The 108,335-nt window shown below is 71.6% G+C and carries 103 protein-coding genes and 2 pseudogenes (1 of these 105 running past the window's edge); 54 read left to right on the top strand and 51 right to left on the bottom strand.

Annotation, left to right across the window (positions count from 1 at the left end):
- Positions 1-226: pseudogene (locus tag MKL01_RS27605) on the bottom strand (ATP-binding cassette domain-containing protein); the annotation flags it as partial.
- Positions 227-478: 252 nt separating this feature from the next.
- Here MKL01_RS27605 and MKL01_RS27600 point away from each other — a divergent pair.
- Positions 479-1,726, top strand: coding sequence for a capsule biosynthesis protein (locus MKL01_RS27600; protein ID WP_243908366.1), 1,248 nt, complete (start codon positions 479-481; stop codon positions 1,724-1,726).
- A 70-nt stretch (positions 1,727-1,796) separates the two neighbouring features.
- On the opposite strand, the gene MKL01_RS27595 is transcribed toward MKL01_RS27600, so the two are convergent.
- The 4 genes from MKL01_RS27595 to MKL01_RS27580 all read right to left on the bottom strand — a co-directional run bounded on the left by MKL01_RS27595 (position 1,797) and on the right by MKL01_RS27580 (position 7,563).
- Positions 1,797-2,939, bottom strand: coding sequence for a class I SAM-dependent methyltransferase (locus MKL01_RS27595; protein WP_409566361.1), 1,143 nt, complete (start codon positions 2,937-2,939; stop codon positions 1,797-1,799).
- Between the two features lie 166 nt (positions 2,940-3,105).
- Positions 3,106-4,041, bottom strand: coding sequence for an NAD-dependent epimerase/dehydratase family protein (locus MKL01_RS27590; RefSeq protein WP_243908364.1), 936 nt, complete (start codon positions 4,039-4,041; stop codon positions 3,106-3,108).
- Positions 4,038-5,063, bottom strand: a complete 1,026-nt coding sequence (locus tag MKL01_RS27585) for an MraY family glycosyltransferase (protein WP_409566358.1) — start codon at positions 5,061-5,063, stop codon at positions 4,038-4,040. The genes MKL01_RS27590 and MKL01_RS27585 overlap by 4 nt, the downstream gene beginning before the upstream one ends.
- Before the next feature lie 457 nt (positions 5,064-5,520).
- Positions 5,521-7,563, bottom strand: coding sequence for a protein meaA (locus MKL01_RS27580; protein WP_243908363.1), 2,043 nt, complete (start codon positions 7,561-7,563; stop codon positions 5,521-5,523).
- Between the two features lie 468 nt (positions 7,564-8,031).
- On the opposite strand from MKL01_RS27580, the gene ccrA reads away from it, so the two are divergent.
- Positions 8,032-9,318 carry a crotonyl-CoA carboxylase/reductase gene (gene ccrA, locus MKL01_RS27575; RefSeq protein WP_243908362.1) on the top strand — a complete coding sequence of 429 codons (1,287 nt, stop codon included), beginning with the start codon at positions 8,032-8,034 and terminating at the stop codon, positions 9,316-9,318.
- Positions 9,319-9,542: 224 nt separating this feature from the next.
- Entirely contained in the window at positions 9,543-9,842 is a 300-nt protein-coding gene (locus MKL01_RS27570; RefSeq protein ID WP_243908361.1) for an alkylphosphonate utilization protein, read from the top strand.
- Positions 9,843-9,876: 34 nt separating this feature from the next.
- Here MKL01_RS27570 and MKL01_RS27565 read toward each other — a convergent pair whose 3' ends face one another.
- Positions 9,877-10,053, bottom strand: a complete 177-nt coding sequence (locus MKL01_RS27565) for a hypothetical protein (protein WP_243908360.1) — start codon at positions 10,051-10,053, stop codon at positions 9,877-9,879.
- A gap of 201 nt (positions 10,054-10,254) precedes the next feature.
- Between MKL01_RS27565 and MKL01_RS27560 the strand changes: the two genes are divergently transcribed.
- Positions 10,255-11,757, top strand: coding sequence for a serine protease (locus MKL01_RS27560; protein ID WP_243908359.1), 1,503 nt, complete (start codon positions 10,255-10,257; stop codon positions 11,755-11,757).
- Positions 11,758-11,774: 17 nt separating this feature from the next.
- On the opposite strand, the gene MKL01_RS27555 is transcribed toward MKL01_RS27560, so the two are convergent.
- The 8 genes from MKL01_RS27555 to MKL01_RS27520 form a co-directional block, all read right to left on the bottom strand.
- The gene (locus MKL01_RS27555; protein ID WP_007563230.1) at positions 11,775-11,930 is read right to left on the bottom strand and encodes a hypothetical protein; all 156 of its coding nucleotides are present in this window, start codon (positions 11,928-11,930) and stop codon (positions 11,775-11,777) included.
- Positions 11,931-12,051: 121 nt separating this feature from the next.
- A complete protein-coding gene (locus MKL01_RS27550; protein ID WP_243908358.1) occupies positions 12,052-13,101 on the bottom strand; it encodes a cysteine synthase A in 1,050 nt (349 codons plus the stop codon).
- A gap of 29 nt (positions 13,102-13,130) precedes the next feature.
- The gene (locus MKL01_RS27545) at positions 13,131-13,397 is read right to left on the bottom strand and encodes a hypothetical protein (RefSeq protein ID WP_243908357.1); all 267 of its coding nucleotides are present in this window, start codon (positions 13,395-13,397) and stop codon (positions 13,131-13,133) included.
- 131 nt (positions 13,398-13,528) lie between these two features.
- Positions 13,529-14,512, bottom strand: a complete 984-nt coding sequence (locus MKL01_RS27540) for an ATP-binding cassette domain-containing protein (protein ID WP_243908378.1) — start codon at positions 14,510-14,512, stop codon at positions 13,529-13,531.
- Between the two features lie 58 nt (positions 14,513-14,570).
- The gene (gene cysW, locus MKL01_RS27535; RefSeq protein WP_243908356.1) at positions 14,571-15,452 is read right to left on the bottom strand and encodes a sulfate ABC transporter permease subunit CysW; all 882 of its coding nucleotides are present in this window, start codon (positions 15,450-15,452) and stop codon (positions 14,571-14,573) included.
- Positions 15,445-16,311, bottom strand: coding sequence for a sulfate ABC transporter permease subunit CysT (gene cysT, locus MKL01_RS27530; protein ID WP_243908355.1), 867 nt, complete (start codon positions 16,309-16,311; stop codon positions 15,445-15,447). Before cysT ends, cysW begins: the two co-directional genes overlap by 8 nt.
- A gap of 11 nt (positions 16,312-16,322) precedes the next feature.
- Complete coding sequence (locus tag MKL01_RS27525) at positions 16,323-17,360, bottom strand: sulfate ABC transporter substrate-binding protein (RefSeq protein WP_409566354.1); 1,038 nt, start codon at positions 17,358-17,360, stop codon at positions 16,323-16,325.
- 429 nt (positions 17,361-17,789) lie between these two features.
- Positions 17,790-17,975 (bottom strand): hypothetical protein, encoded by a 186-nt coding sequence (locus MKL01_RS27520; protein ID WP_243908354.1) that lies wholly within the window; start codon positions 17,973-17,975, stop codon positions 17,790-17,792.
- 298 nt (positions 17,976-18,273) lie between these two features.
- On the opposite strand from MKL01_RS27520, the gene MKL01_RS27515 reads away from it, so the two are divergent.
- From MKL01_RS27515 to fdhE, 5 genes are all read left to right on the top strand, one after another.
- Positions 18,274-18,591: a hypothetical protein gene (locus MKL01_RS27515; protein ID WP_243908353.1), complete on the top strand. Its 318-nt coding sequence runs from the start codon at positions 18,274-18,276 to the stop codon at positions 18,589-18,591.
- Between the two features lie 155 nt (positions 18,592-18,746).
- Positions 18,747-21,827 carry a formate dehydrogenase-N subunit alpha gene (gene fdnG / locus MKL01_RS27510; RefSeq protein ID WP_243908352.1) on the top strand — a complete coding sequence of 1,027 codons (3,081 nt, stop codon included), beginning with the start codon at positions 18,747-18,749 and terminating at the stop codon, positions 21,825-21,827.
- A 14-nt stretch (positions 21,828-21,841) separates the two neighbouring features.
- Positions 21,842-22,777 (top strand): formate dehydrogenase subunit beta, encoded by a 936-nt coding sequence (fdxH, locus tag MKL01_RS27505; RefSeq protein ID WP_243908351.1) that lies wholly within the window; start codon positions 21,842-21,844, stop codon positions 22,775-22,777.
- A 180-nt stretch (positions 22,778-22,957) separates the two neighbouring features.
- The gene (locus MKL01_RS27500; RefSeq protein ID WP_243908350.1) at positions 22,958-23,680 is read left to right on the top strand and encodes a formate dehydrogenase subunit gamma; all 723 of its coding nucleotides are present in this window, start codon (positions 22,958-22,960) and stop codon (positions 23,678-23,680) included.
- Between the two features lie 4 nt (positions 23,681-23,684).
- Positions 23,685-24,677, top strand: a complete 993-nt coding sequence (gene fdhE, locus MKL01_RS27495) for a formate dehydrogenase accessory protein FdhE (RefSeq protein ID WP_243908349.1) — start codon at positions 23,685-23,687, stop codon at positions 24,675-24,677.
- A gap of 156 nt (positions 24,678-24,833) precedes the next feature.
- Here fdhE and MKL01_RS27490 read toward each other — a convergent pair whose 3' ends face one another.
- The 4 genes from MKL01_RS27490 to MKL01_RS27475 all read right to left on the bottom strand — a co-directional run bounded on the left by MKL01_RS27490 (position 24,834) and on the right by MKL01_RS27475 (position 27,729).
- Positions 24,834-25,178, bottom strand: a complete 345-nt coding sequence (locus tag MKL01_RS27490; protein WP_243908348.1) for a hypothetical protein — start codon at positions 25,176-25,178, stop codon at positions 24,834-24,836.
- Between the two features lie 199 nt (positions 25,179-25,377).
- The gene (locus MKL01_RS27485; protein ID WP_243908347.1) at positions 25,378-25,863 is read right to left on the bottom strand and encodes an SRPBCC family protein; all 486 of its coding nucleotides are present in this window, start codon (positions 25,861-25,863) and stop codon (positions 25,378-25,380) included.
- A gap of 132 nt (positions 25,864-25,995) precedes the next feature.
- On the bottom strand, positions 25,996-26,631 hold the full coding sequence (locus MKL01_RS27480; protein WP_243908346.1) for a L,D-transpeptidase: 636 nt from the start codon (positions 26,629-26,631) through the stop codon (positions 25,996-25,998).
- A 111-nt stretch (positions 26,632-26,742) separates the two neighbouring features.
- The gene (locus MKL01_RS27475; RefSeq protein ID WP_243908345.1) at positions 26,743-27,729 is read right to left on the bottom strand and encodes an NAD(P)H-dependent flavin oxidoreductase; all 987 of its coding nucleotides are present in this window, start codon (positions 27,727-27,729) and stop codon (positions 26,743-26,745) included.
- A gap of 121 nt (positions 27,730-27,850) precedes the next feature.
- Between MKL01_RS27475 and MKL01_RS27470 the strand changes: the two genes are divergently transcribed.
- A complete protein-coding gene (locus MKL01_RS27470; RefSeq protein WP_243908344.1) occupies positions 27,851-28,735 on the top strand; it encodes a LysR family transcriptional regulator in 885 nt (294 codons plus the stop codon).
- A gap of 100 nt (positions 28,736-28,835) precedes the next feature.
- A complete protein-coding gene (locus tag MKL01_RS27465; RefSeq protein WP_243908343.1) occupies positions 28,836-30,128 on the top strand; it encodes an ArgE/DapE family deacylase in 1,293 nt (430 codons plus the stop codon).
- A gap of 111 nt (positions 30,129-30,239) precedes the next feature.
- Here the strand turns inward: MKL01_RS27465 and MKL01_RS27460 are convergent, their stop codons facing one another.
- Both MKL01_RS27460 and MKL01_RS27455 read right to left on the bottom strand, forming a co-directional pair.
- Positions 30,240-31,301, bottom strand: coding sequence for an SDR family oxidoreductase (locus MKL01_RS27460; RefSeq protein WP_243908342.1), 1,062 nt, complete (start codon positions 31,299-31,301; stop codon positions 30,240-30,242).
- A gap of 179 nt (positions 31,302-31,480) precedes the next feature.
- A complete protein-coding gene (locus MKL01_RS27455; protein ID WP_243908341.1) occupies positions 31,481-32,815 on the bottom strand; it encodes an aspartate aminotransferase family protein in 1,335 nt (444 codons plus the stop codon).
- A gap of 167 nt (positions 32,816-32,982) precedes the next feature.
- On the opposite strand from MKL01_RS27455, the gene MKL01_RS27450 reads away from it, so the two are divergent.
- From MKL01_RS27450 to MKL01_RS27440, 3 genes are all read left to right on the top strand, one after another.
- Positions 32,983-33,543 carry a cupin domain-containing protein gene (locus MKL01_RS27450; RefSeq protein WP_243908340.1) on the top strand — a complete coding sequence of 187 codons (561 nt, stop codon included), beginning with the start codon at positions 32,983-32,985 and terminating at the stop codon, positions 33,541-33,543.
- 251 nt (positions 33,544-33,794) lie between these two features.
- Complete coding sequence (locus MKL01_RS27445) at positions 33,795-35,114, top strand: MFS transporter (protein ID WP_243908339.1); 1,320 nt, start codon at positions 33,795-33,797, stop codon at positions 35,112-35,114.
- A gap of 69 nt (positions 35,115-35,183) precedes the next feature.
- Complete coding sequence (locus tag MKL01_RS27440) at positions 35,184-35,384, top strand: hypothetical protein (protein WP_243908338.1); 201 nt, start codon at positions 35,184-35,186, stop codon at positions 35,382-35,384.
- A gap of 24 nt (positions 35,385-35,408) precedes the next feature.
- On the opposite strand, the gene MKL01_RS27435 is transcribed toward MKL01_RS27440, so the two are convergent.
- From MKL01_RS27435 to MKL01_RS27425, 3 genes are all read right to left on the bottom strand, one after another.
- Complete coding sequence (locus tag MKL01_RS27435) at positions 35,409-36,278, bottom strand: amidohydrolase family protein (protein ID WP_243908337.1); 870 nt, start codon at positions 36,276-36,278, stop codon at positions 35,409-35,411.
- A 2-nt stretch (positions 36,279-36,280) separates the two neighbouring features.
- On the bottom strand, positions 36,281-37,585 hold the full coding sequence (locus MKL01_RS27430) for an MFS transporter (RefSeq protein WP_409566353.1): 1,305 nt from the start codon (positions 37,583-37,585) through the stop codon (positions 36,281-36,283).
- Between the two features lie 133 nt (positions 37,586-37,718).
- The gene (locus MKL01_RS27425; protein WP_243908336.1) at positions 37,719-38,198 is read right to left on the bottom strand and encodes a hypothetical protein; all 480 of its coding nucleotides are present in this window, start codon (positions 38,196-38,198) and stop codon (positions 37,719-37,721) included.
- A gap of 220 nt (positions 38,199-38,418) precedes the next feature.
- Here MKL01_RS27425 and MKL01_RS27420 point away from each other — a divergent pair, with 220 nt between their 5' ends.
- Positions 38,419-39,165 carry a phosphodiester glycosidase family protein gene (locus MKL01_RS27420; RefSeq protein ID WP_243908335.1) on the top strand — a complete coding sequence of 249 codons (747 nt, stop codon included), beginning with the start codon at positions 38,419-38,421 and terminating at the stop codon, positions 39,163-39,165.
- A 240-nt stretch (positions 39,166-39,405) separates the two neighbouring features.
- Here the strand turns inward: MKL01_RS27420 and MKL01_RS27415 are convergent, their stop codons facing one another.
- Positions 39,406-40,524 carry an NADH:flavin oxidoreductase/NADH oxidase gene (locus tag MKL01_RS27415; protein WP_243908334.1) on the bottom strand — a complete coding sequence of 373 codons (1,119 nt, stop codon included), beginning with the start codon at positions 40,522-40,524 and terminating at the stop codon, positions 39,406-39,408.
- Positions 40,525-40,701: 177 nt separating this feature from the next.
- Between MKL01_RS27415 and MKL01_RS27410 the strand changes: the two genes are divergently transcribed.
- Positions 40,702-41,169, top strand: coding sequence for a hypothetical protein (locus MKL01_RS27410; protein ID WP_243908333.1), 468 nt, complete (start codon positions 40,702-40,704; stop codon positions 41,167-41,169).
- A 51-nt stretch (positions 41,170-41,220) separates the two neighbouring features.
- Here MKL01_RS27410 and MKL01_RS27405 read toward each other — a convergent pair whose 3' ends face one another.
- The 4 genes from MKL01_RS27405 to MKL01_RS27390 form a co-directional block, all read right to left on the bottom strand.
- A complete protein-coding gene (locus MKL01_RS27405) occupies positions 41,221-42,366 on the bottom strand; it encodes an alpha/beta hydrolase family esterase (RefSeq protein WP_409566360.1) in 1,146 nt (381 codons plus the stop codon).
- A 215-nt stretch (positions 42,367-42,581) separates the two neighbouring features.
- Complete coding sequence (locus MKL01_RS27400; RefSeq protein ID WP_243908331.1) at positions 42,582-43,001, bottom strand: CopG family transcriptional regulator; 420 nt, start codon at positions 42,999-43,001, stop codon at positions 42,582-42,584.
- 327 nt (positions 43,002-43,328) lie between these two features.
- Complete coding sequence (locus MKL01_RS27395) at positions 43,329-45,254, bottom strand: propionyl-CoA synthetase (RefSeq protein ID WP_243908330.1); 1,926 nt, start codon at positions 45,252-45,254, stop codon at positions 43,329-43,331.
- 308 nt (positions 45,255-45,562) lie between these two features.
- Positions 45,563-45,745 carry a YdcH family protein gene (locus MKL01_RS27390; RefSeq protein ID WP_243908329.1) on the bottom strand — a complete coding sequence of 61 codons (183 nt, stop codon included), beginning with the start codon at positions 45,743-45,745 and terminating at the stop codon, positions 45,563-45,565.
- Between the two features lie 131 nt (positions 45,746-45,876).
- On the opposite strand from MKL01_RS27390, the gene MKL01_RS27385 reads away from it, so the two are divergent.
- From MKL01_RS27385 to MKL01_RS27370, 4 genes are all read left to right on the top strand, one after another.
- A complete protein-coding gene (locus tag MKL01_RS27385; protein ID WP_243908328.1) occupies positions 45,877-46,137 on the top strand; it encodes a YdcH family protein in 261 nt (86 codons plus the stop codon).
- Positions 46,138-46,215: 78 nt separating this feature from the next.
- The gene (gene purE / locus MKL01_RS27380) at positions 46,216-46,713 is read left to right on the top strand and encodes a 5-(carboxyamino)imidazole ribonucleotide mutase (protein ID WP_243908327.1); all 498 of its coding nucleotides are present in this window, start codon (positions 46,216-46,218) and stop codon (positions 46,711-46,713) included.
- Positions 46,710-47,807 carry a 5-(carboxyamino)imidazole ribonucleotide synthase gene (locus MKL01_RS27375; RefSeq protein WP_243908326.1) on the top strand — a complete coding sequence of 366 codons (1,098 nt, stop codon included), beginning with the start codon at positions 46,710-46,712 and terminating at the stop codon, positions 47,805-47,807. The genes purE and MKL01_RS27375 overlap by 4 nt, the downstream gene beginning before the upstream one ends.
- A 330-nt stretch (positions 47,808-48,137) precedes the next feature.
- A complete protein-coding gene (locus MKL01_RS27370) occupies positions 48,138-49,010 on the top strand; it encodes a tetratricopeptide repeat protein (RefSeq protein WP_243908325.1) in 873 nt (290 codons plus the stop codon).
- A 179-nt stretch (positions 49,011-49,189) separates the two neighbouring features.
- Here the strand turns inward: MKL01_RS27370 and MKL01_RS27365 are convergent, their stop codons facing one another.
- The 4 genes from MKL01_RS27365 to MKL01_RS27350 form a co-directional block, all read right to left on the bottom strand.
- Positions 49,190-50,344: an acyl-CoA dehydrogenase family protein gene (locus MKL01_RS27365; RefSeq protein WP_243908324.1), complete on the bottom strand. Its 1,155-nt coding sequence runs from the start codon at positions 50,342-50,344 to the stop codon at positions 49,190-49,192.
- Positions 50,345-50,591: 247 nt separating this feature from the next.
- Positions 50,592-51,788 (bottom strand): acyl-CoA dehydrogenase family protein, encoded by a 1,197-nt coding sequence (locus tag MKL01_RS27360; RefSeq protein WP_243908323.1) that lies wholly within the window; start codon positions 51,786-51,788, stop codon positions 50,592-50,594.
- A 2-nt stretch (positions 51,789-51,790) separates the two neighbouring features.
- Positions 51,791-52,975 (bottom strand): acetyl-CoA C-acyltransferase, encoded by a 1,185-nt coding sequence (locus MKL01_RS27355; RefSeq protein WP_243908322.1) that lies wholly within the window; start codon positions 52,973-52,975, stop codon positions 51,791-51,793.
- Between the two features lie 157 nt (positions 52,976-53,132).
- Positions 53,133-55,205, bottom strand: coding sequence for a 3-hydroxyacyl-CoA dehydrogenase NAD-binding domain-containing protein (locus MKL01_RS27350; RefSeq protein ID WP_243908321.1), 2,073 nt, complete (start codon positions 55,203-55,205; stop codon positions 53,133-53,135).
- A gap of 320 nt (positions 55,206-55,525) precedes the next feature.
- Here MKL01_RS27350 and MKL01_RS27345 point away from each other — a divergent pair, with 320 nt between their 5' ends.
- The 4 genes from MKL01_RS27345 to MKL01_RS27330 all read left to right on the top strand — a co-directional run bounded on the left by MKL01_RS27345 (position 55,526) and on the right by MKL01_RS27330 (position 59,419).
- Entirely contained in the window at positions 55,526-56,539 is a 1,014-nt protein-coding gene (locus MKL01_RS27345) for an NAD(P)H-dependent flavin oxidoreductase (RefSeq protein ID WP_243908320.1), read from the top strand.
- Complete coding sequence (locus tag MKL01_RS27340) at positions 56,536-57,273, top strand: enoyl-CoA hydratase-related protein (protein WP_243908319.1); 738 nt, start codon at positions 56,536-56,538, stop codon at positions 57,271-57,273. The genes MKL01_RS27345 and MKL01_RS27340 overlap by 4 nt, the downstream gene beginning before the upstream one ends.
- On the top strand, positions 57,270-58,097 hold the full coding sequence (locus tag MKL01_RS27335; protein ID WP_243908318.1) for an IclR family transcriptional regulator: 828 nt from the start codon (positions 57,270-57,272) through the stop codon (positions 58,095-58,097). Before MKL01_RS27340 ends, MKL01_RS27335 begins: the two co-directional genes overlap by 4 nt.
- 122 nt (positions 58,098-58,219) lie before the next feature.
- Positions 58,220-59,419, top strand: a complete 1,200-nt coding sequence (locus MKL01_RS27330) for a CaiB/BaiF CoA transferase family protein (protein WP_243908317.1) — start codon at positions 58,220-58,222, stop codon at positions 59,417-59,419.
- A gap of 151 nt (positions 59,420-59,570) precedes the next feature.
- Here the strand turns inward: MKL01_RS27330 and MKL01_RS27325 are convergent, their stop codons facing one another.
- Both MKL01_RS27325 and MKL01_RS27320 read right to left on the bottom strand, forming a co-directional pair.
- The gene (locus MKL01_RS27325; RefSeq protein ID WP_243908316.1) at positions 59,571-60,557 is read right to left on the bottom strand and encodes an NAD-dependent epimerase/dehydratase family protein; all 987 of its coding nucleotides are present in this window, start codon (positions 60,555-60,557) and stop codon (positions 59,571-59,573) included.
- 59 nt (positions 60,558-60,616) lie between these two features.
- The gene (locus MKL01_RS27320; RefSeq protein WP_243908375.1) at positions 60,617-61,807 is read right to left on the bottom strand and encodes a complex I NDUFA9 subunit family protein; all 1,191 of its coding nucleotides are present in this window, start codon (positions 61,805-61,807) and stop codon (positions 60,617-60,619) included.
- 239 nt (positions 61,808-62,046) lie between these two features.
- Between MKL01_RS27320 and MKL01_RS27315 the strand changes: the two genes are divergently transcribed.
- A complete protein-coding gene (locus MKL01_RS27315) occupies positions 62,047-62,253 on the top strand; it encodes a hypothetical protein (protein WP_243908315.1) in 207 nt (68 codons plus the stop codon).
- A gap of 9 nt (positions 62,254-62,262) precedes the next feature.
- On the opposite strand, the gene MKL01_RS27310 is transcribed toward MKL01_RS27315, so the two are convergent.
- The 3 genes from MKL01_RS27310 to MKL01_RS27300 form a co-directional block, all read right to left on the bottom strand.
- Positions 62,263-63,204, bottom strand: a complete 942-nt coding sequence (locus MKL01_RS27310; protein ID WP_243908314.1) for an MBL fold metallo-hydrolase — start codon at positions 63,202-63,204, stop codon at positions 62,263-62,265.
- A 205-nt stretch (positions 63,205-63,409) separates the two neighbouring features.
- The gene (locus MKL01_RS27305) at positions 63,410-64,603 is read right to left on the bottom strand and encodes a murein L,D-transpeptidase family protein (protein ID WP_243908313.1); all 1,194 of its coding nucleotides are present in this window, start codon (positions 64,601-64,603) and stop codon (positions 63,410-63,412) included.
- Positions 64,604-64,853: 250 nt separating this feature from the next.
- Complete coding sequence (locus MKL01_RS27300) at positions 64,854-65,051, bottom strand: DUF1289 domain-containing protein (protein WP_243908312.1); 198 nt, start codon at positions 65,049-65,051, stop codon at positions 64,854-64,856.
- 89 nt (positions 65,052-65,140) lie between these two features.
- Between MKL01_RS27300 and MKL01_RS27295 the strand changes: the two genes are divergently transcribed.
- Together MKL01_RS27295 and MKL01_RS27290 are read left to right on the top strand one after the other, a co-directional pair.
- A complete protein-coding gene (locus MKL01_RS27295) occupies positions 65,141-65,419 on the top strand; it encodes a metal/formaldehyde-sensitive transcriptional repressor (RefSeq protein ID WP_243908311.1) in 279 nt (92 codons plus the stop codon).
- A 13-nt stretch (positions 65,420-65,432) separates the two neighbouring features.
- Entirely contained in the window at positions 65,433-66,560 is a 1,128-nt protein-coding gene (locus MKL01_RS27290; protein WP_243908310.1) for a nickel/cobalt efflux transporter, read from the top strand.
- A 104-nt stretch (positions 66,561-66,664) separates the two neighbouring features.
- Here MKL01_RS27290 and MKL01_RS27285 read toward each other — a convergent pair whose 3' ends face one another.
- Positions 66,665-69,250 (bottom strand): ABC transporter ATP-binding protein, encoded by a 2,586-nt coding sequence (locus tag MKL01_RS27285; protein ID WP_243908309.1) that lies wholly within the window; start codon positions 69,248-69,250, stop codon positions 66,665-66,667.
- A 540-nt stretch (positions 69,251-69,790) separates the two neighbouring features.
- Here MKL01_RS27285 and MKL01_RS27280 point away from each other — a divergent pair.
- The 14 genes from MKL01_RS27280 to MKL01_RS27215 all read left to right on the top strand — a co-directional run bounded on the left by MKL01_RS27280 (position 69,791) and on the right by MKL01_RS27215 (position 84,101).
- The gene (locus MKL01_RS27280) at positions 69,791-70,450 is read left to right on the top strand and encodes a cytochrome c3 family protein (RefSeq protein WP_243908308.1); all 660 of its coding nucleotides are present in this window, start codon (positions 69,791-69,793) and stop codon (positions 70,448-70,450) included.
- Positions 70,447-73,404 carry a TAT-variant-translocated molybdopterin oxidoreductase gene (locus MKL01_RS27275; RefSeq protein WP_243908307.1) on the top strand — a complete coding sequence of 986 codons (2,958 nt, stop codon included), beginning with the start codon at positions 70,447-70,449 and terminating at the stop codon, positions 73,402-73,404. Before MKL01_RS27280 ends, MKL01_RS27275 begins: the two co-directional genes overlap by 4 nt.
- A 2-nt stretch (positions 73,405-73,406) precedes the next feature.
- Positions 73,407-75,416 (top strand): quinol:electron acceptor oxidoreductase subunit ActD, encoded by a 2,010-nt coding sequence (locus MKL01_RS27270; RefSeq protein WP_243908306.1) that lies wholly within the window; start codon positions 73,407-73,409, stop codon positions 75,414-75,416.
- On the top strand, positions 75,413-75,946 hold the full coding sequence (locus MKL01_RS27265) for a c-type cytochrome (protein WP_243908305.1): 534 nt from the start codon (positions 75,413-75,415) through the stop codon (positions 75,944-75,946). Before MKL01_RS27270 ends, MKL01_RS27265 begins: the two co-directional genes overlap by 4 nt.
- Positions 75,943-77,004 carry a hypothetical protein gene (locus MKL01_RS27260; protein WP_243908304.1) on the top strand — a complete coding sequence of 354 codons (1,062 nt, stop codon included), beginning with the start codon at positions 75,943-75,945 and terminating at the stop codon, positions 77,002-77,004. The genes MKL01_RS27265 and MKL01_RS27260 overlap by 4 nt, the downstream gene beginning before the upstream one ends.
- Positions 77,001-77,492 carry a hypothetical protein gene (locus MKL01_RS27255; RefSeq protein ID WP_243908303.1) on the top strand — a complete coding sequence of 164 codons (492 nt, stop codon included), beginning with the start codon at positions 77,001-77,003 and terminating at the stop codon, positions 77,490-77,492. The genes MKL01_RS27260 and MKL01_RS27255 overlap by 4 nt, the downstream gene beginning before the upstream one ends.
- Positions 77,489-78,454, top strand: coding sequence for a cytochrome c oxidase subunit II (coxB, locus tag MKL01_RS27250; RefSeq protein WP_243908302.1), 966 nt, complete (start codon positions 77,489-77,491; stop codon positions 78,452-78,454). Before MKL01_RS27255 ends, coxB begins: the two co-directional genes overlap by 4 nt.
- A 283-nt stretch (positions 78,455-78,737) precedes the next feature.
- Positions 78,738-80,414: a cbb3-type cytochrome c oxidase subunit I gene (locus MKL01_RS27245; protein ID WP_243908301.1), complete on the top strand. Its 1,677-nt coding sequence runs from the start codon at positions 78,738-78,740 to the stop codon at positions 80,412-80,414.
- Positions 80,411-81,070, top strand: a complete 660-nt coding sequence (locus MKL01_RS27240; protein WP_243908300.1) for a cytochrome c oxidase subunit 3 — start codon at positions 80,411-80,413, stop codon at positions 81,068-81,070. Before MKL01_RS27245 ends, MKL01_RS27240 begins: the two co-directional genes overlap by 4 nt.
- Position 81,071: 1 nt before the next feature.
- Positions 81,072-81,383 carry an oxidase gene (locus MKL01_RS27235; protein WP_243908299.1) on the top strand — a complete coding sequence of 104 codons (312 nt, stop codon included), beginning with the start codon at positions 81,072-81,074 and terminating at the stop codon, positions 81,381-81,383.
- Positions 81,384-81,462: 79 nt separating this feature from the next.
- On the top strand, positions 81,463-82,248 hold the full coding sequence (locus tag MKL01_RS27230) for a class II glutamine amidotransferase (RefSeq protein ID WP_243908298.1): 786 nt from the start codon (positions 81,463-81,465) through the stop codon (positions 82,246-82,248).
- Between the two features lie 163 nt (positions 82,249-82,411).
- Positions 82,412-83,152 carry a NepR family anti-sigma factor gene (locus tag MKL01_RS27225; RefSeq protein WP_243908297.1) on the top strand — a complete coding sequence of 247 codons (741 nt, stop codon included), beginning with the start codon at positions 82,412-82,414 and terminating at the stop codon, positions 83,150-83,152.
- A gap of 124 nt (positions 83,153-83,276) precedes the next feature.
- Entirely contained in the window at positions 83,277-83,690 is a 414-nt protein-coding gene (locus MKL01_RS27220) for a DUF1236 domain-containing protein (RefSeq protein WP_243908296.1), read from the top strand.
- 135 nt (positions 83,691-83,825) lie between these two features.
- The gene (locus tag MKL01_RS27215) at positions 83,826-84,101 is read left to right on the top strand and encodes a hypothetical protein (RefSeq protein ID WP_243908295.1); all 276 of its coding nucleotides are present in this window, start codon (positions 83,826-83,828) and stop codon (positions 84,099-84,101) included.
- Positions 84,102-84,105: 4 nt separating this feature from the next.
- Here MKL01_RS27215 and mscL read toward each other — a convergent pair whose 3' ends face one another.
- The 4 genes from mscL to MKL01_RS27195 all read right to left on the bottom strand — a co-directional run bounded on the left by mscL (position 84,106) and on the right by MKL01_RS27195 (position 86,671).
- Positions 84,106-84,534, bottom strand: coding sequence for a large conductance mechanosensitive channel protein MscL (mscL, locus tag MKL01_RS27210; protein ID WP_243908294.1), 429 nt, complete (start codon positions 84,532-84,534; stop codon positions 84,106-84,108).
- Between the two features lie 57 nt (positions 84,535-84,591).
- On the bottom strand, positions 84,592-85,446 hold the full coding sequence (locus MKL01_RS27205) for a CDP-alcohol phosphatidyltransferase family protein (protein ID WP_243908293.1): 855 nt from the start codon (positions 85,444-85,446) through the stop codon (positions 84,592-84,594).
- Between the two features lie 4 nt (positions 85,447-85,450).
- Positions 85,451-86,161, bottom strand: coding sequence for a phosphatidylserine decarboxylase (locus tag MKL01_RS27200; RefSeq protein ID WP_243908292.1), 711 nt, complete (start codon positions 86,159-86,161; stop codon positions 85,451-85,453).
- Between the two features lie 120 nt (positions 86,162-86,281).
- Complete coding sequence (locus tag MKL01_RS27195; RefSeq protein WP_243908291.1) at positions 86,282-86,671, bottom strand: hypothetical protein; 390 nt, start codon at positions 86,669-86,671, stop codon at positions 86,282-86,284.
- A gap of 57 nt (positions 86,672-86,728) precedes the next feature.
- Here MKL01_RS27195 and MKL01_RS27190 point away from each other — a divergent pair, with 57 nt between their 5' ends.
- The 4 genes and pseudogenes from MKL01_RS27190 (at position 86,729) to MKL01_RS27175 (ending at position 88,579) form a co-directional block, all read left to right on the top strand.
- Positions 86,729-86,974, top strand: a complete 246-nt coding sequence (locus MKL01_RS27190; protein ID WP_243908290.1) for a hypothetical protein — start codon at positions 86,729-86,731, stop codon at positions 86,972-86,974.
- Between the two features lie 51 nt (positions 86,975-87,025).
- A complete protein-coding gene (locus MKL01_RS27185) occupies positions 87,026-87,931 on the top strand; it encodes an NAD(P)-dependent oxidoreductase (RefSeq protein WP_243908289.1) in 906 nt (301 codons plus the stop codon).
- 183 nt (positions 87,932-88,114) lie between these two features.
- A pseudogene (locus MKL01_RS36030) lies at positions 88,115-88,177 on the top strand (type II toxin-antitoxin system RelE/ParE family toxin); the annotation flags it as partial.
- A gap of 105 nt (positions 88,178-88,282) precedes the next feature.
- Entirely contained in the window at positions 88,283-88,579 is a 297-nt protein-coding gene (locus MKL01_RS27175; RefSeq protein WP_243908374.1) for an addiction module antidote protein, read from the top strand.
- A gap of 19 nt (positions 88,580-88,598) precedes the next feature.
- Here the strand turns inward: MKL01_RS27175 and MKL01_RS27170 are convergent, their stop codons facing one another.
- Together MKL01_RS27170 and MKL01_RS27165 are read right to left on the bottom strand one after the other, a co-directional pair.
- Positions 88,599-90,521 carry an ABCB family ABC transporter ATP-binding protein/permease gene (locus MKL01_RS27170; RefSeq protein ID WP_243908288.1) on the bottom strand — a complete coding sequence of 641 codons (1,923 nt, stop codon included), beginning with the start codon at positions 90,519-90,521 and terminating at the stop codon, positions 88,599-88,601.
- 88 nt (positions 90,522-90,609) lie between these two features.
- Positions 90,610-90,804, bottom strand: a complete 195-nt coding sequence (locus tag MKL01_RS27165) for a DUF1127 domain-containing protein (protein WP_243908287.1) — start codon at positions 90,802-90,804, stop codon at positions 90,610-90,612.
- Between the two features lie 103 nt (positions 90,805-90,907).
- Here MKL01_RS27165 and MKL01_RS27160 point away from each other — a divergent pair, with 103 nt between their 5' ends.
- Positions 90,908-92,242 carry a PLP-dependent aminotransferase family protein gene (locus tag MKL01_RS27160; protein WP_243908373.1) on the top strand — a complete coding sequence of 445 codons (1,335 nt, stop codon included), beginning with the start codon at positions 90,908-90,910 and terminating at the stop codon, positions 92,240-92,242.
- Positions 92,243-92,249: 7 nt separating this feature from the next.
- On the opposite strand, the gene MKL01_RS27155 is transcribed toward MKL01_RS27160, so the two are convergent.
- Complete coding sequence (locus MKL01_RS27155) at positions 92,250-93,713, bottom strand: LysM peptidoglycan-binding domain-containing protein (protein WP_243908286.1); 1,464 nt, start codon at positions 93,711-93,713, stop codon at positions 92,250-92,252.
- Between the two features lie 221 nt (positions 93,714-93,934).
- Between MKL01_RS27155 and MKL01_RS27150 the strand changes: the two genes are divergently transcribed.
- Both MKL01_RS27150 and MKL01_RS27145 read left to right on the top strand, forming a co-directional pair.
- On the top strand, positions 93,935-94,531 hold the full coding sequence (locus MKL01_RS27150) for a TIGR00730 family Rossman fold protein (RefSeq protein ID WP_243908285.1): 597 nt from the start codon (positions 93,935-93,937) through the stop codon (positions 94,529-94,531).
- A gap of 55 nt (positions 94,532-94,586) precedes the next feature.
- Entirely contained in the window at positions 94,587-96,374 is a 1,788-nt protein-coding gene (locus tag MKL01_RS27145) for a methanol/ethanol family PQQ-dependent dehydrogenase (protein ID WP_243908284.1), read from the top strand.
- On the opposite strand, the gene MKL01_RS27140 is transcribed toward MKL01_RS27145, so the two are convergent.
- Positions 96,349-97,278 (bottom strand): LysR family transcriptional regulator, encoded by a 930-nt coding sequence (locus MKL01_RS27140; protein ID WP_243908283.1) that lies wholly within the window; start codon positions 97,276-97,278, stop codon positions 96,349-96,351. The genes MKL01_RS27145 and MKL01_RS27140 overlap by 26 nt on opposite strands.
- Positions 97,279-97,369: 91 nt before the next feature.
- Between MKL01_RS27140 and MKL01_RS27135 the strand changes: the two genes are divergently transcribed.
- Positions 97,370-98,239 (top strand): aldo/keto reductase family oxidoreductase, encoded by an 870-nt coding sequence (locus MKL01_RS27135; RefSeq protein ID WP_243908282.1) that lies wholly within the window; start codon positions 97,370-97,372, stop codon positions 98,237-98,239.
- Positions 98,240-98,737: 498 nt separating this feature from the next.
- Positions 98,738-99,220 carry a hypothetical protein gene (locus MKL01_RS27130; protein WP_243908281.1) on the top strand — a complete coding sequence of 161 codons (483 nt, stop codon included), beginning with the start codon at positions 98,738-98,740 and terminating at the stop codon, positions 99,218-99,220.
- Positions 99,221-99,457: 237 nt separating this feature from the next.
- On the opposite strand, the gene MKL01_RS27125 is transcribed toward MKL01_RS27130, so the two are convergent.
- The 5 genes from MKL01_RS27125 to MKL01_RS27105 all read right to left on the bottom strand — a co-directional run bounded on the left by MKL01_RS27125 (position 99,458) and on the right by MKL01_RS27105 (position 104,650).
- Positions 99,458-100,687, bottom strand: coding sequence for an ABC transporter substrate-binding protein (locus MKL01_RS27125; RefSeq protein WP_243908280.1), 1,230 nt, complete (start codon positions 100,685-100,687; stop codon positions 99,458-99,460).
- A 316-nt stretch (positions 100,688-101,003) separates the two neighbouring features.
- Complete coding sequence (locus MKL01_RS27120; RefSeq protein ID WP_243908279.1) at positions 101,004-101,888, bottom strand: 3-keto-5-aminohexanoate cleavage protein; 885 nt, start codon at positions 101,886-101,888, stop codon at positions 101,004-101,006.
- A 17-nt stretch (positions 101,889-101,905) separates the two neighbouring features.
- Complete coding sequence (locus MKL01_RS27115; RefSeq protein ID WP_243908278.1) at positions 101,906-102,664, bottom strand: SDR family NAD(P)-dependent oxidoreductase; 759 nt, start codon at positions 102,662-102,664, stop codon at positions 101,906-101,908.
- A complete protein-coding gene (locus MKL01_RS27110; RefSeq protein ID WP_243908277.1) occupies positions 102,661-103,611 on the bottom strand; it encodes a 3-hydroxyacyl-CoA dehydrogenase family protein in 951 nt (316 codons plus the stop codon). The genes MKL01_RS27115 and MKL01_RS27110 overlap by 4 nt, the downstream gene beginning before the upstream one ends.
- A 13-nt stretch (positions 103,612-103,624) precedes the next feature.
- Positions 103,625-104,650 carry a cyclase family protein gene (locus tag MKL01_RS27105; RefSeq protein ID WP_243908276.1) on the bottom strand — a complete coding sequence of 342 codons (1,026 nt, stop codon included), beginning with the start codon at positions 104,648-104,650 and terminating at the stop codon, positions 103,625-103,627.
- Between the two features lie 344 nt (positions 104,651-104,994).
- On the opposite strand from MKL01_RS27105, the gene MKL01_RS27100 reads away from it, so the two are divergent.
- From MKL01_RS27100 to MKL01_RS27085, 4 genes are all read left to right on the top strand, one after another.
- Complete coding sequence (locus MKL01_RS27100; protein ID WP_409566350.1) at positions 104,995-106,254, top strand: ABC transporter substrate-binding protein; 1,260 nt, start codon at positions 104,995-104,997, stop codon at positions 106,252-106,254.
- Between the two features lie 19 nt (positions 106,255-106,273).
- Entirely contained in the window at positions 106,274-107,149 is an 876-nt protein-coding gene (locus tag MKL01_RS27095) for a branched-chain amino acid ABC transporter permease (RefSeq protein WP_243908275.1), read from the top strand.
- A 208-nt stretch (positions 107,150-107,357) separates the two neighbouring features.
- Positions 107,358-108,278, top strand: a complete 921-nt coding sequence (locus MKL01_RS27090; RefSeq protein ID WP_243908274.1) for a branched-chain amino acid ABC transporter permease — start codon at positions 107,358-107,360, stop codon at positions 108,276-108,278.
- Positions 108,275-108,335: the 5' end (the start) of an ATP-binding cassette domain-containing protein gene (locus tag MKL01_RS27085; protein ID WP_243908273.1), read on the top strand. It continues 1,457 nt past the right edge of the window; only the first 61 of its 1,518 coding nucleotides appear in the window; its start codon is at positions 108,275-108,277; the stop codon falls past the right edge of the window. The genes MKL01_RS27090 and MKL01_RS27085 overlap by 4 nt, the downstream gene beginning before the upstream one ends.

The following is a 108,335-nucleotide window of genomic DNA, read 5'->3' as shown; positions in this document are numbered from 1 at the left end:
CGCCCGCGAAGCCCAGCGGCCATGACACGCGCCGGTCGCGCCGGATCTTCCCCTTCGAGGCGTCCTCGGTCCCGGCGATGAGGCGCATCGTCGTCGACGTTCCGGGGCCGTTGATGCCGAGGATGCCGGAGATGCGCGGCTTCAGGGTGAACGAGGCTTGGTCCAGGATGATGCGAGGATGCCCGTTGGTCCGGTAGATGTTGGTGACTTTCTCGAAACGGATCACGGGGACCGCTCTCCCGACAGACGGTAAGCCATCATCAGCCATCAATGGCCGTTCCGGAGGCGCTAGCGCGCGAAGGTGGCCAAACTTGGAGGGGCGTCGCTCCCGATCCGGCGCCGGCACCGCCGGAATCCCGCCGGACATGCTTTTGCCGTCTGTCGGTGTGAAGGGCTTGGTCAGGCGCCGGCCCCGCCGCGTCCGCGGGCCATCCGGGCTCGAGACACGTCCGACGCCGCTGAAGCCGGGAATCTGACGATGAACATGGAGATCCGGCCCGCCCGGGGTAAGCCGCTCAGGGCCACCGATCGGCAGAAGGCGATCGTCGAGGCCCTGCAGCAGTTCACGCGCCTGTCGAGCGTCATCGACCGCAAGAAGGGCGTCCGGTCCTACGAGAGCCACGTCAAGGACGATCCCTGGATCCCGATCCTGTTCGCCATCTGCTTCGTCCTGCCGGTCGCGATCGGCGGGGTGTACTACGGGTTGATCGCCTCGGACCGATACGTGACGGAGACGCAGTTCGCGATCCGGCCGGCGGTCGGCTCGGCCGAGAAGGCTGCACCGGACGAGGTGGGGACCAATGCCGGGGTCGTGAATTCGACCATCGCGCAGGACAGCATGATCACGCAGGAGTACATCTACAGCCGGACGCTGCTCGAGACGATCGAGGCGCAACTGCCCGTCCGCGAATGGTTCAGCCGCGACAGCATCGACCACTTCTCCCGCCTCAGTCCCGACAAGCCCATCGAGAAGCGCCTGCGCTACTGGAAGCGCCGGGTGGCGGTCGACATCGATTCCGTTTCCGGAATCATGTCGCTGTCGGTCGAAGCCTTCGACCCGGGCGAGTCGCTGGCCATCACGCAGGCCATCCTGAAGGCGGCGGACGAGATGGTGAACGGGCTGAGCGCCCGCGCGCGGGCGGACGCCGTGACCGAGAGCGCCCGCGAGCTGGCGCGCGCCGAGGAGCGGGTTCGCAACATCAACACGGCCTTGACCGATCTGCGCAACCGGGCGGGCGTGCTCGACGCGGTGAAATCGAACGAGGCCAACCTGAAGACCGTTTCGGAGCTGCGCACCACGCGGGTGAACCTCGCGATCCAGCTGGCGATCGGGCAGCGCGACCTGGGCCCGGCCTCCCGCCACATCATCGACATCAAGCAGCAGATCGCCGATCTGGATGCCAACATCGCGCGCATCCAGCGGGAAAGCGCCGGCGGTGAGGCGCCTGAGCAGAAGCGCCAGCTCTCCAGCGCGCTCACGCAGTTCGAGGCCCTCGAGACCGAGCGGAAGAGCGCGGAGAAATATTACGAGCTGGTGCGCAAGGCCAACGAGCACGCGCGCATCATCGCGGCGCGTCAGGTCGAATTCCTCAGCCCGATCGTCGTGCCGGTGAAGGCGGAATCGTCTACCGAGCCGCGGCGGACCCTGATGATCAGCCTGATCACCGCGGGCGCCGCCGTGCTGTTCGCCGCGGCGCTGTTCGCGCGCAAGCTCATGACCCGTTGAGGCGCGCGCCGCCCCGGTCATGCGTCGCGGGCGATCGGCCGCAGGACCCCACGGTCCGGCGGCTCCGGGCCTAATCCGCGGTCGATCCCAGGACCTTGCGGGCTCCATCCAGGAGGACGAGGTGCTGCACCGCGGCGGGCCCGCTCACCGGGACCGACCGGCTCGCCTCGGCGATCAGCCTCCGGAACTTGCGACGATCCAGCCCGCGCCAGCCGGTGCTGGCCAAGACGGCGGCCAGGACGACCTGCGTCGCCTCGGCGCGGAAGTCGGCCTCTCTGATCCGATCCAGAAATTTGGCCTCGGGACTGTCCTCCCCCAGAAGCCCTCCGGGCAATTGCCGTAACTGCTGCGACAGCTCCACGATCGTCAGATCCATGAGATGCTTTCGGGCGCCCTGAAGCGCGGCCGCGTCGATCGGTGCCAGGCCCTTGCGCAGCCACGCGTAGAACTCGGTCGCTTCCGCCTCGGCGATCTCCTCGACGCGCAGATCGAGGTAGCCCATCGTCCCGAGCTCCAGGAGCATCAGGCGGAAGCTCGACGGCACGAAGATCCAGTTGTGGGCGTCGACGTATTCCGGACGGGCGGCGAGGGCGAGTTGCTCGTGCGCCTTGTCGAACGGGATGGCGATGACGCCCTCCCGCGTGTCGTCGGCGTGCCAGCCGGGCGCGCCGCCCTTGTGGACCGTCCGCATGACGGACTCGAAATGCGTGCGCGTGTCGTGGCGGGCGCGCTTTTCCAGGAAGGCCGCCAGCGCGTCCCCGGTGGTGGAGGGATGGCGGTAGAAGTCGAAGCATTTCCGCTTGTCGGGCACCGCCAGGATGATGACCCCGTCCGGGCGGATCAGGGTCTCGGCGGCTTTGAGGAACGTAACCACGTCGGTGGTGTGCTCGATCACGTGACTGGCGATGAAGGCGTCGAACGTGCCGTGCTGCGCGGCCGGCACCGCATCCGCCAGGGAGCCGCCCTGCCAGATGAAATCCACCTCCTCGATCCGGCTCGTGTCGACCCCGTGATGGGCGCTGTACTTCGCTACGAGGTCTTCGCGGGACGCGTGATCGATGACGAACGTGTTCCAGCCGTCCCGCTTTGGTGCGAGCGGATTGAAGCTCGGTCCGACCTCCACGAGGCGGGCGTCTTTCGTCAGCGATCGCAGAAGGCGTTGTGCTCGGTCCATACGCACCCAATCCTGTTCCCGGTGTCGGCGGACGGACAGACCCCGCCCAGGTCGCGGGCCTGCGGGGTCTGTCCGTCCGCGCGATGGCGCCGTCCCACCGCGAACGACCTGATAATCCTCATCGCGGCCCAGGTGAACCGTGGCGCCCCAGGGCCGGCGCGGCGGGGAGCGCCGTTTGGACCCCGGGCCCCGGGCGTGCCTCAGGTCATCCGTCCTCGCGCGCCAGCCGCGCCAGCCCGTCCCGGGTCGGGCCGGCCGGGCGCCACCCGAGTGCCGCGAGTCCGTCGGCGCGGGCGACCAGCCCTTCGGCGACGCGGGCGAATAGGGCCTCCCGTCCGGTCATCCGGCAGGCCAGCTTGAGCAGCCCGACCGGCACCGGCACCAGACCCGGGCCCCGGCCCAGGCCCTGACGCAGGGCCGCGATCATCTCGGGGAGGCTCAGCGGATCCGGATCGGCCGCCACGAGGGCCCGGTTCAGGGGCTGCGGCGCCCGCAGCACCGCGTCCACGGCACCCGACAGGCTCTCCAACGCGATTAGCGAGCGCCGGGCCGCGAGGCCGCCCAGCGGCAGCGGGTAGGGCGAGCGGGCGAGCCGCAGCAGCGCCGCCATGTTGCCCTTCACCCCCGCCCCGTAGACGAGGACCGGGCGGAGCGCGACCCAGTCCAGCCCGGTCTCGGCGAGCGCCCGCTCGGCCTCCAGCTTGGAGCGGCCGTACGCGTCGGTGGGCGCCGCGGGATCGCCCTCCCCGACCACGCCAGGGGCGCTCGCGCCGACCTGGGCGCGGATCGAGGACAGGAACACGAAGCGGCGCACCTTCGCCCGGGCCGCGGCGTCCGCGAGCCGGCGCGTCGCCTCGGTGTTGAGCGTACGGTAGTCGTCCTCGGGCGCGCCGGAAGGGGCATGGCTCGGACCGGCGTGGGCGAGGCCGGCCGAATGGACCACCGCGTCGACGCCGCTGAGCGCCGCCGCCATGTTGATCGGCCGCGTCAGGTCCCCGACCACCGCGCTCGCCGCCCCCTCGGGCAGGGCCGTCGGCCGGCGCAGGAGCACCCGCACCCGGTAGCCGCGCGCGGTGAGGTCGGCCAGCAGATGGCGGCCGATGAAGCCGGTCGCCCCGGTGAGCGCGATCAGTCCGGTCACGGGCGAGCGTCACCTTCGGCTGGGGCCGGCGCCGGGGCGCGGGCGAAGCGGCGGAGCAGGGTGGCCACCAGGGCGAGCCCGGCGGCCAGGGCCGCGAGGGTGACCGGCCAGGACGGCCAAAGCAAGGTCGCGGCGGCAAGCGCGGCGAGCGCGAGGTTCACCCCGAACACCCGCGCCACGACGCCGGGAACCGAGAGGCCGTTGACGGTGGCGCGCTGGTAGTAGTGCCCCCGATGGGCCTCCCAGACCCGCTCCCCCCTGGCGGCCCGGGCGATCAGCGTCAGGCTGGCATCCGCCAGATAGGTGAGCGGCAGCAGCAGCGCCGCCGCGAGGCTGCCCGCCAGCGCCAGCTGCCAGAGCAGCCATGCGGTGACGAGGCCGATCGGCAGCGAGCCGACATCCCCGAGGAAGAGGCTCGCGACCGGTCGGTTGAACGGCGCGAAGCCGAGAACGGCCCCCAGGAGGCTGGCCGCCACCAGCGCCGGCAGCGGCGGCAGGTAGCCGGAGAGGCCGAGCAGCAGGAGCGCGCCGGAGACGGGGACCATCTCGGCGACGGTCATCCAGTCGAGGCCGTCCATGAAGTTCGTCAGGTTCACCAGCCACACGCCCGCCACGAGGGTGAGGCCGCGCTCGAGCCAGAGGGGTGCCCCGGGCAGCAGCCGCCCGTCCAGGTGCCAGACCAGCAGGCCGACCGTTCCCGCCTGCACGGCGAGCCGGAAGGCGGCCGGCAACGGCCGGACGTCATCCACCGCGCCGAGGAGCGCGAGCGCCAATGTGCAGCCGGAAAGCCAGATCCAGTCCGGCCGTCCGCCGATCTCTGGCGCCGCGATCAGCAGGCCGGAGATCGTGACCAGCGCGGTCACCACGGCGATGCCGCCCCCCTGCGGGGTCGGCACGGCATGGCTGGAGCGGGCGTTCGGCCGCGCCAGGGCATAGCGCTGCAGGAGCGGCCGCAGGCGCAGGATCAGCCCGGCCGACAGGGCGGCGGCGAGCGGGACGGCGAGGAGGAGGATCGTGATCACGGTGACCTGAAGCGGGTGGCATCTCGACCGCGCCGGCTCACCGTCCGGCGGACGCGCCGCGGTCGGTTTCCGTCGCGAGCGTTTCTCGTCCCGACCCCGTCCGCCCGACGCGGCGCGGCCGGGAAACCCGGTTCGCGATGCGGTCTCGGGACACAGCGGACCGTGCTGGATACCCTCTGGAGCAGCCGCGCGCCTCCCTGAGGCGGTCGATCGTGTCGGCCAGGGTCACGCGACGCGTCTCCGATCCGCCCGTCCCGCGGGGGAAACCGGACGGGCGAGACCGATCCTACAGAAGCGGTGTGCCCCCGGCGAGGCGTGCGCCGGCTCTCACGCCGCCCGCACCGTGGCGAGGAAGCGGCCGACCTCGACGCTCAGGTGTTCGGACTGGCGCGACATGCCGGGGGCGGCGCGGCTCCTGCGGCTCCGCGCCGTCCTCGGGACGGAATACGGCCTTCGATCAGTAGACCTGCGTCCCCTCGCGCGGCCGGTCCGGTGCGGCACCGCTGCGCTCCAGGGTCTTCTCCACCACCTTGGCCAGCCCGACCATGATCTGGTCGATGGCGTAGTCCTTGGGCGTGTAGACGGCGCGCACGCCCATGTTCTTCAGGACCAGCTCGTCCTCGGGCGAGATGATGCCGCCGACCACCACCGGAATGTGATCCAGGCCCGCCTCCCGCATCTGGGCCCGGACCTCGCGCACCAGCGGCACGTGGGAGCCGGACAGGATCGACAGGCCGACCACGTGGGCCCCGGTCTCCTTCGCCTTGGCGACGATCTCGGCGGGCGTCTGGCGGATGCCGTCGTAGGTGACGTCGAAGCCCACGTCCCGGGCGCGGAGCGCGATCTGCTCGGCGCCGTTCGAGTGGCCGTCGAGGCCCGGCTTGCCGACCACGAGCTTCGGCGTCTCGCCGAGCCGCTCACCGAGATCGGCGATCAGGAGCTTCGCCTCCTCGGCCGCCCCGGAGGAGACCGTCTCCGGGGTCACCCCGGTGGGGGCCCGGTACTCGCCGAAGACCGCGCGCAGGCGCTCTCCCCACTCGCCCGTGGTGACGCCGGCCTTCGCGGCCGCGATCGAGGGCGGCATGATGTTGGCGCCCGAGCGCGCCGCCTGCTCCAGGGCGTCGAGGGCTTGACCCACGGCGCGCTCGTCGCGCCGGCCGCGCCACGCACGGATCCGGCCCTGCGCCTCCATCTCCACCGTCTCGGAGACGGAGAAGATCGCCCCCTCCCCGGCGGTGAGCGGCGAGGGCTCGCCCTGCTGCCACTTGTTGACGCCGACCACGATCTGCTCGCCCGCCTCGATCGCCGAGATCCGCCGGGCGTTCGACTCCACCAGCGCGCGCTTGAGGGCGCCGGTCTCCACCGCGGCGACCGCGCCGCCGATCCCGCCGATCCGCTCCAGCTCGGCCCGGGTCTCGGCCTTCAGCGCCTCGACCTTGGCGTCGATCACGTGGCTGCCGTCGAAGATGTCGTCGTATTCGAGCAGGTCGGTCTCGAAGGCGAGGATCTGCTGCATCCGCATGGACCATTGCTGGTCCCAGGGCCGCGGCAGGCCGAGCGCCTCGTTCCAGGCCGGCAGCTGCACCGCCCGGGCGCGGGCGCGCTTGGACAGCGTCACCGCCAGCATCTCGATCAGGATGCGGTGGACGTTGTTCTCGGGCTGCTGCTCGGTCAGGCCGAGACTGTTCACCTGGACGCCGTAGCGGAAGATCCGCTTCTTCGGGTCGTCGATGCCGTAGCGCTCCCGGGCGATCTCGTCCCAGAGCTCAGAGAACGCCCGCATCTTGCAGATCTCGGTGACGAACCGGAGCCCCGCGTTCACGAAGAACGAGATCCGGCCGAACACGTCGGAGAAGCTTTTCTCGTCGAATTCGGGGTCGTCCCGCACCGTGTCGAGCACCGCGATGGCGATGGCGAGCGCGTAGGACAATTCCTGGACCGGCGTCGCCCCCGCCTCCTGCAGGTGGTAGGAGCAGACGTTCATCGGGTTCCACTTCGGCACGTTCTTCGTGGTGAAGAGGATGACGTCCTTGGTGAGCCGGAGCGAGGGTGCGGGCGGGAACACGTAGGTCCCGCGCGACAGGTATTCCTTGATGATGTCGTTCTGGGTGGTGCCCTGGAGGGCGTCGAGCGGCGCGCCCTGCTCCTCGGCCACCGCCAGGTAGAGCGCCAGCAGCCACGGGGCCGTGGCGTTGATGGTCATCGAGGTGTTCATCTGGGCGAGCGGGATGTCCTGGAACAGGGTCCGCATGTCGCCGAGATGCGCGATCGAGACGCCGACCTTGCCGACCTCGCCGCGCGCCAGTTCGTGGTCGGGGTCGTAGCCCGTCTGGGTCGGCAGGTCGAAGGCCACCGACAGGCCGGTCTGGCCCTTGGCGAGGTTGCCGCGATAGAGCGCGTTCGACTCCGCCGCAGTGGAATGCCCCGCATAGGTGCGGATGATCCAGGGCTTGTCGCGGCTCGACTTGTCGCTCTTGGTCTCCGCGACGCTCGCGCCCATCCCGGCCTCCATGTCATCTTTGTATCCGCGCTGAGCGCGGCCTTGCGGCCACCGTAGCGAAGGCTCGGGCACGCGTCATCCGCGACGGAAGTCCAAGGCGCGCCTGCGCGCACCCGAAGGCCTTTAAAAAACTTGCCGCCTCCGACAGCGGGATTTGACGATGCCGCGCATGCCCCCGCACCGGTCACGAACCGGGTTCCCTCACTGGTATAAAGTCTACCGAAACCCGGGTCGCGGCCTCGCGGAAGGTCTAGCCACCTGTGCCCGCGAGGCGGCCGCCGAATAATACTTTGTCTCCCCGAAAACGGATTTTGAATACGTGGGTGTCGGCCCTGCGCCGCCGCCTTTTTCCGGTCGGAAACCATCGGGTTTCGACTTTCGACCCACTTGGACGCCTCCGGCATCGCCGCTATAGCGCGAGGGAGAACCGCGGCCTTCGAGAACCACGCGGGACGAGAGGAGAACGAGATGGCTGCGAGCGTTGCGGTCGGTCCGGCGGATGGTGAGGTCAAGGACCTCTACGAGATGGGCGAGATCCCGCCGCTGGGTCACGTGCCGGCCAAGATGTATGCCTGGGCGATCCGGCGCGAGCGGCACGGGCCCCCGGAGCAGTCCCACCAGCTCGAAGTGCTGCCGGTCTGGGAGATCGGCGACGACGAGGTGCTGGTCTACGTCATGGCGGCGGGCGTGAACTACAACGGCGTCTGGGCCGGCCTCGGCGAGCCGATCTCGCCCTTCGACGTGCACAAGGGCGAGTACCACATCGCCGGCTCCGACGCGTCCGGCATCGTCTGGAAGGTCGGCGCCAAGGTGAAGCGCTGGAAGGTCGGCGACGAGGTCATCGTCCACTGCAACCAGGACGACGGCGACGACGAGGAGTGCAACGGCGGCGACCCGATGTTCTCGCCGACCCAGCGGATCTGGGGCTACGAGACCGGCGACGGCTCCTTCGCGCAGTTCTGCCGGGTGCAGTCGCGCCAGCTCATGCGCCGGCCCAAACACCTCACCTGGGAGGAGGCGGCCTGCTATACGCTGACGCTGGCCACCGCCTACCGGATGCTGTTCGGCCACGCGCCCCACACGGTCCGTCCCGGGCAGAACGTGCTGATCTGGGGGGCGTCGGGGGGGCTGGGCGTGTTCGGCGTGCAGCTCTGCGCGGCGTCCGGTGCCAACGCCATCGCGGTGATCTCGGACGAGTCGAAGCGCGACTACGTGATGAGCCTCGGCGCCAAGGGCGTGATCAACCGCAAGGACTTCGACTGCTGGGGGCAGCTCCCGAAGGTGAACTCGCCTGAGTTCCACGCCTGGACCAAGGAGGCGCGCAAGTTCGGCAAGGCGATCTGGGACATCACCGGGAAGCAGGATGTCGACATCGTCTTCGAGCATCCGGGCGAGGCGACCTTCCCGGTCTCGGCGCTGGTGGTGAAGCGCGGCGGCATGGTGGTGTTCTGCGCCGGCACGACCGGGTTCAACATCACCTTCGACGCCCGCTACGTCTGGATGCGGCAGAAGCGCATCCAGGGCTCGCACTTCGCCCACCTCAAGCAGGCCTCAGCGGCCAACCAGTTCGTGCTCGACCAGCGGATCGATCCGTGCATGAGCGAGGTCTTTCCCTGGGACAAGATTCCCCAGGCCCACACCAAGATGTGGAAGAACCAGCACCCGCCGGGCAACATGGCCTGCCTGGTCAATTCCCCCCGTGCCGGCCTGCGCACCGTCGAGGACGTGATCGAGGCCGGGCCGCTGAAGCGGTAAGCCCCCGGACCGGGGCGGAGGCGCCATTCCAGCGCCGCCGCCCCGGTCCGCTGCGCCGCCGGCCGTCCCGACCGGCAGTCTCGCGCGGGACCGATCCGATCGGCTAAGCTCGGATCCGTCCCGCGCCGACTCGGCGACCGGTTCGGCGGGCCGGGACGCGCGGATGACGGGCTGGAGGCGATCCTGAACGGTCCCTGCCCCGATCCGAACCGGGGGCCACCGATTTGACCGGCGACGACGAGGCTTACGTGTATGACGAGGCGATCGGGGAATGGATCGCGCCCGGCGCCGCGGGCGCGCGCCCCGAGGCGGTGGCGGTCCGCGACGCGTCCGGCAACGTCCTCGCCGACGGCGATTCGGTCACGCTGATCAAGGACCTGAAGGTCAAGGGCGCGAACCAGACCCTGAAGCAGGGCACGGTCATCCGCTCGATCCGGCTCACGGACGATCCGGAGGAGATCGACTGCCGCCACGACACCATCAAGGGCTTGGTTCTGCGCACCGAGTTCGTGCGCAAGCGCTGATCCGCCGCCGACCCGGCCCGGCCGGGGCGACCGCCTACCGGCGCCGCGGCTCGTCCTGCGGCAGGTGGCGGCCGTAGACCTCCTGCTTCTCGGCGCGCTCTCGGATCAGATCGGCATAGGCCTGACGCATCTCGGGGGAGACGCTGACGCTCTTGCCCTTCGCGGGCTTGCGCTTCGGCGCCTTCTTGAAGGTGTTGGTCGTGTCGCTCATGCCGGGCTCCGTGTCGAACCGTGGCGGCATCGCGGGCCGGAGGGCCGATCCGGAACTCCGGCGCCCCCGCCCAGGGCCGGACATTCGCCCTGTAGCGCATCGCCGCCGCGGACGCACGGCGGCATTCCGGCCTAGGGCGGTTTGATCTGGCCTGACGCGACGGCCTCTGCCAGGATCGGGCGCCGGGGTCGGGGGGCTGAGATGGATTCGGGTGCGTCGTCGCGAGGCCGGCTCCCGGGCGCGTCCCGCGCCCGGCGCGCGGCGGTCCTGGGGATCCCGCTCGCCGCCGCTGCCGTCCTGGTCCAAGTCGCCGTTCTGGAACCCCACGCCCAGGAATTCCGCGCCCAGGAATTCCGCGCCCAGGATCGGCCGGTTCCCCCCAGGGCGGCACCGGCGCCGGTCGATCCCGCCGTCGAGGCCGCGAGAGCGGCCTTCGAGGCTCTGCCCGAGGCCGAGCGCAAGGCGATCCAGGATGCCCTGGTCTGGACCGGCGACTTCAACGCCGTGGTGTCGGGCGCCTTCGGGCGCCGGACCTTCGAGGCGCTCAACGCCTATCGGGCCCGGTCGGGCGACGCCGATCCCCTCGATCCCCGCGGCCGGGCGGCGCTGCTGGCTGCCGGCGCCGGCGCCCGGGCGGCGGCACGCTTCCGTGTCGCGGCCGATCCCGGCACCGGCGCCGTGATGGGGATACCGGAGCGATGGCTGCCGAAGCGCACCGCCCTCCCCGCCGGCAGCCGCTGGCAGAGCCAGGACGGGCGCGTGACCCTGGAATCCCGCGCCTATCCGCCGGGGACCGAGACCCTGGACACGCTGTTCGAGAAGGCCACCGCGCCGATTCCCGGCCGCAAGGTCACCTACAAGCTGCGGCGGCCGGACACCGTGGTGGTCACCGCCGAGACCGGGCCGGGACTGTCCTACATCCGCTACGCGGCCGGACCGCAGGGTGTGCGCGGCTTCCTGTTCGGATACGACCGCACGCTGGCGCCGGAGGTCGACCGGCTCGTCATCGCGGTGGCGAACGCCTTCGCGCCGTTTCCGGACCCGTCCGCCGGGTCGTCGACGGCGCAGGGTCCGGCAGGATCCGGCGCCGCGTCGGCGGCCGGAGGCGCGAACTCGGGTGGTCCGCAAGCGCCCGTGCCGCCCAAGGTCGTGCCTCCGGCCGCCCCGGGCCTCGCCCCTGCGGGCGCCGGGCTCGCGGTGGCGCCCGGCCGTGTCCTGACCGCCGCCGTGCTGGAGGGCTGCGCCCAGCCCCGCGTCGGCACGGCGCCGGCACGGGTGCTCGCCACCGATCCCGCCGGGCTCGCGCTTCTGGACGCCCCCGGAGCCCCCGCCCCGCTCCGGCCCGCGGCACGGGCGGAGCCGGTCGGCGCCGACGAGGGTCTGATCGCCCTCGCCCCAGGCCCGGAGGGCATTCAGGCCGCCCCGGGCGAGGCGCGCGGCAGCGACGTGATCGCGGCGCTCCAGCCGGGCTCCGCCGGCGCGCCGGTGCTCGACCGGTCGGGCGCCCTCGCGGGGCTCGTCGCCCGCTATCCCGCGGCCCCGCGGCGGGTCGCCGGGGTGGTGCCGCCCGCGCGTCTGCCGCTGGTGCCCGCGCGGGCGGTGACCGCGTTCCTCTCAGCCCAGGGCTTGCCCGAGCCGGCGCCGCGCCGGGTCGCAGGACCCGGCACGGTCGCGCCCGCGGTGGTGGGGATCACCTGCCGCTAGCGCGTGCCCGCTCGGCCTCAGAGCCGGCCGGTGACCAGCAGCACGATCAGCACGATCAGGAGGATGCCGCCCAGGCCGAAGCCGGGGCCGCGATATGCGCCGCCGCCGAGGAAGCCGCCGCCGCCGAAGGCCAGGATGATCAGGATGATGAGAAGAATGGTGACGAGGGACATGGTCGAGCTCTCCGGACGGTCGCGCTGGTGCGAGCGTGACCGTTCAAACGCTGCGACAATCCGTTCCGTTCAACGTCAAGCTACGCTTTTGTGAGGAAAGTTCCGGATGAGGCCCCGGGCCTCAGGCGTGCCAGTCCGGCAACGGGTCCTGCCGGGCGTCGAGCCAGCCCGGAACCGGTAAGCCGCGCTCCGTGAGGAAGGCCGGGTTGAACAGCTTCGAGGCGTAGCGCGCCGCCCCGTCGCACAGGATCGTCACCACGGTATGGCCGGGCCCGAGATCCCGGGCCAGCCGGATCGCCCCGGCGACGTTGATCCCCGACGAGCCCCCGAGCGACAGCCCCTCCTCCCGCATCAGCCCGAAGACGATGTCCAGGGCCTCGCGATCGGGAATTCGGTACGCGTGATCGGGGGTGAAGCCGTCGAGGTTCCGGGTGATCCGGCCCTGACCGATCCCCTCGGTGATGGAGGAGCCCTCGGCCTTCAGGGTGCCGGTCGTGTAGTGCGCGTAGAGGGCCGAGCCCTCCGGATCCGAGAGCGCGATCCGCACCTGCGGGTTGCGGGCGCGCAGGGCCTCGGCGGTGCCGGCGAGCGTCCCGCCGGTCCCGGCCGCGCAGACGAAGCCGTCGACCCGGCCGCCGGTCTGGTCCCAGATCTCGGGCCCGGTGCCGTCCGCATGCGCCTGCCGGTTGGCGACGTTGTCGAACTGGTCGGCGAAGAACGCGCCGTTCGCCTCCGTGGCGGCGAGCTTTTCGGCCAGTCGCCGGGCGACGTGGACGTAGTTGTTCGGGTTGGCGAAGGGCACGGCCGGCACCTCGACCAGCCGGGCGCCCGCGAGCCGCAGGGTCTGCTTCTTCTCCTCGGACTGGGTGACCGGGATGACGATCAGCGTCCGGTAGCCCCGCACGGAGGCGACCAGGGCGAGGCCGATGCCGGTATTGCCGGCGGTGCCCTCCACGATGGTCCCGCCGGGCCGGATCAGGCCCCGGGCCTCCGCGTCCCGCACGATCGACAGCGCCGCGCGGTCCTTCACCGACAGGCCGGGATTGAGGAACTCGGCCTTGCCGTAGATGGCGCAGCCGGTCTCCTCGGAGGCCCGGCGCAGGTGGATCAGCGGCGTGTTGCCGATGGCGGCGAGGACATCCGGACGGGCGGCACGATTCGGTTCGGTCATGGGCTCGAGCCTAGGAGAAGCCGCCGGTTTCAGGAAGACGGTGCCGTGGCGGCGGCGGCGTCTCTCCAGTCTCCAAGATCGGAACACAGCCGCTCCGCCAGCCGGTCGACGGCCGCCTCCGCCCGCGCGAGGGACGCGCCCAACCGCGCATCGGCGAACTCGACCGCAACGGTGTCGCTGTCGGCAAGTCCGATTGAGGCGAGCGGCACCTTCAGGCCGGCCTCCACGCGGTTCATGGCGGCGAGGCGGCCGCCGGGATCGGTGCCGAAGTCGCCCCGCGCCGGGAGGATGACCATCCGACCCTGTGGCCGCCACGCCGACGAACACAGCCTGCGCCGACATACGCGCCGGGCGCGCCTGGCTCAGGGACAGCGTGCGGTGATGCGGGCCGATGCGGCGGCGTTCATCCTGGTCGTTACACGACGCCTCAGCCGAACACGTGCCCCCCCTGGATGCGCAGCCCCACCGGGTGCCCGGCGGCGTAGCGCTCGCCGTCGAAATCCTCCACGGCGAGCACCCGCCCCTCGGCGTCGGCCACCTCGATCCGCTGGCGGCCCTGGCTCCGGTAGGAGCTGCGCACGGTGCCGGACAGGTGCGCGGCCTCGGGCTCGGCGAGCTGCAACTGCCAGGGTCGCACGTAGAGCTTGACCGGGCCGATCACCCCGGCGGGGGCGACGACCGGCGTCTCCCGGCCCCGGACCAGGACCCGGCCGCCCTCGGCGATCGCCTCGACCTCGACGGAATCGCCCAGGAACTTCATCACCGTGGCCGAGGCCGGGTTCTCCTGCACCTCGTCGGGGGTGCCGACCTGCTCCAGGCGGCCGCGGTCGAGCACCGCCACCCGGTCGGACAGCTCCAGGGCCTCGTCCTGGTCGTGGGTCACGAAGATCGTGGTCTGGCCGGTGCGGTCGTGGATCTCGCGCAGCCAGCGGCGCAGGTCCTTGCGCACCTGGGCGTCCAGCGCGCCGAAGGGCTCGTCCAGCAGCAGGACCCGCGGCTCGACGGCGAGCGCCCGGGCCAGCGCCACCCGCTGACGCTGGCCGCCCGAGAGCTGCGACGGGTAGCGGTCGCCGAAGCCCGTGAGCCGGATCAGGTCGAGCAGGTCGCCGACCCGGCGCCGGATCTCCGCCTTCGCCGGCCGGTCGGCGCGGCGGCGCGCGTTCAGCCCGTAGGCGATGTTGTCGGCGACGCTCATGTGCTTGAACAGGGCGTAGTGCTGGAACACGAAGCCCACCGCCCGCTCCTGCACGGGCAGGCCCGTGGCGTCGTCGGCGCCGAACAGGATCCGGCCCCGGTCCGGCGCGTCGAGCCCGGCGATGATCCGGAGCAGCGTCGTCTTGCCCGAGCCCGAGGGGCCCAGCAGCCCGATCAGCTCGCCGGCGCGCACGTCGAGGGAGAAGTCGTGCAGCACCGCCGCCGTGTCGAAGGTCTTGGAGACGTCCTCGACCCGGATCGCCGTGGAGGGCCGGTCAGTGTGCCCGGCCGCCCGCGAGGTCGCCCGCGAAGCGCCATTCGAGGACGGATTTGAGGACGAGGGTGATGAGGGCAAGGGCGGCGAGGAGCGAAGCGACCGCGAATGCGGCGACGAAGTTGTACTCATTGTAGAGGATCTCCACGTGGAGTGGGATTGTGTTGGTCAGGCCGCGGATGTGGCCCGACACCACCGACACCGCCCCGAATTCGCCCATCGCCCGGGCATTGCAGAGCAGCACGCTGTAGAGCAGGCCCCAGCGGATGTTGGGCAGCGTCACCGTGCGGAACGCGTGCAGGCCCGAGGCGCCCAGCGTCAGCGCCGCCTCCTCCTCGGCCGAGCCCTGCTCCTGCATCAGCGGGATCAGCTCGCGGGCGACGAACGGGAAGGTCACGAACACCGTGGCCAGCACGATCCCCGGCAGCGCGAACAGCACCTGGATGCCGTGGTCGACGAGCCAGGTGCCGAACAGGCCCTGCGAGCCGAACAGCAGCACGTAGATCAGCCCCGAGACCACCGGGGAGACCGAGAACGGCAGGTCGATCAGGGTGATCAGCAGGGCCTTGCCGGGGAACTCGAACTTGGCGATCGCCCAGGAGGCGGCGAGCCCGAACACCACGTTGAACGGCACGGCGATCGCCGCCACCGTCAAGGTCAGGCGGATCGCGCTCCAGGCGTCGGGCTCCCGGAACGCCGCCAGGAAGGCATCGAGCCCGTGCGAGAAGGCCTGGGTGAACACCGCGATCAGCGGCAGCACCAGGAACAGCGCCAGGAACAGGATCGCGATCCCGATCAGGACCCCGCGGGTGGCGCCGCCCTCGGAGGCGGCCGGTGCCGGCTTGGCGGCCGGCACGAAGATGGGGGAGAAGATCTCAGACATAGCCGAACCGCCGCCGTGACCAGGCCTGGATGAGGTTGATGGCGAGCAGGGTCAGGAACGAGATGCCCAGCATGATCGTGGCGATCGCGGCGGCGCCGCCGTAGTCGAATTCGGCGAGCTTGATCACGATCAGCAGCGGCGCGATCTCCGACACGTAGGGCAGGTTGCCGGCGATGAAGATGATCGAGCCGTACTCGCCGACCCCCCGGGCGAAGGCCAGGGCGAAGCCGGTCAGCACCGCCGGGATCAGCGGCGGCAGAACCACCCGGGTCAGGGTCGCGAGGCGGGAGGCCCCGAGGGTCGCGGAGGCCTCCTCGATCTCCCTGTCGATCTCGGCGATCAGCGGCTGCACGGTGCGCACCGCGAAGGGCAGGCCGATGAACACCATGGCGATGAAGATGCCGACCGGCGTGTAGGCCGCCTGGATGCCGAGCCGGGCGAGGGGCGCGCCGATGAGACCGTCCGGCGCGTAGAGCGAGGCCAGCGCGATCCCCGCCACCGCGGTGGGCAGGGCGAAGGGCAGGTCGACCGCCGCGTCGACGATCTTGCGGCCCGGGAAGCGGTAGCGGGTCAGCACCCAGGCCACCAGGAAGCCGAACGTGGAGGCCACGAGCGCCGCCAGCGCCGAGACGCCGAAGCTGAGCCGGAGCGCGCTCGCCACCCGCGGATCGGTGGCGACCTGCCAGATCCCGGAGAGTCCGAGACCGGAGGCCTTGACCACCAATCCGGCGAGCGGGAGCAGGACGACCAGCCCCAGGCAGGCCAGCGTGTAGCCGAAGCTGATCCCGAAGCCCGGGATCACGCTCGGGCGTCGGAAGGTCCGCGGCGGGAACGCCTTGCGGCGCGGTGTCTCGACCATGGTCCTACGCCTCAGCGACCGGCGCGGCTCAACCGGTCGAACAGGCCGCCGGCGTCGAAGTTCCGCTTCTGGATCTCGTCCCAGGAGCCCTGCAGGTCCTCGATCTTGAACAGCGTGATCTCGGGGAGCTGGGCGAGGTCGGCCGGCGCGGCGGCCTCACGCTTGATCGGCCGGTAGTGGTGCTTGGCGAAGATCGCCTGGGCGCGGTCCGTGTAGAGGAAGTCGAGATAGGCCTGGGCGGCCTTCGTCGTCCCCTTGCGCTCGGCATTGACCGCCACGAGGGCGACCGGCGGCTCGGCGTAGATCGAGCTCGGCGGGGAGACGATGTCGAACCTGTCGGCGCCGAATTCCTGGAGCACCAGATAGGCTTCGTTCTCCCAGGTCGGCAGCACGTCGCCGAGGCCGCGCTGCGCGAAGGTCACCGTCGAGCCGCGCGCGCCCGTGTCGAGCACCGGCACGTTCTTGTAGACCTGACCGACAAAGGCGTCGGCCTTGTCGGCATTCTTGTCCTGGTTGTAGGCGTAGCCCCAGGCGGCGAGGAAGTTCCAGCGCCCACCCGCCGAGGTCTTGGGGTTCGGGGTGATCACCTTCACGTCGGGCTTCACGAGGTCGGCCCAGTCCTTCACGCCCTTCGGGTTGCCCTTGCGGACCAGGAACACCACCGTCGAGGTGTAGGGTGTGGCGGTGTTCGGCAGCTTGGTGCGCCAATCCTCCGGGAGCTTGTGGGTCAGCCTGGCGATGGCGTCGATGTCCGACGGGATGCCGAGGGTGACCACGTCGGCGTCGACGCCGTCGATCACCGTCCGGGCCTGGGCGCCCGAGCCGCCATGGGAGGCGCGCACCGTGATCGCCTCGCCGGTCCTGGCCTTCCAATCCTCCGCGAAGGCGGCGTTGATCTCGCGGTACAGCTCGCGGGTCGGATCGTACGAGACGTTGAGGAGCGCGGTCTCGGCCGCGGCCGGCAGCGCGCAGGTCCACAGGCCGGCTCCGGCCAGCAGGGACAGCCCGATCGCCCGGGCCATCCGGCCCCGACCCGCAGCGTTGTTCATCCGTCCGATCCCCGGCGATACGCGAGTGCGCGGCCTTGGCCGCAGCTCCGAAACACCGGAGATCGTTCTTTTTATCGAACGAAGTCAAGCGCGGAGCGGCGTGCCGCCAGCCGCGACGACCGCGGCAGGATCGGCAGGATCGACCGGAAAGCAAGCGTATTCAGGGAGGTAGCCCGCGAGAAGGCATGGATCTTCTCCCGAGCCGGATTGGCGGGGAAGAAATCTAGCGCCGCAACGGGTTTCGCAGAAAGAACGATCTGATGTGCGTCGACGCACGCCGCATCACCGGCGACCGACCGTCATGCGGCGGCCGCGCCCCCGTTTCGCCCTTGGTCGTCGGGACAGGCCGAACCGTTCACCGGGCGCTCGATGCGGTCGCGCCGGGGATCCAGCCGGGCTTCGCAGGGGCAGGCCGGTACGCCGCCGCGATCAGCGGTTCTGCTTGATGAGCTGGGCGATCAGGACTTCGAGACGCTGGCTCGGAGGCGCCGCGAGCGTGTCCGCGTAGAGGGTGCGCAGGTTCTGGCCGAGGTGGCGGCGAACCCCGGCTGCGAGGGGCGCGGGGCCCGCGGCCGGACCCGTCTTGGCAGGGGGCTCCGGATTCGGCTTGGACATGATCCGGAATCTCCGCGTCTGCTGCCCATGACGATGGACGGACTTGGTTAAGGACGCGTCACTGGGCCCGGCGCCGTATCGGAGCCCCTCGGGTCGCCGTGTCGAGCCGCGCTCGGTGCCCGATCCGACGCGCCTCACCCGCCGAACCGGTCGCCCCCCCCCCGCCGACCGGGCTCGCCACGCCGGGGGGCGGCGTCGCAGCGCGGAACTGGCCGCTCGAAGGGCACGTTGCCTCAGGATCCACCGTGCTGCCCGGAGTTGCGCCTTGTCCCGCTCGTCTTCCGCGATGTCCCTGTCGGTGCTGGTGCTGCTCGCAGCGACGGCGGTCGGATCGCCCGCCCGCGCTCAGACCAAACCCGGCGAGATCAAGGGCATCGACGCGATGGGCGACAAGTCGCGCAGCGCTCAGGATGGCTGGAGCCAGGCGCCGGTTCCCCGGGAGCAATCGGCCGCCAAGGACGCACCGGACCCGGGCGGTCATTCGATCCAGGAGAACGCCGACCGTCCGGTTCCCTCGGCCAATTCCGGAGGCTCCTCCGCGACGGAGCCGCAGGCGCCTCTGGAGCATCGCACGCCAGGTCCTTCGGGCGCGAATCCTGCCGCTCCCAGCAAGTAAGAAAATTTAGTTTCGCCTAGAATGATATCGGTGCGGTAAACGTGCTGTACCCATGCTTCAGCAACACGTGCTGTGTCACGCCACCGCACTTGCCTGAGGCACGCTTTTTTGGGACACCCTGGAATTATACCAGATCGCTTTTTTGTGAGGCGGAGATGACGGTCCAGGTCTCAAGGCGCGGCCTGCTCAGGGGGGCCGGCGCCGGCCTCGCGGGCGGGACGCTCGGCGCGCTCGGTTTCGGCGGCCTCGAGCCCGCCATGGCCGCCGCGGTGCGGCCGTTCAAGCTCGCGCAGATGCGCGAGACCCGCAACACGTGCCCGTACTGCTCGGTCGCCTGCGGCGTCATCCTGTACAGCCTGGGCGACCGGTCGAAGAACGCGCGCTCCTCGGTGATGCACATCGAGGGCGATCCCGATCACCCGGTCAACCGCGGCACGCTCTGCCCGAAGGGCTCGGCGCTCCTCGATTTCGTGCACTCCGAGACCCGCACCAAGTACCCGCTCCATCGCGCCCCGGGCTCCTCGGAGTTCAAGCGCGTCTCCTGGGACTTCGCCCTCGACCGGATCGCCGCCCTCCTCAAGGAGGATCGGGACAAGAACTTCGTGGCCAAGAACGGCGACCTCACGGTCAACCGCTGGATCACGACGGGCTTCCTCGGGGCCTCGGCCACCACCAACGAGACGGCCTGGCTGACCTACAAGACAGTCCGAAGCATGGGGGCCCTGGTCTTCGATAATCAGGCCAGGGTTTGACACGGTCCGTCGGTCGCCAGTTTGGCGCCCTCCTTCGGACGCGGTGCGATGACCAACCTCTGGATGGACATCAAGCACGCGGACGTGATCACCGTGATGGGCGGCAATGCCGCCGAAGCGCACCCGTGCGGATTCAAGTGGGTCGTCGAGGCGAAGGCCCATAACAACGCCAAGCTGATCGTCGTCGACCCGCGCTTCACCCGCACGGCGTCGGTGGCCGACCTGTACTGCCCGATCCGGCAGGGGACCGACATCGCGTTCCTGTCAGGGGTGGCCAAGTACCTGCTCGACAACGACAAGCTGCAGCACCGCTACGTCTCCGCCTACACCAACGCCGGGTACGTGGTCCGCGAGGGCTACGACTTCAGCGAAGGGCTGTTCACGGGCTACGACGCGGACAAGCGCGACTACGACAAGTCGACCTGGGACTACGAGATCGGCCCCGACGGCTATGCCGTGGTCGACGAGACGATGCAGCACCCGCGCTGCGTCATGCAGCTCCTGAAGAAGCACGTCGCGATCTACACGCCCGAGATGGTGGAGAAGATCTGCGGCTCGCCCAAGGAGACCTTCCTGAAGGTCTGCGAGCTGATGGCGACGACCGCGGCCCCCGAGCGGACCATGGCCTCGCTCTACGCGCTGGGCTGGACGCACCACTCCAAGGGCTCGCAGAACATCCGCTCGATGTGCATCGTGCAGACCCTGCTCGGGAACATCGGGATGCTCGGCGGCGGCATGCAGGCGCTGCGCGGCCACTCCAACATCCAGGGGCTCACCGACATCGGGCTGATGTCGAACCTCATCCCCGGCTATCTCAACATCCCGGTGGAGAAGGAGCCCGACTACGCGAGCTACGCCGCCAAGCGGCAGTTCAAGCCGCTGCGCCCGGGACAGACGAGCTACTGGCAGAACTACAACAAGTTCTTCGTCTCGTTCCAGAAGGCGATGTGGGGCGATCACGCCACCAAGGAGACCGACTGGGCCTACGACTACCTGCCCAAGCTCGACGTGCCGACCTACGACGTGCTGCGCGGGTTCGAGCTCGCCAAGCAGGGCAAGATGACCGGCTACGTCATCCAGGGCTTCAACCCCCTGTTGACGTTCCCGAACCGCGCCAAGATGACGGACGCCTTCTCCAAGATGAAGTTCATCGTGGTGATGGATCCGCTCAAGACCGAGACCGCCCGGTTCTGGGAGAACCACGGCGAGTACAACGACGTCGATCCCACCAAGATCCAGACCGAGGTGTTCGAGCTGCCGACCACCCTGTTCGTGGAGGAGGAAGGCTCGCTGTCGAACTCCAGCCGCTGGCTGCAGTGGCACTGGCAGGCGCAGGACGCGCCGGGTGAGTGCCGCTCGGACATCGAGATCATGGCGGAGATCTTCCTCCGCGTGAAGGCGGCCTACAAGAAGGACGGCGGGGCCTTCCCGGACCCGATCGTCAACCTGAAGTGGGACTACGCGATGGCGGAGTCGCCGACGCCGACGGAGCTCGCCCGCGAGCTCAACGGCTACACGGTGGCGCCGACGCCGGACCTCAACGGCACCATCATCCCGGCGGGCAAGCAGGTCGACGGCTTCGCCCAGCTCAAGGACGACGGGACCACGGCCTGCGGCTGCTGGATCTACTCGGGCTGCTACACCGAGAAGGGCAACACCATGGCCCGCCGGGACAACACCGATCCCGGCGACCGCGGCATCGCCCCGAACTGGGCCTTCGCGTGGCCGGCCAACCGGCGCGTGCTCTACAACCGCGCCTCGTGCGACCCCGAGGGCCGTCCGTGGTCGGAGAAGAAGAAGCTCATCGAGTGGAACGGCAAGCAGTGGATCGGCTTCGACGTCCCGGATTACGGCGTCACCGTCGCCCCCGATAAGGGCGTCGGGCCGTTCATCCTGAACCAGGAGGGCGTCGCCCGCCTGTGGACCCGGGGCCTCATGCGCGACGGGCCGTTCCCGACGCACTACGAGCCGTTCGAGTCCCCGGTGGCCAACCTCGCCTTCCCGAAGATCAAGGGCGCGCCCGCGTCCCGGATCTTCAAGGACGACCTGGCCGATCTGGGCGACGTGAAGGACTTCCCCTACGCGGCGACGAGCTACCGCCTGACCGAGCACTTCCACGGCTGGACCAAGCACGCCCGGATCAACGCGATCCTCCAGCCTGAGGCCTTCGTGGAGATCTCGGAGGAGCTCGCCAAGGAGAAGGGCATCACCAAGGGCGGCTGGGTCCGCGTCTGGTCGAAGCGCGGCTCCCTGAAGGCCAAGGCGGTGGTCACCAAGCGCATCAAGCCGCTGATCTGCGACGGCAAGCCCGTCCACGTCGTCGGGATCCCGCAGCACTGGGGCTTCATGGGCCTGACCAAGAAAGGATGGCACCCGAACTCGCTCACGCCGGTCGTGGGCGATGCCAACACCGAGACGCCGGAGTTCAAGGCCTGGCTCGTGAATATCGAGCCGACCACGCCTCCGTCGGACGCGGTCGCGTAGGGGGGAGCTGAATCATGGCCGACTACAGCTCCCTCGACATCCGCCAGCGCTCCGCCTCCACGGAGACGCCGCCGGAGATCCGCCGCCAGGTGGAGGTCGCCAAGCTCATCGACGTGTCGAAGTGCATCGGCTGCAAGGCCTGCCAATCGGCCTGCGAGGAGTGGAACGACCTGCGCGACGACATCGGCATCAATCGCGGTGTCTACGACAACCCCCACGACCTCACGCCGAAGTCGTGGACCCTGATGCGGTTCACCGAGTACGAGAACCCGGAGACCAACAACCTCGAATGGCTGATCCGCAAGGACGGCTGCATGCACTGCACCGAGCCGGGCTGCCTCAAGGCCTGCCCGTCCCCCGGCGCGATCGTGCAGTACTCCAACGGCATCGTCGACTTCATCGAGGAGAACTGCATCGGCTGCGGCTACTGCGTGAAGGGCTGCCCGTTCAACATCCCGCGCATCAGCCAGACCGACCACAAGGCGTACAAGTGCACCCTGTGCTCGGACCGGGTGGCGGTGGGACAGGCGCCTGCCTGCGCCAAGGCGTGCCCGACCGGCTCGATCATGTTCGGCACCAAGCAGGCCATGGTCGATCAGGCCCACGACCGGGTCGCGGAGCTGAAGACCCGCGGCTTCGACAAGGCCGGCCTCTACGATCCGGCCGGCGTCGGCGGCACGCACGTGATGTACGTGCTGCACCACGCCGACCAGCCGAGCCTCTACGCCGGCCTGCCGAACGACCCGAAGATCTCGCCGCTCGTCGCCTTCTGGAAGGGCGGCGCCAAGGTGTTCGGCCTGGCCGCGATGGGCTTCGCCGCGGTGGCAGGCTTCTTCCACTACGTCACGGCCGGCCCGAACGAGGTCGTGCCCGAGGAGGAGGAAGAGGCGGTCGAGTACGACGAGGCCAAGCGCCGCGAGAATCGCGGCGGCGAGGCGCGGCCGCACTGAGTCGGATTCCGGACTGGCATGCCGGCCTGGGCGATGCGACGCTTTCCCTCCCCCCTCTGCGGGGGAGGGAGAGAAGCGGATACCCAGACGACCGGATGGAGACGGCGCAGCCTCCTCCTATCTTGAGTTTCAGAGCCGCCGCCGCGTCGCGGAGCCGGCCCGTCAGGCGAGTAAAGGCCGATGACGATCCAGAGCGATATCCGGGACGGCGAGTCCCGCCCTCTCCACCACGCCAAGTCCGAGGCGCCGGAGGTGATGTACGTCCCGCGCTACACGGGCGTGCAGCGCGTGAACCACTGGATCACCGCGATCCTGTTCACCCTCCTGACCCTCTCGGGTCTGGCGATGTTCACCCCCTACCTGTTCTCGTTGACCGGCCTGTTCGGGGGCGGTCAGGCGACCCGGGCGGTCCATCCCTGGTTCGGCGTGGCGCTGGCCGTCAGCTTCTTCTTCCTGTTCGTCCGGTTCTGGAGGCTCAACATCCCCAACAAGGACGATGTCGCGTGGTCGATGAAGATCGGCGACGTGGTCACCAACCGCGAGGACCGGTTGCCGGAACTCGGCAAGTACAATGCCGGCCAGAAGGGCGTGTTCTGGGGCCAGACCGCGCTGATCGGCGTGATGTTCGTCACCGGCCTCGTGATCTGGAACACCTATTTCGGTGGCCTCACCTCGATCGAGACCCAGCGCTGGGCCCTGCTCGCCCACTCGCTCGCCGCCGTGATCGCCATCGCGATCATCGTGGTCCACATCTACGCGGGGATCTGGGTGCGCGGCACCGGCCGGGCGATGGTCCGCGGCACCGTCACGGGGGGCTGGGCCTACCGGCACCACCGCAAGTGGTTCCGCCAGATCGCCGGCGGCAAGGCGCGCCGCGGCTCGGTCGACAAGCGCGGGTCCTGACCGCGTGGCCCGTTTCTTCAAGCGTACCCCTGCGCCTCCGGCCGCCGAGACGGCACCGGCGGCAGACCCGATCAAGCCCCGCCGCCGCGATTTCAGCCAGCTGAAGCCCGATCCCGACAAGATCGGGATCTCGGGCTCGGTGCCGTTCGTGCGCCTGCCCGATCCGGCGACGCTGTTCGCCGATCGGTCCGAGCGCCTGTCTGATGCCGCGCCCGGGCATCCGCTGGAGGCCTATCTGCGCTTCGTGGCCGAGGTCGCCCGGGCCCAGGCCGCGATCCAGGCCAAGGGGCCGCCGGTGGCTCTGCCGGATGCGGCCGATCTGGTCCTGCGCGGCGAGCACGGCATGCCGCCCCTGTCGCGGCACAGTCTGGAGGCGGATCCGGGCTTCGACGAGAGCCTCCTGGCGCTGCTTGCCGAACTCGATCTCACGACGGCCCCCGAGGCCTCGGGGGCGGCGCGCGAGGCCCTCCGCGCGGGATCCCGGGAGGATCGCCTCGACCTCGCCCTGCAGATCTTCGAGGGTGCCCTGCCGGTCGACCGGATCGCCGAATGCGTGTTCGTCGCCGCGGCCCTGCAGGTCCGCCTCGCCGAGCAGGCCGCGCGCCTCGACACGAAGGCGCTGAAGCCCGTGGCCGACGGCGTCTGCCCGTGCTGCGGGGGTGCACCGGTGGCGAGCGTCGTCGTCTCCTGGACCCCGGCCGATAAGGCCCGCTATCTCAGCTGCTCGCTCTGCGGCACCTACTGGAACCACGTGCGGATCCGCTGCACCGCCTGCGGCTCGGGCGAGGGCATCAGCTATTACGGCCTCGACGAGATCTCGAAGGACGTCCAGGTCGAGACCTGCACGACCTGCCACAGCTACATCAAGCACCTGCACCAGTATCAGGCGCCGATGCTCGACCCGGTGGCGGACGACATCGCGTCCTACGGACTCGACCTGAAGATCGCCGAGGAAGGCTTCCGGCGGGCCGGGCTGAACCTGCTGTTCGTGATCTAGACGTTTCGCGTCCGAGGCCGCGCGTCAGCCCGGCGCGCCGACCCCCGTCCGACACGCTGCGGGGGTGGTCGGAAGGGTCCCGGATCCCGGCCCGTCGGGGATATGGACCCGATCCCGAGCCGCGCGGGATCGGGATCGGCCGCCAGCGGCTTCCGCTCAGCGATACCCGTACCGGCTCTTGGCGGCCGCCAGGAGGTGCAGGGCTGCTCCGGATTTGCCGGCGGCGCATTCGCCGGCGGCCTGCGCAAGATCTGCGTCGAAGCGCGCGCCCACCGGCGTGTTGAGGTTTCCGGTGGCCACGTCGCTGGCGACGATCGCCCGGGTGCGGGCGATCTCCGGACCGCAACCGCTGCCGGTGGGCAGGACCAGGGGGGCCGGGACGACGGGCGAGGGCTCCGAGACCGCGGGCGCGGCGCGCTGCTGGCAGGCGCCCAGCGCCGCGACGGCGAGGACGGCGAAGCTGAGGCGCATCGAGAGACGGGACGCGGGCACGGCGATCATCCTGTTGCGGCGCGAGGGGCTGCGCCGCCAGGGTTCTGGGCCGAGCTTGGCAATGGGTCAATCGCCCCGGCGACACGGCGCGCGCGTGCCCGACCGGGGCGGCGCATGCCGATCCCGCGAATCCTGATGTCGGCAGAAGGCGTTGGGCGCGCGCCGCCGCGGCCTGGTTCCGCCGGCGCGCGCCAAATCGTGACGGGGCCTACTTCGCCTTGTCGGAGAGCGCCTTCAGGCCGGAATCGTAGATGCCCTGGATGGCGTCGGTGGCGACGGTGTCGGGGGCACCCTTGGCGCTGAAGGTCCCGGTCCAGGTGACCTTCGAGCCGGACCCCGCGGGGGCGACCGAGAGCGTCGACTTGTAGTCCGAGACCGGCAGCGGGCTCTCCAGGATGGTGTAGGTGTAGCTCATCACCTTGTCGTCCCGGGAGACCTGCTCCTCCTTGATGGTGCCGCCGCCCTTCAGGCTGAGGGTGCGGACCTTCATGCCGTCCTTGTCGGACAGGGCGCATTTCTCGATGGCCGGGTGCCAGTCGCCGATGCCGCAGAACTCGCCGATGGTCTGCCAGACCTTGGCCGGAGGCGCGGCGACATCGGCCGAGCGGGTCACCTCCAGGGCGTAGCCCGGCACGGTGGCCGCGGCGAGCGCCAGGGCGGCAAGGGGAAGGCTCCGGCAGAAAGCGAAGGGCATCGTGGGGGTGTCTCCGTCCGTCTCAAGACGCGGCGGGCGCCGCGCGGGCTCTTAGGGCCGCGAGGGAGCTAGGCCGGGATGGCGTCCTCGGCAATGGGCGCGGGCTCCGAGAGCCGCGGCGCGCGGCTTGGCCTACCACGCGTCCGTCGGGTCGATGTCGGCCGGGTAGCCGTAGCCCGCCGCCGGCGCGTAGACGGGCCGGGCGGGGCGATAATAGGCCGGCACCGCGCGTCGGCCCATCTGGTCGTCGTCCGCCAGCAGGTCGTCCGACGCATAGGGATCGCGGTGGCGGGCGATGCGTGTCCCGCCGGGCCGGCGCTCGGCGACCGGGGCCTCCGCGCCGTCGATCACCACACGGGTCCGGCCCATGCCCTCCGCCTTCACGAGGTTGAACAGCGTGGCGGCGTTGCGCACCGACAGGCGCACGCACCCATGCGAGGCCGCGTGCCCGAGGCCGCGGACATGGTTGGTGCCGTGGATGGCGTGGCCCTGGGTAGTGAAGAACATCGCGAAGGGCATGGGGGCATCGTCCCACTCCTTCGAGAAGTGCGTGCGCTCCATCCGGAAGGGACGGTAGGATCCCGATGGCGTGTCGTACCGCGCGATGCCCGTCGAGACCGGCCAGGAATAGCGCGGCTGCCCGTCGACCGAGACCGCCATGCGCTGGCTGCCCTTGTCGACGCTGACGAGCACGTCCGCGCTGGCCGCGCCCGGCGCCGCGGCCCACAGGAGAACGCCGGACAGGACCGAGATCAGACCGATGCGCATGAGCGACTCCGAGAGGACGAACCGCGGCGGTTTCCCGACAGGCTAAGCCGTTGTCAACGCCGCGGTTCCGGCCGAGCCCGGCCGTGCGTAGTCACGCTTTGCGGAGCGCCGTCACGGCGCCGCCCCGACCCGGCCGGCGCTGCGCAGGATGCAGGCCTCCGCCGCCTCGGCGATCCGCCGCACCAGATCGCCGGCCTCCGGCAGATCGTCGATCAGTCCCACCGCCTCGCCGACCGTGACGTTGGCGACGTCGTAGTCGCCCGCCGCGTCGGCGTCCTCGACCTCCCGCCGCCGGTCGAACGCGGCCGCGCGCAGGTCGTCCTCGCGGCCGTGCCAGGACTCGATGAAGGCGTTGCGCAGGAGCCGACCGGTATAGGGCGCCGGCCAGGCCCGCTGCCGGGCGATGTCGTAGACCCGCGTCCGCACCGTGTCGTCGCCGCTGGCGGCGAGCACCCGCTGCTTCGCGGCCGGATGGATCAGCGCCTCCCGGGTCGCCCAGAACCGCGTGCCCATGAGGACGCCGTCGGCCCCCAGCGCCAGGGCGGCGGCGAGGCCGCGCCCGTCCGCGATGCCGCCCGCCGCCAGCAGCAGCGTCTCCGGCCGCTCCCGGGCGATCAGGTCGGCCACCGCCGGCACGAACGCCAGGGTGCCGCGCGCGGTGAGGCCGTGGCCGCCCGCCTCCGTGCCCTGCGCCACCACCACGGCCGCGCCGACCTCCAGGGCGCGCCGCGCATGCGCCAGGGTGTGCACTTGGCAGATCAGCGGCACGCCGGCGGCGCGGATCCGCTCGGCGAAGGGCGCGGGATCGGCGAAGGAGAGCATCAGGGCGGCGGGCGCCCGGGCGAGCGCGGCGTCCAGGAGCGAGGGGTCCCGGGCCATCGACCAGGTGATGAACCCGCAGCCGACCCGCTGATTGCCGGCTGCCGCGAACTCGCGGCGGAGCGTCTCGTGGTCGCCGTAGCCGCCGCCGATCAGCCCGAGGCCCCCGGCCGCGCTCACCGCTGCCGCGAGCACGCCCCCCGAGGCCGGGTCCATGGGGGCCAGCACGATCGGGTGCCGGAGCCCGAAGGCCTCGGTGAGTCTGGTCCTCAGAGCCATGGCTCCCTCCCCGCGCAACAACAGGCGCCGGGTCGCGCCCGCCGACGGTCCCGGCCTAACCGGTCGCTTGACGCGGAAAAAGCGATTCCTTCAGAAGGAAGTCATCTCGAAAGCAGATGACATGAACAGCACCGACCTGATGTTCTTCGCGGCCGTGGCCGAGACCGGCGGCATCGGCCGGGCGGCGGCGCGGCTCAACACCGTCCAGTCCAACGTCACCGGGCGGATCCGGGCACTGGAGCAGGCGATGCGCGTGCCGCTGTTCCACCGCGGCAGCCGCGGGGTGACGCTGACCCGCGCCGGCGAGCGCCTGCTGCCCTACGCCATCCAGGTCGGACGCCTGCTGTCGGAGGCCCGGCACGCCCTGCTGGCCGAGGGGGAGCCCCGCGGCCCGCTGCGGATCGGCGCCATGGAGACGACCGCGGCCCTGCGGCTGCCCGGCCCGCTCGCCGACTTCGCCGGCCGGCATCCGGAGGTCGATATCGAGCTCGAGACCGGCCCGACGGAATGGCTGATCGGGCGGGTCCTCGACCGGGCGCTGGAGGGGGCCTTCGTGGCCGGGCCGGTGGCGCAGGCCGGGCTCGTGGCGATCCCGGTGCTCACGGAGGAGCTGGTGCTGGTGGCGCATCCGGCGGTCGCGGACCTGACCGCGCTGCTCGACCGGCTGGCGCGGGCGCGGGAGGCCAAGGTGCTCGTGTTCCGGGCCGGCTGCTCCTATCGCAGGCGCCTGGAGGATTTCCTGGCCCGGCAGGGCCTCGTGCACGTGCGCCGCATGGAGTTCGGGACCCTCGACGGCATCCTCGGCTGCGTGGCGGCCGGCATGGGCGTGACCCTGATCCCGCGCGTCGTCGCCGATCCCGCGCACCGCGCCGGGCGGGTCTCGGTCCACGCGCTGCCCGACGCGGACGGACGCGCCCAGACCCTGCTGGTCCGCCGCGGCGACGCCCAGCCGAGCGCGGCCTTCGTGCACTTCGCCGAGCAGATCCGGGCGGCCTTCCCGGAGTGAGGGCCGCCGCACCGGCACGAACCCTGCCCCCCGGCGTCGCCGGTTGACAGCGGCCCGAGCCCGGGTGCCTCTTCCCGGCCGCAACCGGTTCGGAGTTCCCATGGCCCTCGACCCCGCCCTCGCCGCCGAGATCGAAGCCTCCGTGGCGGAGGGTTTTGCCGATCAGGTCGCCCACACGCAGGCGCTGGTCCGGTTCGCTTCGCTGCGGGGCGCCGAGCACGCCTGCCAGGATTACGTCTTCGCGCAGTTCCGCGCCCGGGGCTACGCCACCGAGCGCTTCGCCATGGACCGGGCCGCCATCGCGGCCCATCCGGGCGGCTCGAAGATCGATGACGCCCACCATTCGGACGCGCCGATCGTCGTCTGCCATCACCGCCCGGCGACCGAGACCGGGCGCTCGCTGATCCTGCAGGCCCATGTCGACGTGGTGCCGCCGGGTCCCCTCGACCTTTGGACCCATCCGCCCTTCGACCCGGTGATCCAGGGCGACTGGATGTACGGCCGCGGCGCCGGCGACATGAAGGCGGGGCACGCCGCCAACCTGTTCGCCCTCGACGCGCTCGCCCGCCTCGGCCTGCAGCCCGCGGCCTCGGTGACGGTCCAGTCGGTGGTCGAGGAGGAATCCACCGGCAACGGTGCCCTGATGACCCATCTGCGCGGCTACCGGGCCGACGCCGTGCTGATCCCCGAGCCGGAGGACGAGAAGCTCGTGCGCGCCAATACCGGCGTGCTGTGGTTCACCGTGGAGGTCCGGGGCGTGCCGGTGCATGTCCGCGAGATGGGCGCGGGCGCCAACGCCATCGACGCCACCTACCGGGTGATCGGTGCCCTGCGCGATGTCGAGGCGCGCTGGAACGCCGAGAAGGCCGCGCACCGGCACTTCGAGGGGGAGGACCACCCGATCAACCTGAACATCGGCAAGATCGAGGGCGGCGACTGGGCCTCTTCGGTCCCGGCCTGGTGCCGGATCCACTGCCGGATCGCGCTCTATCCGGGCGTGACCGCCGCGCAGGCCGCCGCCGAGATCGAGGCCGCCGTCTCGACCTTTGCACGCACGGATCCCTTCCTGGCCAACAGCCCGCCCCGGGTGGTCTTCAACGGCTTCTTCGCCGAGGGCTACGTGCTGGAGGAAGGCTCCGAGGCCGAGGCGGTGCTCGGCCGTGCCCACGAGCGGGCGATCGGGTCACCGCTGCAGAGCTTCATGAGCGCGAGCTACCTCGATACGCGGGTGCACGCCCTCTACGACCGGGCGCCGGCCCTCTGCTACGGCCCGACCTCCCAGAACATCCACGGCTTCGACGAGCGCGTGAGCCTCGCTTCGGTGAAGCGCTGCACCACCGCGATGGCGCTGTTCGTGGCCGAGTGGTGCGGGACGGAGCGCAAGGCCGCCTGAAGGTCGGCGGACTGGGTGCAGGCCGCTTCTGTCCGGACATGCCACGCACCCTCCTCCCCCGCAGAGGGGGCGGGAGAGGAGTGGATCCGGAGCCGATTGAGCAGCCCCGGTTCAAGGAATCAGCCGGTCCGCGCGGAGCTGCGTGAACAGGTCGAAGAACGCGTCGTCGGTCGGCTGATACGCCGTGAAGCCGAGGCGGCGGCTCTTGCTCATGTCGGTGACGACCTCGATCGGACGGCCGAGATCGGCATCCGTGTGCCAGGCGGATGCGAGCTTGTTGAGATCCGGCTCGGCGAGGCCGTAGCGCGCGGCGATCTCCGCCCAGGCCGGCCCGTCCTGCGCCATCCGGGGCTCCAGCGGCCGGTGCGTGCCGTCGAACGGCACCGCCTCGACCCCGAACCAGTCGGCGATCCGGCCCCACATCCAGCTCCAGCGGAAGACGTCGCCGTCGACGACGTTGAACGCCTCGTTCGCGGCCTTCGGCTCGGTGGAGGCCCAGAGCAGGTGGCGGGCGAGCAGCCGGGCGTCGGTCATGTCGGTGAGACCGTTCCACTGCGCGGCCGAGCCCGGGAACACGAACGGCCGCCCCAGCTCCCGGCACAGGGTGGCGTAGCAGGCGAGCGTCGTGCCCATGTTCATGGCGTTGCCCACCGCCTTGCCGATGATCGTGTGCGGGCGGTGCACGCTCCAGGTGAAGCCGTCGCGGGCGGCGGCCTCGAACACCGCGTCCTCCTGGGCGTAGTAGAAGTTCTCGATGTCGAGCCGGCCCTGGTCCTCGCGGAACGGCGTCTGCGGCAGGGTGCCTTTGCCGTAGGCCTCGAACGGCCCGAGATAGTGCTTGAGCCCGGTCACCAGGGCGACGTGGCGGACGCTCCCCTTGGGCCGAAGCGCGTCGAGCAGGTTCTCGACCATGGCCCGGTTGACGCGGATCATCTCCGCCTCGGTGGGACGCCGCTGCCAGGTCGCGAGAACCACGTGGGTGGGCGCGAGGTCGGCCAGCGCCCGCTCAAGGGAAGCCGGATCCTGCAGGTCGCCGGCCACCGGCTCGACGCCGTCCTGCCGCACCGGATGGCGCGCGAGACCGGCGACCGTCCAGCCCTCCCGGTGGAGAAGCGCCGCGGTGGCGCTGCCGACGATCCCGCTGGCGCCGACGATCAGGGCGGTGTTCGACATGGGAAGCCTCGTGCCCGGTCCAAATCCGGGTCCGGGGCAGATGGGCACGGGTGGTGTCGCAACAACCCCACGCTGTAGGGCGGCACCCATGCGCAGGGCTCGAGTCCGAGACCGTCAGGGCTTCGCCCTGACAACCCACCAAAGGGCTGAAGCCCTTTGGAAACCCGGATCAAACGTCCTCAGGCGGCCCGGTCGATCGCCGCCCCGAGGATGTCGACGATCTCGCCGATCTGGCCGCGCTCGATGATCAGCGGCGGCGACAGGGCAAGGATGTCGCCCGTGATCCGAGTCAGCAGGCCGCGCTCGAAGCAGTCCACGAACACCTCGTAGGCCCGCTTGCCCGGGGCATCCGGACGCGGCGCCAGCTCGATGCCGGCGACGAGCCCGATGGTGCGGATGTCGATGACGTTCCTGCGCCCGCGCAGGTCGTGGATCGCCGCCGCCCAGTCGTCGGCGATGTCGGCGACGCGGGTGAGCAGCCCCTCCTCCCGGTAGATGTCCAGCGTGGCGATGCCGGCCGCGCAGGCGATCGGATGGCCGGAATAGGTGTAGCCGTGGAACAGCTCGATCCCGTCCGGGCCGTTCATCAGGCTGTCGTGCACCGCCCGGCTCGCGAAGACCGCGCCCATCGGCACCGTGCCGTTGGTCAGGCCCTTGGCGCTGGTGACGAGGTCGGGGACGACGCCGAAGAAATCGGTCGCGAAGGGCGCGCCGAGCCGGCCAAATCCGGAAATAACCTCGTCGAAGATCAGCAGGATGCCGTGCTTGGTGCAGATCTCGCGCAGGCGCTCGAGGTAGCCCTTCGGCGGCACCAGCACGCCGGTCGAGCCCGCCACCGGCTCGACGATGCAGGCCGCGATGGTCTCGGCCCCGTGCAGCGCCACCAGCCGCTCTAGATCCTCGGCCAGCTCCATCCCGTGCTCGGGCTGACCCTTCACGAAGGCGTTGCGGGCGGGGTCGTGGGTGTGGCGCAGGTGGTCGGTGCCGTTGAGCTGCGGGAAGACCCGGCGGTTCGACACGATGCCGCCGACCGACAGGCCGCCGAAGCCGACGCCGTGATAGCCGCGCTCGCGGCCGATCAGCCGGGTGCGGGTGCCCTGCCCGATCGCCCGCTGGTAGGCGAGCGCGATCTTGAGGGCGGTGTCGACCGATTCGGAGCCGGAATTGGTGAAGAACACCCGGTCCAGGCGCTTGCCGGGACCGCCCGGGGCGATCTCGGCCAGGCGCTCGGCGAACTCGAAGGCGATGGGGTGGCCCATCTGGAAGGTCGGGGCGAAGTCGAGGGTTGCGAGCTGGCGCTCCACCGCGGCGGCGATGCCCCGGCGCCCGTGACCGGCATTGACGCACCAGAGGCCCGCGGAGCCGTCGAGGACCTTGCGGCCGTCGTCGGCGGTGTAGTGCATGCCCTCGGCCGAGACGAGCAGCCGCGGCGCCGCCTTGAACTGGCGGTTGGCGGTGAACGGCATCCAGAAGGCGTCCATCGCGGGCGTGTTGCGGAGCGGATGGTCGGTCATGGGGCGGCTCTCCGGAATCGGGCGACGGGACCAGGGGACGGCGGGAGGGGACACCTTCGCCGATCGGGCAACAAGTCCTTTTCTGGCCGCCGCCAAGCCCTTGCAGGAACGGGGCCGCGGGTGGCACCGTTGCGGGATCCGCAACACGTGAAACGGGGCCTGGCCGGATGAGCATCGATGTCGGGGCGCGCCTGCGCTTCGTGCGCGCCCGCCACGGCCTGTCGCAGCGGACGCTGGCCAAGCGGGCCGGGGTGACGAACTCGGCGATCTCGCTGATCGAGGGCAACCGGGTGAACCCGTCGGTGGGCGCCCTGAAGCGGATCCTCGACGGGGTGCCGATCGGCATGGCCGAGTTCTTCGCCCTGGAACCGGAACCCGAGCGCAAGGCCTTCTTCGCGGCCGAGGCGCTCACCGAGATCGGCCGGCGGGCCGCCAAGGGGGCGATCTCGTACCGGCAGGTCGGCGACAGCCTGTTCGGGCGCAAGCTCCAGATCCTCAAGGAGCGCTACGAGCCCGGCGCCGATACCGGCCGGGTGCCGCTCTCCCACGAGGGCGAGGAGGGCGGCATCGTGCTCTCCGGCCGCCTGGAGGTGACGGTGGATGCCGAGCGGCGGATCCTCGGCCCCGGCGACGCCTACAGCTTCGACAGCCGCCGCCCACACCGCTTCCGCTGCGTCGGGCCCAATCCGTGCGAGGTGGTGAGCGCCTGCACGCCGCCGAGTTTTTGAAGCGACGCGGCCGCACCGGGCATTCCCATCCGCCCCCCTCATCCTGAGGTGCCGGAGCGCAGCGCAGGCCTCGAAGGAGCCTCCAGCCAGCCGCGCGATCCCTGGAGCCCTCCTTCGAGGCTCGCTGACGCGGGCACCTCAGGATGAGGAGGGTGGATGGGAGGCGCTATCGCGTCGCGGACGTTGCCGCGGGCTGCCCGACTGGCGCATGCAGGGTGTCCGCCTGAATTCATGATGCCACGCGAGGATCGATGGCCGCCACCACCGCAGCCCCGGCTTCCGGGACCGGACAGAACCAGTCGGCCCGGGCGGCGCTCGCCGCCTTCGTGGGCACCACGATCGAATGGTACGATTTCTTCATCTACGGCACCGCGGCGGCCCTGGTGTTCGGGCCGCTCTTCTTCACGGCGGAATCACCCTACATCGCCACGCTCTCGGCCTTCGGCACCTTCGCGGTGGGCTTCCTGGCCCGGCCGCTGGGGGGCCTGATCTTCGGGCATCTCGGCGACCGGTTCGGGCGCAAGCGGGCGCTCGTGGCGACCCTGGTGATGATGGGCATCGCCACCTCGGGGATCGGCCTGCTGCCGACCTACGCCTCCGTCGGCCTGTGGGCGCCGGTGATGCTGGTCGTCCTGCGGCTGATCCAGGGGCTGGCGGTCGGCGGCGAGTGGGGCGGGGCCGTGCTGATGGCCGCCGAGCACGCGCCGGCCGGGCGCAACACCTTCTTCGCCTCCTTCGCGCAGCTCGGCAGCCCCGCCGGGCAGATCCTGTCGCTGCTGGCCTTCCGGCTGGCCGGCCTCCTCGACAAGGAGAGTTTTCTGGCCTGGGGCTGGCGGGTGCCGTTCCTCGTCAGCATCCTTCTGCTCGCCGTCGGGCTCGCGATCCGCCTCGGCGTCGCGGAATCGCCGGCCTTCGAGAAGGCCCGGGCGGCGGGCGGGCCGCCGCCGGCGCCGGTGCGCGAGGTGTTGACCACCTGCCTGAAGCCGGTGCTGCTGGCGGCCGGCGCCAACACCTTCGCGATCGCCTCGGTCTACCTGTTCAACACCTTCATGATCGCCTTCACCACGCAGTATCTCGGCATCGCCCGGGCGACGATCCTCGACGCCCTGCTGATCGCCGCGGTGGTGCAGCTGGTGATGACCCCGGTGGGCGCCCGGATCGCGGAAGCGATCCGCAACGAGCGGCTGTTCCTCCAGGGGACGCTGGTCTGGGCGATGCTGGCCCCCTACCCGCTGTTCTGGCTCGTCGAGACCAAGTCGGTTCCCCTGATCGTCCTGGGGCTCGCCCTCAACGTGGTCGGCAGCGCGACCTTCTACGCGGTGATCGCCGGCTACCTTGCGGGAGCCTTCCCGACCCGGATCCGCTACACGGCGATCTCCATCGCCTACCAGTTCTGCGGCGCGCTCGCCGGCGGGCTGACCCCGATCGTCGGCACGGTCCTGGCCGAGCGCTTCCAGGGACATTGGTGGCCGATCGCCCTGTTCGGCACGGTGCTGGCCGGCGTGTCCTTCGTCTGCGTGACGCTGATCGGAAGCTACCGGGCCCGGCAGCGGGGCTTCCTGGACGGGTGAGCGCCGATCGTTCAAAGGCCCCGGATCCGGCTAACGCCGGATTCAGGCGGGCGGGCTAGGATCGGCGGCATGGAACCGCTGTCCGCCGCCGCCGCCGTCCAGATGCTGGGGGCGTCCCAGAACCAGCAGATCGGCATCGCCGTCGCCCAACAGCGGCTCGCGGCCGACAAGGCCGTCGCCGGGCTCGTGGCGGACACCGCACAGAGCGCGGCGAGCGCCGGCCCGCCGGCGCCCCCCGGACAGGGCCAGAGCGTCGACCTGCGAGTCTGAACGCGTCTCCGGCCGGGCCGCAGCCTATCCGAATCCGTAGAGCCGCCGCGGATTGTCGACGAACAGCATCCGCCGCCGCGCCTCGTCGGGCACCCAGTCGGCCAGCAGGTCGAGGAGCGTCGTGGTCCGGGGCGGCCCGTCCCAGGCGGCCACGTGCGGCCAGTCCGAGCCCCAGAGGCAGCGCTCCGGCGCGGCCGCGTTGAGGGCGCGGGCGAAGGGGATCGTGTCCGCGTAGGGCGGTCCGGTCACGGAATCCCGGAACGCGCCCGAGAGCTTGACCCAGTTGCCGTCGCGCACGAGGCCGAGCAGCGCCTGGAAGCCCAGATGATCCACCCCGGCGGAGGCCGGCATGTGGCCCATATGGTCGAACACCAGGGGCACCGGCAGCCGCCCGAGGCGGCCGGCGATGGGCGGCAGCTCCCGGGCATCGAGCAGGAACTGCAGGTGCCAGCCCATCTCCCGGGCGAGCGCCCCGTAGGACTCCACCGCGTCGAGCCCGACCCCGCCGCCGAACAGCACGTTGAGGCGCAGGCCGACCACGCCGGATTCCTTCAGGGCGGCGAGCTCGGCATCCGGCAGCCCCAGCGGGATCACCGCGATGCCGCGCAGGCGCTCCCGGTTGGCGCGCAGTGTCTCGACCATCAGCCGGTTGTCGGTGCCGTGGACGCTGACCTGGACCAGCACGCCGTTGGCCATCCCGGTCCCGTCGAGCATCGCGAGATACCGGTCCGCCGGAGCGGCCGGGGGCGTGTAGCTGCGGTCCGGCACCAGCGGGTAGGCCGGCGGCAGGCCGATCACGTGGGCATGGGTGTCGACCGCGCCGGCGGGAACGGCGTAGCGGGTCGGGCCGCCCGGATGCGGGTCCGGGGCGGGGCAGTCTCGGATCTCCAGCATGATCAGGAATCCGCGTGCAGGACCTTGCCGCGGGTCTCCGGCAGCGCGAAGGCCGCCAGGAAGAACACCCCGTAGGCGATGGCCGCGAAGATCGCGATCGCCGAGGCGAGGCCGGCCCGCTCCGACAGGTAGCCGACGAGCGCCGGGAACAGGGCGCCGACGCCCCGGCCGAAATTGTAGCAGAACCCCTGCCCCGAGCCGCGCAGGCGGGTCGGGTAGAGTTCGGTGAGGAAGGCGCCCATCCCGGAGAAGTAGCCCGAGGCGAAGAAGCCCAGGGGGAAGCCCAGCACCCACAGCACCCCGTTCGACAGGGGGATCTGCGTGTAGGCGATGACCACCGCGATGGCGCCCACCGAGAAGATCAGGAACAGCGGCCGCCGCCCGAGGCGGTCGGCGAGCCACGCGCCCACGAGGTAGCCGGTGAACGAACCGATGATCAGCGCCGACAGGTAGCCGGTGGAGGAGACGACCGACAGGTGGCGCTCGGTGGTGAGGAAGCGCGGCACCCAGGTGGTGATCGCGTAGTAGCCGCCCTGGCAGCCCGCCGCCGCCAGCGAGGCGAGCAGCGTCGTCTTCAGGATCGGACCCGAGAAGATCTCCCAGATCTGCGGCCGGTCGCCGGACGCGGCCGCGCGGGCCCGGGTCTCGGCGGCGACCTGCGGCTCCTCGACGTAGCGGCGCAGGTAGAAGACCAGCAGCGCCGGCAACGCCCCCACGGCGAACATCCAGCGCCACGCGGTCTCGGGCGGCAGCAGGGAAAACAGCACCGCCTGCGACAGGACCGCAAGCCCCCAGCCGATCGCCCAGCCGGACTGCACGGAGCCGACAGCCCGGCCGCGATACTCGGCCCGGATGGTCTCGCCGATCAGCACGGCGCCGGCCGCCCACTCGCCGCCGAATCCGAGGCCCAGGATCGCCCGGGCGATCAGCAGCTGGTCGAAGTTCTGCACGAAGGCGCAGAGCAGCGAGAAGACCGAGAACCACAGGATCGTGATCTGAAGGGTCAGCACCCGGCCGATCCGGTCGGCGATGAAGCCGGCGAGCCAGCCGCCCAGCGCCGAGGCCAGCAGCGTCACCGTGGCGGCGAGCCCGGCCGTGCCGGAATCCACGTGCCACAGGGCCATGATCGTCCCGATCACCAGCGGGTAGATCATGAAGTCCATGCCGTCGAGGCACCAGCCCGCGGCGCACGCCCAGAAGGTGTGCCGCTCCGGCGGCGTCATCGAGCGGTAGAAGGCCGTGAGGCTGGCGTCGCGGATCTCGACCGCGTCGACGCCCGGACGCCCCTGCCCGGTTGCCATACTCATGAACCCTCTCCCGTCAGCCTCTGGCACTATCGGCGCCTAGGGCCGAGCTGTCCAACGGTGCGGAGGGGGCCGTGTCAAGGAAAAGGCCGCCCGAAGGCGGCCTTTCCCGAACGCGTCGCTGTCGGATCGCGGCTCAGTAGCAGCGCTCGACCAGGACCCGGCGGTAGCCATAGGGGGTCCAGCGCACCCGCGGAACCGTGTAGCAGCCGCCGCCGTAGCCGTAATCGCCGCCGTAGCCGACGGGGGCGTAGCCGCCGCCGTAGCCGTAGCCGTAGCCCGGGTAGCCGTAGCCACCGTAGCCCCCGTAGAGGCCACCGGCCGCCAGACCCAGGCCGACGCCGAGGCCCAGGCCGCCGAGGCCGTAGCCGTAACCGCCGCGATAGCCGTAGCCGCGGCCACCGAAGCCCCGACCGTAGCCGAAGCCGCCGCCCCGGAAACCGGCGCCGCGGAAGCCGCCGCCGAAGCCACCGCCCCGGAAGCCGCCGAACCCGCCACCGTGGAAGCCGCCGCCATGGAATCCGCCGCCGCCGAAGCCGCGCGCATCCGCGCTGGCCGGCGCGAGCGCCAGGGCTCCCGCCGCCAGCAGGGCCGAGCCGAGCACTGCACCCTTCATCACACCATCTCCATGGAAATACCGCCCTCTGGCACAACAAACGTCCGAGGGGCCAAAACGGTCCAGTCCCGTTCCGCGGCGCGCCGCCGCTGTCGGAGCCCGCAAGCCTCGGGACGGCTTCGGACACGAAAAGAACCGCTTTCCGGAGTGAGAGGCGCCGCGGCCGCCGCTCGGCGTGCCCGCTCGGCGGCCCCTGAGCAGCACGGAACGAGGGATCACGATGCGCCCGGCCCACGCTCTTTTGATCGCGCTCCTCGCGCTCACCCTCCCCGGCCGCGCCGGGGCGGTCCCGACCGGGGCGGAGCCGTGCCGGATCGTCGAGGCTCAGGGCGAGAGCTTCACGGTGTGCACGATCGACCTGCGGCGGCAGCGGCTGCAGCTGTTCTGGCTGCAGGCGGACGGGCGGCCCTACGGGTCCCTCGGGACCCTGGCCGAGGGGGCGGGCCGCCGCCTCAGCTTCGCGATGAATGCCGGCATGTACGACAAGGACCAGGCGCCGGTCGGCCTCTACGTCGAGGACGGGCGCGAGATGCGGCACGTCTCGACGGCGGACGGCCCGGGCAACTTCCACCTCAAGCCCAACGGCGTCTTCTGGGTGAAGGGCGAGCGGGCGGGCGTACTCGACACCGCCCACTACCTCCGGGCGAAGCTCCGGCCGGACTACGCCACGCAATCCGGCCCGATGCTGGTGATCGACGGCCAGATCCATCCGAAGATCTCCGCCGACGGCCCGAGCCAGAAGATCCGCAACGGCGTCGGCGTGCCGGCGGACGGGCACCTGGCGATCTTCGCGATCTCCGAGCGGCCGGTGACCTTCGGGGCCTTCGCGCGCCTGTTCCGGGACGACCTCGGCTGCCGCAACGCCCTGTTCCTCGACGGCTCGGTGTCGAGCCTCTACGCGCCGGGGCTCGGCCGCTCGGATATCGGCCGGCCGCTCGGCCCGCTGGTCGGGGCGATGCCGCGGTAGGTTGCGAGACCGGTGTGGTCAGTGCCGTCACGGCCGCAGCATGAATCACCGTGTCGTTCCGGGCCCGCAAAGCGGAGCCCGGAAGCCGGTGCGGCCGCCCGGTGCAAAATCCCGATCCACCGATCGTGTCCGAATTCCGGGCTCGCCTGCGGCGCCCCGGACCGACGGGGAGGATGTCGGACCGCGCTGAGGCTCACAGGCGTCCGGAACATGCCGCCGTTCAGGGCGCGTTGCCGCGCCTCACCGCTGTCCGAACGCCGTATCCTTGAACAGGTCCTTGTACTCCCGAGGCTGCGAGCGCCAGTACTGCTTGGGCGCCCGCACCCGGGCGCCGAGTTCGGCGGCCGCGTGCCAGGGCCAGCGCGGATCGTACAGCATGGCGCGGGCGAGCGAGATCGCGTCCGCCTTGCCCTCCTGCAGGATCGTCTCCGCCTGCTGCGCCTCGGTGATCAGCCCGACCGCGATGGTGGTGAGCCCGGTCTCGGCCTTGATCCGCTCGGCATAGGGAACCTGATAGCCCGGCCCGAGCTTGATCGCCTGCTTGGGCGAGACGCCGCCCGTGGAGACGTGGAGGGCCGGCGAGCCCGCGCGCTTGAGCGCCTTCGCCAGCTCGACCGTCTCGTCGAGGTCCCAGCCGTCCTCGACCCAGTCGGTGGCCGAGACGCGCAGCCACACGGGGCGCCCCGCCGGGACGACGTCGCGCACCGCGTCGTAGATCTCGAGCGGGAAGCGCATGCGGTTCTCGAGGCTGCCGCCGTATGCGTCAGTGCGCTTGTTGGCGATGGGCGACAGGAACTGGTGCAGCAGGTAGCCGTGGGCCCCGTGCAGCTCCACCGCCTCGATGCCGAGGCGCACGGCGCGGCGGGCGGTCGCCACGAACGCTTCCCGGACGCGCTTCAGGTCGGCGGCGTCGAGGGCGTGGGGCGGGACCTCGCCCTCCCCGTGCGCGACCGCCGAGGGCGCCTCGGTGCGCCAGCCATAGGGATGCTCCGGCGGGATCTGCTGTCCGCCGGCCCAGGGGGCGTCGCTCGACGCCTTGCGCCCGGCATGGGCGATCTGGATGCAGACCGGGATCGGCGCGTACTCGCGCACGGCGTCGAGCACCCGGGCCAGCGCCCGCTCGCAGCCGTCGTTGTAGAGGCCGAGGTCCCAGGCGGTGATCCGCGCCTCGGGGGAGATCGCGGTGGCCTCCAGGGTCAGCAGGCCCGCCCCCGACATGGCGAGGTGGCCGAGATGCATCATGTGCCAGTCGGTGGCCTCGCCGTCCCGGGCCGAATACTGGCACATCGGCGCGATCAGGATGCGGTTCTCGAGCGTGAGCGCGTCGAGCGTCAGTGGTTCGAACAGGCGTGCGGTCATGGCGGGCTCCGGATACGTCCCGCCAATCTGGAGCAGGACGGCCGCGCCCGCCAGCGTGCTGCGGCAGGTCAGCCCTGCGGGCGGCGAGCCGGGAACCGGCCGGTGGGCCAGCCGTTTCTGGCCCTGTCACCACGACGCGAACCGCCTGAGGGGGCGAGATCGCCGAGGTCCCGTACAATGCCGACCCGCCTTGCAGCCCCGCTCCTCCTAGCCCTCGGGGGCGCCGTCCTCGCAGCGCCGTCCTACGCGCAGCCGGCCGCCTTCGGCGGACCCAAGATGCTGATCCACGGCAACTATTGCGGTCCGGGCAACAACGCCCCGCTGCCGCCGATCGATGCCCTCGACGCGGCCTGCGCCCGCCACGATGCCTGCACGCCGGAGGGCGGCCTGCCCACGCCGGCCTGCAACCTCCGCCTCAAGCAGGAGGCGACGCTGGTCGCCCGCGACCCGCGCCAGACCCGGGACCTGCGCGCGATGGCCGGCTTCGTCGCGGCCACTGCGACCCTGATCCCGTCCGAGCCGGGCCCGCAGGGGATGCCGGCCTCGGTGTCGGCCGGCACGGTTCCGGGCGCCTACGCGCCGGGTCCGGAACGGCCGGGACCCGGCGATCTGGACGAGGATGGCGACGCCCCCGACGCCGAGTGAGGTCGGGCCGGTCGCGGCGCGCTGGATGTCCCGCGCCGCCGGCGGCCCCGGTCAGCCGCGCGCCTCCGGATCGCCGGCCTGCGCCAGGAAGAACCGGACCATCTCGCGGCTGGCGTCGGGACCGCGCGGGTCGGTGTAGGATCCCTCCGGGCTGCCGCCCGACCACGCGTGCCCGGCCCCGTGCAGCACCCATTGCTCCAGCAGCGGCCGCCCCGCGCCGTCGCTGCGGACCGTCCGGGTGAAGGCCATGCCGCCCGGGCTCGTGTCCCGGCTGACCGCCTCGGCGAGGCCGGAGTCCGGCATGGCCTGGGCGACCACCTGATCGCCGTTGACCGGATGCACGGTGCGGTCGCCGTCGCCGTGGAACACGATGGTGGGGACGGCCCGCCGGTTGCGCCCCGGAACCGGCCCCTGCCCTTTCATGGCCGCGAAGGCGCCGGGCATGTCCCGGGCCGCCCCGCAGGCCAGCCCGGAATGGATCCCGACGGCCGCGAACAGGTCCGGATAGGTCGCCCCCAGGATCGCCGCCGCGGCGCCGCCGGCCGAGAGCCCGGCCGCGTAGACCCGGTCGGGATCGGCCGAGAACTCCGAGACCACCGACCGGGCGATGCCGGCGATCAGCGCCGGCTCCCCGCCCTCGCGGACCTGGTCGCCGGAGGAGAACCAGTTCCAGCACCGCTGCATGTTGGCCGATTGCGGCTGCTCCGGGTAGGCGACCAAGAAGGTCCGCTCCTCGGCCAGGGCGTTCATGCGCGTGCCGGCGGCGAAATCGTCGGGGTTCTGCGTGCAGCCGTGGAGCATCACGATCACCGGCAGGGCCTGCCCCCGGTAGCCGCTCGGGACGTAGACCTTGTAGCGTCGGCTGCCGGCGGCGTCCGCGAAGGTCCGCTCCTCGAAACGCGCCCCGGGCGGGACCGTCACCGGCGCGCCGCGCCCCGCCGGCGCACCGCCCGCCGGGAAGGCCCCCGGCAGGGTCTCGCGCAGGGCGCGCATCATCGCCGACAGGTCCGGACCCGCCTCCGGCTTCGGGCCGCCGGCCTGGTCCGGCGCCGTCCAGGCCCCGCCGGCGGCCTTCGGCGCCTCCATGTCGAGGGTCGGCCCGTCATGGCGGGCCGCGGCCGGCGCCTCCGCGGCCGTGCGGCAGGCCTCGGTCCACTGCGCGAGGGCGGCCCCCTGGGCGCGGCGGAAGCGCGCCATCGCGTCCTTCATCCGGGCGGCGCGATCACCCGCGCCCTTCGATCCCCGCGCCGTCGCGGCCTCGGCAGCGCCGGGGTCGAACGGCGGGACATCGAAGTTCGGCATCTTGAACGCGGCGCGGTCGAACTTGGAGAGATCGATCTTGGATGGGTCGAACTTGGAGAAGGGGAACATGGGGGGATCCTGCTGCGGTGCGGGTGGCGGGTTCGTGGGTGTCAGGCGGTCCGGTCGGCCAGCGCCGCCTTGACGGCGGGGCTGGCCTGGAAGGCGCCCAGGACCTCCACGGAGGCGATGGCGGCGCGGGCCAGCTCGGGCGTGACGTCGGCGGCGATGGTGGCGAGACCCAGGACCTGGATGTGCAGCGGCGACCCCGCATCCCGGGCCGCCTCCAGATCCGCGCGGGAGAAGTGCGAGAGGCCCAGGCGGAGCTGGCGCCGCGCCACCGATTGCCGGACCGCCTCCTCCTGGCGGTCCAGCTGGTTGCGCACCGCCGTGCGGATGAAGTCGGCGCGGTTGGCGTAGAAGCCGTCGCGGACCATCAGGTCCACGCGCCCGAGATCGACGAAGCCGAGATTGACCGTGATCTTCTCGCTGTCCGGCACCTTCGGGCGGATGTCGTGCACGTTGTCGCTCATGCTTTCCTGCTCCAGACCATCCGGTTGGATGGTCTGAAGATGGTAGGTGGATTGCGGGATGCAAGGGCGCGGGTTGCCGGGGCGTCGCCCGTCCGGGTCGGCCGCGCCGTTCCCCCGTCGGTCGAGGGTCGCGCGGCCGGGCCCTGGCGCCGGGCCCGCCGATGCGCCGAGCGTCCGTGTTGAGGGCGGCTTCGGGTTCCGGTGCCGGCCGCGCCGCTCCGGAATGACCGCGCGGGTTCGGGGCCCGGCCGGCAAGGCCGCGCGGACACGTTCCGTCTGGATGGGCTGGCCGGTTCGTGGGTAGGGCCGTGGAGGCCGCCAGGAGCCTCAGCCGGGGCCGAGTCCCCGACCTTTGAGGCTCTCGCCGATCTCGTCGAGGACCGCGGCGTCGTCGATCGTGGCCGGCATCGTCCACGGCTCGTCGTCGGCGATGCGCTTCATGGTGGCCCGCAGGATCTTGCCCGAGCGGGTCTTGGGCAGGCGCGGCACGGTGAGCGCGAGCTTGAACGCCGCCACCGGGCCGATCTCGTCGCGCACCTTGACGACGAGTTCGCGCTCGATCTCGGCGGTCGGCCGGTCGACGCCGGCCTTCAGCACGACGAAGCCGCAGGGCACCTCGCCCTTCAGCGCGTCGCGGATGCCGATCACCGCGCACTCCGCCACGTCCGGGTGGCCGGCCAGGACGGCCTCCATGCCGCCGGTGGAGAGGCGATGGCCCGCGACGTTGATGATGTCGTCGGTCCGCCCCAGCACGGTGATGTAGCCGTCCGCGTCGATCACCCCGGCATCCGAGGTGTCGTAGAAACCCGGGAAGGTGGCGAGGTAGCTCGACCGCATCCGCGCATCCGAGCCCCACAGGGTCGGCAGGCAGCCGGGCGGCAGGGGCAGGCGGATCGCGATGGTGCCCATCGTCCCGGCCGGGACCGGCCGGCCGCCCTCGTCCAGAACCTCGACCGCGTAGCCCGGCATCGGCACGCAGGTGCTGCCGTGCTTCACCGGCAGGAGGCCGAGCCCCAGCGGGTTGCCGGCGATCGGCCATCCGGTCTCGGTCTGCCACCAATGGTCGATCACCGGCCGGTCCAGCACCCGCTCGGCCCAGGCGACCGAATCGGGATCGGCGCGCTCGCCGGCCAGGAACAGGCTGCGGAAGGCCGAGAGGTCGTAATCGGCGATCCGGGCGCCCTTGGAATCCTCCTTCTTGATCGCCCGCAGCGCCGTCGGCGCGGTGAACAGGCAGGCGACGCCGTACTCGGAGACGACCCGCCAGAAGGCCCCGGCATCGGGCGTGCCCACCGGCTTGCCCTCGTACAGGACGGTGGTGCAGCCGTGCAGGAGCGGCGCGTAGACGATGTAGGAATGGCCGACGACCCAGCCGATGTCGGAGGCGCAGAAGTAGGTCTCCCCGGGCTGCACGCCGTAGAGGTTCGGCATCGACCAGGCGAGCGCCGCGAGGTAGCCGCCCGTGTCGCGGACCACGCCCTTGGGTTTGCCGGTCGTGCCCGAGGTGTAGAGGATGTAGAGCGGGTCGGTGGCGGCGACCGGCACGCAATCCGCCCGCTCCCCGGCCGCGCTCGCTTCCGCGACGGCCTCGGCCCAGTCGCGGTCCCGCTCCGGCACGAGCGTCGCGGCGCAGTGCGGGCGCTGGAGGATCAGGCAGGCGTCGGGCTTGTGGCGCGAGGCGGCGATCGCCGCGTCGAGGAGCGGCTTGTAGGCGACCACCCGGTTCGGCTCGATCCCGCAGGAGGCCGCCAGCACCACCTTCGGCGCCGCATCCTCGATCCGCACGGCCAGCTCGTTGGCGGCGAAACCGCCGAACACCACCGAGTGGATGGCGCCGAGCCGGGCGCAGGCCAGCATGCCGAACAGGGCCTCGGGCACCATCGGCATGTACAGGATCACCCGGTCGCCCTTGCCGACGCCGAGCCCGGCCAGCACCGCGGCCAGCGTCGAAACCGCGTCGCGCAACTCCCGGTATGTGATGCTGCGCTTCGTGCCGGTGACGGGCGAATCGTACCGGATCGCCACCTGGTCGGCCCGTGCCCCGTCGGCATGGCGGTCGACCGCGTTGTGGCAGGCATTCAGCGACCCGTCCGGGTACCAGCGGCCGTAGGGGCCGGTCTCCGGCGCGAAGGCCCGCGTCGGCGCCCGAGACCAGTCGAGCGCCCGGGCCGCGTCGAGCCAGAACGCCTCCGGGTCGCGGCGGGCGGCGTCGTAGATCTCGGGATAGCGGCCCGGAAGGCTGGCGTTCGTCATCGGCTCGGCGTGTCCTCGCGGGCCGCTCTCCGGCGGCGGGGGCGAGATTAGCCCATTCTCGTGCGGGCGCGAGGGCGGTTCGCGCCCGGAGCCGTCCGCGGATCCGAAGCGGGATGGGCTTGGGAAAGAGCGGCGCGCGCGCTCCTGCACGGAGCCTTTCCCGCGCCGGGGGAGCGGCAGCGGAACCCGATCCGGGAACCGCCGCGCAGCGGCTCAGCGTAAGCCACACGGGAACCGCCGCACCGGGGCTCCCGATGCGGCGGCTGATGTTGGGCTGGATCTACGATTCCGCGCGGTGAATCCGCGGCTCAGTGCAGCGTGTCGCTGCCCGCCTGGAGCCTGTTGATCTCGTCCTTGAGGAGAAGTTTCCGTCGCTTCAGCTCGGCGATTCGGAGGTCGTTCGCCGAAGGCCTGTGGATCGCTTCCTGAATCTCGCGCTCGAGGGCTTCGTGCTTCCGGGCGAGTTGGCTCAGATGCGTCTGCAGCGACATGAGTCGAATCTCCTGTCATCGTTTCGACATGCCGAGACTGACACAGGATGCCGCACCAGTTGAAGCGTTTTCTCAGGTCAAGCTTGGTGAATGCTTGCCGGCCCGGCTTGTCCCGGGGAAGGGCGTGACGCATGCTCTCCGGCGATGAGCGATCCTTGTTCCCGCGGGTGGCGATGGCGGACGAGTCGGGTGAGAATGCGCAGGCGGATCTCGAGGGCGAGCTGGCCCGGCTGCGCGAGGAGCACCGGGACCTCGACGGCGCCATCGAGGCGCTGGAGCGCAGCGTCGCCGGCGACCAGCTCCAGATCCAGCGCCTGAAGAAGCGCAAGCTCACCCTGCGCGACCGCATCTTCCACATCGAGGACGCGCTCACCCCCGACATCATCGCCTGATGCCGGTGGACGCCGCCGGGCCCCGCCTTGCCGCGGGCCCGTGCCGCCTGTAAGCGCGCTCTTTTGCCGGGATCAACGATGGCGTCGCCTCCGGTCGCGATCATCATGGGCAGCCAGTCCGACTGGGCGACCATGCGGCACGCCGCCGAGACGCTCGACGCCCTCGGCATACCCTACGACGCCCGGATCGTGTCCGCCCACCGCACCCCCGACCGTCTCGTGGCCTTCGCCAAGGGTGCGGTCGCGGCCGGCCTCAAGGTCGTGATCGCGGGCGCGGGCGGTGCCGCGCACCTGCCCGGCATGGCGGCGGCGATGACCCGTCTGCCGGTCTTCGGCGTGCCGGTGGAATCGAAGGCCCTGTCGGGCCAGGACAGCCTGCTGTCCATCGTCCAGATGCCGGCCGGCATCCCGGTCGGGACCCTGGCGATCGGCCGGGCCGGGGCGGTCAACGCGGCGCTGCTGGCCGCGGCGGTCCTGGCGCTGTCCGACGCGGCCCTGGCGGATCGCCTCGAAGCGTGGCGCGCGGCCCAGACCGCGTCGGTGGCCGAGCGGCCGGAGACGGAAGCAGGATCGTGACGGACAGAAACCTCGGCCCCGGCTCCACCCTCGGCATCGTCGGCGGCGGGCAGCTCGGGCGCATGATCGCGCTCGCGGCGGCCGATTACGGCCTGAAGGTGCACGTCTACGCGCCCGACCGGGACAGCCCCGCCTTCGACGTCGCCGCCCGGACCACCTGCGCGGCCTACGACGACGCCGAGGCGCTCGCGGCCTTTGCGCGGAGCGTCGATGTCGTGACCTACGAGTTCGAGAACATCCCGCACGCCACCGCCGACATCCTGGCGCGCCACGCGGCCCTGCACCCGAACGCGCGGGCGCTGTCCACCACGCAGGACCGCCTGTCCGAGAAGGACTTCGTCAACGGCCTCGGCATCCCCACGGCGCCGTTCCGGGCGGTCGACACGCCCGACGATCTCGACCGGGCGATCGAGGCCATCGGCCTGCCGGCGGTGCTCAAGACGCGCCGCTTCGGCTACGACGGCAAGGGCCAGCGCATGCTGCGCGCGCGGGAAGAGGGCGACCGCAACGCGCTGTTTGCCGAGTTCGGCGGCGCGCCGCTGATCCTGGAGGGGTTCGTGGCGTTCGAGCGCGAGGTCTCGGTGGTCGCCGCCCGCGGCCGCGACGGCAGCTTCGCGGCCTTCGACCTGTGCGAGAACGAGCACCGCGACCACATCCTGGCGCTGACCCGCGTGCCGGCGCCGGGCCTGACCGCGGAGACGGGCCGCACCGCCCTCGACATCGCCCGGCGGATCGCCGACGCGCTGGACTATGTCGGCGTGCTCGCGGTGGAGATGTTCCTGGTGCGGGAAGACGGTGCCGAGCGGCTCGTCGTCAACGAGATCGCCCCCCGGGTCCACAATTCCGGCCACTGGACCATCGAGGGGGCGCGGACCTCGCAATTCGCCCAGCATGTCCGGGCGGTCTGCGGCTGGCCGCTGGGCGATCCCGCCCGGGTCGGCGGCCTCCCGGTGGAGATGCGCAACCTGATCGGCGCCCAGGTCGAGGACTGGCCCGCTTTGCTCGCCGAGCCCGGCGCCCACCTGCATCTCTACGGCAAGGGCGAGGCCCGGCCCGGCCGCAAGATGGGGCACGTCACCCGGCTGGGGGGCTGATTTCTGCGGCTTCGGGAACACACCCGCCCCGCCGCGCGGGCGCCGGAGGCGCGAACCCGGCGCCGCGGCGCCGTCGAGCCATACCTTCGCCACATCCCGCCGCTTCCACCGGGCGTGGTCGGTGCCGATTGCGGCCGGTCGATTCTCTCCGCGCTGCCGGCCTTCGCCGGGCGGGGAGAGGGGCCGGACCCTGACGCGGCGCTTCTTAAGCCGGCCTTCACCGTGATGGGCGACGGTGCCCCGGAGCGGGTGTGCCCGGCGCGGCCGGGCGACAGGAATGCGAGGGCGGGGTGGGTGCGGGGCGCACCGTGCCTCGGGGAGAGTGGGGCGATGATCGTACGCAACGGGCTGGCACGGAAGGCGGCACTGATCGGCGCGGCCGCGCTCTCGGCCGCGGCGCTCGCCGGCTGCGAGACCGTCGGGAGCGCCGCCGGCGCGCGGCAATACGCGGTGCTGGAGACGGACACCACGGGCGCCACCAACGTCAACATCGCCTCGCTGACCGAGGTCGTGCAGCGCAACCCGAACGACGCGGCGGCCTACACCACCCGCGGCGCCGCCTATGCCCGCGCCGGCCAGTTCAACGATGCCATCGCCGACTTCACCAAGGCGATCCAGATCGATCCGAACTCCGCTTCGGCCTACAACAACCGGGCGCTCGCCAGCCGTCAGGTCGGCCGCGACGGCCCGGCGCTGCAGGATTTCAGCAAGGCGATCGGCATCGATCCGAATTACGGCCCGGCCTATATCGGCCGCGCCAATGTCGAGCGCGCGCAGGGCAACCTCGACCAGGCGCTCTCGGACCTCAACGTCGCGATCCGGCTGATGCCCGAATCGGCCGAGGCCTACCACGCCCGGGGCCTCGTGCGGCAGAAGCAGGGTCAGGACGCCCAGGCGATCGCCGATTTCGACGCCGCCATCGACCGTGATCCCTTCAAGTCCGCGCCCTACGCCGCCCGCGGCCAGAGCCTGATCGCCACGAACCAGTACCCGAAGGCGATCGAGGACTACAACGCGGCCCTCAACGTCAACAACAGGGACGCCACGTCCTGGGCCTACCGCGGCCTGGCCTACGAGAAGTCGGGCCAGCGCAAGGAGGCCCTGGAGAACTACCAGCGCGCCTCGGTGATCGACCCGAACAACACCGTCGCCCGCGCCGGCCTCGGCCGGGTGCAGGGCGGCGTGGGCTCGCTGTTCAACTGATCGGTTGACCAGCGGCTCCCATCGACCCCCTCATCCTGAGGCGACGGAGCGAAGCGGAGGCCTCGAAGGAGGCCTCCAGGGATCTCGGCGCAAGCTGGAGCCCTCCTTCGAGGCCCGCTGAAGCGGGCACCTCAGGATGAGGGAACTTGGGCGGGATAGGGTGAGGCCGAGAGCGCCCCTCACGCCGCCAGCAGCCCGTTCTCGGCCTGCGTGATCCGGCGCAGGTGGTGGGCGGTGTCGCCGAGCTGGTACTCGATCATGGCGAGCCGCTTGAAGTGGTGGGCGCCGATGTATTCGAGCGTCATGCCGATGCCCCCGTGGAGCTGCACCGCCTCCTGCCCGACATACCGGCACGCCTTGTTGATCTGCACCTTCACGGCCGCGAGCGCCGCCGCGCGCGCCGCGGGATCCTCCGCCTCCACCATCATGGCGGCGTAGAGCGCCATCGAGCGCGCCTGCTCCAGCTGGATCAGCATGTCCACGGCCCGGTGCTGCAGGGCCTGGAACGAGCCGACGCTGACCCCGAACTGCGTGCGGGTCTTGAGGTAGTCGATCGTCAGCCTGTGGAGCGCGTCCATGGAGCCGACCGCCTCGGCGGCAAGCGCCGCGATCCCGTGCTCCACCACCCGCTCCAGCAGCGGCAGGCCCGCCTCGAGGTCGCCGAGCGCGGCGTCGGCCGGCAGCGCGACGTCGGAGAACGACACCTCCGCGGCCCGGCCGCCATCCTGGGTCGGGTAGGCCTCGATCGCGACCCCCGGGGAGTCCGTCGGCACCAGGAACAGGCCGATCCCGTGCGGGTCGCGCCGCTCCCCGGAGACCCGGGCGGAGACCACCATCAGGCCGGCCGCGTCGGCGTTGGGCACGACGGATTTCGCGCCGCTGAGCACGAAGCCGTCGCCGGAGCGCCGGGCCGTCGTGGCCACGTCGTGGAGGTCGTAGCGGGACTGGCGCTCGGTCTGGGCCAGCGTCAGCCGCAGCGAGCCGTCGATCACGCCGGGCAGGAGGCGCGCTGTCTGCGCGGCGCTGCCGCCGAGCCGCAGGGCCGTCGAGCCGAGCACGAGGCTCGCCAGCAGCGGCTCGACCACGAGGTTGCGGCCCACCGCCTCCATGACCAGCAGGGTCTCGACCGGGCCGCCGCCGAACCCGCCCTCCGCTTCCGGGAAGGGCAGGCCGGTGACGCCGAGGTCGACGAAGGCGGTCCAGCCCGCGTCGGGGAAGCCCAGGGGCGCCTTCAGCCGCGCCTGCCGGCTCTCCAGGGACGGGTACAGGTCCGCCGCCAGCCGCTCGACGCTGTCGTGCAGGAGCGACTGGTCCTCGTTCAGGTCGAAATCCATGGTGGTGTCCTCAGGTCGTTTCCCTCCCCCCTCTGCGGGGGAGGGTGGCCCCTGCGTCAGCAGGGGTCGGGAGAAGGGAGCCCGGTTTCCGGAGGAGACGTGAGCTTCATGAAGGCCGTGCGCTGTTCTGCACCGTCGCTCCCCTCTCCCGACCCCCTTCGGGGGCCACCCTCCCCCACAGAGGGGGGAGGGAGAGCCGGCCGGGATCGCTGCGCCTATCAGACGGGCTTCGGCCTCTCGGGTCGGCTCACAACCCCAGAATGCCCTTGGCGATGACGTTGTGCTGGATCTCGTTCGAGCCGCCGTAGATCGAGACCTTGCGATTGTTGAAATAGCTCGGCGCCGCGGCATCGACCCAGTCGAAGCCCCCGGGCAGGTTGTTGGCCCCTGCCCCGCGCGCCGGCGCCGCCAGGGCGAACGGCCCGGCGAGTTCCACCAGCAACTCGGTCGCCGCCTGCTGGAGCTGCGAGCCGCGGATCTTGAGGAGCGAGGAGGCCGGGTCGGGCTCCACCGAATCCGCCCGTCCCTGCTTGGCCGCCACCCGCATCTGGGTGATCTCCAGGGCCTTCAACTCGACCTCGACCTCCGCGACGCGGGACCGGAAGGCGGGGTCGTCCCACATCGTCCCGGGACCCGCCGGCATCTCCCGGGCCAGCCGCTTGATCCGGGCGATCCGCTCCTTGGTGAGGCCGATCCGGGCGATGCCGGTGCGCTCGTTGGCGAGCAGGAACTTGGCGTAGTCCCAGCCCCGGTTCTCCTCGCCGACGAGGTTCTCGACCGGCACCCGCACGGAGTCGAAGAACACCTCGTTGACCTCGTGGCGCCCCTCCAGGGTGAGGATCGGCCGCACGGTGATGCCGGGGGTCGTCATGTCGATGAGCAGGAACGAGATGCCGCGCTGCTTCTTGGCCTCGAAGTCGGTGCGGACCAGGCAGAAGATCCAGTCGGCATGCTGGCCGAGCGTCGTCCAGGTCTTCTGGCCGTCGACCACGTAGTGGTCGCCGTCGCGCACCGCCCTGGTCTTCAGCGAGGCGAGGTCCGAGCCGGCGCCGGGTTCCGAAAAGCCCTGGCACCACCAGTCGTCGAGGTTGGCCGCCCGGGGCAGGAAGCGCGCCTTCTGGTCCTGCCGCCCGAAGGTCGCGAGCACGGGCCCGAACATGTAGCAGTTGAACTGCTGCGGCAGCGGCACCGCCGCCTGGAACAGCTCCTCGGTGTAGATGTAGCGCTGGATCGGGGTCCAATCCCGGCCCCCCCATTCCTGCGGCCAGTGCGGCACCGCCCAGCCCTTGGCGTTGAGGATCCGCTGGCTGGTGACGTAGTCGTCCTTCGAGAGACTGCGGCCCTCCGAGACCTTCTTCCGGATCTCCGCCGGGATCTCCGTCCTGCAGAAGGTCCGGACCTCGTCGCGGAACGCGAGTTCTTCCGGCGTAAAGCGCAGATCCATGCTCAGCCTCCGATCTCGAACAGGCCGGCGCAGCCCTGGCCGCCGGCGACGCACATGGTCACCACGGCGTAGCGCGCCCCGCGGCGGCGGCCCTCCAGCAGGGCGTGGCCCACGAGCCGCGCCCCCGACATGCCGAAGGGGTGGCCGACCGCGATGGCGCCGCCGTTGACGTTGACTTTGTCGGGGTCGATCCCGAGCGTGTCGCGGCAATAGACCGACTGGGACGCGAACGCCTCGTTCAGCTCCCACAGGTCGATATCGGCGACCGTCAGGCCCTGGCGCGCCAGCAGCCGCGGCACCGCGAAGACCGGGCCGATGCCCATCTCGTCCGGCCCGCAGCCCGCCGAGGCGAAGCCCCGGAAGGTGCCGAGCGGCGTGAGCCCCCGCCGGGCGGCCTCCTCGGCCGACATCAGCACGCTGGCCGAGGCCCCGTCCGAGAGCTGGCTGGCATTGCCGGCCGTGATGAAGGCGCCCTCCCCGCGCACCGGCTTGAGCTTGGCCAAGCCCTCCAGGGTCGTGTCCGGGCGGTTGCCCTCGTCCTTGGCGAGCCGCGTCTCGACCTCCCGGGTCTCGCCGCTGGCCTTGTCGGTCACCGCCATCACGGCGCTCATCGGGACGATCTCGTCGTCGAACAGCCCGCGTTCCTGGGCTGCTGCCGTGCGACGCTGGCTCTCCAGGGCGAATTGGTCCTGCGCCTTCCGGGAGATGCCGTACCGCTCCGCCACGATGTCGGCGGTCTCGATCATCGGCATGTAGATCGCCGGCAGGTGCGCCTCCAGCCAGGCGTTCCGGGTCAGCTCCCGCTGGACCTTGGGCTGCACGAGGCTGATCGACTCGACGCCGCCCGCCACCGCCACCGGCACGCCGTCGAGGATGATCCGGCGGGCCGCGCTGGCGATCGCCTCCAGGCCGGAGGCGCAGAAGCGCGAGACCGTGACGCCGGCCGAGTCCACCGGGATCCCCGCCACGAGCGCCGCGTGCCGGGCGACGTTGCCGCCGGTGGCGTTCTCCGGATAGCCGCAGCCGAGCACCACCTCCTCGACGGCGCCCGGATCCAGCCGGGCCCGGTCCAGGGCGCCGCGGATCGCGTGGGCCGCAAGGTCGGCGCCGCGGGTGAGGTTCAGCGCGCCGCGATGCGCCTTGCCGATGGGCGTGCGGGCGGTCGAGACGATCACCGCGTCAGTCATGCCGGGGGCCTCCGGGGTTTTCAAAGGGCGTCGCGCCCTTTGGTGGGGTGTCGGGGCGACGCCCCGACGGATGCGGCCCTGGCCGCCAGCAGGGCGCTGCCCTGCACCCGCGAAAGGTCCCGGACCTTTCGAAACCGGGACGCGGCCCGACAGGCCATCAGGCCGTCGCCTTCCAGGCGGCGAAACGGCCGCCTTCGTCCGCGAGCCTGCGCAGGAGCGGCGCCGGCGCCTGGCTGTCGTCGCCGGTCTCGGCCGCGAACCGCGACAGCGCCTCGGCGACCGTCTTCAGCCCGACCGTGTCGGCCCAGTGCATCGGGCCGCCGCGCCAGGCCGGCCAGTTGTAGCCGTTGATCCAGATCGTATCGATGTCGCCGGGCCGGGCCGCGATCCCCTCCTCCAGGATCCGCGCGCCCTCGTTGACCATCGGGTACATGAGCCGCGCCACGATCTCGTCGGGCGTGAAGCTGCGCCGGGTGATGCCGTGCTCGGCGGCGACGCGCGCGATCAGCGCCTCGACCTCCGGGTCGCGGGTGCCGGTCCGGGCGCCGTCCGGGTAGAGGTAGAAGCCGCGGCCGGTCTTCTGGCCGTAGCGGCCCATCTCGGCGAGCGAGTCGGCGACCGGGGCGCGCCCGCCGAAATCCTTGCGCGAGCGCCAGCCGATATCGAGCCCCGCGAGGTCGCCCATGGCGAAGGGGCCCATCCGGAAGCCGAAACCGGTCACCGCCGCGTCGACCTCATGAGGCAGCGCGCCCTCCAGCAGCAGGCGCTCGCCCGCGCGGCTGCGGCGCTCCAGCATGCGGTTGCCGACGAAGCCGAAGCAGACGCCCACCGTCACCGGCAGCTTGTTGAGGCGCTTGCCCAGGTCGAGGGCGGTGGCGAGCACGTCCGGGGCGGTCTTCTCCGCGCGGACCACCTCGACGAGGCGCATGACGTTGGCCGGGCTGAAGAAATGCAGGCCGAGGACGTCCTGCGGCCGGCCCGTCACCGCCGCGATGGCGTTGACGTCGAGATAGGAGGTGTTGGTGGCCAGGATCGCGCCGGGCTTGGCGATGGTGTCGAGCTTCGAGAAGATCTCGCGCTTGACGCCCATATCCTCGAACGCCGCCTCGATGACGATGTCGGCCTCCCCGGCGTGCTCCAGCCCGATCGCCCCGCTGATCCGGCCGACCCGCTCGTCGCGCTGGGCCTCGGTGATCGAGCCGCGCTTGGCCGAGCCGGCATAGAGGCCCTTCACCCGGTCCAGGCCGCGCTCCAGGGCGGCGGCCTCCGTCTCGATCACCGTCACGGGGATCCCGGCATTGGCGAAGCACATGGCGATGCCGCCGCCCATCGTCCCGGCGCCGATCACCGCCGCCGTCGCGAGGGTCCTGCGGGGCGTGTCCTTCGGCAGGCCCGGCACCCGGGCGGCCTCGCGCTCGGCGAAGAAGGCGTAGCGCAGGGCCTTCGAGCGCGGGTCCTCCACGAGCGTGCGGAACTCGGCCCGCTCCACCGCCACGGCCGCGTCGAAATCCTGCTCGAGGCCGGCGCGCACCGCCCTGGCGAGGGCATGGACGTTGGTCGCGTCGGGATCGCGCCGCACCGCCTCGGCGGCCTGCGCCTCGAACCGCGCGCGGGCCTCCGGCGTCAGCTTTTCCGACCGGTCGCGCGCCCGCGGCAGCGCGCCCGAATCGGCGATCTCCAAAACGCGGGTCCGCGCCGCCGCCACGAGGTCGCCGAGCACCGCCGCGTCGACGATCCCGAGGGACGCCGCCGTCTCGGCCGGGACCGGCTCGCCGGTGAGCATCATCCGGAACGCGGCGTCGGGCCCGATCAGGCGCGGCAGGCGCTGCGTGCCCCCTGCCCCCGGGATGATCCCGAGCTTGATCTCCGGCAGGCCGAGCTTGGCGGACGGCGCCGCGACCCGGCCGTGGCAGGCCATCGCCAGCTCCAGGCCGCCGCCCAGCGCCGCACCGCCGATGGCCGCCATCACGGGCTTCGGGCTCGCGTCGAGCCGGTCCAGGATATCGGGCAGGCTCGGCGGGCGCTGCGGCTTGCCGAACTCGGTGATGTCGGCGCCGCCGACGAACACCCGGCCCTCGGCGGCCAGCACGATGGCCCGCACCGAATCGTCCGCGATGGCCGTCGCCAGAGCCTCGTCGAGGGCCGCCCGCAGGGCCGCGCCCAGCGCGTTGACCGGCGGGTTGGCGAGCGTGAGCACGGCCACGCCGCCGTCGACCTCCTGACGTACCACCCTGGACTTCCTCCCATTCTGCAATGCAGAATAAGTGTCTGCATCGATGCGGAATTTTGGTCCGGCCACCGCGGTCCGTCAAGGACGGATTGCGCCGCTCGCGAGAGCTCTGCCGTGCATTCTGCATTGCAGAAGCCGGCGCAGGCGAAGGTTTGACCGCGGCCCGGAGGCCATGCCATCAAACCGGCGCCGGGCGGGATTCCGCTGCGGTCGCCGGTGGCCGATCGAGGGCCGGAACGCCGGAAGCAGGGGAGAGGCGCGGTGCGCGGCATTCATCGGGGCGAAGGGTCCAGGGGCGCCTGTCCGGTCGGGTACGACCTGTGAGCGACGGTCCCGAACAGCCGGACGGGCGCCTGCCCGAGGCTCTGCGCGGGCGCCTGGCCCTGCCGGTGATCTGCGCGCCGATGTTCATCGTCTCGGGCCCGGAGCTGGTGATCGCCCAATGCCTCGCCGGCGTGGTCGGGTCGTTCCCGGCGCTCAACGCCCGGCCGGCCGAGCTGCTGGACGAGTGGCTCACGCGGATCACCCGCACCCTCGCCGAGGCCCGGGCGGCGGACCCGGCGAAACGAATCGCGCCCTTCGCGGTGAACCAGATCGTCCACGCCTCGAACGACCGGCTGGCGCAGGATGTCGAGGCCTGCGTCCGGCACCGGGTGCCGATCATCATCACCTCCCTGCGGGCGCCCGACGCGGTGATCCGCCCCGTCCACGCCTATGGCGGCGTGGTGTTCCACGACGTCACCAGCGTCCGCCACGCCGAGAAGGCCCTGGAGGCGGGCGTCGACGGGCTGATCCTGGTCTGCGCGGGAGCCGGCGGCCATGCCGGCACGCTCAGCCCCTTCGCCCTCGTCGGTGAGATCCGGCGGTTCTACGACGGTCCGCTGATCCTGTCGGGGGCGATCACCTCGGGCTCGGCGATCCTGGCGGCTCAGGCCATGGGCGCCGACCTCGCCTACATGGGCACCCGGTTCATCGCCACCCGGGAGGCGAACGCCGCCCCGGCCTACAAGGACATGATCACCGGCAGCGCGGCGGCCGACATCCTCTACACCCCCTATTTCACCGGCGTGCCGGGCAACTACCTGACGCCGAGCATCCGCGCCGCCGGGCTCGATCCCGAGGCGCTGCCGGTGCGCGACAAGACCGCGATGAATTTCGGCAGCGGCAGCGTGAAGGCGTGGCGCGACGTCTGGGGCGCCGGTCAGGGCGTCGGCACGATCGCGGACGCGCCGGCGACCGCCGATCTCGTGGCCCGGCTCGCCCGGGAGTACGCGGCGGCGCGGGCGCGGCTCTCCGGCCCGTCGGCGGATGACGTCAGCGGGGCCGTCCCGTGAGCGTGCGCGTCGCCGATCCGGAGTCCGGGATCCGGCTCGTCACCATCGACCGGCCCGAGAGGCGCAACGCCCTCGACCGACCCACCTACGCGGCCCTGGTCACGGCCTTCGAGGCGGCCGGCGCCGACGCGGCGGTGCGCGCTGTGGTGCTCACCGGCGCGGGCGGCTGCTTCACCGCGGGCAATGACCTCAGGGACTTCCAGGACGTGGAGACCGGCGGCGACAGTCCCGGCCTGGCCTTCCTCACAACCCTGCGCGCGTGCCCGAAGCCGGTGGTCGCGGCGGTGGAGGGGCACGCGGTCGGCATCGGCACGACGCTTCTGCTGCACTGCGATCTCGCCTATGCGGCGCAGGGCGCCCGGTTCCGCCTGCCGTTCACGGCGCTCGGTCTCAGTCCCGAAGGCGGCTCGAGCTACCTGCTGCCCCGGGTGGCCGGCACCAAGCGGGCGGCCGAGCTGCTGATGCTCGGCGAGCCCTTCGGCGCCGACGACGCGGCGGCGGCCGGCCTCGTCAACGCCGCCGTCCCGACGGGGGCGGCGCTCGAGACCGCCCTCGGCAAGGCCCGGTCGCTCGCCGCCCTGCCCCAGATCTCCATCGCCGCGACCAAGCGGGCCCTGCGCCGCGGCCACGACGACGGCGTCGCCCGCGCCATGGCCGAGGAGGCCGAGGTCTTCCACGCGCTGCGCCGGGGCCCGGAGGCGCAGGCGGCCTTCGCGGCGTTCCTGCGCCGATGACGGCCGGGGAGGCGACGGCGCTGCCCGGGACCGACGCCCCCGGGCCCGGTCCGGACGGCGCGAAGGAGGACCGCCACTTCGTCACGGCCCTGGCCCGGGGTCTGGCGGTGCTGTCCTGCTTCGGCCCGGGCCGGACCAGCCTCGCCAACCACGACATCGCCGCGGCCTGCGGCCTGCCGCGCTCCACCGTGTCGCGGCTCACCTACACGCTGACCAAGCTCGGCTACCTGCAGCACATGGCCGAGCTCGGCCGCTACCGGCTCGGCACGGCGACCATCGCGCTCAGCTCGGCCGCGCTCGGCGGCCTCGACGTGCGCGGCATCGCCCGGCCGGTCCTGCGGAAGGTCGCCGAGGCCGCGAACGCCTCGGTGGGACTCGGGGTGCGCGACCGGCTCAGCATGCGCTACGTCGATTGCCAGCGCGGCCCGGCGGCGATCTCGCTGAACCTCGATACCGGCTCGCGCATCTCGCTCGCCCGCAGCGCCATGGGCCGCGCCTACGTGGCGATCTGCCCGGACCGCGAGCGCGAGGGCATCTACGAGGACCTGAAGGCGCTCGATCCGGTGGCCTGGCCCGCTCTGCGCGTCGGCCTCGACCGGGCGGTGGTCGAGCACCGGGAGATCGGCTGCTGCACCTCGTTCGGCGAGTGGCAGGAGACGGTCTGCGCCATCGCGGTGGGGTTCCAGCCCGGCGGCGGGTTGCCGCCGATGGCGGTCAATTGCGGCGCCCCGACCGTCATCACCGACGCGCGCTTCCTCATGGACGTGGCGCGTCCGAAGCTGATCGCGGCCGTGCGCAGCCTCCACGGCGTGATGGGGGCGTAGGTTTCGGGTGCGGCGGCCCTGACCCGCGGGTCCGCCGCATCCGCTGCGCCGGCGGTGCTGCGCCGTCGCGCTCGCGGGGCGGGAAGGACGCTCTTTCCCGCCCCGGTTTGGTGGAGGACACGATGACGACCGAACAGCCCGACCTGCCCCTCGCGGGGATCCGCGTCCTCGACCTGTCCCGGGTCCTTGCGGGGCCCTGGTGCGCGCAGGTGCTGGGCGATCTCGGCGCCGACGTGATCAAGGTCGAGCATCCCGAGCGCGGCGACGACACCCGCGACTGGGGCGTGTCGACCAGCCCCGGCAACACCTCGTATTTCGACAGCGTGAACCGCAACAAGCGCTCGATCGGCGTCGATCTCGCCACGCCCGAGGGACTGGCGATCGTCAAGGCGCTGGCCCGCGAGAGCGACGTGCTGGTGCAGAACTTCAAGACCGGCGGCGCCGAGAAGCTCGGTCTCGGCTACGCGGCGCTCGCGGCCGAGAATTCCGGGCTGATCTACTGCTCGATCGCCGGCTACAGCTCGGACGGCTCGGAGGCGGGCCGCCCCGGCTACGACCTCGTGGTGCAGGGCGAATCCGGCGTGATGGCGCTCAACGGCGAGGCCGGCGGACCGCCCCTGAAGTTCGGGGTCGCGGCGGTCGACCTGTTCACCGGCCAATACGCCGCCCAGGCGGTGCTGGCCGCCCTGTACCAGCGCGAGCGCACCGGGCGGGGCAAGACCGTCGACCTCGCGCTGTTCGATTGCGGCGTGGCGCTGACCTCCTATTACGGCCTGGAGGCCCTGGCCCGGGGTATCGACCCGCCGCGCTACGGCAACGCCCATCCCTCGATCGTGCCCTACGGCGTGTTCGAGGCCGGCGACGGTTCGGTGGTGATCACGGTGGGCAACAACGCGCAGTACCGCCGCTTCTGCGAGCAGGTGCTGGACCGTCCGGACCTGTGCGTCGACCCGCGCTTCTCCACCAACCTCGACCGCTCGCGGAACCGCGCCGCCTTCATTCCGGTGCTGGAGGCCGAACTCGCCAAGTGGGAGCGCGCGCCCCTGATCGCGCGGCTGCGGGCGGCCGGCATCCCCTGCGGCGAGGTGATGGGCCTGCGCGAGGCGCTGACCTGTGCGCGCGCCCGGGAGGCCGGGCTGGTGGTCGGGGGGACCGACAACGCCCACGTGATCGCCCCGCCCTATCGGCTGAACGGGCGGCGCCTGCCGGTCCGGCGCATGCCGCCGCGGCTCGGGGATTCGAGCGCCGAGATCCTGGCCGAGCAGCTGGAGTATCCGGAAGCCGCGCGGGAGGCGCTGCGGGCGAAGGGCGTGGTGCGGTAGGGGAACCCCGGCCTGGCGCGTCTCGGGACGGCCCGGCGCGGCGACGACCGGTTCGCGCGCGGCGCGACGCGTCCCTGCGCGATGCGGAGCGGGTGACGTCGGCCGCCCGTCGCGCGTTGCCCGAAGCCCGCGTCGCCGAGCCCCTGCCCGCTCAGGAGCGGGGATCCGCGCCGCGTCCGGTCTCGCGCGAAGCCGCCAGCCGCGCCCGGGCATCGTCCAGCACCCGCGTCAGGGAATCCTCCCAGGCGACGAGGGGCCGCCAGCCGGTTGCGGCGCGCAGCCGGCCGGCATCGCCCGCCGCCAGGGGGATCTCGGCGGGGCGCACCCGCTCGGGGGCGATGCGGATCTCGAACGGCACCCGCGCGCGGTCGCGCAGGCCGTCGAGGGCGCTGGCGATCGTGCGCGGCATGCCGGAGCTGATGTTGAACACGCGCCCGTCCGGCAGCGATTCCGCCCGGCCGATGAGGCCCGCATAGGCCTGCGCCACGTCGGCCACGTCGAGGAAGTCGCGGTAGGAGGAGAGGTTGCCGACCTCCAGGCACGGCGGCACCAGTCCGGCCTCGATCCGGGCGATCTGACCGGCGAAGGAGGCCACCACGAAGCGCTCGTCCTGTCCCGGACCGATATGGTTGAAGGGCCGCAGCACCACGAGCTTCACGCCGATCCGGGGCAGCAGGTCGCGCAGCAGCTGCTCGCCGACCCATTTCGACCGGGCATAGGTGTTGCGCGGCAGCGGCTCGGAATCCTCGGTGAGCGCATGGCCGGCCAGGAAGGCGCTGCCGTAGACCTCGCCGGAGCTCACGAAGAAGAACGTGCAGCCCGGCACGGCCTCGACGGCGGCGACGAGGTTCATCAGGCCGTTGACGTTCACCCGCCAGGTCTGCCCCGGCCCGCTGGCGGAATCCGCCACCGAGGCCAGGCCCGCGAGGTGAAGGATCTCGGTCGGCCGGAACCGCGCCACGAAGGCGCTCAGCGCGGCCTCGTCGAGGAGGTCGATGGTCTCGTAGGCCACGCCCTCCGGAAGCCGGGGCGCGCCCCCCCGGCCGATCCCCGCCACGCGGTCGCCCGCCGCCGCCAGGCGCGGCAGGACATGCCCGCCGACGAAGCCCGCGGCGCCTGTGACGAGGATGCGCCTCACGCTCGCGGCGCCGGGACGCGGTTCACGGGCATGGCGCAGCTCTGGGGAAATGCGGTCACCTATCCCGGCTTCCGGGTGCCCCAGCGCGCACCCATGCCGCCGGGCGAACTCCCGGCATCCGCGCCGATCGCGGGACCGGAGGCGGTCTGCGGCCGGTGCTGCGAGCCGGCCGCCATGGGCGTCGACGCCAGCATGTCGGGCACTTCCGACAGGTTCTCCTCGTCCCGTTCGGTGGAGAACTGGCCCGCCTTGCGGAACGTCCAGAGATAGCCCGGCACGACGGCCTCGGCGGCGGTCGGAATGATCCCGATCCCTTCGAACGTGCGGCCCTCCGCCTTGGCGGCCTCCGAAACGACGTTGTCGTTCTGCAGCAGGATCACCTGATCGCGGGTCAGCTTCAGCGTGTCCGGCAAGAGGCCGAAGGTCAGGGTGTCGGCGATCTCCAGCAGCCGGGCCTGGAGCTTGGCCGCCGGCAGCGGCAGGTCCACCACGGGGCGCTTCCGCCGGATCGTCTTCAGCATGTAGCGCACGAAATGCTCCAGCGTGCCCACTTCGGGGCCGCCGAGCTCGTAGACCCTGCCGCCCGCCACGGTCCCGTCGACCGCGCGGGCGATCGCCTCGGCGACGTCGCCCGCGAAGGCCGGCTGGAACCGCGACTGGCCGCCGGCGAGCGGCAGGACCGGGAGCGCCCGGGCGAGGCTGGCGAAGCGGTTGAAGAACCCGTCGCCGGGCCCGAAGATCAGCGAGGGCCGGAACACCACCGCGTTGGGGCAGGCGGAGAAGACCCGCGCCTCGCCCTCCGCCTTGGTGCGGGCGTAGAGCGACGGCGAGGCCGAGTCCGCCCCGATCGCCGAGACGTGGATCATCCGGGCACCCTGGCGCGCCGCGGCGCGGGCGATCGCGTCGGCGCCTTCGACCTGCAGCCGCGCGAAGCTCTGGGAGCCGGTCTCCTGCAGGATGCCGACGAGGTTGATCAGCACGTCCGAGCGTTCGGCGGCCCGGGTGACCGAGTCCGGGTAGCGCAGGTTGGCCTGGACGGCCACGATCTGGTTGACCTTCCCCAGCGGCTGCAGGAACAGCGCGAGGTCGGGCCGGCGGACCGCCACCCGGATCCGGTAGCCGCGCTTGGCCAGCGCCCGCACCACGTGCCGGCCCAGGAAGCCCGAGCCGCCGTAGATCGTCACGAGCTGGTCCTGCGGGCGCACCTGCCCTTGCGCAGCCAGCGATGCGGGGCCGCCCTGCGGAGCCATCGTCTGGGGGCCGGTCGTCTGCGGGGTCGTCGTCTCTTGGCCGATCATCGCCGTGGTCTCGGGCTCCTGGCGCGCCCCGGGGCGCCGTCACGGCGCCTACTTAGTGCGGCGCCCGAGGGCGTTGCAATCATGTGAGGCCCGAAGTTTCGGGTTTGATGATCGGCGGAGCGGGAACGGGCGCGGGACCCGCGCATTTTTCCCGGCCCGGCCGCCGCGTCGGACCGCGCCGGAGACCCACGATGATCGTCGGTATGTTGATGTCAGCGGCGATCGCCGTTTTCGGGCTCCTCGTCGCACTCGGCCGCATCGGCCACCCGATCGACGCCCAGAACGTCAGCAATTACGGCTGGAGCATCCTGATCATCGGGGCGGCGCTGTTCGTGCTGTTCGCCTTGGGCCGGTTCAAGCGGACGCGCGGGGCGCGCTCCGCCGGGCGCTCGGCCTGACCCGGCCGCTCAGGCCACTTTGATCCGGCGGCGCAGCTCGCGGCCCACGGCCGGCCGGCCGCCGGAGCGGCGACTCACCGTGCGCGGGGCGCCGACCGTGATGCTCTGGTGCTCCCGGGCGATGAAGGCGCTGGGCATGGCGGCCTGGAGATCGGCCTCCATGTCGCGGAGCACCGTGTCGGAATGGCCCGGGTGCAGGTGGATGATGGCCAGCGCCTTGACGCCGGCGATCTGCGCCAGCTCGACCCCCTTCTGCCAGGTCGAGTGGCCCCAGCCCCGGCAGGTCGGGTATTCGCCGTCGGTGAACATGCCGTCGTAGACCATCAGGTCGGCGCCGGCGACGAAATCGGCGAGGGCCGGGTCCGGCCAGGGCTCGCTGTGCTCGATGTCGCTGATCAGGCACAGGCGGCGGCCGCCATGTTCGAACCGGTAGCCCACCGAGCCCTGCGGATGGTTCAGCGGGATGGTGTCGACCCGGGTCCCGTCCGGGAAGGTCAGCGTCTGCCCCGCCTGGAAGCCGTGGTGGCGGAAGGTGCAGCACAGCCTGTCGAGGGTAACCGGAAACAGCGGCGGCGCGAACAGGCGGTCGAGGGTCGGCCCCGCCGACTCGCCGCCGAGATTGCCGCAATAGGTGTTGATGACCCGGTCGCTGTCGAGGACCGCCGGCTTGAAGAAGGGAAGGCCCGCGGTGTGGTCGAGGTGCAGGTGGCTGAACAGCAGGTCGACTTCCCGGGGCAGGTCGCTCCGGTGGCGCTGGCCGAGATTGTAGATGCCCGAGCCCGCGTCGACGACGAACATCCGCTGGCCGCAGCGCACCTCCAGGCAGGGCGTGCTGCCGCCGAACTCGGCGTATTGCGGGCCGCTGACGGGGGTCGAGCCGCGGACGCCCCAGAAGCGGAGGACGAGGTCCTGGTCGGCCGCCGGGAGGATCGGCTCGGAACGGTTGGACATGGCGATCACGAATCTGCGGACAGTCGGTCCCGATCCGATATGATCGAAACCCCGTCGGCGTTCCGGGAAGGTAGCTCTGAATACGGCAGGCTGGCGGAATAGGAGTACCGCTTGTCCCCTGCCGTACCATGAATTGGTGTGCCGGCAGCCGTCATGATGTGCGGCGGCGCACACGGACGGGCCGCTTGCCGGGGCTCGTGCATGCCTAAAGCTCCCCCGCCGAGGCCAGGAGGCCGAAGGCCGCCCCCTGCAGATTCGGGCGGCCGAGAGCCGGGCCGCCGAGACCGGCCGCCAGCCACGTGGGCAGCCCGTCGGCGTAGCGTGTCGGGAGGGGGGCCGCGAGCATCCCGAACGGGTCGGACGCCCGTTCGTAGACCGGGATGAAGCCGGCCATGCGCCGGAGCGACAGCACCGAATCCGGCGCCGCCCAGGCGGCCCAGACGGCTTCGGGCACCGGGCGCGGGGGACGGTGGCCCGGCACGACCACCACCTCCTGCCCGGCGAAGGCCAGCGCCTCCGGACGGCTGATGTCGCCGACCGCCCCGCCCCGGGCCGTGTAGGCCGCCCAGAAGGCGTTCTGGCCGCCGTCGGAATAGGTGGTGCGCACGGCGGGCTCCCCGGCCTCGGCCAGGGCCGTCATCCGCGCCTCCTCGACGGCCCGGCGGGTGGCCACGGCCGCCTCGACGACGGGGTTCTTGGACGGCGCGAAGGCGTAGCGTCCGGCGACCACCGAGACCTGGAGTTCCTCCCGGCTCGCCTCGAACCGGTCGGAGCCGGCCTTGAGCTCGCGCCAGAAGCCGATGTTCGGGTCGGTCCGGTGCCGCGCCATGGCCTCGGCGGTCATCCGGAAGGGGTAGGACTGGAACTGGAACGCCGCCTGCCCGCCCTTCAGCGCGTCCCGGGCGATGGCGTAGATCTCGCCGACCGTGCCGTTGGTCATGGCGAAGCAGCCCATCGACGAGCAGATGCCGTGCACCATCACGGCCGAACCGGTGCCGCCGTGCGCCCGGTCGTAGGCGTTGGGATAGCCGACATCGAAGGACAGGTAGTAGTGCGAGTTCGGGTTCATCTGGCGCCGGGGCACCGTATAGAACCCCTCCGGCGTCTGCCGGTCGCCGTTCTTGCGCTTGGGGCCGAGCTGGCCGGACCAGCGGCAGATCGGGAAGGTCTTGATGAAGACGTAGCCGGACGGCCCCTTCTTCCAGACCTCGATCTCCGATTCCTTCTTGTAGGCCCGGAACAGGACCGGCGACGCCGCCGTGACGCCCCTCTGGGCCATCAGCGCCAGGGTCGCGGCCGGGATCGGCGCCTCGGCCTTGTCGGCCTGCGCGGCGGCGGGGCCGGCCAGGGCCGCCAGGGCGAGGCCGGCGGCGATGAGGATCGAAGTCGGTGAAGGCATGAACCGTCCGCGCTGGATCGGCCGGGATGGCTGCCGGACGGGCACGGCTGCCGGACCTGCCGGAGTATTGCGGCGGCCGTGAGGCTGCGCTTCTTGCGTCCGCCCAGTGACGCGGGGACGTGGGTACGCGTACGGTCCGATCCCGACCCAATCCAGCCGCCGGGACCGCTGTCGGCGCACGCCCAAGGCGGCCGTTCGTCAGCCGTCCAGCGATTTCGGCTCAGGGTGGATGAAGGTCATTGGCTGCCGCTCAGTGCGGCGTCTGCTTCGCGGGCGATCGCTGACATCGCTCGACCCGACGCGGCAACTCGCGCAGCAGGGCGGAGCGCCGATAGGGCGAGAGCTTCCGCCACCCCTCGATCTCCGGGACGGTCCGACCGCAGCCCACGCACCAACCCGTACGCCCGTCCCACCGGCAAACCCCGATGCAGGGGTCATCCTTCGTCATGATACGAGGCCTCTCCATCCCCGCGGCGTCGCCCGCACTCGACAACATATAGGGTACCCCCCTATATGACCCAACCGGAAGGACCGTCGATGTCCCACACCGTCAAGGACAAGACCAAGCTGCTGGCGCGCGTGCGCCGGATCAAAGGACAGGCCGAAGCCGTCGAGCGAGCCCTGGAGGCCGAGATCGGCTGCACGGACGTCCTGATGCTGGTCGCCTCGATGCGAGGGGCCATCAACGGCCTCACCGCCGAACTGATGGAAGATCACATCCGCCACCACGTCGTGAACCCGGACAACGAGCCGGACGCCGACCGCGCCAAGGGTGCGGCCGAGTTGATCGAGGTGGTGCGGACCTACCTGAAATAGCGGACGCCGCCCCATGACCTCACTGACCGACTTGCTCCAGCAGGGGACCGCGCACGCGTGGCTGTTCGTGCCGAGCGCGATCCTGCTGGGCGCCCTGCACGGGCTGGAGCCGGGTCACTCGAAGACGATGATGGCGGCCTTCATCATCGCGGTCAGGGGTACAGTCACCCAGGCGGTCCTGCTGGGCCTGGCGGCGACGCTCTCGCATACGGCGGTCGTTTGGATCATCGCGCTCGGCGGCCAGTACCTCGGCCGGGAGTGGGGCGGCGCGGCGTCGGAGCCGTACTTCCAACTCGCCTCGGCGGTCCTCATCGTCGGGATCGCGCTCTGGATGGCTTGGCGGACGTGGCGCGAGCAGCACCACGAGCACCATCACCACGGCGAGACGAGGTTCGTCCCGACCACGGCCGGCATGTTGACGCTGGAGGTGTTCGAGGACGGCGTGCCACCGCGTTGGCGCATACGCAGCGAGGGCGGTCCGCTACCGGACGCCGAGGCGCTCACGATCGAAACACGGCGCCCGGACGGCACCCGGCAGACGTTCGGGTTCCTCGCCGCCCATGACTATCTCGAAAGCTCGGAAGAGATCCCGGAGCCGCATGCCTTCACGGCGCGGCTGCACCTCGATGGCCAGGCTGGAGTTGAGAGCCACGCGGTCGTGTTCGAGGAGCACGACCACGATCACATGAACCTGGGCGACGAGAGCTTGGGCGACGAGGACGACGCCCATGCGCGAGCCCATGCCGCGGACATCCGGCGGCGGTTCGCGGGGCGGCGGGTGACGACGGGGCAGATCGTGCTGTTCGGCCTGACCGGCGGCCTGATCCCGTGCCCGGCGGCGATCACCGTGCTGCTGCTCTGCATCCAGTTGAAGCAGTTCAGCCTCGGCTTCGCTCTGGTGGTCTGCTTCAGCGTTGGGTTGGCGATCACGATGGTGTCGGCGGGTGTGCTGGCGGCGCTCAGCGTCAAGCACGTCGCCTCGCGCTGGTCCGGGTTCAGCAGCTTTGCCCGGCAGGCGCCCTACGCCTCGGCGGTGCTGATCGTGCTGGTCGGCCTCTACACCGGCTGGCTCGGCTACCAGGGCATCCAGCGCGGTCCGGTTGGACATGCGGCCGAGGCACAGGCTGTGCAACGCTCCTGATCTCGCGACCGACGGCTTGTGCGACGATGGCAAAAGTCGGAAGCGGGAGAAGACCCGATGTCCGTTTCCAGGCATTGCCGCCCCGACGCGAACCGGACGCCCGTTCAGCCCACGGGGACAAGCTCCGCCTCCGCGAGCACCGCCGCGGGGGCGACCACCGCGCTGTTCTCCACCGCGATCACCGCGTCGAACGGGTCGGCCCCGTCCGGGACCCCCGTCTCGGGCAGGCAGACGATGAGTCCGCGCCCGGCCCGCACCTGCCGCAGGCGGCCCAATCGCTCGCGCAGGCCCTCGGCCTTGCGCTCGTCGGGCGCGATGGCCACCACGAGGATGTCGGGCTGGCGCGCGAGGCAGCGGCTCAGCTCGATCGCCACCCGCTCGCGGGCGCTGATGGCCCCGTCCGCCAGCGACCCCGTGCTCGGCTGGATCTCGACCCTGCTGTCGAGGCCGAGCCCGTAGACCGCGGCTTCGAGACCCTCGTCGGCCAGCACGCGCCCCACCACCGCCCGCACCCGCGGCTCGGCATTGGCCTCGCCGAGGCTGATGCGGCCGAACAGGAGGTTCTCCTCCAGGCTGGCGGCGGGATTGACCCGGGAGGGATCGTGGAACTCCACCGCCCCGGCGAGATGGGGCGGCAGCATCCGCGCGAAGGAGCGGCGCGCCTGGACCAGCCGTTCCTCGAACGCGGCGTCGATCAGGCCGAAGCGGTGGCGGGTCTCGCTGTAGCGCAGGGCCAGCCCGATCAGCCGGGTGCGGTCGCGCTGGCCCGCCGGCCCCCGGCGCAGACCCGCGGCGTCGGGGAGCCGCGCCACCAAGTCCTCGAAATAGCCGCGCTCCGAGGCCTGGAACAGCGAGTAGGCGTCGAACAGCGGGTGGTCGTTGGGCAGGTCTGCGAAGATCTCCACGGTGCTGCGCGCCACCGACAGGCCGATCTCGGTGAGCGGGCGCACCAGCCCCTCGGCCTCCAGCACCGCCCGCAGGTAGGGGTGACGCGCCAAGCGCAGGGGCGCGAAGGCGCCGCCCACCGGCTCGCCGAACAGGATGTTCTCGCCGATGCTCGCTTGGTGGTTGTAGAGGTCCGGGTCGAACGGCTCGACGAGTCGCTCGGCGCCCTTGGCGGCCAGCGCCTGCCGCATGGTCCGGCGGGCGGCCACGATCGCGGCGGCGAGCCGCGGCTGGGCCGCCGGATCGAGCCGGCCGGTCAGGCCCCGGGCGTACACGAAGCCGTCGAGGCCCGTGAGCCGGCTGATCCCGATCAGCCCGATATCGTCGGGGGCGCTGGCCGGATCGGTGCCGTAGAGCAGGTTCTGGCGCAGCGAGCCCGCCATCAGGATCGCCTCCCCCGACGCGAAGGCGATGCGGCGGGCCCGCTCCGCGGCATCGAAGCTGCGCAGGTCCGTGCCCCCGTAGGTGACCGCGCCCGCGGTCGGCTCGACCTGCCCCGCCAGGACGGCGGCCAGCGCCCGGGCGCCGCTGCCGCGGCTGCCGGTGATCGCCACATGGCCCGGCATGGTCAAGGCCACGTCGACGCCGGTCAGGCGCTCGCCCGTCCCCGGATCGAAGGCGCCGACGCCGTCCGCTGCCAGAATCCCCGCCCGGGGCAGCGGCGGCGGCGCCCCCGTCCGGCCGGCCCGCGCGCGCCGGCCTTCGAGGGCCGCGATGATGCGGGCGAGGTCGCGGAACCGCGGGCGCACGGCCCGGCGCACCGTCCAGAGGCGCGCGCAGATCGCCGCCAGCCAGCCGGCCAGGCCGAAGGCCCCGGTCGCCGCCAGGAGCGCGGCCGGAGCCACCGGCGGGACCGGCGCGGCGCCCGGTCCCCCCGGGCGCCACAGGGCCGTCCCGACCGCGATCGCCGGCAGGATCACCGCCAGCGCCAGGGCCGGCGCCCGGGCGTAGGCCAGCCGCGCCTCGGCCCGCGCCACTTTGGCCCGCATCGCGGCGACCCGGGCCGCGATCCGCCCGCGTTCGAGGGCCGCGGCTCCGTGGCTGCGCACCGCCGGAAGCCGCCGGATGAGGTCGTTCAGGTTCTCCTCCGCCCGCACGCTGGTGCGCAGGCGCAGGTCCTGCCGGTCCCGCGCCCGTTCGAGCACCAGGCCGTAGGCGAGGCCGACCGCCCCGAGGCCGACCAGCGCGGCCGGGATCAGCCGCGGGGCGGCCAGAGCGGCAAAGCCCAGCGCCAGGATCAGGGCGGCGAGGGTCATGGCCGGCAGGACGATGCCGGCGGCGAGCAGCCGGTCGGCCCGGACCAGAACCTCGCCGACGATCCGGGCGAGGCTGCGGGCCTCGTCCCGCGCCCCGGCCGGCGCGTCGAGGATCGCCCCCAGGACGGCGTTGCGGACCGTCCCCGAGGCCCGGTTCTGGGCCTCGAAGCACAGGCGCGCCACGCTCCAGCCGAGCCCCGCCAGGATGACCGCGCAGGCGGCGATGCACAGGAAGGCCGCGAGTTCGAGTTCGGCGGGGCGCATCGACAGGCCGGGGGCGAGCACGAATGCCCGGCCCGGCAGCGGCACCGCCAGGCGCAGGAAGGGCAGCGCCGGCGCGTCGTCGCGCGGCAGCACCGCGATCAGGTCGCGCAGGCACAGGAGCGCCAGCGCGCAGAGCGGGGCGCCGAGGCCGACCGCGAGCGCCGCGGCCGTGGCGTGAAGACGCCGGGCGGCGCGCCAGGTCAGGACGAGGGGATCGGATTCCATGCGGCTCCGGGCGCGGATGCGAGGCGGCTCTGGCGTCGCCCGGGGCATAGGCCTTCGCGCCGGCGGCGGGAAGGGTGGCCGGCCGGGGACGGCGGCGGGAAGGGTCGCTGGTGGCGGGAAGGGTCGCCGGCCGGGCGGGGCGGCGGGAAGGGTCGCCGGCCGGCGACGGCGGGCTGCGACATGGCGGCCGGCACGATCCGACTTGTCGCCCCTGTCCGGACTCGCTCTAAGTTAGGGCGGGCAGGACGCGGCTCTGCCAGAGGACGGCCACGGGGATTGTCATGGGGTCTGCCACGGGGTCTGTCATGCGTGCCGTCGGCGCGAAGCTTCGCTCCGCTCCACCGAGCCGCCCCGCGCGGGCGGGCGGGCCGGAACGGTGCGACCGGATCGAACGGCTCGGCTGTGTCGGGATGCCGTGTCCCGTGGGACGGGCCTCCTCGGCGGCGGGGCGCGTTCGCAGAGGATGAGGCCACGCTTGCGGCGAGGGGTTGAGCAGACCGAGCGCGCAGGTCCGGTCCCCTCCGGGCGCGGGCGCGCCTGATGGCGCAGCTGTTCACGCCCGGCGCGGATGCGCTCTATCGCCTCGCCCTCATGACCGGGGTCGCCTGTCTGGTCGGGCTGCCGGTTCTGGCGGCCGGGATCGTGCGCTCGAACTACGTCACCGGCGTCGGGATCGCGCCGGCCCAGCCGCTGCCGTTCAGCCACAAGCACCATTCCGGCGAGCTCGGGATCGACTGCCGCTACTGCCACACCACGGTCGAGCGGGAGGCCACGGCCGGCATCCCGCCGACCCAGACCTGCATGACCTGCCATACGCAGATCTGGACCGGCTCGGACATGCTCAAGCCCGTGCGCGACAGCTACGCGCAGGACAAGCCGCTGGAATGGAAACGGCTGAACAAGCTGCCGCAATACGTCTACTACAACCACTCCGTCCACGTGACGAAGGGGATCGGCTGCTCGACCTGCCACGGCGACGTGACGTCGATGCAGATGACCTACCGGGCCAACGCCTTCGAGATGCGGTTCTGCCTCGACTGCCACCGGGCGCCGGAGAAATACGTGCGGGCGCCCGATCAGGTCTGGAACATGACGTGGACGCCGCCCGCCGATCAGGCGACGCTGGGACCGAAGCTCGTCGCCCAGAACCACATCCGCGGCGGGGAACGGCTCACCGAATGCGGGATCTGCCACCGATGACCGGCGCCCCCGACATCGCAGCGCTCCGCGAGAAGCTCGCCCGCGGCGACGGCCCGCGCTACTGGCGCAGCCTCGACGCCGTGGCCGACAGCCCGGAGTTTCGCGACTACCTCGCCGCCGAGTTCCCCTCCGCGGCCCGTCTCGCCGCCGCCCCCGAACGGCGCGGCTTCCTGAAGCTGATGGCCGCCTCCTTCGCGCTGGGCGGGCTCACCGCCTGCGGCGGGGGCGGCGGGCGCGCCTACGAGGTGCCCTATGTCAACCAGCCCGAGCGGATCGTGCCGGGGACGGACCTGTCCTACGCCTCCTCGGCGGTCTTCGACGGGTTCGGCAACGGGATCCTGGTCACCACCCGCAACGGCCGGCCCCTGAAGATCGAGGGCAATCCCGACCATCCCTGGAGCCGGGGCGGCACCGACGTGCTGGCCCAGGCCTCGGTGCTCGGCCTGTACGATCCGTTCCGCTCGCAGGCGGTGCAGCATCTCGGCCGGCCGAGTTCCTGGGCGGCGTTCCGCGCGGCCCTGCAGGCGCAGCTGCCGGCCTGGCGGTCGCGCGGGGGCGAGGGCGTGGCCCTGCTCACCGGCCCGGTGACCTCGCCCACGCTGGCGGCGCAGATCGCCCGGCTGCGGGCCGCCTACCCGGCCTTGCGCTGGCATGTCGGCGCGGGTGCGACCCGCGACGGCCTCTACGAGGGCGCCCGCCGGGCCTACGGCCAGCCGCTGGAGACGCTCCCGGATTTCGAGCGTGCGCGCACCATCGTGGCGCTGGACGGCGACTTCCTCGATCTCGGCCCCGGCCAGGTCGGCCTCGCCGGGCGATGGAGCGCGGCGCGCCGCGCGGCCTACGCGCAAGGACGCCTGCTCACCCTCCACGCCGCCGCACCGACCCCGACCCTGACCAGCGCCAAGGCGGATCACGGCGTCGTGGTCCCGGCCGCCCGCCTGGAGGCCCTCGCCCGGGATCTCCTGAACCTGGCAGGGGGCGGCCCGGCACCCGAAGGCGACGATGCCGTCGCCCGCTGGGCGCGGGGCGCCGGGACTGCGCTCACCGCGGCGCGGGGGGCCGGCATCGTCACCGCCGGCCTGACCGCGAGCCCGGAGCTGCACGAGCTGGTGCACCGCCTGAACGGGGCGCTCGGCAATACCGGCACGACCCTGCGGCACACGGAGCCGACGGCGGAGCCGGGTGCCGGGACCCTCGCCGAGCTGGCGGAGGCGATGGGGCGCGGCGCCGTGACGGCGCTCGTCGTGCTCGGTGCCAACCCGGTCTACGATGCGCCCGGCGCCCTCGACTTCGCCGCCGGGATGCAGCGGGTGACGCTGAAGATCCATGCCGGGCTCTACTACGACGAGACCGGCGCCCACGCCGACTGGCACCTGCCCATCGCGCATCCGCTGGAATCCTGGGGCGACGTCCGGTCCCTCGACGGGACCGCGGGGCTGATCCAGCCGACGGTCGCGCCCCTGTACAACGGCCGCACCCTGCCGGAGATGGCGGCCTTCCTGGCCGGCGGGGACGGCGCCGAGGATCCGCTCGGCCTCCTCAAGGCGCGCTGGCGCGGCGACGGCGAGGACGCGGCGGCCTTCGAGACCCGCTTCTCCGAGGCCCTGCGCCAGGGCTTCTGGGCGGGCAGCGCCCGGCCGGCCGAGACGGTGGCGCTGACGCAGGCCGCGCCGCCGGCCCCCGCGCCGCCCGTCGGCGGGATCGAGGTGCTGTTCCGGCCCGATCCCACGATCTGGGACGGCACCCATGCCGACCTCGCATGGCTCCAGGAGCTGCCGAAGCCGCTGACCAAGGTGGTCTGGGACAACGTGGTCGCGGTGAGCCCGCGCCACGCCGAGCGCGAGGGGATCGCCACGGGCGACGTCCTGCGCATCGAGGCGGAGGGCCGCGCGATCGAGGGGCCCGCCTGGATCCTGCCGGGCCAGGCCGACGACACCGTGACCCTGACCCTCGGCTACGGCCGCGCCGTGCCGGACCACCTGTCCCGCGGCCTCGGCTACGATGCCGGGCCCCTGCGGCCGGTCGGCACGTCCTGGCGGCTCTCGGGGGCGCGGCTGGCGAAGACCGGGCGGCGGAGCATGCCGGCCACCACCCAGCACCTCGGCACGATGGAGGGGGAGGACCTCGTGCGCGTCCAGGCGCTCGGCGCCGCGCCGGTGGGCGACCCGAAGGGCGCGCCGGCGCCCGCCTCGTTCTACCCGCCGCCGGAGAGCCAGGACCGCCGGGTCGCCGCCCAATGGGGCATGGCCATCGACCTCGACGCCTGCATCGGCTGCAACGCCTGCGTCACGGCCTGCCAGGCGGAGAACAACATCCCGGTGGTCGGCCGCGAGGAAGTGCGGCTCGGCCGCTGGATGGGCTGGCTGCGGATCGACCGCTACTACGCGGGCGCGCCGGATGCGCCGGCCACGCATTTCCAGCCGGTGCCCTGCATGCACTGCGAGCAGGCGCCCTGCGAGCTCGGCTGCCCCGTGGAGGCGACCCTGCACGACAGCGAGGGCCTGAACCTGCAGGTCTACAACCGCTGCGTCGGCACCCGGACCTGCCAGAGCTACTGCCCCTACAAGGTCCGCCGGTTCAACTACCTCGACTATACCGGCGGCCTGACCCCGGTGGAGCAGCAGCAGCGCAACCCCGAGGTGACGGTGCGCGCCCGCGGCGTGATGGAGAAGTGCACCTACTGCATCCAGCGCATCTCGGCGGCGCGGATCGCCTCCGCCAAGGATGCGCACGCGCCGATCCCCGACGGCGCCGTCGAGACCGCCTGCCAGGGCGCCTGCCCGACCCGGGCCATCACCTTCGGCAACGTCGCCGATGCGGGGAGCCGGGTCTCGGCCGCCCGCAGGGATCCCCGGGAATACGCGCTGCTCGGCCACCTGAACACGCGGCCGCGCACCACCTACCTCGCCGGGCTCGCGCCGCCCGTCTCCGATCCGAGCGAGCGGGAGGGCTGAGCATGTCCGGCGCTGTCGCGGGCGGCCCCCTGATCCGGCCGGACGAGACCCTGCAGGGGATCGGCGGCGCCGTGACGGCGATCCCGCTGACCCATCCGGGCAACCGACGCTGGTGGATCGCCTTTGCGGGGGCGGGCGCGCTGCTGGGCCTGTTCGCCGTCACCCTCGCCTACCTGCTCTATGCCGGGCCGGGGATCTGGGCGAACAACAACGCCGTCGTCTGGGCGCTCGACATCGCCAGCTACGACTGGTGGATCGGCGTGGCCTCGGGGAGCCTGCTGGTCTCCGGCATCCTGCTCCTGCTCGGGGCGGAATGGCGCGGGGCGGTGAACCGCGTCGCCGAGACCCTGGCGCTGCTCGCCACCGCCTCCGCCGGGCTCTACCCGATCATCCATCTCGGGCGGCCGTGGTTCTTCTTCTGGAACCTGCCCTACCCCAACACCTACGACCTCTGGCCGCAGTTCCGCTCGCCGCTCCTCTGGGACGCGATCGACATCGTGTCCTTCCTGGTGATCTGCGTGAGCCTCTGGTTCATCGGCCTGCTGCCCGACCTCGCGACCCTGCGCGACCGCGCCTTCGCCGAGGCGACCCGTCAGGCCGACGCCAAGGCGCCCACCCGCGGGCGGGCGCTGCTGCGCGCCCAGGTCTACGGCCTCTTCGCCTCCGGCTGGCGCGGATCCGCCGCCCACTGGCAGATCTGGGTCCAGGCCTACCAGACGGTGGCGCTGCTGGGGGTGCTTCTGGTGGTCTCGGTCCAGACCGGCGCGTCCGTGATGCTGGCGGGCTCGCTGATGCCGGGCTGGCACAGCACGCTGCTGCCCGTGAGCTTCCTGGTCAACGCAGTCTATTCCGGCGTCGGCGTCACCGCGGTGATCGTGATGCTGATCCGCGTGGTCTACGGGCTCGACGCCCTGGTGACCCCCCGCCACCTCGACGTGCTCGGACGGCTGCTGCTCTGCCTCGGCTGCGCCAGCGCCTATTGCTACGCCGCCGAGGCCTTCGACACGGTCCTCAGCGGCGACGCGCAGGCCCGGGCCGTGCTGGTGCGACGGCTGACCGGGGACCACGCCCTCGTCTCGTGGACGGCCGTCCTCGGCCTGGTCCTGCCGGCGCAGATCCTGTGGTCGGCCCGGGCCCGCACCGCGCCTTTGGCCCTGGCGGCGGTCGGCCTGCTGGTCGCGGTCGGCGCGTATGCGGACCACGTCATGGTCCTCGTCGTGACGCTGACGCAGGATTTCCTGCCGTCATCGAGGCTGCCCTACACGGTCGATCTCTGGGGGATCGCCACCTTCGCGGGTTCGGTCGGCCTGTTCCTGACCCTGCTGCTGCTGTTCCTGCGCTACCTGCCGGCCGTGTCGATCGTCGAGAGCCGGCGCCTCGCCCTCGCGGAGGCGCCGGCCGCGCAGGAAGAGGCCCGCGCGGCCACGTCCCGGGCGGCCCGGCCGGCGGAGAATCCGGTCGCGGCCCCGCTCTGGGGCGTGTCGGCCACCTTCGCGAGCCAAGCCGATCTCGCCGCCGCGCTCCAGGCGGTGTCGGGGATCGGGCACGACCACGCCCGTCTCGACGGGCACGGGCCGGTGCCCCTGCCCCGCACCCTCCGGGCGCTCGGCCTGGAGGGCCGCTCCATCCTGCCCTACGCCCTCGCCGGAGCCCTCCTCGGCGGCGCGGGCTTCTTCGCGCTGTGCGTCTACGCCACCGCGTACGATTACGTGTTCCTGATCGGCGGGCGTCCGCGCCTGTCCTGGCCCTCCTTCGTGGTGCCCAGCATCTCCTTCGCGATGATGGCGGGCTGCGTGGCGATCCACCTCGCGCTCCTCGTGCTCAACCGCCTGCCGCGCCTGAACCATCCGGCCTTCAACATCCCGGGCTTCCTGCGCGCTTCGGACGACCGGTTCTTCCTCTCGGCGGAGGCGCGGGGCGACCGGTTCGACGCGGCGCGGATCGAGCGGCGGCTCGCGGGCCTGCCCGCCGAGGCGGGCCGCCCGATCGAGATCCGGCGGATCCCGCGATGAAGCGCGCCGTCCCGCTCGCGCTCCTCGCCCTGGCGCCGCTGGCCGCCTGCGGCGAGGCCGACATGGCCGACCAGGCCCGGGCCAAGACCTGGGACAGGAACCCGTTCTTCCCGCGGGAGATCACCATGCGCCAGCCGGTGGCCGGCACGGTGCCGCGCAGCGACCCCGCGCGTCCGGCGCCGCAACCGGAGACCATCAGCCGGGACCTGCTCGACCGGGGGCGGGAGCGCTACGCGGTGTTCTGCACGCCCTGCCACGGCCAGGACGGCCGCGGGGCCGGGATGATCGTGGCCCGCGGCTTCCCGCCGGCGGGCGACCTGACCGCCGAGCCGCAGCGCAGGGCCTCCGCGGCCGACCTCTACGACGCCATCTCCAACGGCCGGAAGGCGATGCTCGGCATGGCGCAGATGATCCCGTCGGCGGACCGTTGGGCGATCGTCGCCTATCTCCGCGCGCTCCAGCTCAGCCAGGACGCCGTGGCGGCGAGCCTGCCCGAGCCGGATCGCGCCCGGCTGGAGGCGACCCGATGAGCCGCGCCGCCGTCCAGGGCCTCGCCGGTCTCGCGCTCCTGGCGCTCTGCCTGGTCGCGGGGGGATGGCGCGGGGGGGCGGGCTCCTATCTGGCGGCCTGGCTCGCCCTCCTCGGGCTGCCCGTGGGCGCTCTGCCGGTGATCATCGTGGCCGAGCGGTTCGGGACCCGCGTGCGCGCGCGCGGCGGCGTCGAGATGCTGGCGGGCCTGCGCCGGCTGATGGCCCTGATGCCGCTGGCCGCCCTCCTGGGCCTGCCCCTGCTCGCCGCCGTCCCCCTGCTCTACCCCTGGACGGGCGCCCCGGCCCGCACGCCGCTGGCGGCGCTCTGGTTCACGACGCCGTTCTTCACGGCGCGGGTCATCGCCTATCTCGGCGCCTGGACCTGGCTCGCGCTCCGCTTCGCCCGTCCCTTCCCCGCGCCGGGCGAGAGGCGGACCGTGCCGGCGGTCGCCCTCCATGCCGTGGTCGGCACGCTGTTCGTCACGGACGTCGTCGCGTCCCTGGACCCGCGGCTCGATTCCAGCCTGCTCGGTCTGCTGGTCATGACCGCCTGGAGCGGGCTCGCCTTCGCGGCGGCGATCCTGCTCGCCTGGGAGGAACCGGAGCCCGTCGGCCGCGGCCGCACCGCGCCGGGGCGCGGCCGGCTGGTGCCCCTGGTGGTCCTGCTCGGGCTCTGGGCCTACCTGCACTTCGTGCAGTTCCTGATCGTCTGGTCGGCGAACCTGCCGCCGGAGGTGACGTGGTACCTCGTCCGGGGCGGCTGGCTCGGGCGGGCGCTGGCGATCGCGGCGGGGGCGGTCGTGGTCCTGGCCGGGCTCGCGACCCTCCGGCCGGGACGCCCGACGACCCGGATCCTCGCAGGCGCGGCGCTCGCCGTGCACGCCCTCGAGATGTTCTGGCTGGTCACCCCCGCCCTGCGCGACCGGTTCGTGATCCGGCCGAGCGACGTGCTGGCGGCGGGCGCCGTCGCGTGTCTCGCGGCCGCCCTCCGGCCCGTGCTGCGGCCGCGCGCCGACCGGGCGGCCTCCGAGGCCCGCCGCTCCGGGAGGCCGGCATGAGCCGCGGCGGTCCCTCCGGCCTGATCCCGGCGATCCTGGCCGGGCTCACGCTGCGCGGGAGCGGCCTGCTGAACGGGCGGCCGCAGCGCCCGGCGCCCGACGACACCCGGCGCGATCCCGACGGACCCGGGCACGAGACGCGCGACGTCGACGTTCGCAAGACCGCGCTGGTCATGGCCGGCCTCGCCCTCTCGGCCCTGACCGTCGTCGGGACCATGGTCTGGCTGATGGGCAGCTTCGCGGCGAGCCAACGCCGGGCCTTGCCGACCCTGACGCCCCAGCAGACGGCGCGGCTCGTGCCGCCGCCGCCGAACCTCCAGGCCGATCCCTACGTCGACATCGCCCGCGCGCGGGCGGCGGCCGAGGCCGATCTCGCCGGCTACGGCTACCGGGACGAGTCCCGGGTCCGGGCCCGCATTCCGATCGGGCGCGCCATGGACCTGGTCGTCGGCCGGCCCCTCGACCCGGCGGAGCCCGCCGCGCGATGACGCCGAGCCACGATTCCCTCCAGCTCTGGCCCGCCGCGGTCTCGACCGTCGCGAGCGAGACGGACCTGCTCATCCTGGCCTTCACCGTGCTGACGCTGCTGCTGACCGTGCCGGTCTTCGTGGCGATCACCTACTTCGCCCTGCGCTACCGGGAGGGGTCCGAGGCGGATCGCAGCCCTTCGGGCATCCGCTCCAACCTCATCGAGATCAGCTGGATGCTGATCCCGTTCCTCCTGACGCTGATCTTCTTCGTCTGGGGCGCGCGGATGTTCATCGCCTCGAAGACCGCGCCCCCGGATGCGATGGTGATCGAGGCGGTCGGCCGCCAGTGGATGTGGAAGTTCCAGCACCCGACCGGCCAGGCGGAGATCAACGACCTGCACGTGCCGATCGGCCAGCCGATCCGCCTGCGCATCATCAGCCAGGACGTGATCCACGCCCTCTACCTGCCGGCGGTCCGCCTGCAGGTCGCCGCCCTGCCCGATCGCTACACCGACCTGTGGTTCAAGGCCGACAGGACCGGCACCTACCACCTCTACTGCTCGGAATATTGCGGCACCGACCATTCGGTGATGGGTGGCGAGATCACCTTCATGAATCCCGGCGACTACCAGGACTGGTTGACCCATGCGGGGGCACAGCAGGGCAGGGTCGCGGCCGGCCGCACCCTCTACGAAGCCTATGGCTGCGCCGGCTGCCACGAACCCGGCTCGGCCGTGAAGGCGCCGAGCCTCGCCGGTCTCTACGGATCGCAGGTGAAGCTCGCCGACGGGCGCACCGTGACGGCGGATGATGGATGGCTGCGCGAAAAAATCCTGAACCCGAACGGCGACCGGCTCGCCGACGGGTACAAGCAGGTGATGCCGAGCTTCGCCGGCCGGATCCCGGAGGACGAGCTCGGGACGCTGATCGACTTCTTGAAGGCTTATCCGACGTCACAGGCCGCGGACGCCACGCGATGATGAACGGGGTCACCTCGGAGAGTCGATCGGTGGTTCGCAGGGCGCGCGGATCCCCCTCCCCCCTCTGCGGGGGAGGGTGGCCCCTGCGTGAGCAGGGGTCGGGAGCGGGGAACCCGGGCTCAGAATGGGATGCGACTGGCGGGACGGGCCAAGCCTCGTCCTGCACCGTCGCTCCCCTCTCCCGACCCCCTTCGGGGGCCCCCCTCCCCCGCAGAGGGGGGAGGGAGACACGCGCGAGCGTCCCGACGCTCGGCCTTGATCCCCTTCTATCGAGGGCGACACGATGAGCGCATCGGGCAGCATCGGCGGCACGGCCCGCCGGGAACCCCACGCCCCGGAATCCACGATCGGGCGCAAGGCCGATTATCTGCACGCGGAATCGACCCTGCGCTCGTGGTTCCTCGCCACCGACCACAAGCGTATCGCGATCCTCTACCTCACATCGATCACCGGCTTCTTCGTGATCGGGGCCCTGGCGGCGGGGATCGTGCGCCTCGCCCTCGTCGTGCCGAACGGCGCGATCATGACCAACGACACCTACAACAAGGCCTTCACCATCCACGGCGTCGTGATGGTGTGGTTCTTCCTGATCCCGTCGATCCCCGCGACCTTCGGCAATTTCCTGATCCCCCTCATGATCGGGGCCAAGGACCTCGCCTTTCCCAAGCTCAACCTGACGAGCTGGTACGTGTTCATGGCGGGCGCCCTGTTCACCCTCGTCTCGGTGGTGCTGGGCGGGGTCGACACCGGCTGGACCTTCTACGCGCCGCTCTCCACCGCCTTCTCGAACACCTGGGTGCTGCCGGCGCTGATCGGCGTCACCATCGTGGGCTTCTCGTCGATCCTGACGGGCCTCAACTTCGTGGTCACGATCCACACCATGCGGGCGCCCGGCATGACGTGGTTCAAGCTGCCGATCTTCGTCTGGACGCACTACGCCACGAGCCTGATCTTCCTGCTCGCCACGCCGGTGATCACCACGGCGTTGATCCTGCTGATCATGGAGCGCGGCTTCCATATCGGCGTGTTCGACCCGGCCTATGGCGGCGACCCGGTGCTGTTCCAGCACCTGTTCTGGTTCTACTCGCACCCGGCCGTGTACATCATGGTCCTGCCCGGCATGGGGGTGATCTCCGAGATCGTCCCGGCCTTCGCGCAGAAGAAGCTGTTCGGCTACCGCTTCGTCGCCTACGCGTCGATCGGGCTCGCCTCGGTGACCTTCTTCGTCTGGGGTCACCACATGTTCGTCAACGGCCAGAGCGACCTGGCCTCGCTGGTGTTCTCGGCCCTGTCGTTCGCCGTGGCGGTGCCCTCGGCGGTGAAGGTCTACAACTGGACCGCCACGATCCATAAGGGCTCGCTCCGGCTCGACACGCCGATGCTCTACGCGATGGGCTATATCGGCCTGTTCGTGCTCGGCGGCCTCACCGGCCTCTACCTCGCGACCCTGTCCATCAACCAGCACATCCACGCGACCTACTTCGTGGTCGCCCACTTCCACTACATCATGGTCGGCGGCACGGTGCTGGCCTTCCTCGGCGGCCTCCACTTCTGGTGGCCGAAATTCACCGGCCGGATGTACAGCGAGCCCTGGGGCCGGGTCTCGGCGCTGCTGATCTTCCTCGGCTTCAACGTGACCTTCTTCCCGCAATTCATCCTCGGCTACCTCGGGATGCCGCGGCGCTACGCGACCTACCCGCCCGAGTTCCAGCTGCTCAACGTGCTGTCCTCGGCGGGCGCCACGATCCTGGCGGCGGGCTACCTCTTCCCGATGCTCTACCTCGTCTATTCCCTGTGGTTCGGGCGCAAGGCGGCCGCCAACCCGTGGAACGCCAAGGGCCTCGAATGGGAGACCGCCTCCCCGCCGCCGACGCACAATTTCCTCACCCCGCCCGAAGTGCCGCGCATCCCCTACGACTATCCGATCCAGGCCCAGGAATCCCGGGACCAGCACGGATGAGCGAGCCCCTGGCGGACGGCGTCGGGGTCGCCCGCGCCGGGCATTTCGAGACCGTGGCCCAGCAGCGCGCGGCCGCGACGCTCGGCATCTGGGCGTGGCTGATCACCGAGCTCCTGCTGTTCTCGGCCCTGTTCCTGGTGGCGCTGATCACCCGGATCCAGCATCCCGAGGCGACGGTCGCGGCGGCCCAGCACCTCAAGTTCTGGATCGGCGCCACCAACACCGTGGTGCTGATCGGCTCCAGCCTGACCATGTCGATGGCGATCGAATTCTCGCGGATCGGCTGGCAGCGCGCCATGGTCCGGACGATGCTGGCGACGGCGGCGCTCGGCAGCCTGTTCCTGGTCCTCAAGGGCTACGAGTACTACGCCGACTGGGACGAGCACATGATGCCGTTCCTGAGCGGGCGGCCGTTCGCGCTGGCCGAGACCCCGGCGGCGCGGCTGTTCGTGAACCTCTACTACGTCGCCACGCTGCTGCACGCGCTGCACCTGTTCACCGGCATCGCGCTCCTGCTCGGCATGACCTGGATGGCCGCCAGGGCCGGCTTCCTGGCCCGCCACCAGAACTGGATCGAGGTCTACGGCCTGTACTGGCACTTCATCGACCTGGTCTGGATCCTGGCCTTCCCGATCCTCTACGTGGTGAACCGATAGGATGCGCAACCCCCTCGCCGCCTTGAGCGCCGACGACCGCGCCCTGGTCCGGCGGCGCCTGCGCACGCCGGTCCTCACCTTCCTGGCGCTGCTGGCCCTGCTCGCCGTCAACGTCACGCTCGGCGCCACCCTGCCCTTCGCGCAGGTCTGGATCGTCGAGCTCGCGGTCGTCGCCGTGATGGTGGCGCTGATCCTCCTGGTCTCCATGGAGGTGATCCACGAGCCGCCGCTGATCCGGCTGTTCTCGGGGCTCGGCTTCTTCTGGGTCGCCATCCTGGTGGGCATGACGCTGACGGATTATCTGGCGCGTTGAGCGGTTCGAAAGTCGTTGTCCGGGGGACCGAAGCCTCCTAAACGTCGCTTCTCCCCCGCATGGCCCTGGCGTTACTCTGATGTGCGAATTGCTCGGCATGAGCGCCAACGTGCCGACCGACATCCGCTTCTCCTTCGCCGGTCTCGCCCGGCGCGGCGGCGAGACCGGGCCTCACGCCGACGGTTGGGGCATCAGCTTCTACGACGGGCGCACCTGCCGCAGCTTCCACGATCCGGAGCCGAGTTCGCGCTCGCAGCTCGCCCGGCTGCTGCGCGACATGCCGATCAAGAGCCGGATCGTCGTGGCCCATGTCCGAAAGGCCAATCGCGGCCGCGTCAGCCTGGAGAACACCCACCCCTTCGCCCGGGAACTGTGGGGCCGCCGCTGGACCTTCGCGCATAACGGCCAGCTCAAGGGCGTGAAGCGGCTGCCGCTCGGCGGCTTCATGCCGATCGGCTCCACCGACAGCGAGCACGCCTTCTGCTGGATGCTCGGCCGCCTCCAGGCCCGGTTCCGGGCGCTCCCCCGGCCCGGGACCCTGGACCGCGCCGTGGCCGACCTCGCGGGCGAGCTGCACGGGCTCGGGGTGTTCAACATGCTGCTGACCGACAGCCGGACCCTCTATGCCCATTGCGGCAAGCGCCTCTGCTACCTGACCCGCCGCGCACCCTTCGGCAAGGCCACCCTGATCGACGAGGACTGGCAGGTGGATTTCGCCGAGGAGACCACCGAGGACGACGTGGTGACGGTCATCGCCACTCAGGCGCTGACCCGGGACGAGCGCTGGACCGACCTCGCCCGCGGCGACGTCCTGACCCTGCGGGATGGGGCGATCCGCCTGTTGAGACCGGCCAACCCAGCTTAAGTGAGGTTCGGTCGAGGGTGCATGCCCGCGCCCGATGCGCTAGAACGCCGGTAACAGGAGCGCATCGGCGGGATTTCTCTCCGGATCCAGGTCGCAAAGCGCTCCGCCTCGACCGTCCGGGGACCGCAGGTCGAGCCACGATAAGTTGACGAGCGCGATACGCATGACCCGCGACGACACCGACATCGTCCTGTCCCAGGAGGACGGGACGCGGGATGGCCGCCCGAACCTGGCCCCCGGCATCCGCTCGCATCTCGGGGAGCACCTGCGCACCGTCTACGAGCGGATCGGCGAGGAGACGCTCCCGTCCCGGTTCGCCGAGCTGATCGAGCAGCTCGAGACGGCCCTGCGCGCCCGGGGCGAGGCGATCGAGCCGGAATTCCGCAACGGCCTGCTGGCGGCGGTCCCGTCCCTGCGAGCCTTCGCGCTCTCGCTGACGTCGAACCCCGCCCGCTCGGACGATCTCGTCCAGGACACGCTGCTCAAGGGCTGGCAGCACCGCGCCCGGTTCCAGCCGGGGACCAACCTGAACGCGTGGCTGTTCACGATCCTGCGCAACATCTTCTACTCGGACCACCGCAAGCGGGTGCGCGAGGTCGAGGATCAGGACGGCTCCTACGCGGCCCGGCTCGCCACCGCCCCCCACCAGGGCGACCGGCTCGACGTCGAGGACCTGCAATCGGCGCTGGCCAAGCTGCCGCCGGACCAGCGCGAGGCCCTCGTCCTGGTGGGGGCCGAGGGGGTCTCGTACGAGGAGGCCGCCGCCATCATGGGTTGCAAGGTCGGCACCGTGAAGAGCCGCGTCAGCCGCGCCCGCGGCCGTCTGGCGGAGCTGCTGGGCTACGACGAGGAGGATCTCGGCTCCGACCGGTTCATCCAGTCGGCGATGCCCAAGGACGGCTAGGAACCGCGCGCGCCGGGCCGGCGCGCCGAAAAATAAGATGCATCCGAATCCGGGGAGCGGGCGTTACCGACCCGAGCTTCGCCGCGCCTCTGCGGCGGAACGCCACGGAACGGAGCAATCCCGTATGACCTTCAAGACCCTCATCGCCGCCTCGGCCCTCGTCCTGTCGCTGCCGCTGGCCGCCCAGGCCCAGGGCACCATCCCGGGTGCCGAGCGCGGCGCGGCCGCGGGTGCCGATGCGGCCGGCCCGATCGGCGGGATCGTCGGCGGCGCGGTGGGCGCGGCCACCGGCACGGTGGGCGGCATCCTCGGCGTCGACATGGCCCCGCGCTTCCGCAGCTACGTCCGCGAGCGCAACGTCCGCTCGTACGATTACGACGGCCGCGTCGCCGTCGGCTCGACCCTGCCGGCCTCGGGCGTGACCTACTACGACGTGCCCAGCGAGTACCGCGTGCAGCCGGGCTACCGCTACACCGTGGTCAACGACCGCCCCGTGCTGGTCGACCGCGGCCACCGCATCGTCGAGGTCATCGACTGATCCTGCGGGCCGGCCCCGCGCCGGCCCACCGACCCCGGGGCACCGCCCCGGGGTTCCCCGTCCACCACCGGCCGCCGGCGGCGCAACGCTTCATTCGACCGGTCGTTGACGTGCCGTTCGACCTGTGAGGCGATCATGAGCGACGATCCCAGCGAGCCGGGTGCCACATTGCCCGAGCCGGTGCGCGACCATCTCGGGCAGCAACTGCGCGGGGTCCTGCCGGTCGAGACCGACAAGCCGCGCTTCCTCGGCGACGATCCGCTGCCGGAGGTGTTCGAGCCGCAGATCCGCCGGCTGGAAACCCGCCTGAAGACCCACGAGGAAGGCACCGGCGCCGTCGGCCAGGCCCTCGACCAGATCCTCGACGCCCTCGGCGTCAAGCCCGACGCGGCCGACAAGGGCGGGCGCTGAGCCCTCAGATCCGGGGCTTCGTCGCCAGGATGTCGCGGATCTCCGACAGGAGCTTCACGTCCGCCGGCACCTCGGCCACCGCCTCTGGCTTCTTCTCCTCGGCGTGCTGCAGCCGGTTCATCGCCCGGATCACCAGGAACAGCACGAAGGCGACGATCAGGAAATTGAGGGTCAGCGTCAGGAACTGCCCGTAGCCGATCACCGCGCCCTGCTTCCTGGCGTCGACATAGGGCAGGCCGGCCTGCACCTTCGACGAGAGCGGGATGTAGTAGTTCGAGAAATCGAGCCCGCCGGTGACCGCGCCGATCATCGGCATGAAGATGTCCTGCACGGCGGAATTGACGATGGCCCCGAAGGCCGCGCCGATGATCACGCCGACCGCGAGATCGACCACGTTGCCGCGCAGCGCGAACGTCTTGAATTCCTCGAGCATGCGCCATCCCCCGCCGATGACCGCCCAGATAGGGGGCGGTTCTGCGAAGGCCAGCGCCTAGTCCGGCGAAGCCGCCCCGCCGACCGCCGGGGCCGGACGCTCCTCTGCGGCGTGGGCGGCCGGCTCCGCCTTGAGCCGCCGGCGGTACTGGGCGGCGACCACCGGGATGGTCAGCAGGTAGCCGCCGCTCACCGCCACCAGCGCCTCGAACGGGTAGCTGATCAGGATGCCGAAGGCCGCCACCCCGAACAGGAAGATCGGCAGGACGAAGCTGCGCGGGACCCGCTTGCCCATGGTCTTGCCCGAGTAGGTCGGGACCGTGGAGACCACCAGGAGGGCGATGCACAGCACGTAGATCAGGATCGCCGGCGCGGCCCATTTCTCCAGGCCGAAGCCCAGGAAGTGCAGGTAGAGCGGCAGCATCGCGGTGAGCGCCCCGGCCGGAGCCGGCATCCCGACGAAGAAGTCCTTCTTCCAGTCCGGGCGGTTCGGATCGTCCAGCATCGCGTTGAAGCGGGCGAGGCGGAGCGCCATCGCGATGGCGAAGATCAGGGCGACGATCCAGCCCGCCGATTTCAGGTGGAACAGCACGAAGCCGTAGAGGATCAGCGCCGGGGCGCAGCCGAAATTGACGAAGTCGGCGAGCGAATCGAGTTCGGCCCCGAAGCGCGAGGTGCCCTTGAGCAGCCGCGCCACCCGGCCGTCGATGCCGTCGAGGACGCCCGCCACCACCACGGCGATGACGGCGGGTTCGAACTTGCCCTCGAAGGCGAGCCGGATCGCCGTCAGCCCGAGGCAGAGCGCCATCAGGGTGATCATGTTGGGCGCGATCATCCGGAACGGCACCGGCTTGAACCGGCGCGGCCGCGGCTCGTTCGGGTCCGGCGCGAAGGGCGGGAAGAGATCGTCCATGGCGTCAGATCCGCTTGAACAGCCGCTCCGGGCCGCCGCCGAGATCGGCCAGCACCGTCTCGCCGGCCACCGCCTTCTGGCCGAGGCCGACCAGCACGGTGGACCCGGCCGGCAGGTAGACGTCCACCCGCGAGCCGAAGCGGATCAGCCCGAACCGCTCGCCGACGCCGAGCACGTCCCCCGCCGAGACGAAGCCGACGATGCGCCGGGCCACGAGGCCGGCGATCTGCACCACGCCGACGCGCTTGGCCGCACCCGCATGGCTCGTCTCGATGACCATACCGTTGCGCTCGTTGTCGTCGCTGGCCTTGTCGAGTTCGGCGTTGAGGAACAGGCCGGGCGTGTAGTGGATCTGGCCGATCCTCCCTGAGACCGGCACCCGGTTCACGTGGCAGTCGAACACGTTCATGAACACCGAGACCCGTAAGGTGGGCACCTGCGGCAGGTCGAGTTCCGGCGGCGGCAGGACGGTGGCGATCAGGTTCACGCGCCCGTCCGCGGGGGAGACCACGAGGCCGTCCACCACCGGGGTGACCCGCTCGGGATCGCGGAAGAAGTAGCAGACCCACAGCGTCAGGATCAGGAAGATCCAGCCGAAGAACTGCGAGAAGTAGCCGGCCAGCACCGTCAGCACGATGCCGATCAGGATGAAGGGATAGCCCTCCTTGTGGATCGGCACGAGCGTCCGGCGGATCGTCTCGATCAGGTCTGTCATCGTGTTCCGGACTCAACGGCGCCGCGGGCGGGCGGACATGTCGGACGCGCGGATGGCAGCCCGCCGGGCCGCCGTCAACTTTTCGACCGCGGCCTCCATCGGCGTCTGGACGGGCCGCACCTATCCCGCCGCGTCGTCCGGCGCCCCCGCATCCTCCGCGGAGGCGTCCCCGAGGGAGCCCACGGCGCGCAGCGCGTCGCTGTCGATGGTGGGCCCTGCGACGATCCGGGCCAGGAGATCGGCCTGGGCCGGCTCCAGCGCGACGAGGCGCGTGAGCACGCGCAGCATCGCCAGCAACTCGGTCGTGTACTCGGCGAGCCACGCGGTCGGCTGGATCGCGCTCAGCGGCGACGGCGGCTTTGAGCGGTCCGCGCGACGGTAGCTCCACCATTGGCGCACGACGTTCTGGCCCGAGACCTCGTAGGCCCAGACCTCCGGGCGACGTTGGCGACGTAGCCGGGCCGATCCGGCGCTTAAGGCGGACGGTTGCGCGTTCTCTGGTGATGACACGGCCCGGCCCAGTTTTCGAGCCTTCCCCGACCCCGGCGCCATGACCCTGCTGGCCCCATGTCGCAGCTCGAGATGTTCTCCGCCCCGCCCGCGCCGCTCCGCTCCACGGTGCCGACGGCCGAGTCCGTCCGGCCCCGGCTGGAGGCGGTGCTCGACCAGCTTCGCGCCGGCCGGGTCTCCGACTGGTCCGAGGCCGAGTACCGGCGCTGGTGCGTGGTGTTCCCGCAGATGTGCGCGTGGCTGCCCGAGGACGAGGCCCAGACGAAGTGGGCCGAGTTCCGGCAGTTGATCGCAGCGAACTGACGGTCGATCCTGGGACCGGCCGCTTCGGCACGGCCGCAAGGAGCTGTCGCCATGGCCACCCGCATCGCCCTCCTCGGCCTCGGCGCGATGGGCCATCCCATCGCCCGCAATCTCGCGGCCAGGCGCGGATCCGAGACCGAGACCATCGTCGCGGTGGATGCCGATCCGGGCCGCCTCGCCGGGCTCGACGCGCCGGGCCTCGTCGCCACGGCGGATCCGGCCGCCCTCGAAGGCGCCGAGGTGCTGTTCCTGTGCCTGCCGAACGGCGACGTGGTCGAGGCGGCCCTGTTCGGCGAAAACAGGCTCGCCGAGCGCCTCGCCCCCGGGGCGGTGGTGGTCGATCTCAGCACCATCGCGCACGCCAAGGCCCTGGCGATCGGCCGCGCCGTGGCGGCGACCGGGCGGTCCTTCGTCGATGCCCCGGTCTCCGGGGCACCCGCCGGCGCCGAGGCCGGGACGCTCACGGTGATGTGCGGCGGCGAGGCCGAGGCCGTGGCGCGGGTGCGTCCGCTCCTGGAGCGGATCGGCACCAGCATCCTCCACATGGGGCGGGTCGGGTCCGGCCAGCTCACCAAGACGATCAACAACGTGCTCTACGACATCAACATCGCGGCTTTGGCCGAGGTGCTGCCGATGGCGGTGGCGATGGGGCTCGATCCCGCGCAGGTCGCCCAGGTCGTCACCACGGGCACGAGCCGGAGCTACGCGTCGCAGTACTTCGTGCCGCGCATCCTCCAGGGCCGGTTCGACGAGGGCTACCCGATGGGCGCGGCCTACAAGGACCTCGTCGCCGCCGCGGCGATCGCGGCGGAGAACGGCTTCCCGATGCCGGTCACGGCGGCGGCCACCGCCACCTACCAGATCGCCCTGCGCCAGGGCCACGCCGACAAGGACAAGGGCGCGATGGTGCTGCCGTTCGAGGAGTTGCTGGGGGTGCGGGTGCGGGCGCGCGAATAGGTGCTGCGTCGACTGGCCAGCCGAGCCGCCCAATTGCAACGCTGTCGTCATATGACTACAAAGTGATATGCCGCGGCTCCGCAGCACGCCGACCTACCAGGCCTGGATCGACGGCCTGCGGGACCGCCGCGCGGCCACGCGCGTGCTGGCGCGCGTGGCTCGTCTGGGGGGCGTCCCGGCGACGTGAGGCCGGTCGGCGAAGGCGTGAGCGCGTTGCGGATCGATCACGGCCCCGGATACCGCGTCTACTACGTGCAACACGGCGAGGAGATCGTGATCCTGCTCTGCGGTGGCGATAAGGGGTCTCCGCGACATCCGCGAGGCAAAACGGCTGGCGAAGGATCTCTGACGATGCCCCTCGAAACCCGCCCATACGACACCGCCGAACACCTGCGGACGCCGGAGGATATCGTCCTCTACATTGAGGCCGTGCTGGAGGATGGCGATCCAGCCCTCGTCGCCGACGCCATCGGTGTCGTCGCCAGGGCGCGAGGCATGGCTCAGATCGCGCAGGAGACCGGCCGCTCCCGCGAGCAGCTCTACCGTACCCTCTCGGAGAAGGGGAACCCGCAGCTCGACACGCTGATCGGCGTGCTGAAGGCCATCGGGTTGCGCCTCAGCGTGAAGCCGATCGAGACCGAGGCCTGAGCCGGCGCATGCCGACACCCTACTCCGCGGCCTCCGCCTCCGGCACCGCCGCGCGCCCGGCGCGCACCGGCAGAACCGGCGCGTCGGCGCGCTGGAGCACCTCCAGGGCCGCGTCGGCCTCGCGCTGGCGGTCCCAGAGCGCCGCGTAGACGCCCCCCGCCTCCAACAGCTCGGCATGGGTGCCGCGCTCGACGATGCGGCCGTGGTCGAGCACCAGGATCGCGTCGGCGTTGACCACCGTCGACAGCCGGTGGGCGATCACCAGGGTGGTGCGGCCGCGGCTGACCCGGTCGAGCGCCGCCTGGATCTCCGCTTCGGTGAAGGAATCGAGTGCCGAGGTCGCCTCGTCGAGCACCAGGATCGGCGGCGCCTTCAGGATCGTGCGGGCGATGGCGACCCGCTGCTTCTCGCCGCCCGAGAGCTTCAGCCCGCGCTCGCCCACCGGGGTGTCGTAGCCCTCCGGAAGGCCCGAGACGAAGCGGTCGATCTGGGCGAGCTGCGCCGCCTCGCGCAGCTCCGCGTCGGTGGCGCCGGCGCGGCCGTAGCGGATGTTGTAGCCGATCGTGTCGTTGAACAGCACCGTGTCCTGCGGGACCATGCCGATCGCCGCCCGCAAGCTCGCCTGCGTCACCGCGGCGATCTCCTGGCCATCGATGGTGATCCGCCCGGCCGACGGCTCGTAGAAGCGGAACAGCAGCCGCGAGAGCGTCGACTTGCCGGCTCCCGAAGGCCCGACCACCGCCACCGTCTGACCCGCCGGGATCTCGAAGGTCACGCCCCGCAGGATCGGGCGCTCGGGCGTGTAGGCGAAGCGCACGTCCTCGAACCGCACCGTGCCCCCCGACACCGTCAGGGGCGCCGCGCCCGGCCGGTCGGCGATCTCGGGATTCTGCCCGAGGATGCGGAACATGTCGTCGATGTCGATCAGCGCCTGTTTGATCTCCCGGTAGATCATGCCCATGAAGTTCAGCGGCATCGCGAGCTGCACCAGCATGGTGTTGGCCAGCACGAAGCCGCCGATCGTCGTGCGCCCGGCCATGATGTCGCGCGCCGCGAGCCACATCACGGCTGTCATCCCGAGGGTGAAGATCACCGCCTGGCCGGCATTGAGCACCGCCAGCGACACGTAGGTCTGGGTCGAGGCCTTCTCGTACTTGGCCATCGAGACGTCGTAGCGGGCGGCCTCGCGGCCTTCCGCGCCGAAATACTTCACGGTCTCGTAGTTGAGCAGCGAGTCGACCGCCTTGGTGTTGGCGTCGGTGTCGGAGGCGTTCATCCGGCGGCGGATCGCGATCCGCCACTCGGTCGCCTTGTAGGTGAAGGCGAGGTAGGCCGCGACCGTCGCGAAGGCGGTCGCCGCGTAGGTCCAGCTGAACTCGTAGGCGAGCACGCCCAGAACCAGCACGAACTCGACGATGGTCGGCATCAGGGTCAGCACCATCAGGCGCGACAATTCCTCGATGCCGGCGCGGCCGCGCTCCAGCACCCGGGTGAGGCCGCCGGTCTTGCGCTCCAGGTGGAAACGCAGGGACAGGCGGTGCATGTGCTCGAAGGTCTGGAGCGCCAGCCGCCGCACCGCGTGCATCGCCACCTTGGCGAACAGCCCGTCGCGCACCTGGGTGAGCGCCGACATGGCGATCCGCGAGACGCCGTAGAGCGCGATCAGCAGCATCGGAGCGGCGAGCAGCCCCGTGGGCGCCGGCGCATCGTGTCCGCCCACGGCCGCCACCAGCGCGTCGGTGATCCACTTGAAGGTGAACGGCGTCACCATGGTGACGAGCTTGGCGGCCAGCAGCAGGCCGAAGGCCAGGAAGACCCTGCGCTGCAGGTCGGGCCTTCCATGGGGCCAGAGATGCGGCCACAGCCGCCGATAGGTGGCGATCAGGCCGGGGCGCTCGGCAGGGTCTGTCGGCCCGGTCGGAGGCGCGGTGTCGTCGGTCATGGGGGATTCAGTCGGGCGGGGTGTCGTGAGACCCGCATATAGGCCGGCGGCCGCGCCGGATCACCCGCGCGGCGCGCAGGGCACCGCCTCACGCCCGCCAGAACGGCTTCCGGATCTCCGCGCGCAGGTCCCAGGGCGCGAGACCCGCGTCCCGGATCTGCTCGGGATGGAGGGCTGCCAGGGCACGCCGGGTGTGGATCCGGCGCAGCCAGATCCGCATTAGGGCGGGGCGTTCGGCGGCGCGGTCGGAGGCGGGTGACGAGGGCAGGGAAACGGCTTGCATCGCGGAGGGTCCGGTGACGGGGAGCAGTCCGGCCGGGATTGCTGGCGCAGCATTGATCCGATACAAAGATCGGATCAATCGAAACATTGATCTCGGAGCAATGATGCGTCCCGCGGATTTCCGGACCGTCGCCGACGCCATCGCGGCCGACATCGCCGCCGGCCGGCTGCGGCCCGGGGCGCGGCTGCCGCCCCAGCGCGACTTCGCCTACGCCCAGGGCATCGCGGTCTCGACGGCGAGCCGGGTCTACGCGGAGCTCGCCCGCCGCGGCCTCGTGACCGGGGAGGTCGGGCGCGGCACCTATGTCCGGTCCGAGCCGGGCCGGGCCGGGCCGCTCCAGCCGGAGCCGCCGCCGGCCGCCGTGGATCTCCAGCGGACCCATTCGCGGCTGCCGGAGCAGGAGGCGGTGCTGGCCGAGACCCTGGCGGCGCTGGCCCGCAGCGGCGGCGAGATGGGGTTCGGCCAGTACGGACCGGCGGGCACGCCGCAGGCCCGCGACGTCGCGGCGGGGTTCCTCGCCCGCGACGGCTACGCCCCCGATCCCGCCGACATCCTGTTCACCGGCAACGGCCGGCAGGCCCTCGCCGCCGCGCTGGCGGCGCTGGCGGCACCGGGCGAGCGGATCGGCTGCGAGCCGCTGACCTATCCGATGGTGAAGGGCATCGCGGCCCGGCTCGGGATCGCCCTGGTGCCGGTCGCCATGGACGCGGAGGGCCTGTGCCCCGACGCCCTCCTCCAGGCCCACCGGGCGAGCCCGCTGAGCGGCGTCTACCTCCAGCCGACCCTGCACAACCCGCTCGGCGCCACGATGGGCGCGGGCCGGCGGTCCGCCCTCGCCGACCTGCTGGATCGGACCGGGCTCACCGCCATCGAGGACGCGGTCTACGGTTTCCTCGCCGACGCGCGCCCCCTCGCCGCCCTCGCGCCGGACCGGGTGATCCTGGTGGACAGCCTGTCGAAGCGGGTGATGCCGTCGCTGACGCTCGGCCTCGTCGCGGCGCCCCCGCGCATGACCGACCGGCTCGCCGCCTCGGTCCGCCAGGGCGCCTGGACGGCGCTCGGCTTGTCCCTCGCGGTCGGGATGCACTGGATGGAGGGCGGGTCGGCGGCGTCCCTCGTCGCGGTCAAGCGCCGGGACGCCACCGCGCGCCAGATCATCGCCCGGGAGGCCCTGGCGGACCTGCGGATCGTCGGCGATCCCCACGCCTACCACCTCTGGCTGGAACTGCCCGAGACGTGGCGGGCCGAGGCCTACGCGGCGGCGGCCCTGCGGCAGGGCATCGCCCTCCTCCCGGCCTCGTCCTTCGCGGTCACGCCCGGCCACGCGCCGAACGCCGTCCGCCTCGCCCTGGCGGCGCCGTCGCGCGAGGACCTCGACCAGGCCCTGCGCCGCCTGCGCCGGCTCGCCTTCGCGGGGGACGATCAGGTCATCGAGTGAGGGGCGTTCAGCCGCGCTTGCCGCCGGGCAGGACGAAGATCTGGCCCGGATAGATCAGGTCCGGATCGCGGATCTGGCTCTGGTTGGCGTCGTAGATCACCGTGTAGCGCTCGCCGCGGCCGTAGGTGCGCTGGCTGATCCGCCAGAGATTGTCGCCGCGGCTGATCTTGGCCGTGCTGACCTCGGGCACGAACACCGCTCCGGCCCGCATCGGCCCCGCGGTCTCGGCCGCGAGGTGGCTGGTGTCGGGACCCGAGGGCGTTTCCACGGCGGGAGCGGGCGGCGCGGGCGGACCCGCCGCGGCTCGGCCATCGTGGCGGATGCCCTCCTGTCCGCCGTCCCCGGCGCTCTTCCTGGAGCCGACCTGTTCGGCCGACGGGGTCGGCGCGGCGGGCGCGTGGGCGGCGACCTGCGGCGGCTCTGGCACCGAAAGCGGCACTTCGGCACGGGTGGCGACCTTGCCGGTGGCCGGGTCGATCTGGTCGATCCGCACCTGGTACTGGCCGGGCTTGATCCCGCGCCCGATCGTGAAGCTCGCCCGTCCGTCCGGGCCGATGCTCCCGGGGGCGATCAGCGTCTCGTTGAGGTAGAGCCGCAGCGCGGCGCCCGGCCTGCCGGTCGCGGTCACGAACAGGCGGCCGTTCCCCTGCACGTCCACGCTGACGATCCGGGTAGGCTGGCGGCCCGCCTCCTCGGCCCCGGCGCCCCCACGGCTCGCCCCGCCTCCGGCCGGTCCGGGGGGGCCCGCGTCGGCGATCCGGGCGCCGGGGGCACCGGGGGCGGCGGCCGGCGCGGGCGCGCCGGGCTGAGACAGGACCACGGTCGCCGCGTCGGGAGCGGTCAGGGCCACCAGGGGCTGACGGTCGCGGCCGGGCGCGACGTCGACCGCAACGCTCTGCTGCGAGCTGGCGGCGCGCCCGTCCCGTCCCGTCATCCGCAGGCCGACCACGCTGGACCCGGTCGGCAGCGCCGGCGGCACGATCGCGAACTGCCCGTTCGCATCCGCCGTCGCCCGCGCCACCGGCTTCCCGTTGACGAGCATCTCGACGACCGCGTGCGGCGCACCCCGCCCGGCCACGACGGCCTCGCCGTTCGGCTCGACCCGGACGATGTCGAAGCGCGGCGTCTCCGCCGCATCGGGCTCGGCCGCCCGGCCGGGCGCGCCTGGACCCGGGATCCGGACCTCCTGCGGGGATGGCGACGGGCTCGCGCCGGTGGGCTGTCCGGGCTCGGCCCGGGCCGGCTTGTCGTCGCGGAAATCGATGGTCGGGTCGGCGCGTCCGGCCATCGCGCCGGGATCGGCGAGGCTCCGCAGGCCGCTCTCCGGCTTGGACGCCGCGGGCGGCCCGGGCTCGTCGCGGCCGATCAGGTGCCGGACCGACTCGCCGCCGAACAGGGCCAGCACGAGGCCGAGGCCGGCGAGGAGGCCGGCGAGCGCCAGGGCGAGACTGCGCCGCACCCGTCCCGACATCGCCACAACGACCTCCCCTGATCCCGCCGCCCGGCGGCCCGCCCGCCGCGTGAAAAGCGTCGACGGCACCGCCCATAATACCTTACATGATGCCGACACCAAGCCGTCCCGCCGCCCAGGCGGGTGAATCCCGCGCGACTTCAGCAGTTTGGCGCGTGGAGCGCCCGGCGCGGGGCTCTTTCTGGACGGCTCGCAGATGGACGCGCGAGGGAGGGCGCCGGATGGCTCCGGTGAGGACAGTCTGTGTCTATTGCGGCTCCGGCTTCGGCCGGGATCCGGCCTTCCGCGCGGCCGCGGAGGTCCTCGGGACCGCACTCGCGCGCGCCGGGCTGCGCCTCGTCTACGGCGGCGGCGATGTCGGCCTGATGGGCACGGTCGCCCGGGCGGCGCTGGCGGCCGGCGGCCAGGTCACCGGCATCATCCCGGACTTCCTCCAGGCGCGCGAGCACATGCTGGCGGACGTTCAGGAGACCGTGGTGGTGCCCGACATGCACACCCGCAAGCGCCTGATGTTCGAGCGCTCGGACGCCTTCGTGACCCTGCCGGGCGGCATCGGCACCCTGGAGGAGCTGGTCGAGCAGCTGACCTGGGCGCAGCTCGGGCGGCACCGGAAGCCGGTGGTGCTGGTCTCGGTGGCCGACTTCTGGGCGCCGCTGCTCGGCCTGTTCGAGCACATGCGCGGCCACGGCTTCATCCGCGAGGGGCTCGACCTCAGCTACCTCGTCACCCGGGATGCGGCCGAGGTGGTGCCGATGCTCCGCGCGGCCGGCCATGAGCCCGATCCCGAGGCCGAGCAGATCGTCCAGCAGCGGATGTGAGCGGCGCGCAGGGGCTCCGTCTCGGCGAAGCCCCCCGCGCCCAGAGGATCCCCGGATGCGCTCTTCCATCTTCGCGGCCCTGCCGCTCGCCTGTCTCGCCGGTCCGGCATCCGCGGCCGATGCCCCGGCGTCGGCGGCCGCCGGGCCGGTCCTCCAGACCCTGGATTACGCCAACACCCGCTATTCCGGCCTCGACCGGATCGACGCCGGCAACGTCTCGCGCCTCAAGGTCGCCTGGACCTTCTCCACCGGCGTCCTGCGCGGGCACGAGGGGGCGCCGATCGTGGTCGGGCACGTGATGATCGTGCACACGCCCTTCCCCAACGTCGTCTACGCCCTCGACCTCGACCACGACGGCCGGATCCTCTGGCGCTACGCGCCGCGGCAGGAGGCGGCCACGATCGCGGTGATGTGCTGCGACACGGTCTCCCGCGGCCTCGCCTACGCGGACGGACGGCTGTTCCTGCAGCAGGCCGACACCACCGTGGTGGCCCTCGACCCGGAGACCGGCCGGGTGCTGTGGTCGGTGAGGAACGGCGACCCCGCCCGGGGCGAGACCAACACCGCCACGGTCCTGCCGGTGCGCGGCAAGGTCATCGTCGGTCTCGCGGGGGGCGAGTACGGGGCGCGCTGCCACGTCACCGCGTACGACCAGGCCAGCGGGAAACGCCTCTGGCGCGCCTACGCCACCGGGCCGGATGCCGACATGCTGGTCGATCCGGACAGGACCACCGAACTCGGGCGGCCGGTCGGCCGGGATTCGTCCCTCGGGAGCTGGGAGGGTGACCAGTGGCGGACCGGCGGGGCGTGCAGCTGGGGCTGGTTCTCGTACGATCCGGACCTGAACCTCGTCTATTACGGCACCGGCAATCCCTCGACCTGGAACCCGGCCCAGCGCCCCGGCGACAACCGGTGGTCGATGTCGCTCATCGCCCGCGACGCCGACACCGGGATGGCCCGCTGGATCTACCAGATGACGCCCCACGACCAGTGGGACTACGACGGCGTCAACGAGGCGATCCTCACCGAGCAGGTGATCGGCGGCAGGCCCCGCAAGGTCCTCACCCATTTCGACCGGAACGGCTTCGGCTACACCCTGGACCGGGCCACGGGTGAGCTTCTGGTGGCGGAGAAGTTCGATCCGAGCGTCAACTGGGCCAGCCGGATCAGCCTGGATCCCGCCGCCCCCGATTACGGCCGGCCGGTGGTCGACAAGCGCTACGCCCCCGGCGAGGCCGACGCGGACGAGACCACCAAGAACATCTGCCCCGGGGCGCTCGGCGCCAAGAACCAGCAGCCCGCGGCCTATTCGCCGCTGACGCGGCTGTTCTACGTGCCGACCAACCACATGTGCATGGATTACGAGGCGTTCCGGGTCACCTACACCCCCGGCCAGCCCTATGTCGGCGCGACCCTGACCCTGCACCCGCCGGAGGGCACCGACCGGACCGGCGCGTTCATCGCCTGGGACGGCGCCACGGGCCGGATCGCGTGGTCGATCCCCGAGCCCTTCTCGGTCTGGTCGGGGGCGCTCGCCACCGCGGGCAACGTGGTCTTCTACGGCACGCTCGAGGGCTACCTGAAGGCGGTCGACGCCCGGGACGGACATGAACTCTACCGGTTCAAGACGCCGTCCGGGATCGTCGGCAACGTCACCACCTACCTGCACGGCGGGAAGCAGTACGTGGCGGTGCTCTCAGGCGTCGGCGGCTGGGCCGGGATCGGGCTGGCGGCCGGGCTCACCGATCCCGCCGACGGCTCGGGGGCGGTGGGCGGCTACGCAGCCCTGTCGCAGTACACGGCGCCGGGCGGTCAGCTCACGGTGTTCGCCCTGCCGGAGTGAGGACGGCCTGCCGGGTCGTGACGAAGTCCACGAAGGCGCGCAGCGGCGCCGGCAGATGCCGCCGGCCCGGATAATAGAGGAACGGGCCGGAAAATTCCTGCCACCAGGGCTCCAGGACCGGCTCCAGGGTGCCGCTGTCGAGCTGCGGCCGGAGCCAATCCTCGAACAGGTGGATGATCCCGGTCCCCGCCACCGCCGCCGCCACCGCGAGGTCGCTGGCGCCGACCCGCACGATCAGCGGCCCGGCCGGATCGACCCGGACGATCTCCCCGGCGCGCTCGAATTCCCACGGCGCCGTCAGGGCGCCGCTCGGGAACCGGCCGAGCAGGCAGGCATGGGCCAGGAGGTCCCGCGGATGGTCCGGCCGGCCGCGCCGGTCGAGATAGGCCGGGGCCGCCGCGGTGGCGAAGCGCTGCCGCCGCGGGCCGATCGGCACGGCGATCATGTCGAGCTCCAGCCGCTCGTCGTAGCGGATGCCCGCGTCGCAGCCCGCCGCCAGGACGTCCACGAACCCGTCCTCGACGACCACCTCCAGGCGGATCTCGGGATAGGCCGCCAGGAAGGGCGGTACGATCGTGGGCAGGACCAGCCGGGCCGCGCTCAGGGGCACGTTCAGCCGCAGCGTCCCCGCCGGCCGATCGCGGAACCCGTTCACCACGTCGAGGGCGGACTCCACCTCGGCCAGCGCCGGGCCGAGCCGTTCGAGCAGGCGCGCGCCGGCCTCCGTGGGCGCGACGCTGCGGGTGGTCCGGTTCAGGAGGCGCACGCCGAGCCCGGCTTCCAGGCGGCGCACCGCCTCGCTGAGGCGCGACGCGCTCCCGCCCCCGGCGCGGGCACCCTCGCGAAAGCCGCCGGCCCGCGCCACGGTCACGAAGGCGGCGAGATCCGTGAAGTCGGTGCTCATCGTTCGGGAATCCGCACAGGTCGTGCCGATTGTCACGGCTTATCCGCGCAAAGGGCGGCGTCTACATCGGGGGGCCAACAGGAGATTGCCCATGACCGACATCGCGCAGGCCGGGACCTTTCAGCTCGGTGACCGCAGGGTGAAGCGGCTCGGCTACGGGGCCATGCAGCTCGCGGGGCCGGGCGTGTTCGGGCCGCCGAAGGACCGCGCCGCCGCGGTCGCGGTGCTGCGGGAGGCCGTGGCCCAGGGCGTCGACCACATCGACACCAGCGATTTCTACGGGCCGCACGTCACCAACCAGATCATCCGCGAGGCGCTCCACCCCTATCCGGACGGGCTCGTGATCGTCACCAAGGTCGGCGCCCGGCGCGGGGCCGACGCATCCTGGAACCCGGCCTTCTCGGCCGAGGACCTCACCCGGGCGGTCCACGACAATTTGCGCAACCTGGGCGTCGATGCCCTCGATGTGGTCAACCTGCGCCTGATGTTCGACGTCCACGGTCCCGCGGAGGGATCGATCGAGGCGCCGCTCACGGTGCTGGCGGACCTCCAGCGCCAGGGCCTGATCCGCCGGATCGGCCTGAGCAACGCCACGCCGCGTCAGGTCGCCGAGGGGCGCCGGATCGCCGAGATCGTCTGCGTGCAGAACCAGTACAACCTCGCCCACCGGGGCGACGATGCCTTCATCGATGAACTGGCCGCGTCCGGCACCGCCTACGTGCCGTTCTTCCCGCTCGGCGGGTTCAGCCCGCTGCAGTCGGACACCCTGTCGGCGGTGGCGGCCGGGCTCGGGGCGAGCCCGATGCAGGTGGCGCTCGCCTGGCTGCTGCGCCGGGCGCCCAACATCCTGCTGATCCCGGGGACCTCTTCCGTCAGCCACCTGCGCGAGAACCTCGCGGCGGCGGAGCTTCGCCTGCCGGAAGAGGCGCTGGCGGCTCTGGATCGGATCGGTGCGGCGTGAACGGCGGTCATCCAACCCGCAACCTCAACCGAGGGGCTCGCGCATCGCGCGAGCCTCGAAGGTGCCTTCCAGATCGCGTGCGAGCCCTGGAGCCCACCTTTGAGGCCGCTGACGCGGCATCTCGGCTGCGAGCGATGGGTTGGACGACCGTTCTCCGGACTGACCAGTCATCGTCTCGGGGCCGCGCAGTGCAAGATTGATTGTCGCAATATGCGCGTTTTCTAAAATATACATTCCAATATTAGTCCAGAAAAATTATCACACAACTGTCAAAATCAACATGATCGATCAAGTTTTATTCAAGAAAGTTGACTTTTATGCTAGAATGAAACATACGCGCGCTGCCGCAACGAGACAGATCGGAAAGACAAAGAAAGATTTCTGTTTTTTCGATCGTTCAAGATCGATACACGACGCTCAATGTGTCAAGTTATCGATATGTCTTGCTTTGTTGGCGAATAAATACGGATATTTTCCCTAGCTGATCAAGGATATCTCATGTCGATTCCATCGATTTCCAAGTTTCCGCCGCTTCCGGCCGCGTCAATCGCCGCGGACCGCGCCAGATTGGCCAGCGACGAGCTTCTTGCACGGGAGCATGTTGCTTTTGTGGGAAATAAGGATTCACAAGAAAAAACTCTTAAAATGCAGGAGAGTGAACGTAAATACAAAGAAAGTCATAAAAATAATGATTTACAAAAATATGCACTCCTCGGATTGACTGGCTCGATATTCGGATTCATGCCGGCCGGCGCTGGGAACATGGATATCCAAGCCTCGGACAACGGCAAAGCCCCGAGCGACGGAAAACCGGTCAAAGCCTCCGGCGAGGTGGCCGGCAATTCGTCTGTCAGCGACACCGCCCAGTACGCCGCTGACGTAGCTGCCGAACTCGTCCGCCAGGCGTACTCGATCGCCAACTACAATCCGCACTATCTCTCGTTCCTGATGAAGCAACACGACCTGATGACGCAACACTAGGACCGACTGCTCCGCGTGGGCGCGGGCCGCGCGTCTTCGGATGCACGGCCCGCGTTCAGAGCAGCCCGCAGGGCCGCCCGGTGCTCCATCATTCCCGTGCTCGATCGATTCGCCAAGCTTGCGACCGCTGGAAGGCGCCGTCGAACTTCCCGATCAGCATGCCGCGCGATCGCGTTATCCCTCCGGCGAGGACGCTGCGGTGGTTTCTCAAGGAGGCAATAGATACCGCAATCCGCCTTACTTCGCCGTCATGCCGGCCACCATCGGGCAGCCGCCCTCGCTCATCGGCCGGAACGCCTGCTCGGCCGGGATCGTCTCCAGCACCTTGTAGAGGTCCCATTCGCCCTTCGACTCGGACGGCGCCTTGGCCTCGAACAGGTACATCGGGTGGATCTTGCGCCCGTCCGGCCGGATCGTGCCCTTGCCGAACAGCGGGTCGTCGGTGGGCATCTCCTTCATCTTGGCCACCACCGCGGCGCCGTCCTTGGCGGAGTGCAGGGCCGCCACCGCCTTCAGGTAGTGCAGCGTGCTGGCGTAGACGCCCGCCTGGTAGGAGGTCGGCTTCCTGCCGGGCATCCGCTTCTCGAACCGCTCCGCGAAGGCGCGGGTGCCGTCGGTGAGGTCCCAGTAGAACGAGGCGGTGAAATCGAGGCCCTGCGCCACCTCCAGGCCCAGGGAGTGGATGTCGGTGATGGCGATCAGCAGGGCGGCGAGGGATTGTCCGCCCTGCCGGATGCCGAACTCGTGCGCCTGCTTGATGGCGTTGGCGGCATCCAACCCGGCATCGGCGAGCCCGATCACCTGGGCGCCCGACGCCTGCGCCTGGAGCAGGAACGAGGAGAAGTCCGGGTTCGGGAACGGCGTGCGCACCCCGCCGACGACCTTGCCGCCGTTCTTCTCCACGACGGCCTTGGTGTCCCGCTCCAGGGCGAGGCCGAAGGCGTAGTCGGCGGTGATGAAGTACCAGCTCTTGCCGCCGCGCTTGAGCATCGCCTTGCCGGTGCCGTTGGCGAGCGCCGCGGTGTCGTAGGTCCAGTGCACCGTGTTGGGCGTGCAGGCCGGGCCGGTGAGGTCGGCGGTGCCGCCGCCCGAATTGATGAAGGCCTTGTTCTTCTCCTTGGTGATCTGCGCGATGGCGAGCGCCACCGAGGAGGTCGGCACGTCGAACACCGCGTCGACGCCGTCGCGGTCGTACCATTGCCGGGCGATCGAGGCGCCGACATCAGGCTTGTTCTGATGGTCGGCGGCCACGACCTCGACCTTCAGCCCCTGCGTCTCCGGCTTGAAGTCCTCGACCGCCATGCGGGCGGCCACCACCGAGCCCTCGCCGGTGGAATCGAAGTAGACGCCGGAGCGGTCGTTCAGCACGCCGATCTTCACCGGCACGAGATCGGCCGCCAGCGCGGCGCCGGCGCTCAGCGCGCACACGGTTCCCAGCAGTGCCGCGACGCGGTGGCGGACCGTCATGTCTCTCTCCCTGTGGTGTCTCACGCGGTGGCGTTGATCGCCGCTCGCGGTGTCCGAAGGCAGCGTATCCGTGGAGGAACGCGGCTGATACCGGCACAGGTGAGGATGCCGCAGATCCGTAAGCGCCACGGCCCTCCCCCCTCTGCGAGGGAGGGTGGCCCCTGCGTCGGCAGGGGTCGGGAGAGGGGAGCGCGGCTTCAGACCGGGCGCGACCTTCATGAAGGCCGGCGTTCCATTCTGCGCCGTCGCTCCCCTCTCCCGACCCCCTTCGGCGGCCACCCTCTCCCGCAGAGGGGAGAAGGAGACGCGCGGGCGATCAGCCCCGCGGGGCCAATCCGAAGATCGCCCGCGCCTGATCGGGCGTCGCCGGCTCGCGGTCGAGATGGGCGAGCAGGCTCACCGCCTTCTCCACCAGGGCGGCGTTGCTCGGCGCGAGCCGGCCCCGGGACAGGTACAGGTTGTCCTCCAGGCCGACGCGGACGTTGCCGCCCATCCCGGCCGCCACCGCGAGGATCGGGAACTCCTCCCGGCCGATCCCGAAGGCCGACCAGACCGCGTCCTCCGGCAGCCGGGCCCGCATCGCCACCAGCGCCTCGGGCGTCGCCGGCGCCCCCCAGGGGATGCCGAGGCAGAGCTGGAACAGGGGCGGGCGCGCCAGATGCCCCTCGGCGATCAGGTGCCGGGCCAGCTCGATCTGGCCGAGATCGAACACCTCGATCTCCGGCTTCGCGCCCGACTCCCGGATCTGCGCCGCCATGGCGCGCAGGTGGCCGGGGGTGTTCAGGAACAGGTGCTCGCCGAAATTCATCGTCGCGATGTCGAGGGTGCAGATCTCCGGCCGCAGCGCCGTCACGTGCCGGGTGCGGTCCTCCGGGCCCACGAAGGTCGTGCCCGGGCCGGCGACGGCCGGATCGGGGTCGCCCGGCACGAACCGGCCCCCCGCCCCCGTGGTCAGGTTGAGGATCACGGCCTCGTTCGTCGCGCGGATCCGCTCCACCACCTCGCGGTAATGGGCGAGCTCCATGCTGGGCGCGCCCGTCTCGGGATCCCGGACGTGGATGTGCACCACCGCGGCCCCGGCGGCGGCGGCCTCGAGGGCCGATTGCGCGATGGCCTTCGGGCTCACCGGCACCGCCGGGTTCTTCCTCGGCGTGTCGAACGAGCCCGTGAGCGCGCAGGTGATGATGGTGGTGCCCGCCATGCGGTCCTCCCCGGAGCTCACATCGCCCCGCCGTCGACCGTGATCGTCTCGCCGGTGATGTAGGCGGCGCCCGCGGCGAGGAAGAAGATCGTCTCGGCGATGTCCTCCGGCCTTGCCATGCGGCGGAGCATCGTGTGCTGCACCGTCGCGGCCTTGCGCGCCTCCGGCCAGGGCTCGGTCCAGGGGGTGGCGACGAGCCCCGGTGCCACCGCGTTGACCCGCACCTCCGGGGCCAGCGCCCGGGCGAGGCTGCGGGTCAGGTTGATCAGTCCGGCCTTGCTGGCCGAATAGGCGATCGAGGAGCCGCGCCGCCCCTGCCCGGCCACGGAGGCGGTGTTGACGATGGCGCCCCGGCTCTCTCGCAGACTGGCCGCCGCCGCCCGCGAACAGCGATACGGCCCGAGCAGGTTCGTCGCCAGGATCGTGGCCCAGAAGTCCTCGGTCATCGCGTCGAGGTCCTCGAACGCGATGGGGGTGGTCGTGCCCGACGTCCCGGCGTTGTTGACGAGCACGTCGAGGCCGCCCAGCCGCTCGATCCCGGCCGCCACCATCGCTTCGGCCTCGCCGGCCCGGGATACGTCCCCGGGCAAAGCCACCACCGAGAACCCCTCCCCCGCCAGGCGCGCGGCCTCCGCGGGGCCGCGGGGATCGTCGGGCAGGTGGTTCAGCGCCACGTGGGCGCCGTTGCGGGCGAACATCGCCACCGTCGCCAGCCCGATGCCCGACGAGGCCCCGGTGACCAGGACGCGCCGCCCGGAGAGATCCGCCCCGATCATGTGCCCTCCATCCGGCCGATCCCGGCCATCGCGGCCTTGAGCGCCAGGAGCTTGCGGTCGCGCTCGCGGAACAGGTCTTCTGGCGGGCGCCCGCCCCAGTCGAAGTAGCCGCGCCCCGCCATCACGCCGGTCCGGCCGGCGGCGCAAAGGGCGTCGAGGGTCTCGGAGCGCGTGCGCGGGGGCGGCGGCGCGTAGCTCCCATTGGCGAGGGCGCGCTGCGTCAGCTCCAGGCCGGTGAAGTCGGCCTTGGCGAGGTGCCCGAGGATCGGGATGCGTAAGGAGAGCCCGTGGATCACCGCGTCGTCGATGTCCTTCGGCGCGGCGACGCCCTCATCGAGGAGCCGGAACACCTCGGCGCTGATCGCCTGCTGGATGCGGTTGGCGATGTAGCCGGGGATGAAGCGCTTGAGCACGATCGGCACCTGCCCGAGGCCGCGCACGAGGTCGGCCATCGCGGCGACCACCGCCGGATCGGTGCCCGGCCCCGGCACCACGTCGACCAGGTCGACGATGTAGGGCGGCGTGTACCAGTGCAGGATCAGCGCCCGGGCTTGCCGGGCTTCCGGAATCAGCGGGAAGACGTCGAGGTAGCTGGTGTTGCTGGCGAGGATCGCGTCCGGCGTGCAGAGCCGGTCGAGATCCGTGAAGAGGGCGCGCTTCGCCTCCGGGTTCTCGGTGATCGCCTCGATCACGAGGCCGGCGCCCGCCACCGCCGCGTCCAGCTCCGCCTCGACCCGGACGGCCCCCCTGAGCCGGTCGGCATCCCAGCCCTCCGGAGCGGCGTCCGCCTCCCGCAGGGTCGCGAGCGCCGAGGCCATCAGGGCGGGCACCCGGGCGCGGGTCTCGGGCTGGGTGTCGGTGATCCGCACGGCGTGGCCGTGCAGCGCCAGCACCAGGGCGATGCCGTGCCCCATCAGGCCGCCGCCGATGACTGCGATCTCGGTCATGCTCTCGGCATCCCTACACCGTGGCGATCGGCGTCGTCGGCGAGCCGACCGCGCCGGGCAGGCGCAGCGGCGGGGCCGTCAGAAGGAACCGGTTCCGGCCGTGCGCGCGCAGCCAGTCGGCGAGCGGCGTCAGGTGCCACAATTCGCCGAGGTTGACCCCGAGCTTGAACAGGCAATGCTCGTGGAGCGGCAGGGTCGCGCAACAGGCGGGGCCGGGACCGGCCGGATAGGCCTCCACGGCGTAGTTGTCGGCGATCAGCGCGCACAGGCCGGTGCGGGTGATCCAGTCGAGGAGCGCAGGGTCGCGCCCGTCGAGCCCGGCGCAGAGGTTGTGGACCTGCGTCGGATCGGGCGCGCCGCCCATGGCGATCAGCCGCTCGGCGAAGCCCGTGTGCAGGCAGACCATGTCGCCGGGCTCCACCACGACGCCGTCGGCCTCCAGGATCCGGGCGAGCTGGCCGTAGCCGACCTTCACCTTGGCGTCGCCGAGATGGGCGCGCAGGTCGATCATCACCGCCCGGCCCTGCATGCCGGTCTCGGCGAGGCGCTCGATCCCGAGCCGCTTCGCCCGGGACGGCTGATCGGCGGTCTCCGGGCTGCTCGGCCCGACGATGTCCCGGCCGCCGCGGAAGCCGTTGTAGAAGGTCGGCGCAGCGCCCGTGCCGTCCGCATCGTAGAGCGACCCGACATGGGCGAGGGAGTCCCACTGCGTCGAGTATTGCAGGTGGATCACCGCGCGGTCGTCGCAGATCACGTCGGTGGCGCCCTCGACCTCCTCGCAGACCGGGAAGTTCATGTTGGGCCGGCCGTTGGCGCGGCGGGTCGGGGTGATCTGCGGCGGGTGCCGGCGCGGGTTCAGGACGTTGCCGCCCGGCAGATCCAGCGGCAGGCTGAGGCAGAAGGTCAGGCCCTCCCGCACCTCGGCGACGCCCTGGCGCACCTTCTCGGGGGTGAGCAGGTTCAGGCGCCCCAGCTCGTCGTCGGGGCCGAAATCACCCCAGGTCGAGCCCTCGGGCCGCCGGGTCCAGCGGAGCGTCATGGGGTCGGTCTCCGGCATGGCCGGGCGCCGCGGTCCGGGATCGACCCGGACACGGCCGCGCGTGCGTTCCTCACCTGTCTGCCGCCCTTCTTCGAGGCCGTGGGCCCGCATCGTGCGGTGCCGGGCACCAACCTAGGCCGGAGCGGCGCCGCCCGGAAGTCCGCGGGCGGACAGCGCGGGCGTCGTGAAACCCCGCCGCACCCGCGCGCCGGACGCGGCGCGAACGACTCCCCGGAAACGTCACCCGCGCCGCGTCGGCCGCCCCTTGTGATCCGTCCGGCCCCGGCTACAGTCGACGCCAAGCCCACGAATAAAGAATGCGGGCGCTCAGAGAGGAAGCATCGATGTCCGACACCGCGCGCGCCGACGCCCGGCGCGTCCAGATCCGGCGCATGCTGCCCGCGCTGCTGGCGGCGGGCTCGATGCTTGCGGGGCCGGCGCGGGCCGCCGATCCGATCCGGATCGGGGTGATCGCCGAGGCGCAGTCGGTGGCCGGCGCCTCCATCCCGCAGGCGGTGCAGCTCGCCGCCGACGAGATCAACGCCAGGGGCGGCGTCGACGGACGGCAGATCCAGGTCGTCACCTACGACGACAAGAGTTCCGCGTCCGACGCGGTCCGGGCCTTCCAGCGGGCGGTCTCCGAGGACAAGGTCAACCTCGTCATCGCCAGCTACATTTCCGAGGTGGTGCTCGCGCTGATGCCCTGGGCGGCCCGGCTGAAGACGCCGATGATCACCCCCGGCGCCGCCTCCAACGAGATCAGCGTGAACGTCCACAAGGATTACGCGCGCAACAAGTACGTCTTCCACGGCTACCTGACCTCCCACGCCCTCGCGCAGGCGGTCTGCGACTCGGCCAAGGAGGCGCTGGTCGGCCCCCTCAAGGCCAAGACCGCGGCGATCATGAGCGAGGACGCGGCCTGGACCCGGCCCCTCGACGCCGCCTACGAGGAGTGCCTGCCGAAAGCCGGGCTGAAGGTGGTGGAGCATGTCCGGTTCTCGCCGGACACGGGGGATTTCACGCCGATCTACAACAAGATCGAGGCGGCCAAGCCCGACCTGATCGTCACCGGCATCGCCCATGTCGGCGTGCAGCCGACCGTGCAGTGGCAGAACCAACAGGTGCCGATCGCCATGACGGGCATCAGCGGTCAGGCGACCTCCTCGACCTTCTGGGCCAACACCAACGGCGGCACGCAGGGGGTGCTGTTCGACAGCGTGGCGCTGCCGGGCGTCGCGCTCACCGAGAAGACGATTCCCTTCGCCGAGGCCTTCACCAAGCGCTTCGGCGGGGCGCCGTCCTACGCCGGCTACATGGCGTACGACGCGATGCACTACACCGCGGACGCGATCGGACGGTCCCGTTCGACGGAGGCCGACAAGCTCGTGGAGGCCCTGGAGGCGACCGACTGGGTCGGCACGGTCGGCCACATCAAGTTCTACGGCAAGGACGAGCCGTTCACGCACTCGATCCAGTACGGACCCGGCCTGATGACGAGCGTGCTCGGACAGTGGCAGGGCGGCAAGCAGGTGGCGATCTGGCCGGCGGCGACCGCCAACGGGGCCATGATCCTGCCGCCCGCGGTCAAGCCGGCGGTGCAGTAGTGCGGGCGGGGAGAGCGCTGTGATCGGCCTCCAGATCCTCGTCGACGGCTTCGCGATCTCGGCCCTCTACGCGCTCGGCGCGATGGGCTTCACCCTGATCTTCGGGGTCTCGGGCGTCCTCAACCTCACCCACGGCGCCCTGATGGTGATGGCCGCGGTGGCGGCCTGGGCGGCCTCGGCGCTGTTCGGGCTCGGCTCCTATGCGGGCGCGGCGATCGGCGTGCTGTGCGGGCTCGCGGGCGCCCTCGTGACCTACTTCGCGGTCGTCGCGCCGATCGAGCGCAGCAAGGCGATCCCGCGGGAGGAAAAAGAGATCTTCGTGCTGACCGGCACCCTGCTCTGGGGGATCATGATCCAGGAGCTGGTGGCCTACTTCTTCACCGACAATCCGAAGACCGTGCTGCCGATCGTCGAGGGCGTGGTCGAGATCGCCGGCGTGCGCACGCCAAAGAACGAGCTCTTCACCGCGGTGATCTGCTGGGTGGTGATCGCCCTGCTCTGGCTGTTCGTGAACCGAGCGCGGGCGGGCAAGGTCCTGCTCGCCGCCTCCATGAACCCGCGGGGGGTGACGCTCCTCGGCCACGACATGGCGCGGATCTACGTGGCGGTCTGGGCGATCTACGGGCTGCTGGCCGGCATCGCCGGGGTGCTGCTCGGGATGTTCCTAGGGGTCTCGTCCTACTCGGTGGGTCCGCTCACCGCGAGCGCCTTCTCGATCGTGGTGCTGGGGGGCTTAGGGTCGGTCACCGGCTCGCTGATCGCCGCCTACGTGGTGGGCTATCTGGAGACCGCCACCGCCTACCTGATCTCGCCCGCCTACCGGGTGATCCCGGCGCTGCTGCTGCTCGTCGCCGTAATGTACCTGCGCCCGCAGGGCCTGCTGGGGCGGCGGTGATGGTTTTTTTTACACCACGGGTCCCCGACCCGCGCCCTCATCCTGAGGCGCCCGCGTCAGCGGGCCTCGAAGGAGCCCTCCAGCCAGCCGCGCGATCCGTGGAGGCCTCCTTCGAGGCCGCTGGCGCGGCACCTCAGGATGAGGGGAATGGTTGGGAAAGACCTCTGCGCCGAACGAGCCTGATCGTTATCCTGCGCGAGGCCACCCCATGAAGCTCCTCACCACCCCCGGCTTCTGGATCGCGATCCTCGCCGTCCTGGCCGCCGCGACCCTGCCCTGGTGGGTCTCCGGCTACATCCTCGGCCTCCTGACCATCGCCTACTATTTCGGCGTGTTCGCCATGGCCTGGGACCTGCTCTTCGGCTTCGCCGGGGAGGTCAATTTCGGCCCGACCTTCCTGATCGGGCTCGGGGCCTACGGCGCCGGCATCCTCAACAACCGCTACGAATTGCCGATCCCCTACTGCCTCGCGGCGGGGACCCTGCTCGCCGTGGTCGGCGGCATCGCCCTGGCGCTGCCGGCGCTCAAGGTGCGGGGCCCCTATTTCGGGCTGATCACCCTGGTGGCGGTCCTGCTCCTGCAGAACATGATCGTGGTGTTCTCCGACCTCACCGGCGGCGAGATCGGCCTCACGGTCCCCGACGTCATCTCGATCGACACCGACACGAACTACTGGCTGGCGCTCGGCTTCATGGCGGTCTCCGGGCTGATCCTCACGGCCATCGCCCGCTCGCCCGCGGGGCTGATCCTCCAGGCCGCCGGCCAGGACCCGGTGGTGACCGGGGCGCTCGGCTTCAACGTCGCCAAGCACAAGCTCGCGGCCTTCGCGGTCAGTGCCGCCTTCTCGGGCCTCGCGGGCGGCCTGGTGGTCTTCTACATGGGCACCGCCTCGGTCGGCACGCTGATCAACACGGCGGTGGGCGTGCAGGTGATCATCGCGGCGGTGCTCGGCGGCCGGCGCACCATCGTGGGCGCGGCTCTGGGCGCCGTCTTCCTGATCGCGGCGGGCGAGGTGCTGCGCCCGCTCGGCGGACTCTCGACCTTCGTGGTCTCGGCGGTGGCGCTCCTGGTGATCCTGTTCGTGCCCTCGGGGCTGCTCGGCCTCGCATCCTTCAGGAGCGCCCGATGACCGTCGCCGTGAGGCCCGCGCCGCCGCAGGCGGTCGCCCCCGCCCCCGTCACGGCCG

This window comes from Methylobacterium sp. J-070 (genome assembly GCF_022829385.1).
In the GTDB taxonomy this organism is placed as follows: Bacteria; Pseudomonadota; Alphaproteobacteria; order Rhizobiales; family Beijerinckiaceae; genus Methylobacterium.
This window is presented reverse-complemented; position numbering and strand designations above follow the sequence as displayed.

Bases quoted from the DNA above. Each gene is read 5' to 3' on its own strand.
- MKL01_RS27600 (WP_243908366.1), top strand. From the start codon at position 479: ATGAACATGGAGATCCGGCCCGCCCGGGGTAAGCCGCTCAGGGCCACC.
- MKL01_RS27580 (WP_243908363.1), bottom strand. From the start codon at position 7,563: ATGGGCGCGAGCGTCGCGGAGACCAAGAGCGACAAGTCGAGCCGCGAC.
- ccrA (WP_243908362.1), top strand. From the start codon at position 8,032: ATGGCTGCGAGCGTTGCGGTCGGTCCGGCGGATGGTGAGGTCAAGGAC.
- MKL01_RS27565 (WP_243908360.1), bottom strand. From the start codon at position 10,053: ATGAGCGACACGACCAACACCTTCAAGAAGGCGCCGAAGCGCAAGCCC.
- MKL01_RS27560 (WP_243908359.1), top strand. From the start codon at position 10,255: ATGGATTCGGGTGCGTCGTCGCGAGGCCGGCTCCCGGGCGCGTCCCGC.
- MKL01_RS27555 (WP_007563230.1), bottom strand. From the start codon at position 11,930: ATGTCCCTCGTCACCATTCTTCTCATCATCCTGATCATCCTGGCCTTC.
- MKL01_RS27550 (WP_243908358.1), bottom strand. From the start codon at position 13,101: ATGACCGAACCGAATCGTGCCGCCCGTCCGGATGTCCTCGCCGCCATC.
- MKL01_RS27545 (WP_243908357.1), bottom strand. From the start codon at position 13,397: ATGGTCATCCTCCCGGCGCGGGGCGACTTCGGCACCGATCCCGGCGGC.
- cysW (WP_243908356.1), bottom strand. From the start codon at position 15,452: ATGTCTGAGATCTTCTCCCCCATCTTCGTGCCGGCCGCCAAGCCGGCA.
- cysT (WP_243908355.1), bottom strand. From the start codon at position 16,311: ATGGTCGAGACACCGCGCCGCAAGGCGTTCCCGCCGCGGACCTTCCGA.
- MKL01_RS27525 (WP_409566354.1), bottom strand. From the start codon at position 17,360: ATGAACAACGCTGCGGGTCGGGGCCGGATGGCCCGGGCGATCGGGCTG.
- MKL01_RS27520 (WP_243908354.1), bottom strand. From the start codon at position 17,975: ATGTCCAAGCCGAATCCGGAGCCCCCTGCCAAGACGGGTCCGGCCGCG.
- fdxH (WP_243908351.1), top strand. From the start codon at position 21,842: ATGGCCGACTACAGCTCCCTCGACATCCGCCAGCGCTCCGCCTCCACG.
- MKL01_RS27500 (WP_243908350.1), top strand. From the start codon at position 22,958: ATGACGATCCAGAGCGATATCCGGGACGGCGAGTCCCGCCCTCTCCAC.
- MKL01_RS27490 (WP_243908348.1), bottom strand. From the start codon at position 25,178: ATGATCGCCGTGCCCGCGTCCCGTCTCTCGATGCGCCTCAGCTTCGCC.
- MKL01_RS27485 (WP_243908347.1), bottom strand. From the start codon at position 25,863: ATGCCCTTCGCTTTCTGCCGGAGCCTTCCCCTTGCCGCCCTGGCGCTC.
- MKL01_RS27480 (WP_243908346.1), bottom strand. From the start codon at position 26,631: ATGCGCATCGGTCTGATCTCGGTCCTGTCCGGCGTTCTCCTGTGGGCC.
- MKL01_RS27475 (WP_243908345.1), bottom strand. From the start codon at position 27,729: ATGGCTCTGAGGACCAGACTCACCGAGGCCTTCGGGCTCCGGCACCCG.
- MKL01_RS27470 (WP_243908344.1), top strand. From the start codon at position 27,851: ATGAACAGCACCGACCTGATGTTCTTCGCGGCCGTGGCCGAGACCGGC.
- MKL01_RS27465 (WP_243908343.1), top strand. From the start codon at position 28,836: ATGGCCCTCGACCCCGCCCTCGCCGCCGAGATCGAAGCCTCCGTGGCG.
- MKL01_RS27460 (WP_243908342.1), bottom strand. From the start codon at position 31,301: ATGTCGAACACCGCCCTGATCGTCGGCGCCAGCGGGATCGTCGGCAGC.
- MKL01_RS27455 (WP_243908341.1), bottom strand. From the start codon at position 32,815: ATGACCGACCATCCGCTCCGCAACACGCCCGCGATGGACGCCTTCTGG.
- MKL01_RS27450 (WP_243908340.1), top strand. From the start codon at position 32,983: ATGAGCATCGATGTCGGGGCGCGCCTGCGCTTCGTGCGCGCCCGCCAC.
- MKL01_RS27445 (WP_243908339.1), top strand. From the start codon at position 33,795: ATGGCCGCCACCACCGCAGCCCCGGCTTCCGGGACCGGACAGAACCAG.
- MKL01_RS27440 (WP_243908338.1), top strand. From the start codon at position 35,184: ATGGAACCGCTGTCCGCCGCCGCCGCCGTCCAGATGCTGGGGGCGTCC.
- MKL01_RS27435 (WP_243908337.1), bottom strand. From the start codon at position 36,278: ATGCTGGAGATCCGAGACTGCCCCGCCCCGGACCCGCATCCGGGCGGC.
- MKL01_RS27430 (WP_409566353.1), bottom strand. From the start codon at position 37,585: ATGAGTATGGCAACCGGGCAGGGGCGTCCGGGCGTCGACGCGGTCGAG.
- MKL01_RS27425 (WP_243908336.1), bottom strand. From the start codon at position 38,198: ATGAAGGGTGCAGTGCTCGGCTCGGCCCTGCTGGCGGCGGGAGCCCTG.
- MKL01_RS27420 (WP_243908335.1), top strand. From the start codon at position 38,419: ATGCGCCCGGCCCACGCTCTTTTGATCGCGCTCCTCGCGCTCACCCTC.
- MKL01_RS27415 (WP_243908334.1), bottom strand. From the start codon at position 40,524: ATGACCGCACGCCTGTTCGAACCACTGACGCTCGACGCGCTCACGCTC.
- MKL01_RS27410 (WP_243908333.1), top strand. From the start codon at position 40,702: ATGCCGACCCGCCTTGCAGCCCCGCTCCTCCTAGCCCTCGGGGGCGCC.
- MKL01_RS27405 (WP_409566360.1), bottom strand. From the start codon at position 42,366: ATGGCGCGCTTCCGCCGCGCCCAGGGGGCCGCCCTCGCGCAGTGGACC.
- MKL01_RS27400 (WP_243908331.1), bottom strand. From the start codon at position 43,001: ATGAGCGACAACGTGCACGACATCCGCCCGAAGGTGCCGGACAGCGAG.
- MKL01_RS27395 (WP_243908330.1), bottom strand. From the start codon at position 45,254: ATGACGAACGCCAGCCTTCCGGGCCGCTATCCCGAGATCTACGACGCC.
- MKL01_RS27390 (WP_243908329.1), bottom strand. From the start codon at position 45,745: ATGTCGCTGCAGACGCATCTGAGCCAACTCGCCCGGAAGCACGAAGCC.
- MKL01_RS27385 (WP_243908328.1), top strand. From the start codon at position 45,877: ATGCTCTCCGGCGATGAGCGATCCTTGTTCCCGCGGGTGGCGATGGCG.
- purE (WP_243908327.1), top strand. From the start codon at position 46,216: ATGGCGTCGCCTCCGGTCGCGATCATCATGGGCAGCCAGTCCGACTGG.
- MKL01_RS27370 (WP_243908325.1), top strand. From the start codon at position 48,138: ATGATCGTACGCAACGGGCTGGCACGGAAGGCGGCACTGATCGGCGCG.
- MKL01_RS27365 (WP_243908324.1), bottom strand. From the start codon at position 50,344: ATGGATTTCGACCTGAACGAGGACCAGTCGCTCCTGCACGACAGCGTC.
- MKL01_RS27360 (WP_243908323.1), bottom strand. From the start codon at position 51,788: ATGGATCTGCGCTTTACGCCGGAAGAACTCGCGTTCCGCGACGAGGTC.
- MKL01_RS27355 (WP_243908322.1), bottom strand. From the start codon at position 52,975: ATGACTGACGCGGTGATCGTCTCGACCGCCCGCACGCCCATCGGCAAG.
- MKL01_RS27335 (WP_243908318.1), top strand. From the start codon at position 57,270: ATGACGGCCGGGGAGGCGACGGCGCTGCCCGGGACCGACGCCCCCGGG.
- MKL01_RS27330 (WP_243908317.1), top strand. From the start codon at position 58,220: ATGACGACCGAACAGCCCGACCTGCCCCTCGCGGGGATCCGCGTCCTC.
- MKL01_RS27320 (WP_243908375.1), bottom strand. From the start codon at position 61,807: ATGGCTCCGCAGGGCGGCCCCGCATCGCTGGCTGCGCAAGGGCAGGTG.
- MKL01_RS27315 (WP_243908315.1), top strand. From the start codon at position 62,047: ATGATCGTCGGTATGTTGATGTCAGCGGCGATCGCCGTTTTCGGGCTC.
- MKL01_RS27310 (WP_243908314.1), bottom strand. From the start codon at position 63,204: ATGTCCAACCGTTCCGAGCCGATCCTCCCGGCGGCCGACCAGGACCTC.
- MKL01_RS27305 (WP_243908313.1), bottom strand. From the start codon at position 64,603: ATGCCTTCACCGACTTCGATCCTCATCGCCGCCGGCCTCGCCCTGGCG.
- MKL01_RS27300 (WP_243908312.1), bottom strand. From the start codon at position 65,051: ATGACGAAGGATGACCCCTGCATCGGGGTTTGCCGGTGGGACGGGCGT.
- MKL01_RS27295 (WP_243908311.1), top strand. From the start codon at position 65,141: ATGTCCCACACCGTCAAGGACAAGACCAAGCTGCTGGCGCGCGTGCGC.
- MKL01_RS27290 (WP_243908310.1), top strand. From the start codon at position 65,433: ATGACCTCACTGACCGACTTGCTCCAGCAGGGGACCGCGCACGCGTGG.
- MKL01_RS27285 (WP_243908309.1), bottom strand. From the start codon at position 69,250: ATGGAATCCGATCCCCTCGTCCTGACCTGGCGCGCCGCCCGGCGTCTT.
- MKL01_RS27280 (WP_243908308.1), top strand. From the start codon at position 69,791: ATGGCGCAGCTGTTCACGCCCGGCGCGGATGCGCTCTATCGCCTCGCC.
- MKL01_RS27275 (WP_243908307.1), top strand. From the start codon at position 70,447: ATGACCGGCGCCCCCGACATCGCAGCGCTCCGCGAGAAGCTCGCCCGC.
- MKL01_RS27270 (WP_243908306.1), top strand. From the start codon at position 73,407: ATGTCCGGCGCTGTCGCGGGCGGCCCCCTGATCCGGCCGGACGAGACC.
- MKL01_RS27265 (WP_243908305.1), top strand. From the start codon at position 75,413: ATGAAGCGCGCCGTCCCGCTCGCGCTCCTCGCCCTGGCGCCGCTGGCC.
- MKL01_RS27260 (WP_243908304.1), top strand. From the start codon at position 75,943: ATGAGCCGCGCCGCCGTCCAGGGCCTCGCCGGTCTCGCGCTCCTGGCG.
- MKL01_RS27255 (WP_243908303.1), top strand. From the start codon at position 77,001: ATGAGCCGCGGCGGTCCCTCCGGCCTGATCCCGGCGATCCTGGCCGGG.
- coxB (WP_243908302.1), top strand. From the start codon at position 77,489: ATGACGCCGAGCCACGATTCCCTCCAGCTCTGGCCCGCCGCGGTCTCG.
- MKL01_RS27245 (WP_243908301.1), top strand. From the start codon at position 78,738: ATGAGCGCATCGGGCAGCATCGGCGGCACGGCCCGCCGGGAACCCCAC.
- MKL01_RS27240 (WP_243908300.1), top strand. From the start codon at position 80,411: ATGAGCGAGCCCCTGGCGGACGGCGTCGGGGTCGCCCGCGCCGGGCAT.
- MKL01_RS27235 (WP_243908299.1), top strand. From the start codon at position 81,072: ATGCGCAACCCCCTCGCCGCCTTGAGCGCCGACGACCGCGCCCTGGTC.
- MKL01_RS27230 (WP_243908298.1), top strand. From the start codon at position 81,463: ATGTGCGAATTGCTCGGCATGAGCGCCAACGTGCCGACCGACATCCGC.
- MKL01_RS27225 (WP_243908297.1), top strand. From the start codon at position 82,412: ATGACCCGCGACGACACCGACATCGTCCTGTCCCAGGAGGACGGGACG.
- MKL01_RS27220 (WP_243908296.1), top strand. From the start codon at position 83,277: ATGACCTTCAAGACCCTCATCGCCGCCTCGGCCCTCGTCCTGTCGCTG.
- MKL01_RS27215 (WP_243908295.1), top strand. From the start codon at position 83,826: ATGAGCGACGATCCCAGCGAGCCGGGTGCCACATTGCCCGAGCCGGTG.
- mscL (WP_243908294.1), bottom strand. From the start codon at position 84,534: ATGCTCGAGGAATTCAAGACGTTCGCGCTGCGCGGCAACGTGGTCGAT.
- MKL01_RS27205 (WP_243908293.1), bottom strand. From the start codon at position 85,446: ATGGACGATCTCTTCCCGCCCTTCGCGCCGGACCCGAACGAGCCGCGG.
- MKL01_RS27200 (WP_243908292.1), bottom strand. From the start codon at position 86,161: ATGACAGACCTGATCGAGACGATCCGCCGGACGCTCGTGCCGATCCAC.
- MKL01_RS27190 (WP_243908290.1), top strand. From the start codon at position 86,729: ATGTCGCAGCTCGAGATGTTCTCCGCCCCGCCCGCGCCGCTCCGCTCC.
- MKL01_RS27185 (WP_243908289.1), top strand. From the start codon at position 87,026: ATGGCCACCCGCATCGCCCTCCTCGGCCTCGGCGCGATGGGCCATCCC.
- MKL01_RS27175 (WP_243908374.1), top strand. From the start codon at position 88,283: ATGCCCCTCGAAACCCGCCCATACGACACCGCCGAACACCTGCGGACG.
- MKL01_RS27170 (WP_243908288.1), bottom strand. From the start codon at position 90,521: ATGACCGACGACACCGCGCCTCCGACCGGGCCGACAGACCCTGCCGAG.
- MKL01_RS27165 (WP_243908287.1), bottom strand. From the start codon at position 90,804: ATGCAAGCCGTTTCCCTGCCCTCGTCACCCGCCTCCGACCGCGCCGCC.
- MKL01_RS27160 (WP_243908373.1), top strand. From the start codon at position 90,908: ATGCGTCCCGCGGATTTCCGGACCGTCGCCGACGCCATCGCGGCCGAC.
- MKL01_RS27155 (WP_243908286.1), bottom strand. From the start codon at position 93,713: ATGTCGGGACGGGTGCGGCGCAGTCTCGCCCTGGCGCTCGCCGGCCTC.
- MKL01_RS27150 (WP_243908285.1), top strand. From the start codon at position 93,935: ATGGCTCCGGTGAGGACAGTCTGTGTCTATTGCGGCTCCGGCTTCGGC.
- MKL01_RS27145 (WP_243908284.1), top strand. From the start codon at position 94,587: ATGCGCTCTTCCATCTTCGCGGCCCTGCCGCTCGCCTGTCTCGCCGGT.
- MKL01_RS27140 (WP_243908283.1), bottom strand. From the start codon at position 97,278: ATGAGCACCGACTTCACGGATCTCGCCGCCTTCGTGACCGTGGCGCGG.
- MKL01_RS27135 (WP_243908282.1), top strand. From the start codon at position 97,370: ATGACCGACATCGCGCAGGCCGGGACCTTTCAGCTCGGTGACCGCAGG.
- MKL01_RS27130 (WP_243908281.1), top strand. From the start codon at position 98,738: ATGTCGATTCCATCGATTTCCAAGTTTCCGCCGCTTCCGGCCGCGTCA.
- MKL01_RS27125 (WP_243908280.1), bottom strand. From the start codon at position 100,687: ATGACGGTCCGCCACCGCGTCGCGGCACTGCTGGGAACCGTGTGCGCG.
- MKL01_RS27120 (WP_243908279.1), bottom strand. From the start codon at position 101,888: ATGGCGGGCACCACCATCATCACCTGCGCGCTCACGGGCTCGTTCGAC.
- MKL01_RS27115 (WP_243908278.1), bottom strand. From the start codon at position 102,664: ATGATCGGGGCGGATCTCTCCGGGCGGCGCGTCCTGGTCACCGGGGCC.
- MKL01_RS27110 (WP_243908277.1), bottom strand. From the start codon at position 103,611: ATGACCGAGATCGCAGTCATCGGCGGCGGCCTGATGGGGCACGGCATC.
- MKL01_RS27105 (WP_243908276.1), bottom strand. From the start codon at position 104,650: ATGACGCTCCGCTGGACCCGGCGGCCCGAGGGCTCGACCTGGGGTGAT.
- MKL01_RS27100 (WP_409566350.1), top strand. From the start codon at position 104,995: ATGTCCGACACCGCGCGCGCCGACGCCCGGCGCGTCCAGATCCGGCGC.
- MKL01_RS27090 (WP_243908274.1), top strand. From the start codon at position 107,358: ATGAAGCTCCTCACCACCCCCGGCTTCTGGATCGCGATCCTCGCCGTC.